The sequence below is a fragment of the Pseudomonas sp. Z4-20 genome, from assembly GCF_051131955.1.
In the GTDB taxonomy this organism is placed as follows: Bacteria; Pseudomonadota; Gammaproteobacteria; order Pseudomonadales; family Pseudomonadaceae; genus Aquipseudomonas; species Aquipseudomonas marvdashtae.
On record NZ_CP071641.1, the window covers coordinates 173,015 to 281,799 of the forward strand.

Genomic DNA, 108,785 nt, shown 5'->3' on the forward strand with positions numbered 1-108,785 from the left:
TCATGTCGGGTTAGCCTTACTCAATATTCTGCACTTGTTCGCGCATCTGCTCGATCAACACTTTGAGGTTGACCGCAGCCTGGGTGCTGCGCGGGTCGAAGGCTTTGGAGCCCAGTGTGTTGGCTTCGCGGTTGAGTTCCTGCATCAGGAAGTCGAGGCGGCGGCCGGCCGCGCCACCGGACTTGAGCACCCGGCGGACTTCGATGATATGGGTGCTCAGGCGATCCAGTTCTTCTGCCACGTCGCTCTTTTGCGCGAGCATGACCATTTCCTGTTCCAGGCGCTGCGGGTCCAGTTCGGCTTTCATGTCGGCGAAGCGGTCGAGGACTTTCTGGCGCTGGGTGGCGAGCATCTGCGGGACCAGTTCACGCAGGGTGACGACGTCTCCCTCGATGGAGGTCAGGCGTTCATTGATCAGCCGGGCCAGCTCCGCGCCTTCACGCTCGCGACCGGCCTTGAGTTCTTTCAAACCTTGATTGAACAGCGCCAGCGCTTCGGCATTCAGTGCTTGCGGGTCGCTCGCGTCGCCCACCAGTACGCCGGGCCAGGCCAGGACTTCCAACGGATTCAGGGCGGCGGGGTTGTTGATCAGGCTGGCGACGGTTTCGGCGGCGGCGACCAATTGCGCGGCGCGCTCACGGTCTACTTGCAGGGCTTTGCCGGTGATTTCTTCGGTGAAACGCAGGGTGCACTCCAGTTTGCCCCGGGACAGGCCCTGGCGCAGCGCTTCGCGCACGGCGCCTTCCAGATCGCGGAAGGACTCGGGCAGGCGCAGGTGCGGCTCCAGGTAACGGCTGTTGACCGAGCGCAGCTCCCAGCTCAGCGTGCCTTGGGCGCCGGCCTTTTCGACACGAGCGAAGGCGGTCATGCTGTGCACCATGGGGGTTCCTCGCAATGCAGGCCGGCCACGACCGGTCGGTGGTCGTGCGGCCTGGGATCTGTGGATAAATGCTGAAGGACAGCAAAGGCGCAGGATTGTAGCGCAGTGCGACGCAAGCGCCCAAACAGCTCCGGTAACAAAGCGCTGCAGCCCGTCGGCTGGGGCTTTGAGCGCACTCACTCGTCGCGTCAGCTTTTTAGAACTGCCCCTATGGCGATTCGCGGCTCTATAATGCTCGGCAGTTTTCCGTCCTCTGTACAGGTGTCCTCTATGAAACGTCCAAGTGGTCGCGCTGCCGATCAGCTTCGCTCGATCCGCATTACCCGCAACTACACCAAACACGCCGAGGGATCTGTACTGGTCGAATTCGGTGATACCAAAGTCATCTGTACCGTCAGCGTCGAAAACGGCGTGCCTCGCTTCCTCAAAGGCCAGGGCCAGGGCTGGCTGACCGCCGAATACGGCATGCTGCCGCGCGCCACTGGCGAACGGAACCAGCGCGAGGCCAGTCGTGGCAAGCAGGGTGGCCGTACCTTGGAAATCCAACGTTTGATCGGCCGCTCGCTGCGTGCCGCGCTGGACATGTCGAAGCTGGGCGACGTGACACTCTACGTCGATTGCGACGTGATCCAAGCTGACGGTGGCACCCGCACCGCGTCCATTACCGGCGCCATGGTCGCGCTGGTGGATGCCTTGAAAGTGATCAAGAAGCGTGGCGGTCTCAAGGGCGGCGACCCGCTCAAGCAGATGATCGCCGCGGTTTCCGTCGGCATGTACCAAGGCGAGCCGGTGCTGGATCTGGACTACCTGGAAGACTCCGCCGCCGAGACTGACCTGAACGTGGTCATGACCAGCGCTGGCGGCTTCATCGAAGTCCAGGGCACCGCTGAGGGCGCACCGTTCCAGCCGGAAGATTTGAACGCTATGCTGGAGCTGGCGAAGAAAGGCATGAACGAAATCTTCGAATTGCAAAAGGCCGCGTTGGCCGACTGATCGTTTTGCGCTTCAGACAGGGAGAGTGTCATGAGTGATGAGCAAGTCCTGCTGCCCCAGCCGGGAAAAGAGGCGCGTCAATGGGCAATGTTCTGTCACCTGTCCGCGCTATTGGGGATTTTTATTCCGTTCGGTTCGCTGATCGGGCCGCTGGTCATCTGGCAGCTCAAGCGTGAATCCGACCCGTTCATCGATGCCCAGGGCAAGGAAGCGCTTAACTTCCAGATCACCGTGGCGATCGCCGCGGCGATCAGCTTGCTGCTGATGATCGTAGTGATCGGCTTCTTCCTGTTCGGGCTGGTGGCGATTGCTGCTCTGGTGTTGACCATCATTGGCGGGGTCAAGGCTAATGAGGGGCAACCGTATCGGTATCCGTTTACCTGGCGTTTGGTCAAATAACGATCAGGTAAGTGTTCGGCGATGGCTCCCTTGCGAGCTGTTGCCGATTGCTTTGTAACTGTCCATGTTCGCAAATAACGACGCCAGACCTCACTGAAATCCGGCGGTTTGTATACAAGGCGGCGGAGTTCAGTGTCGACATGGCATGGGTTTTTGGTGCCGGTTGGCCGCGCGTGGATACATCCTGTTCCAGAAGTGAGCGAGTCTGATGGTTATTTTTGATCCAGTATGGTTTTTCCATCGGGGTGAGTGGATGCACCTCGCGATGTTCTAACCACAACAGGATTTGCCATGAAACTTCTCCCATTCGCTCTTGCTGCCGCGTTTGCTCTCGCTGCTGTCTCTGCTCATGCGCAGGTGCCGGCTCCAGCCCCAGCCCTTAAACCACTGACGGCCCAGACCGTGAGCAAGCAAGCGGTTATCTCGCAAAAAAACCTTTCCTACGTGCATGCCATGCAGCTGGCGCAAACCGCCGTCGCCGTCTGTGCGCTGAACAACCAGTCGGTCGCCGCCACGGTGGTGGATCGTTCGGGAGTCGTGCTGGCGAGCCTGCGTTCCAATGGCGCGGGCCCTACGTCCTATGCCGGCAGTGAGCGCAAGGCTTATACCGCCGTGTCCTTCAAGACCCCAACGGGCACGCTCATGGAGCGCTCGGTGAATGTCCCGAACCTTTCCAACATTCCCGGAACCCTGGCGTTGACTGGCGGCGTACCTATCAAGGTGGGTAACGATGTCATCGGCGCTATCGGCGTAGGTGGTGCACCTAGCGGAAGAATCGATGAGCAATGCGCTGAGTATGCGATCAACGAACTAAGGCCATTGCTCGGGTCCTGAGATTGTCCAATACCTCCAGGATCTCGGTGGGCCTGGCATGACGACCAGGGCCGCCGACACGAAAAAGCCGACAGTATTTGTCGGCTTTTTTGCGTGTGTGCCTGGCAGCGGCACTCCCGGCGGGTGGGTGTCTCAGATCGTCAGCGTCCAGTCGTAATCCACGATCAGTGGCGCATGCTGCGAGAACCGTGGCTGGCGCGGCAGGCGGGCGCTGCGCACGAAGCGGCGCAACCCGGGCGTCAGCAATTGGTAGTCGAAACGCCAGCCAAGGTTGAGCATCTCGGCCTGCTCGTTGTCCGGCCACCAGCTGTATTGGTCGCCTTCGCGGCTGACTTCACGCAGGGCATCGACGTAACCCATGTTGCCAATGATCTCGTCCATCCAGGCCCGTTCCGGCGCCAGGAAGCCAGGGGATTGTTGGCTGTCGCGCCAGTTCTTGATATCGAGCTTCTGTTGCGCCACGTACAGCGAGCCACAATAAATGTACTCGCGACGTTTGCGCCGCTGTTTATCCAGGTAACGGGCGAAGTCGTCCATCAACTTGAATTTCTGATTCAAATCTTCATCGCCGTTCTGCCCCGAAGGGAGCAGTAAGGTCGCGATGCTGACCTTGTCGAAATCGGCTTGCAGGTAGCGCCCGTAGCGGTCCGCCGTCTCGAAACCGAGACCGTTGATGACAGCCTTCGGTTGCAGCCGCGAGTACAAAGCCACGCCACCCTGGGCGGGGACTTCGGCATCGCAGGCATAAAGGAAGTAACCATCCAGTTGGAAGGCTGCATCGTCCAGTTCAAAGGCGGAGGCGCGGGTGTCCTGCAGGCAGATGACGTCGGCATTCTGTGCTTGCAGCCAACTGAGCAAACCACGCTCGACTGCAGCCTGAATACCATTGACGTTCACACTGATGATCCGCATAAATGGCCCCAAAAATCACGTGCGTGTATGATACACGGCGTGTACCTATTTAGCTAAATCCGCGGTATTTGAGGCTTTTTTTCATGCAGGCGTATCAGCGCGATTTCATTCGTTTTGCCATCGATCGCGGCGTTTTGCGCTTCGGTGAGTTCACCCTCAAGTCCGGGCGCACCAGCCCGTACTTCTTCAACGCCGGCCTGTTCAACAGCGGAACCGCCCTGGCGCAACTGGGCCGATTCTATGCCGCGGCCATCGTCGAGAGCGGCATCCCGTTCGACGTGCTGTTCGGCCCGGCCTACAAAGGCATCCCGCTGGCCGCCACCACCGCCGTCGCCTTGGCCGAACATCACGGTCGCGACCTGCCCTGGTGTTTCAACCGCAAGGAAGCCAAGGCCCACGGTGAAGGCGGTAGCCTGGTCGGCGCGCCGCTGGCCGGCGAAGTGCTGATCATCGACGACGTCATCACCGCCGGTACCGCCATTCGCGAGGTGATGCAGATCATCGCTTCCCAGGAAGGGGCCAAGGCTGCCGGCGTGCTGATCGCCCTGAACCGCCAGGAGCGCGGCAACGGTGAGCTGTCGGCGATCCAGGAAGTGGAGCGCGACTTCGGCATTCCGGTGATCAGCATTGTGTCGCTGAACCAGGTGCTGGAATTTTTGGCCGACGATCCGCAGCTCAAGCAGCATTTGCCGGCGGTTGAGGCTTATCGGGCGCAGTTCGGCGTCTGAAATAAAGGAGGCCCTGGAAACAGGGCCTTGGTTTTCACTCCCGTAAATGAAGGGCGCGAAGTAAGGCATCCACTTGCCCGAAAGCATCCTGCTGCCACTGATCTGGAGTCCGATCCTCGAGGATCTGGCTATCTTCGACGAAACGCCTTACGGACGTCGGGCCATAACCGTCGGCAACATCAAATTTCTGGCAAATGTACAGAAAGCCTTGCTCGCCACTTCCGGTTCCAAGTACGGGGCGGCACTCCTGCGCGAGCGCTGCTATGCCGCCCGGAAAATTGCGAACGCAATAGTAAATGTCGTAGGCGTCTTTCTGCTTGTGTCGTCCATTAAGGGCATAGCCTTTCATTGCGAGCAGTGCCGGGATAGAGCACACGGCAACCTCGACTCGATTTGTACCGCCGGTAGGCATAGGTCCTTCAATTGCGACCATCTGATAAAACCGCATTGCCAGGTCGGCGCCGTCGGCACGTTGAACTGCAAAGTCGCTCAGGATGGGCGGTTTATTTTGAATGATCGCGGCATCGCGTGGCATCAAGAAATCCACGATCACATCTATCGGGGCTCCCCCGTCATCCACGGGAACCTGGCGAACGAGTTGGAAGCGCCGTAACTCTCCTCTCTGCTCGTACCCATTGCCCATCAAGGCTTCGACCAGAGTCGCGTATTCACCATCACCCAGTGCTTCTGCATCAAGGCTCAAGTCGACATCGAGTGTACCGACATGCTGCATATCGTCATTTGCAAGGAGCAGCCATGGCACTGCGCCGCCGATCACTGCGAACTTTCCTTTGAAACTACCCAGGATCTGGCCCATTTCGACGAGTACCGCTTTCACGGCAGTCGTCGTCCTGTCTCCATAATCCAAGGCCGATTGAGGCTCCTGCGGCGCTATCGGGGCCATGTCAGTTTTTCCTGGCGTAGATATTCGGCTGCTTCCTTTGCGCGCTCGCCGGCAATGGATAGATCCAAATAAGTTTGAACAGGGCTGGTGCATATTGCTCCGGGCGCCGCCTCGACGACGTCCAAAAGAAGCCCTTCGTCCCGGGGAACGGTGATCACCACGTTTTCACCCTTTGTAACGGGTACCAAGTGCATAGCTGTAGTTAATTTTTCCAGGCCTTCACTGTCCGCATAAAAATAATTCGTGCTCACACGGGCATAGGGGGCGAGCCATTGCGCGGCGGAAAATAGAGAAAAAACCGTACGCCCATTGCCCTGTTCGCCGATGACGCTCCGTGCCGCATTTTCCAGGGCGTTGCCGTGTAAGGTGGTGTAGAACTTTTTGCGCTCTCCGGATGGGGGCTCGTAGGCTTGGACCCATGCATCTAGAAGTGATTGAGGGTCGCACAGGGAAAATCCTTCGGGTGTTGCTCGCCCCCACTCTCGATCCAGCAGAGCTTTGCGCACATTACTGACTTGACCCAAGCTCACGTTAGCGGCCTCGGAGAGTTCTATCACTCGCCATGCATGATTGGGGTCACGCAGCATCGTACGAAGGATCTGCGCTGATTTTGGCTTGAAGAGGGACTTCAGTCCCCTGTACTCCGAGGGCGGCTTTTCTGCGACTTGATGGTCGATGAATACCCCATCGAACGAAAGCCAGGCGTTGCCCTCCAGATCCAGATAGCCGACCCCTTTTTCCCGGCATGCTTGTCTGGCAGCAGGCGAAAGGTAGGGGGCTATCACAATCGGCGTGACCGCTGCGTCCCACTCACTCACGTAGTCACGAAGCTGGAGTGTGGCTGCGATTACAAATCTGGGCTGTCCACTGGTTTTAATCTCGCAGGCCAGGGAATGCGGCTTCCCCGAGGCGTCTAGTTCCACAATAAAGTCGGGAGTCCAGGCTTTGGCTGGCGGCGTGGTCTTGAAACTTTTTATCCTGATGATTGGTACGTTGTTTAGGAGGTCCTGAAGAGCCTCTTTTGAGCTTGTTTCGAGAGTTTTCATTGATAGCCACCTTTTCAACGAACGCTGAAAATAGCCTCTTGAGTGAAAGACGTCTAGGGAATTTCACTCAAAAACCTATTTTCAACGTTCGTTGAAACGGGGCGCGTTACTGAACTCATCGGAGGAGACGCAAATACTTTCCTGCCCGAAAAAAAATCGCGAGCCTTGTCAGCAACAATGGGCTTCGTGTTTCGAATGCCACTTTGCAGCTTTCAAGGTCGCGATTTGCGTTTTCAGGTATCCGTATCAGGGCCGCTTGCGATTACTGATCAACGTACCCACGCCCGTATCGGTGAAGATCTCCAGCAGAATCGCATTCGGAACCCGGCCGTCGATGATCAGCGAACTGCCAACGCCGCCCTGTACCGCTTCCAGCGCGCAGCGAATCTTGGGCAGCATGCCGCCGTAGATGGTGCCGTCGGCGATCAACTCGTCGACTTGCTGGGTCGACAGCCCGGTCAGGACCTTGCCGGTCTTGTCCATCAGGCCGGCAATGTTGGTCAACAGCATCAACTTCTCGGCCTTCAGTGCTTCGGCGACTTTGCCGGCCACCAAGTCGGCGTTGATGTTGTACGACTCGCCATTGGCGCCCACGCCGATCGGTGCAATGACCGGGATGAAATCGCCCTTGACCAGCAGGTTCAGCAGGTCGGTGTTGATGCCGACCACTTCGCCTACCTGGCCAATGTCGATGATTTCCGGTTGGGTCATCTCTGGGGTCTGGCGAGTCACGGTGAGCTTCTTCGCCCGGATCAGCTCGGCGTCCTTGCCCGTCAGACCAATGGCGCTGCCGCCGTGACGGTTGATCAGGTTGACGATGTCCTTGTTCACCTGGCCGCCCAGGACCATCTCCACCACATCCATGGTCTGCGCGTCGGTAACGCGCATGCCATCGATGAAGTGACTCTCGATCGACAGGCGCTTGAGCAGGTCACCGATCTGCGGGCCACCGCCATGCACCACCACCGGGTTGATCCCCACGGCCTTCATCAGCACGATGTCGCGGGCGAAGCCGGTTTTCAGCTCCTCGCTTTCCATCGCGTTGCCGCCGTATTTGATCACCAGGGTCTTGCCGACGTAGCGTCGGATATAAGGCAACGCTTCGGACAGGACCTTGGCGGTGTTGGCGGCGGCTTCGCGTTCGAGGGTCATTCAGGGCTCCGGTGGTGAATCAAAACGGTAGTTGGAGATCAGGTGCAACACGTTTGAGTTGGGTGTGGAACACGTCCTTGATGCGCTGCAGTTCGGCCTCGTTGTCAGCCTCGAAACGCAGCACCAGCACCGGGGTGGTGTTGGAGGCGCGAACCAGGCCCCAGCCTTGTGGGTAGTCGACCCGCACACCGTCGATGGTGGTCAGTTCGGCGCCTTCGCCCCACTGGGCGTCGTGCAGTGCATCAATGATGCTGAATTTGCTCTCTTCGGTCACATGGATATTGATTTCCGGCGTGGAAATATCGTTAGGGAAGGTCGCGAACAGCTCTTCGGCGGTGGATTTCTCCTTGCTGAGGATCTCCAGCAGGCGTGCCGCGCTGTAGATGCCGTCATCAAAACCGAACCAGCGCTCCTTGAAGAAGATGTGGCCGCTCATCTCGCCGGCCAGCAGGGCGCCGCTTTGTTTCATTTTTTTCTTGATCAACGAATGACCGGTTTTCCACATTAGCGGGCGACCGCCATATTCTTTGATCAGCGGGATCAGGCGACGGGTGCATTTCACGTCGAAGATGATTTGCGCATCAGGGTTGCGTGCTACGACATCCTTGGCGAACAGCATCAGCAGGCGGTCCGGGAACACGACGCTGCCGGTGTTGGTCACCACGCCCACGCGGTCGCCGTCGCCGTCGAAGGCCAGGCCCAGGTCGGCATTGGTTTCCTTGACCTTGGCGATCAGGTCCTGCAGGTTTTCCAACTTGCCCGGATCCGGGTGGTGGTTGGGGAAGTTACCGTCCACGTCGCAGAACAGTGGGATGACTTCACAGTTCAGCGCTTCGATCAGTTGCGGGGCGATCACGCCGGCCGCGCCGTTGCCGCAGTCGACCACCACTTTCAGGCGACGGGCGAGTTTCACGTCGTTGACGATTTCATCGTTGTAGCGCTCGAGGATATCAACCTTGGTCACGCTGCCCTGGCCGCTGCTCAGGTCATTGGTCTTGAGGCGGGTGTGCAGGGCCTGGATCTGCTCGTTGGCGAGGGTGTCGCCGGCGATGACGATCTTGAAGCCGTTGTAGTTCGACGGGTTGTGGCTGCCGGTGAGCATCACGCCGGATTTGCCGGCCAGCACGTTGGCGGCGTAATACAGCGCCGGTGTCGGTACCAGGCCAACGTCGGTGACGTGGCAGCCGCTGTCGGCGATGCCTTTGATCAACTGCTCGACCAGCTCCGGGCCAGACAAGCGACCATCACGGCCAACGTTCACGTTGGGTTCGCCCTGGGCCAGGCTTTGGGAGCCGATGGCCCGGCCGATCCAGTAGGCGGTTTCAGCCGTCAGGGTTTCCGGCACCACGCCACGGATGTCGTAGGCGCGAAAGATGCTGTCAGGGAAGATTGGGGCGATTGCGGCTGGGGTGTTCATGGGCGGGGCGCTCTATCAGGAAAGTGACTGGACAGGCCGACGACGGGCGTCGGCAGGCTCAAGCTGAAGGGTATGACGGCGTTTTTGACAGAGAGTTCGCGGTGGGAAAGTGCCATGAGATAGCGTTACCCCAGCCTTAACGGTCTAAAACGTTGATTCCGGATGGGAAACGTCGTTGCAACCCGTTGCGCATTTTTCGTCCTGAAACAGAAGCTTAATAAAGCGGCGGGCACGACGCCCGGCCTGGAACGGAGGGTCAGTGGCTGCCGGAATGTCCGAAACCGCCGGCGCCGCGCTGGCTCTCGTCGAATTCCTGGACCAGCTCGAAGTGTGCCTGGACCACCGGCACCAATACCAACTGGGCAATGCGCTCGCCCACCTGGATATTGAAAGCGGTCTGGCCGCGATTCCAGCACGACACCATCAATTCGCCCTGGTAATCGGAGTCGATCAGGCCGACCAGGTTGCCCAGCACGATGCCGTGCTTATGGCCCAGGCCCGAGCGCGGCAGGATCAGCGCGGCCAGGCCGGGATCGCCAATGTAGACCGACAGGCCGGTAGGAATCAGCAGGGTCTGGCCCGGCTCCAGGATCGTGTCCTGCTTGAGCATCGCCCGCAGGTCAAGGCCGGCGGAGCCCGGTGTGGCGTATTGCGGCAGCGGGAATTCGTTACCGATGCGTGGGTCGAGGATCTTGGCTTGTAGAGCGTGCATGAAGTTAAACCTGGTTCAGCCGGTCGGCGATAAAAGTGATCAGTTGGCGGGCAATCTTGCCCTTGCTGGTCTGGGCGAAAAGTGTGGCGTGCAACTGGCGGTCGATCACGCTGCAGGCGTTTTCTTCGCTGTTGAAGCCGATGCTCGGGTTGGCGACGTCATTGGCGACGATCAAGTCGAGGTTCTTGTCCTTGAGCTTGCGCGCGGCGTAGTCGAGCAAATGTTCGGTCTCGGCGGCAAAACCCACACTGAACGGACGATCGGGGCGAGTGGCGATGGTGGCCAGGATGTCAGGGTTGCGCACCATTTGCAGGAGCAGGCCATCACCGCTGGTAGGATCTTTCTTCAATTTTTGCGGGGCGACGACTTCGGGGCGGTAGTCCGCGACGGCTGCCGAGGCGATGAACAGGTCGCACGGGATGGCGGCTTCGCAGGCCGCGAGCATGTCCCGGGCGCTGACCACGTCGATACGCGTGACCCGGTCCGGGGTAGGCAGGTGCACCGGGCCGGTGATCAACGTCACCCGGGCGCCAGCCTCGACGGCTGCCTCGGCCAGGGCGAAGCCCATTTTCCCTGAGCTGTGGTTGGTGATGTAGCGCACCGGGTCGATGTTTTCCTGGGTCGGTCCGGCGGTGATCAGCACATGCTTGCCGGTCAGGGCCTCGCGCTTGAAGCAGTCGGCGGCGCATTGGGCCAGATCGGTAGCCTCCAGCATGCGGCCCATGCCGACATCGCCACAGGCCTGGCTGCCCGAGGCTGGGCCAAAAACCTTGAGGTCACGACTTTCGAGCAACTGCAGGTTGGCCTGGGTGGCCGGGTCGCGCCACATGGCCTGGTTCATTGCTGGTGCCACGGCGACCACGGCGTCGGTGGCGAGCACCAGGGTGGTGAGCAGATCGTTGGCGATGCCTTGGGCCAGGCGAGCGATCAGGTCGGCCGTGGCCGGGGCAATCAAGACCAGGTCGGCCCATTTGGCCAGTTCGATGTGGCCCATGGCAGCCTCGGCCGCCGGGTCGAGCAAATCCAGGTGGACCGGGTGTCCGGACAATGCCTGCATGGTCAGCGGCGTGATGAATTCACTGCCACCGCGGGTCATGACGACCCGCACTTCCGCGCCCTGGTCGATGAGTCGGCGAACCAGCTCGGCGCTCTTGTAGGCGGCGATGCCGCCGCCGACGCCCAGAACGATGCGTTTCCGATACAGCCGCTGCATAGGCCTGCCTTTCGATTTTCAGTGGTCAGTGCAAGACGAACCCCTTGGCAACAGCCTGCCAGGGTGCAAATCGCCTGCAAAAAAGATGGGCTAAGATATCACAGCGTCCGCTACGGAACAGCGGCGCCCACTATCAGGGAGATGCCATGAGTATTCGCGATTGGCCCGCAGCCGAGCGGCCGCGGGAACGGTTGTTGGCGCTGGGGGCGGAGAGTCTTTCAGACGCCGAGCTGCTGGCGATTTTTTTACGCACGGGCGTGTCGGGCAAAAGCGCGGTGGATCTGGCGCGACACCTGTTGACTCAATTTGGCTGCCTGCGTGCGCTGCTTGAAGCTGATCAGCTCACGTTCAGCAGTCAGATGGGGCTAGGCCCGGCGAAATTCGCGCAATTACGGGCGGTACTCGAAATGGGCCGGCGACATTTGGCTGAGCGGATGCGGCAAAAATCAATGCTGGAGGATCCGCAAGCCGTTCGTGACTATCTCAAGTCAATGCTTCGCCACGAACCTCACGAAGTCTTTGGTTGCTTGTTTCTCAACTCACGGCATCAGGTGCTGGCGTTTGAAGCGCTCTTTCACGGTTCTATCGCCACGGCCACTGTTCACCCCCGGCAAGTGGTCAAGCGCGCCCTGGCCCATAACGCCGCCGCTGTGATCCTGTGCCATAACCACCCCTCCGGCAACACCGAGCCCAGCCAGGCCGACCGGATGCTCACCGAACGGCTCCAGGAGGCACTGGAGCTGATCGATGTGCGGGTGCTCGACCATTTTATCGTGGGCGATGGGGAGCCGCTGTCCATGGCGGAGTATGGGTGGATTTGAGGCAGCGGCAAGCTTCAAGCTTGAAGCGGCAAGTAAGAGCTGCGCGCGGTCTGCTCTTGGCTTGCAGCTTGCAGCTTGCAGCTTACAGCTTGCAGCTTACGGCTTGAGGCTGACCTTCGAATAGTCCTGGCGACCAAACGGGCTCACCGAGTAACCCTGGACATCCTTGCGGGTCAGGGCAAACGCCGTGGGGTGCGCCAAGGGCAGCCACAGGGCCTGTTGCTGGATCTGCGCCTGGGCCTGCTCATAGAGCTTGGAGCGCACGCCTTGTTCGCTGGTGGTCTTGCCGGCGCCGATCAGCTTGTCCAGGTCTGGATTGCAGTAACGGGCGAAGTTGGTGCCGGACTTCACCGCCGCGCAGGAAAACTGCGGGGTAAGGAAGTTGTCCGGGTCGCCGTTGTCGCCTGCCCAGCCCATGAACAACAGGTCGTGTTCGCCAGCCTTGGCGCGGCGGATCAGTTCGCCCCATTCGATCACGCGGATTTCCGCCTGGATGCCGATTTCCGCCAGGTCCGACTGCAGCAACTGCGCGCCGAGGCTCGGATTGGGGTTGAGCAGGCTGCCGGAGGGGCGGGTCCATAAGGTGGTCTTGAAGCCTTCCTTCAGTCCGGCCTTGGTCAGCAGCTCACGAGCCTTGGCCGGATCATGGGCATAGCCAGGCAGGTTTTTGGCGTAGCTCCAGGTATTGGGTGGGTAGGGGCCGTTGGCCGCTTCGGCGGTGCCCTCGAAAACGGTCTTGAGGTAGCTGGCCTTGTCAAAGGCCAGGTTGATGGCTTGTCGGACTTCGGGCTTGTCCAAGGGGGGGTGCTGGCTGTTGATTGCCAGGAACGCGGTCATGAAGGCCTCGGTCTGCTCCACTTTCAACGTCGGCTCTTGCTTGGCGGCCTGTACGTCCAGCGGCTTGGGAGACAGGGCGACCTGACATTCGTTACGCCGCAATTTCTGCAGGCGCACGTTGGCATCCGGCGTGATGGCGAAGATCAACGGATCCACTTGGGGTTTACCGCCAAAGTAGTCGCCATTGGCCTTGTAGCGAATCGAGGCGTCCTTCTGGAACCGGTTGAATATGAACGGGCCAGTGCCGATGGGCTGGTTGTTGAGTTGTTCCGGCTTGCCGACTTTCATCAACTGGTCGGCATATTCGGCTGAATAGATCGACGCAAAACCCATGCTCAATGTCGCCAGGAAAGTTGAATCCGCATGGTCGAGGGTGAAGCGCACCGTCAATGGATCCAGCGCATCGATCTTCGTGATCAGCGCCGGCAGCTGCATGGATTGGGCGTGAGGGAAGCCGCTTTGCGCAACCTTATGCCAAGGGTTGGCCGGATCCAGCATGCGGTCGAAGCTGAACTTGACGTCTTCGGCGGTCAGGTCGCGGCGCGGTGTGAAGTAGTCGGTCTGGTGGAACTTGACCCGTGGGCGCAGCTTGAAGACATACACCAGGCCATCGCTTGAGACTTCCCAGCTCTCGGCCAGGCTCGGGACCACTTTGCCGCTGGCCGTGTCGAAGTCCACCAGGCGGTTCATCAGCACGTCGGCTGAGGCGTTGGTGGTGGTCAGCGAGTTGTATTGGACGACATCGAATCCTTCCGGGCTGGCCTCGGTACACACGCTCAGGGCAGCGGCCTGGGCCAGCGGGCTGATCAGCAGAGGGGCGAGCATCAGTGATAGGGCAGCGAGGCGCATGATTGATTTCCTGTGCAGGTCGGAGGCCCATCTGCGAGTGCAGTCTGGAAAAGGTCTACCCTAGTGGGCTCGCTCGCAAATGACTATCCCCCTTTTGCATTTTCCGGCACTCTTTCCTGCGGTTTGCCGGTGCACCAGCGGCCTGAACTAACCGTTGGCCGAAAAAAACCTGCATGCCGCGACGAGCGGTCAGGACGCCGCTGGCCCTTACCCCAGCTGCCTGGGGCTGCCGGACGAGGTTTTCCCAGCAAGACAAATCACACCGGCTGTTGTTGTGCCTGGGTCTTTCTGGTATAAAGCAGCGCTCTTTTCTAGGGGCCCGGTTCCTTCACTGTAGGTGTAGCCGGTAAGACCCTTAAAGAAACGCGGCGCCTGGCGCCAAATGACTGAGAGATTAAGCGGCCAACCCATGCCGGGTTGGGCATGTGGTTTTAGAGGGCTGAGGCATGTCGAGAGTCTGTCAAGTTACCGGTAAGGGTCCGGTGACTGGGAATAACATTTCCCACGCAAACAACAAAACCCGTCGTCGTTTCCTGCCGAACCTGCAGCATCACCGCTTCTGGGTTGAAGAAGAGAAACGTTTTGTGCGTCTGCGCGTATCTGCCAAGGGCATGCGCATCATCGACAAGCGTGGCATCAGTGTCGTGCTGGCCGAACTTCGTCGCGATGGCAAGGTTTAAGGGAGCTAATCATGCGTGAATTGATTCGTTTGATCTCGAGCGCCGGTACTGGTCACTTCTACACTACCGACAAAAACAAGCGTACTACCCCGGACAAAATCGAGATCAAGAAATTTGATCCGGTTGTTCGCAAGCACGTGATCTACAAGGAAGGCAAAATCAAGTAATTGATTTTTCCCTCTTACAAAAAAGGCCCGTATCGCGAGATACGGGCCTTTTTTGTTGTCGATTCCTGAGGGTGAGTTTCAGCCTTTATGCTCAAACACCACATAAATCTTGCGGCACGGCTCCAGCACTTCCCATGTGCCTTTGAACCCGGCGGGAATCACGAAGCGGTCGCCGGCTCGAAGTGTCTTGGCATTCCCATCGTCGTCACGCAGCACCGAGACACCCTGGACGATCTCGCAGTACTCGTGTTCGGTGTAGTTGACCGTCCACTGGCCGACCTCGCCTTCCCAGACCCCGGCGTTCATCTGTCCGCATGGGCTGTTGTAATGATTGAAGACGGTTTGCTTGGGGTCTCCCTTGAGCACCTTGGCCGGGTCCGGGCGATAGCGGTCGGCGGTGGTATTGGCCTGGCTGAAATCGACGATGTCCTGGATGCTCATGCGGTTACCCTCGGTGCTTGCGGCGCGGATGGCTGGAAGAACAAAAGTCTATGTTTATTAAAACGAACATCGCAAGGCCGTTTGCTGGTTTTGTGTCAAATATATTGAAACACCCCCGGCCGCTGGTTTAGGGTGGCGAGTGCCTTGTGCCGAATACATATCGGCAAGGCAGAATTCTTGAACGCTGGGCATTGCATGGCGTTCGTACCCAAACAAGAGGAGGACACTCGCATGACCACCCTGACTCGTGCCGACTGGGAACAGCGCGCCCGCGACCTGAAGATCGAAGGCCGCGCCTTCATCAACGGTGAATACACCGATGCGGTGTCCGGCGAAACCTTTGATTGCCTCAGCCCGGTCGATGGCCGCCTGTTGGGCAAAGTCGCCAGCTGCGACGTGGCCGACGCCCAGCGGGCTGTCGAAAATGCTCGCGCCACGTTCGATTCCGGCGTCTGGTCGCGCCTGGCGCCGAGCAAGCGCAAAGCCGTGATGATTCGCTTTGCCGGTCTGCTCAAGCAGAACGCCGAAGAGCTGGCTCTGTTGGAAACGCTAGACATGGGCAAGCCAATCAGCGACTCGCTGAATATTGATGTGCCCGGTGCCGCCCAAGCTTTGAGCTGGAGCGGTGAAGCCATCGACAAGATCTACGATGAAGTGGCCGCTACTCCTCACGACCAACTGGGCCTGGTGACTCGTGAGCCGGTTGGGGTAGTCGGTGCCATCGTTCCGTGGAACTTCCCGCTGATGATGGCCTGCTGGAAGCTCGGCCCGGCATTGTCCACCGGTAACTCCGTGGTACTGAAACCATCGGAAAAATCGCCGCTGACCGCGATCCGCATTGCGGCCCTCGCTATCGAGGCCGGTATCCCGAAAGGTGTGCTGAACGTGTTGCCGGGCTACGGTCACACCGTCGGCAAGGCCCTGGCCTTGCACATGGATGTCGACACGCTGGTGTTCACCGGTTCCACCCGAATCGCCAAGCAATTGATGATTTATTCCGGTGAATCCAACATGAAACGCGTCTGGCTGGAAGCCGGTGGCAAAAGCCCGAACATCGTGTTCGCCGACGCCCCCGACTTGCAGGCCGCCGCCGAATCCGCCGCCAGCGCCATTGCCTTCAACCAGGGCGAAGTTTGCACCGCCGGTTCGCGGCTGTTGGTTGAGCGTTCCATCAAGGATACGTTCCTGCCGTTGGTGATCGAAGCCCTCAAGGGTTGGAAGCCAGGCAACCCCCTGGACCCGGCGACCAACGTCGGCGCCCTGGTCGATACCCAGCAAATGAATACCGTGCTGTCCTACATCGAGGCCGGTCACAGCGACGGCGCCAAGCTGGTGGCCGGCGGCAAGCGGATTCTCGAAGAAACCGGTGGCACTTACGTCGAGCCGACGATTTTTGACGGCGTGAGCAACGCGATGAAAATTGCCCAGGAAGAAATTTTCGGCCCGGTGTTGTCGGTCATTGCCTTCGACAGCGCCGAAGAGGCCATCCAGATCGCCAACGACACGCCATACGGCCTGGCTGCGGCAGTGTGGACCAAGGACATTTCCAAGGCTCACCTGACCGCCAAGGCACTGCGCGCCGGCAGCGTGTGGGTCAATCAGTACGACGGCGGCGACATGACGGCGCCGTTCGGTGGCTTCAAACAGTCGGGCAACGGTCGCGACAAATCGCTGCATGCCTTCGACAAGTACACTGAACTGAAGGCGACCTGGATCAAGCTGTAACTGTAAAAACCTTGTGGGAGCGGGCTTGCTCGCGAAGGCGGAGCTTCACTCAACCTGGCTGTTGAATGGGAAACCGTCTTCGTGAACAAGCCCGCTCCCACATTTGCTTTGTGCAGGGTTGAAAGTTGATTGTCCACAGGAGCGTGGAAATGCGTTGGGCGACCTATTTCGCCGTGTTGGCATCCGTCCTGAGTGTTGGCCTGGCCCTGGGCGTGACGATGCCGCTGGTGTCGCTACGCCTGGAGGGCTGGGGTTACGGCTCGTTCGCCATTGGCGTCATGGCCGCCATGCCGGCGATTGGCGTGCTGGTCGGGGCGAAGGTTTCGAGCCGGCTGGCGGCGCGTTTCGGCACGGCCGCATTGATGCGTCTCTGCCTGTGGGGCGGGGCGTTGTCCATCGGTCTGCTCGCGCTCTTGCCGAGCTATCCGGTCTGGTTGCTGCTGCGGCTACTGATTGGCGTGGTCCTGACTCTGGTGTTCATCCTGGGTGAAAGCTGGATCAATCAGTTGGTCATCGAGCAATGGCGCGGGCGATTGGTGGCGCTGTATGGCAGCAGTTATGCCCTGAGCCAACTGTCCGGCCCCTTGTTGCTAGGCGCGCTGGGCACCGAACACGACTATGGTTTCTGGGTGGGTGTCGGTCTGTTGCTGGTTTCGCCGTTGCTATTGCTCGGCCGCAAGGGTGCGCCCACCAGCGAGTCCAGCGGTGTCACGTTCAAGGATCTCTGGGGCTTTTGCCGAGGGTTGCCGGCGATTGGCTGGGCCGTGTCATTGTTCGCGGCGTTCGAGGCGATGATCCTGACGCTGTTACCGGTCTATTGCCTGCGCCAAGGCTTCAGTGCCGATATTGCCCTGGCCATGGTCAGTACGGTGGTGGTGGGTGATGCTTTGTTGCAGTTGCCCATTGGTGCGCTGGCTGATCGCCTGTCGCGCCGGTCGTTGTTCACCGGTTGTGCGGTGGTGCTGATGTTATCGAGCCTGGCGGTTCCGTTGCTGATCGACACGGTGTTCATCTGGCCGTTGTGGGTGCTGTTTGGTGCCAGCGCGGGAGGATTGTTCACCTTGTCGCTGATCCTGATCGGCGAGCGTTACCGCGACGATGCGCTGGTGCGGGCCAATGCCCATGTCGCGCAATTGTGGGGGATTGGCTGCCTGGTCGGTCCACTGGTGGCGGGGGCGGGCAGCCAGTGGGTCAGTGGGCATGCGCTGCCCTTGTTCATGGCGGCGGGCGCGTTCGGGTTGGTGATCCTATTGTTGCGCCAAGGTGCGTTCGGAGCGACACAAGCGGCCCGCCCACAAATTCGATTGCCATGAAAGCGATCGACGTCTAAAGCATCTGCTCCAATCCGATCGTCGTGGCGAACCAGGCGTTGAATCGGCGCCACCAGCTGCCTGGCTCGCGATCCAGGTCGTGCAGCTTGCTGTTGTCTTCGGTGGTCCAAACCAGCTCACCAGCATCATCGAGCCGCGCCTGATAACTCAGGGTCGGCGCCATGCCCTGCAAGGCCAGTTCGCGCACTTGGCCAGCAAGCTCAGGACTGTCCACCAGCACGCCGACTTCGGTATTCCACAGCACTGAGCGGGGGTCGAAGTTGAACGAGCCGATGAAAGATTTCTGCCCGTCGAAGATGATCGCCTTGCTGTGCAGGCTGGAGTCCGACTCGCCGTAGGACTTGCTGTAGAACAGGTGCGGGCTGCTGCCGCTGTCGCCGGGTTGGCGACGCAACTCGAACAGCCGTACGCCATGTTGCAGCAGGGCCTTGCGATACGGCGCGTAGCCGCCGTGCACAGCGGGTACGTCTGTCGCTTCCAGGGAATTGGTCAATAGGCTCACCGATACGCCGGCGTCGGCGCGGCTGGTCAGGTACACCAAGCCTGGCTGGCCGGGGACGAAGTAGGCCGAGATCATGATCAGTTCTTTGCTGACGCCGGTCAGCTCCGGGGCCAGTTGTGTGGTCAGCAAGAGCTGCGGGTCTGGCTCATCCTTGGCCAGGACCTTGCTGGGCGCGTCCCACAGTGCCTGGTTCCAGGCCCAGGTCAATTGCTTGCGCCACGTGTCCAGGCGGGGCTGGGTCTTGTAGGCGGTCAACTGCTGATAAAGCGCGTGGTTCTCCTTGTGCGTTTGTTCCAACGATTGTTGCAGGCGCAAGCGGCTGTTGGCCAATTCCTTGGCAGTAGGCTGATGGGACAAGAATTGTTCGATGGGCTTGCTCAGCGCGCTGTTCCAGTATTGGTCGAAGCTGTGCCCCAGTTGTTCGGCCACCGGCCCGACGCCGAGCAAGTCGATGTCAGTGAAATTCAGGTTCGGTTCGGCGTCGAAATACTCATCCCCCAAATTGCGGCCGCCGACGATGGCCATGCTGTTGTCCGCCAGCCACAGTTTGTTGTGCATGCGGCGGTGTTGCAGTGACAGGTTGAACAGACGTCCAAGGCTGCGGGTGACGCCAGTGGCGCGTCCCAGGTGCAGCGGATTGAACAGGCGGATCTGTATCTGAGGGTGGGCGGCGAGGGTTGCGATGATCTGGTCCTGGCCGTCGCTAGTGGTGTCATCCAACAGAATGCGCACACGCACGCCGCGATCTGCAGCCTTGAGCAGCTCGTCCACCAGCATGCGCGTGCTAATGCCGTCATGGACGATGTAGTACTGCAAATCGAGGCTGCTCTGCGCATTGCGGATCAGTTCGGCTCGGGCGATGAAGGCGTCGGTGCTGTCGGAAAGCAGGCGGAAGCCTGAGCGGCCTTCATGCGGCGCAGCCTGTTGCGCCACCGAGCGGCCGAACGCTGAATCGGAGGCCGGCAGCGCCTGGGAGGGTTCGCGGGTGACATCAAAACTGGCGCAGCCGCCCAGCAGCGAGGCGACTAGCAATAGCGCGTGCAGGATCGGTCTGGATCTCACGTAGGCTCGTTCCGATTGTTTGCGTGGGTCGGCTGTTGGATGCTGCTTCCCTGCCTACTCGGTCAGACGGTGTCTCGCTGGGTTTCGTTCAACAGTGCGATAGCCACGGCACCGACCTTGCGCACTGCATCCTCGATTTGTGCCGTTGGCCTGGCAGCGTAATTCATGCGCAGGCAATTGCGGTATTTGCCTGACGCCGAAAAGATGCTGCCGACGGCTATCTGCACACCTTGGTCATGCAGCAGGCGGTTGAGCTTCAGCGTATCGAAACCCTCGGGCAGTTCGACCCACAGCATGAAGCTGCCGCGGGGCCTGCTGGCGCGGGTGCCTTGGGGAAAATAGCGGCTGACCCAATCCATCATGACGTCGCGATTGCGCTGGTATTGGGTGCGCATGCGGCGCAGATGGGGTTCGAAATGCCCACCCTTGAGAAACTCCGCGATTGCAATCTGCGGTTGCGGGGCGGTGGAGCCGGTGCTGATGTATTTCATGTGCAGCACCCGCTCCAAGTATCGACCGGGTGCAACCCAGCCAATTCGAAGGCCCGGTGCGAGGGTCTTGGAAAAAGAACTGCAGAGCAGGACGCGGCCGTCATCGTCGAAGGATTTGATCGTGCGCGGACGGGGGTACGTGTACGCCAATTCGCCATACACATCGTCTTCGATAATCGCCACATCGAAGCGTTGCGCCAGGGTCAGCAGGGCGCGCTTGTTGGCCTCGGGCATGATGTAGCCCAGCGGGTTATTGCAGCTGGGTGTCAACTGTATGGCCTTGATCGGCCATTGCTCCAGTGCCAGCTCCAATGCTTCCAGGCTGATACCGGTGAGCGGGTCAGTGGGGATTTCCAGGGCTTTCATGCCCAGGCCCTTCAATGTTTGCATGGCGCCGTGAAAGCTTGGCGAATCCACCGCGACGATATCGCCCTGTTCGCAAGTGGCGCGTACGCTCACTGACAATGCTTCGTGACAGCCGGTGGTGACGATCAGGTCGTTGGCGCCCAGCTGGCAGCCGGAGTCCAGGGACAGCCGGGCGATCTGTTCACGTAACTCGAGATTGCCATAGATATTGTCGTAATACAGGCCGGGCATGTCTTGCCGTCGACTGATCTGCGCCAGGCTGCGCAGCAACGGTTTAAGCGTCGGTGAATGGATGTCGGGCATGCCGCGCCCGAGCTGCACCACGTCCTTGCGCGGTACAGCGCGTATCAGTTCCAGGACCTGGTCCCACTGGGAGATGTCCACCGGCCGCTGGGCCGGACGACCTACCGCCGGCAGGTCCGGCAATTCGCGGCTGACCGGGACGAAGTAGCCGGATTTGGGTTTCGGCGTCGCCAGCCCGCTGTCCTCCAGCACGCGATAGGCCTGCTGGACGGTGCTCAGGCTGACGCCATGTTCCGTGCTCAAGGCGCGCACCGACGGCAGCCGGTCGCCGGGGCGGTAGAAGCCCTGTTCGATGCGAGTACCAAGCAGTTCGGCGAGGTTCACGTAGAGGGTCATGGTGCAATCCCGATGAGATAGAAAACGGAAACCGATACAGATGGGAAGCAAAACTGCAATTCAGTCTTAAAAATGTCGATTCTGTATGCTTATAAAAGACGTTATTTGAATCTGTATCGCTTTTGTCTGTCCGCGCATCATGAAAGCTCTGGCTACCCAAGTAAACAGGAGCGATCAAAAATGAACGGCTTGAGCGATGTGCGGCTGACGTTACACAGTCAGGAACTGGTGGCAGGGCAGGAAAAGGGGCTGCGTGAGGCAATGTTGCGCAATGCTCCGTCCGGCCTGAGTCGCTGGGGCCTGTTCTGGCATCGCCTGCATACACGCAAAGCCTTGTTGGAGCTCACACCCGAACAGTTGCAAGACATCGGGCTGACCCGGGAGCAGGCCCGGGCAGAAGGCCTCAAGCCGTTCTGGCGGCTTTGAAGCTAGATGAAAAATGAGTACGAAACCCTGTGGCGAGGGAGCAAGCTCCCTCACCACGGTTTTGGTTAAACCAATTCTTTCAGCCGATGCCACAACATCCCCAGCGCCAGCAGGGGAGAGCGCAAGTGCTTCCCACCCGGGAAAGTCATATGCGGCACCTTGGCAAACAAGTCGAATCCCCCGCCTTGCTGTCCGCTGATGGCCTCGGCCAATAACTTGCCGGCAAGGTGTGTGGCGTTTACGCCGTGGCCGGAGTAGGCCTGGGCGTAATACACATTCGGTTGATCCTTCAACCGGCCAATCTGCGGCAAACGGTTGGCGCCGATGCCGATCATCCCGCCCCATTGGTAGTCGATCTTCACGTCCGCCAATTGCGGGAACACCTTGAGCATCTTAGGACGCATATAAGCGCCAATGTCTTGCGGGTCGCGACCGGAATAGTGACAAGCGCCGCCGAACAACAAGCGGCGGTCCGCCGAAAGCCGGTAGTAATCCAAGGCTACCCGCTGGTCACAGACTGCCATGTTTTGCGGCAATAGCGCCCCTGCCTGGGCTTCGCTCAAGGGTTCGGTGGCGATGATGTAGCTGCCGGCGGGCAACACTTTGCCGCTCAGTTCCTGGTTCAGGCCATTGAGGTAAGCATTGCACCCCACCACCAGCGTCTTCGCGCGAACTGAGCCTTGCTGGGTGTGTACCTTGACCTGCGGACCATAGTCGATACGCACGACGGCCGATCGTTCGAACAGCCGGGCGCCCAATTGCTGCGCCGCGGCCGCTTCGCCCAGCGCCAGATTAAGCGGATGCAGGTGACCCGAGCCCATGTCGATCAGGCCGCCAACGTAGCGATCCGAGCCCACCACGCTGTGCATTTCATCGGCTCGCAGCAGTCGGGTTTCGTAGCGATAACCCAGGCTGCGCAGTTCCTCGGCCTCTTCGGCGAAGCCTTGCAAGTCGTCGGGTTTGTTGGCGAGGTCGCAGTAACCCCAGGTGAGGTCGCAGGCAATCTGAAAGCGCTCGACTCGTTGGCGGACGATTTCCACCGCTTCAAGCCCCATCAGTTTCATTTGGCGGACGCCGTCGGCGCCAACGACCGGGGCGAACTGATCGAGGCCATGGCCCACACCGCGAATCAGCTGGCCGCCGTTACGCCCGCTGGCGCCCCAGCCGATCTTGTGTGCTTCCAGCAGGACAACGCTCATGCCGCGTTCGGCTAATTCGATCGCGGTGTTCAACCCGGAAAACCCGCCGCCCACCACGCAGACATCCGCCACCAACTCGCCTTGCAGCACCGGATGGTCCGGCTGTGGCAGGCTGCTGGCGGCGTAGTAAGAGGCGGCGTGCGCGTGGCTCGGGACCGGTTGCTGAACACGGGCGTTCATGTGCGTAATCCTGATTGTTGTGTTTGAGAAATTTTACGGAGCATAAGCCGTGGATTCGTTCGTCGGCAACACCGGTCGCCTGGCGCTGTCTGGCCTGTGGCTTTTGAGGCAGAATCCACGGCTGTCCCGATTCGGTATCGCCTCGATGAGCTGCAACAGTCAAAAAATCCGCACGCTACGTCAGCAGATTCCTACGTTCGAGTGCGTGCCGGGCTGCCATGACTGTTGCGGACCGGTGACCACCTCGCCTGAGGAAATGGCTCGCCTGCCGCGCAAGACTCGCGCCGAACAGGACGCCGCCATGGAAGCGCTCGACTGTGTGCACTTGGGGCCGAACGGCTGCACGGTTTACGATGAAAGACCGCTGATCTGTCGGTTGTTCGGCACCACGGCGACCTTGCCATGCCCAAATGGACGGCGTCCGGTAGAGTTGATTCATCCGCGCGTCGAGAAGCAGATCCATGAATACATGGCGAGCACCCGGCAGGTGTTGGTCTAGGCCGGATCAATCCGGAATCGGCAGGTTCAGGCTTTCCTTCACCTCTTCCATCACGATGTAGCTCTTGGATTCGCGCACATGCGGCAACTTGAGCAGGATGTCGCCCAGCAACTTGCGGTACGAGGCCATCTCGGAAATCCGCGCTTTCACCAGATAGTCAAAATCCCCTGATACCAAGTGACATTCCAGCACGTGAGGCAATTTCAGCACGGCGCGTCGGAATTCTTCGAAAGTATCGCCAGACTTGTAGTCCAGGCTGATCTCGACGAACACCAGCAAGCTACCCTTCAAGTGCTGCGGGTTGAGCCGGGCGTTGTAGCCCATGATGATCCCTTCGCGTTCAAGGCGCCGCACCCGCTCGGTACAGGGCGTGGTGGAGAGACCGACCTTCTCGCCCAACTCAGTGAAGGAGATGCGCCCGTCCGCCTGGAGGATGCGCAGGATGTTGCGGTCGATCTTGTCCAGCTCGCGTTTGGTCTGGGTATTGGTACGCACAGGTGATGCGCCTCCGTGAAAAGGGTTTTTGCCGAGAATTCTCGCCAAATATAGGTATTTATATAGTGAAAAGCACTGCCTGATCTTTTTTACACTGCGCTCAATACGGCTTTGTATAACAAACGTCAGCGGTTATCCGCGATGAGGGCTTCAACATGCGCGTTCTGGTCTTGGGTAGCGGCGTCATCGGTACCGTCAGTGCTTACTATCTGGCCCGTGCCGGGTTTGAAGTAGTGGTGGTCGACCGTCAGCCGGCGCCTGCCATGGAAACCAGTTTCGCCAACGCCGGCCAGGTATCGCCGGGTTACGCCTCGCCGTGGGCCGCGCCGGGCGTGCCGCTCAAGGCGATCAAATGGCTGTTGCAGCGCCACGCGCCGCTGGCGATCAAGGCCACCGCCGACATCGACCAGTACCTGTGGATGGCGCAGATGTTGCGCAACTGCACCGCCAATCGTTATGCGATCAACAAGGAGCGCATGGTCCGCCTGTCCGAGTACAGCCGCGACTGCCTTGACGAGTTGCGTGCCGAAACCGGTATTGCCTACGAAGGCCGCAGCCTGGGGACTACCCAGCTGTTCCGCACACAGGCCCAGCTCGATGGTGCGGCAAAAGACATCGCCGTGTTGAAAGAATCCGGTGTACCGTTCGAAGTACTCGACCGCGAAGGCATCGCCCGGGTCGAGCCGGCCTTGGCCAATGTCACCAACATCCTGGCCGGTGCTTTGCGCCTCCCTAACGACCAGACCGGCGATTGCCAGATGTTTACCACGTGCCTGGCGGAAATGGCGGTGAAGCTCGGCGTGCAGTTCCGCTTTGACCAGAACATCGAGCGCCTGGATTTTGCCGGCGATCGCATCAACGGCGTCTGGATCGACGGCAAGCTGGAAACCGCCGACCGTTACGTCCTCGCCCTAGGCAGCTACTCGCCGCAATTGCTCAAGCCGCTGGGTATTCGTGCGCCGGTATACCCGCTCAAGGGATATTCGCTGACCGTGCCGATCACCGACCCGGCGATGGCACCGACCTCGACCATTCTCGACGAAACCTACAAGGTCGCTATCACCCGTTTCGACAACCGCATTCGCGTCGGCGGCATGGCGGAAATTGCTGGTTTTGACCTCTCGCTCAATCCGCGCCGGCGTGAAACCCTGGAGATGATCGTCAACGACCTTTATCCTCTGGGCGGCGATCTGGCCCAGGCCAGCTTCTGGACCGGCCTGCGTCCGACCACCCCGGACGGCACGCCGATCGTCGGCGCCACGCCGTTCAAGAACCTGTTCCTCAATACCGGCCACGGCACCCTCGGATGGACCATGGCGTGCGGTTCCGGTCGCTTGCTGGCGGATCTGATGGCGAAGAAAAAGCCGCAGATCAGCGCCGAAGGCCTCGATATTTCCCGTTATGGCAGCAAACCTCAGGAGTCCGCGAAACATGTCAATACAGCGCCAGCTCACCAATGACCGCATGAGTCAGGTCGTCCTGCACAACGGCACCGTTTATCTGGCCGGGCAGGTCGGCGACGACATGAGCGCCGGTATCGAACAGCAGACCCGCGAGGCTTTGGCCAACGTCGAACGTCTGCTTGACCTGTCCGGGACCGACAAGACGCGACTGTTATCGGTGACGATCTACCTGAAGGAAATCGAGGCTCACTTCGCAGGCATGAACGCGGTCTGGGACAAATGGTTACCCAAAGGCGTCGCCCCGGCCCGGGCCACGGTGGAGGCCAAGCTGTGTGAGCCAGAGATCCTGGTGGAGCTGTCCGTCGTGGCTGCGCTGCCTTGATACCGGCCAAACGATCCCTCTCCCGGCGCTGTGGGTGGTCCACCCTGCCAGCCCGCGCCGGTTTTTTATTCATGACCGCCTAGAAGCCTGCCGCCATGCGTCCTGCCCGCGCCCTGATCGATCTCCAAGCCTTGCGTCACAACTACCAACTGGCCCGCGAAGTTACCGGGGCCAAGGCCCTTGCCGTGATCAAGGCAGACGCCTATGGGCATGGCGCGGTGCGCTGCGCCGAGGCCTTGCAGGAAACGGCCGACGGGTTCGCCGTGGCCTGCATCGAAGAAGCCCTGGAGCTGCGGGCCGGTGGGATTGCCGGACCGATCCTGCTGTTGGAGGGATTCTTCGAGGCCGATGAACTGCCGTTGATCGTCGAGCACGAATTCTGGTGCGTGGTGCATTCGTTGTGGCAGCTCGAAGCGATTGAACGCGCAACATTGGGCGCGCCGATCACGGTCTGGCTCAAGCTCGATTCAGGCATGCATAGGGTCGGATTGCACCCGACCGACTATCAGGCGGCGTATCGTCGCCTGTTGGCGAGCGGCAAGGTGGCGAAGATCGTACTGATGAGCCACTTCGCCCGCGCCGACGAGTTGCATGACCCCTGCAGCCTGCAACAACTGACCGTGTTCGAGCAGACCCGCCAGGGCTTGGCGGCCGAGGTCAGCCTGCGCAATTCGCCGGCGGTTCTGGGTTGGCCGCAAATACCGAGCGATTGGGTAAGGCCAGGCATCATGCTGTACGGTGCGACGCCGTTCGAGGAAGCCAATGCCGTGGCTTCGCGCCTGCAACCGGTCATGACACTGGAGTCCAGGATCATCAGCGTGCGCGAGCTTCCCGCCGGCGAGCCGGTGGGCTACGGTGCTCGCTTCGTGACGGCGCAACCGACCCGGGTCGGCGTGGTTGCCATGGGCTATGCCGACGGCTACCCGCGCCAGGCGCCGAACGGTACGCCGGTCCTGGTGGATGGCCAGCGCAGTCAGCTGGTCGGACGAGTATCGATGGACATGCTGTGCGTGGACCTGACCCATATTCCTCAGGCCGGGCTCGGCTCGACCGTGGAGCTGTGGGGCAAAAACATCCTCGCCAGCGATGTCGCGAAAGCCGCCGACACCATTCCCTATCAGATTTTCTGCAACCTGCGACGAGTGCCACGGCTCTATTCCGGGACCTGAGGCAAAACGCAGCCTACCGAAAGTCGCTTCGCCGCACAGGATTCGGGTCAAGGTGTTGTAAATACTGAACGCTGTCGCCATGATAACGCTCACTTTCCACACAACCTGATTCCCTGGAGGCTCCAGCATTGGACGTCGGTGAACGACTGCAATCCATTCGTAAACTCAAAGGCCTTTCCCAGCGTGAACTCGCCAAGCGCGCGGGCGTCACCAACAGCACCATTTCGATGATCGAGAAAAACAGCGTGAGCCCCTCGATCAGCTCGCTGCGCAAGGTCCTTGGCGGGATTCCCATGTCCATGGTCGAGTTTTTCTCCGAAGAAATCCTCCAGGAGAAACCGACCCAGATCGTCTATAAAGCCAACGAGCTGATCGACATCTCCGACGGCGCCGTGACCATGAAACTGGTGGGCAGGGCCCATCCAAGCCGGGCGATTGCCTTTTTGAACGAAATCTATCCGCCAGGCGCCGACACCGGTGACGAGATGCTCACCCACGAAGGCGAGGAAACCGGGATTCTGGTGGAAGGTCGGCTGGAGCTGGTGGTCGGTGCCGAAACTTTCGTGCTCGAGGCAGGCGACAGCTACTATTTTGAAAGCACCAAGCCTCACCGTTTTCGCAATCCGTTCGATGCGCCGGCGCGACTGATCAGCGCAGCCACACCGGCCAATTTCTAAACAAAGAGGCGCCAAGCCTGGATGGCAAAGGCGCCCGCACGTTGGGCTGTCGTGACGAACAAGACCCTTGCGACTTTGGGGTTGTTTCAGAGTGACAGGCTTACCGCTATACTTGCGCCCGCCTGCAAACCGTGGCCGCAGGCGTGACTAGCCACCATTGAGGGTGTACGCGTGAACCTAATTATGAAAATGCTGGCTGCACCAGCAACCGTATTGGCCCTATGGGCTGCGAGCGCCCAAGCGGCGCCCAACGACGAAATCGCCAAGCGCCTCGAACCCGTTGGCCAGGTTTGCGTTCAGGGCAAGGAATGCAAGGGTATGGAAGTCGTGGCCTCGGCTGGCGGCGCCGGTGGTGCCAAGGCACCCAAGGATGTCATCGCCAAACATTGCAACGCGTGCCACGGCACCGGCCTGCTGGGCGCGCCGAAAGTCGGTGACAAGGCTGCCTGGAAAGAGCGTGCCGACCATCAAGGCGGCCTCGACGGCATTCTGGCCAAGGCCATCACCGGCGTGAACGCGATGCCGCCTAAGGGCACCTGCGCCGATTGCACCGATGAAGAACTCAAGGGTGCTATCAAAGAGATGTCCGGTCTGTAATCCTCCGGGATCTTTCACGAAAAGCCGCTTACGAGCGGCTTTTTTGCGCCTGGGTCTTTTTTCCAGGCTGTTCATCGCAACCAAGACCCGGCAAGCTCGGTCCAACCCACATTCATGGAATGTCCCGGAGGGCCGGATGGTTCAGTTGTGTTCAATCGAACAGGCGGTGGATGACGTGCTCGAGCGCTTGCCCGCGCATATCCACCTCGGCATGCCTCTGGGGCTGGGCAAGCCCAATCTGTTCGCCAACGCGCTGTACCGGCGCATCGCGCAACTGCCCGAGCGGCAGCTGACCATCTATACGGCGCTGAGCCTGGGCCGGCCGAACCTCGGCGACGGGTTGCAGAAGCGCTTCCTCGAGCCGTTTGTCGAGAGGGTCTTCGGCGACTATCCCGAGCTTGATTACCTTGCCGACCTGCAGCGCGACAGCCTGCCGGCGAACATTCACGTCCAGCAATTCTTCATGCAACCGGGCAGCTTGTTGCACAGTGCATCCGCCCAGCAGGACTACGTCAGCAGCAACTACAGCCACGCGGCCCGGGACATCAACGCGATGGGCCTGAACCTGATCGCGCAGCTGGTGGCCAGCGACCCGGAGCATCCGGATCGCCTGAGCCTGAGCTGCAACCCGGACATTACCCTGGACCTGTTGCCCATGGTCGCCAAGCGGCGCGAGGCGGGGGAAACCATTCTCATAGCGGGGCAGGTCCACAGGGATTTGCCCTACATGCCGGGCGACGCGGAAATCGGCATCGACGGCTTCGACCTGCTGATCGATGAAAAGGACAGCCACACGCTGTTCTCCACGCCGAACATGCCGGTGGGGTTCCAGGATCATTTGATCGGCCTGCACGCCAGCACCCTGGTGCGCGACGGCGGTACGCTGCAGATCGGCATCGGCTCGATGGGCGATGCGTTGACCGCGGCGTTGTTGGCGCGTCAGGCCGATAACGCCGGTTACCAGGCGCTGCTCGCCGACGTGAACCTCAGCCAGTGGGCGCAGTTGATCGAGCGCGAGGGTGGGGTCGAGCCGTTTGCCAAGGGGCTGTACGGTTGTAGCGAAATGTTCGTCAACGGCCTGCTGGTGTTGGCGGAGGCCGGAATCATTCGGCGCAAGGTCTATCCCGACGAACCGACCCAGGAACAGGCCAACGCAGGGACTCTCGACGAGGCGGCGCAACCTGACGGCATTTGCATTCATGGCGGTTTTTTCCTCGGTCCGAGCAGCTTCTATGAGCGCTTGCGCGAACTGCCGCAGAGCCGGCGCTTCGAATTCAACATGACCCGCATCAGCTACATCAACGAGCTGTACGGCCAAGAACAGCTCAAGCGCTTGCAGCGACTCGATGCGCGCTTCATCAACACCGTCTTCACCATGACGCTCATGGGTGCCGGGGTGGCTGACCAGTTGGAGGACGGGCGGGTGCTCAGTGGCGTGGGCGGCCAGTACAATTTCGTTGCCCAGGGGCATGCGCTGGAAGGGGCCCGCTCGATCCTGCTCTTGCGCAGCTGGCGCGAATCGGGGGGCGTGATCAATTCGAATATCGTCTGGGAGTACGGCCACTGCACAATTCCCCGGCACCTGCGGGACATCGTGGTGACCGAGTACGGCATCGCTGACTTGCGAGGCAAGACCGACGCCGCCGTGATCGAAGCGTTGCTGAACATCAGCGATTCACGCTTCCAGCCTGGGCTGATCGAGCAGGCACAAAGCGCCGGCAAACTGCCAAAGGACTTTCGTCTCGATCCGCGTTTCGCCGACAACACGTCGGAGCGTTTGCAGGCTATCCAGGCGCGGCATCCGAATCTGTTTCCGGAGTACCCGTTGGGCTGCGATTTCGATGGGCTGGAGCGCGATTTGCTGCGGGCGCTGAACTGGCTTAAAAGCAAGTTCAAGCTCACCGAAATCCTGGAGCTGGGCAAAGCCGCGCTCGATGCTCCGGAGCCATGGGAGTATGCCGGGCATCTGGAGCGGATGCAGTTGACGAACCCTGAAGGCCTGAAGGAGGAGCTGTCCCAGCGCTTGTTGCTCGCGGGGCTCAAGGCCACCGCGATCCACTGAGCGGACACAACCCTTGGGAGCGAGCAAATCCATTCCCACAGGGCTGTCGGGGCGTCAGTCGAGGAACGTCACGACCCCACCCGCCAGCGATTTCACCCGCGCCAGGGATTCGACTCTATAGCCCTGGGCATCCAGTTCCGCGCGGCCTCCCTGAAACGATTTCTCGATCACGATGCCCAGCCCGGCGACGGTCGCGCCGGCCTGCTTGATGATGGAAATCAACGCCTGGGAAGCTTTGCCGTTGGCCAGGAAGTCATCGATGATCAGCACGCGGTCGCTGCTGGTCAGGTGGCGCGGGCTGATGGCTACGGTGCTTTCGGTTCTCTTGGTGAATGAGTACACGGTGGCCGAGAGCAGGTTCTCCGTCAGGGTCAGGGAGTGCTGCTTGCGGGCAAAGATCACCGGTACGCCGAGGTTCAGGCCGGTCATGATCGCCGGGGCAATGCCCGAGGCTTCGATGGTGACGATCTTGGTGATGCCCGAATCCTTGAACAACGCGGCAAATTCGTCGCCGATCAGCTTCATCAAGTGCGGGTCGATCTGGTGGTTCAGGAAAGCGTCGACTTTCAGGACCTGATCGGAAAGCACGATGCCTTGTTCACGAATTTTCTGCTGCAGGGCTTCCATGAAGCCTCCTCTGATGACGCGTTCAGCGCCTGAGTTTCGGTGAAAAAAAAGGTAATTTTAGCGCTTCAGCATTGCGCGTATATCGGCCAGGGCACTGTTGCCGCGAACGACTTTGACTTCCGTCGGCGTGTCGTCGTTGCCTTCCCAGGCGAGGTCGTCCGGCGGCAGCTCATCGAGAAAGCGGCTCGGCGCGCAGTCGATCACTTCGCCGTACTGCTTGCGCTTGGCGGCAAAGGTAAAGGCCAGCGTCTGGCGTGCCCGGGTAATCCCGACGTAGGCCAGGCGCCGTTCTTCTTCGATGGTGTCGGCTTCGATACTGGAACGGTGCGGCAGGATTTCCTCTTCCATGCCCATGATGAACACGTAAGGGAATTCCAGGCCCTTGGAGGCGTGAAGGGTCATCATCTGCACGCCCTCAGCGCCTTCTTCCTCTTCCTGCTGGCGCTCGAGCATGTCGCGCAGCACCAATTTGCCGATGGCGTCTTCGACAGTCATGTCGCCGTCTTCGTCTTTTTCCAACGTGTTCTTCAACGCCTCGATCAAAAACCAGACGTTGCTCATGCGGTAGTCGGCGGCCTTGTCGCTGGAGCTATTGGTGCGCAGCCAGTTCTCGTAATCGATGTCCATGACCATGCTGCGCAGCGCTGAAATCGGATCTTCCCCGGCGCACTGTTCGCGGACCTTGTCCATGAAGCGCTTGAAGCGCGCCAGGCGGTCGGTGAAGCGGCTGTCCAGGTGTTCGCCCAAGCCGATTTCGTCGGTGGCGGCGTACATCGATATCTTGCGCTCCGTGGCGTAGTTGCCGAGTTTTTCCAGGGTGGTCGAACCGATTTCCCGACGCGGCACGTTGATCACCCGCAGGAAGGCGTTGTCGTCGTCCGGGTTTACGATCAGGCGGAAGTAGGCCATCAGGTCCTTCACCTCCTGGCGACCAAAGAAGCTGTTGCCCCCCGACAGGCGATAGGGGATCTGGTGATGCTGCAATTTCAGCTCGATCAACTTGGCCTGGTAGTTGCCGCGGTACAGGATCGCAAAGTCGCTGTACGGCCGGTCGGTACGCAGGTGCAGGCTGAGGATTTCCATAGCGACGCGCTCGGCTTCGGCGTCTTCGTTGCGGCAACGGATCACGCGGATCTCGTCGCCGTGGCCCATTTCGCTCCACAGCTGCTTTTCGAATTCGTGGGGGTTGTTGGAGATCAGCACGTTGGCGCAGCGCAGGATGCGGCTGGTGGAGCGGTAGTTCTGCTCCAGCATCACCACTTTGAGCGACGGATAGTCGTCCTTGAGCAGCATCAGGTTTTCCGGACGTGCGCCACGCCAGGCATAGATCGACTGGTCGTCGTCGCCCACCACGGTGAACTGGTTGCGCTTGCCGATCAGCAGCTTCACCAGCAGATACTGGCTGGCGTTGGTGTCCTGGTATTCGTCCACCAGCAGGTAGCGGACCTTGTTCTGCCATTTCTCGAGAATGTCGGCGTGGTCCTGGAACAGCTTGACCGGCAACAGGATGAGATCGTCGAAGTCCACCGCGTTGAACGCCTTGAGCGTGCGCTGGTAGTGGGCGTAGACGATGGCAGCGGTCTGCTCCTTGGGGTTGCGGGCGTTTTCCAGGGCCTCGGGCGGCAGGACCAGGTCATTTTTCCAGGACCCGATCATGTTCTTGATCTCGTCGACACCGTCGTCGCCCGAGTATTCCTTCTGCATGATGTCCGTCATCAAGGCCTTGACGTCAGTCTCGTCGAAAATCGAGAAGCCCGGTTTGTAGCCCAGTCGCGCGTGTTCCTTGCGGATGATGTTCAGGCCCAGGTTGTGGAAGGTGCAGACCGTCAGGCCGCGGCCTTCGCCGGCGCGCAACAGGCCACCGACCCGCTCCTTCATTTCCCGGGCGGCCTTGTTGGTGAACGTCATGGCGACGATGTACTGGGCGCGGATGCCACAATTCTGGATCAGGTGCGCGATCTTGCGGGTGATCACGCTGGTCTTGCCGGAGCCTGCGCCGGCGAGCACCAAAAGAGGGCCGCCGACATAGTTCACGGCTTCTTGCTGCCGGGGATTGAGTCGGGACATGACGGGTTCAGGGGGTCGTTTGCGAAATGGGCCGGCATTTTAACAGGCTCGCAGAATTGTGCTGCTCTGTCCGACTTGTGACGGTGAACGTCATCTCTATTTGCCGCTTTTGTTACTTTCGCTCAGGATGCGGACGGGATTTAGGTCTAACGTTCGTTTTTCAGTTGTGAAAAGCGTTAAAAGCTTGTGTTTGAGAACCATTGGCATTGGTGATTGCCCATTGGCGAGTCATAATGCCCTGCGCCTACCACCTTGCAGAGTCTAGGGAGTCAGCTTGTCTACGCCTGTCGAACCCTTGCGTTTGCTGTTGTTGGCCGAAACGCCTGAGTGGTCAGCGATATTGCGCGAGTGCCTGGCGCCCATGAGGCCCTCGGTCGTGTTGATCAGCGCCCCGAGCTGGGAGTCGGTCAGCAGCCTGTTTGAAGACAACCGCAACGCGGTGCTGCTGACTGTTGCGAGTTTGCAGCCTGCGCCCGGTCGCTGCCGTCTGCCAACGGTCCTCTTGCTTGAGCACGAGCCTTCGACCCCGCCGGACGGCGTCAGCGACTGGCTGGTGCGTGACGTACTCGATGAGGCGACACTGCGTCGTTGCCTGCGACACGTGCGAGAGCGTGGCGTGCTGGAAAACACCTTGCAACGGCTCGCCGAGCAGGACCCGCTGACGGGCATCGCCAACCGCCAGGGCTTCCAGACCTTGCTGGCGGCGCGCCTGGCCGAGAACGATGGCCGTGGCCTGGCGCTCGGTCACCTTGACCTCGACAACTTTCGTCACGCCAACGACGCGCTAGGCCACCAGGCCGGGGACCGCCTGATCCTGCAGGTGGTCTCGCGTCTCAAGGGGTCGCTTGAGGCCGGAGATCAACTGGCGCGGCTGGGCAGCGACGAGTTCGCCTTGCTGATCGACACCCGCCGCGCGCCCCAGCGAGCGGAGTGGATGGCCGAGCGCATCATCGAAGCCATGGCCGAGCCTTACTGGGTGGACGGCGAAAGCCTGTTGATCGGTTGCAGCCTGGGTATCGCCCACGCCCGGGCACAGGCCGGTGCCGACCCGCTGATGTGGCACGCCCATATCGCCATGCAGCAGGCCAAGAGCACGCAAGGCTGCACCTTTCATATCTTCAACGAGCGTATCAATCGCAATGCCCGCAGCCTCGCCGACCTGGAAACCGAATTGCGCCGGGCGCTGCGCCGCGATGAGCTGGAGTTGCATTACCAGCCCCGGCTGAACCTTGCTGATGGAACGATCGTTGGCCTCGAAGCCCTGGTGCGCTGGCGTCACGGTGAGCGCGGACTATTGCCGCCGAGCGAGTTCGTGCCGTTGGCCGAGCAGAGCGGCTTGATCGTGCCGTTGGGCTATTGGGTGATCTCCCGGGCGCTGCGGGACATGCAGGCCCTGCGCGAGCGAGGATTGGCGCCGTTGCACATGGCGATAAACCTGTCGTTCCGGCAGTTCCAGGACAGCCAGCTGTTGCCGACCCTCAGCCGATTGATCGCCGAGCGGGGCGTCGAGGCCCAGTGGCTGGAGTTCGAACTCACTGAAACCGCGGTCATGCGCCGCAGCGACCTGGTCAAGCAGACCATGGACGCCCTGGGTCGGCTGGGGGTGCGCTTCTCCTTGGACGACTTCGGCACCGGGTTCTCCTCATTCGTGCACCTCAATAGCCTGCCCATCGCCCTGCTCAAGATCGACAAGAGCTTCGTCGGCGGCATGGAGCAGCGCGAAGAGAATCGCAAACTGGTGCATGCGATGATCAACCTGGCCCATAACCTCAACCTGGAGGTGGTGGCCGAAGGCGTCGAAACCCCGGAGCAACTGGACTTGCTCCGTGGTTTCGGTTGCGATCAGGTGCAGGGTTTCTTGATCAGCAAACCGTTGCCGTTACCCGAATTGGTCGAGTACCTGACGTTCGAAGGTGGCCAGGCAGTCCAGGAAGCCGGAAGCTGAAGCAATCTTCGTTGGATTTCACTTGGCCTGGATGGCCTCGAAATCCTGCTGCCCAGGCTCACTGCGCATCATCCGCTTCATCTTCCACTCGAACGCCAACGTCAGGCTCACCGCCGCGCAGGCCAGCCCCAGGGCCAGGCCCCACCAAACGCCGGTCGGTCCCCAATGCAGATGGAAGGCCATCCACCAGGCGGCCGGTGCGCCGATCAGCCAATAGCAACCCAAACCCACCAGGAACGTGGTCTTGGCGTCCTTCAAGCCACGGATGCAGCCCATGGCAATGGTTTGCGCGCCGTCGAACAGCTCGAACCACGCCGCCACGGCCAGCAGGCTGACCGCCAGGTCGATGACCGCTCGGAAGGCCGGGTCGTTGTGGTCCAGGAACAGGCCAATCAGCTGGTTCGGCAGCAGCCAGAACACCATGGCAAAGGCCAGCATGACGGCCGCGCCAAAGCCGATCCCGACCCGCCCGGCCAGGCGCGCCATCGGCAGCTGTCCGGCGCCGTAGTGCTGGCCGATGCGCATGGTGATGGCGTAGGACATGCCCGCCGGGACCATGAACGCCACCGAGACGATTTGCAGAGCGATCTGGTGCGCCGCCAATTGCGTGCTGCCCATCGTGCCCATGCACAGCGCGGCGAACGCGAACAAACCGACTTCGACCGCGTAGGTGCCGCCAATCGGCAGGCCCAGGCGCCACAGCTCCTTGAGGTACTGGCGATTGGGCCGTGACAAGCCTTTGAGCAATGGATAGGCACGGTAGGCCGAGTGGCGATGGATGTGCCAGGCGAGTGCCAGAGCCATGCAGTTGGCGACGATGGCCGTTACCAGGCCGATCCCCATCAAGCCGAGTCTTGGCAGGCCGAACATGCCGGTAATCAGCGCGTAGTTGAGCAGGAAGTTGGCCACCGTGCCGCCGAGGCTGATCACCATGACCGGTGTGGCCCGGCCGATGGCGCTGGTGAAGCCGCGCAGGGCCATGAAGCTCAAGTAGCCGGGCAAGGCGAACGGCAGCGCCAGCAGGAACTGGCCGGCGGACAGCACGTTGGTTTCGGTCTGGCCGAACATCAGCAGCACCGGCTTGAGGTTCCACAGCAGCAAACCCGCCACCAGCGCCATCAACCAGGCCAGCCATAATCCGGCCTGGGTCAGCCGGGTAGCGCCTTCAATATCGCCGGCGCCCTGGCGAATCGCAACCAATGTACCCACCGCCGCGATCACGCCGATGCAGAAAATCGAGACGAACGAATAAGTGGCCGCCCCGAGCCCGCCGCCGGCCAGGGCTTCGGGACTCAGGCGCGCCATCATCAGGGTGTCGGTCAGCACCATCAGCATGTGTGCCAACTGCGAGGCAATCAACGGCCCCGCCAGCCGCAGGATGGCCCAGAGTTCAGTACGCGCCGGATGCTGCATGATCATCACGCTCCATGTTCAAACAAGGCAGTAAAGCGTCGATTCTCGGCGCTCGCGGTGGTTTGCACAAAAGGATAAATACGATTGCTGGCATGATTAAAACTCATGCCGGGGCGCATTCTGCTAGGGTGCCCATATCGCCTTCATGGAGCTTCGCCATGTCTCGTCGTCTTCCTCCTCTTTATGCGCTGCGTGCATTCGAAGCGGCGGCGCGGTACAGCTCGTTCACCCGGGCTGCTGAAGAGTTGTCGATCACGCAAAGCGCGGTCAGCCGGCACATCCGCACGTTGGAAGATCACTTCGCCTGTCGGTTGTTCCAGCGCAGCGGCCGCAATTTGCAGCTGACCGAGTCGGCGCGTTTGCTGTTGCCGGGCGTGCGAGAAGGGTTCATGGCGCTGGAGCGCGCCTGTCATACCTTGCACGGGGAAGACGACATCCTGCGCATGAAAGCACCCTCGACCCTGACCATGCGTTGGCTGTTGGCGCGGCTGAGCCGTTTTCGGCACTTGCAACCCGGCAACGAGGTGCAATTGACCAGCGCGTGGATGGACATCGACTCGGTGGACTTCAACACCGAGCCTTTCGATTGCGCGGTACTGCTGGGCAATGGGCATTTTCCGGCGGATTGGGAAGCCAGCCTGTTATTCCCCGAGGAGCTGATTCCGGTCGGCGCGCCGAACCTGTTGAACGACCAACCTTGGGATCTGGCGCGGTTGGCCAGTGCCGAACTGCTGCATCCCACACCGGATCGCCGTGACTGGCGCAACTGGCTGCAGCGCATGGGGCTGGCCGACAAGGTTTCGCTCAAGGGCGGGCAGGTGTTCGACACGCTGGAACTGGGCATGATCGCTGCCGCGCGTGGCTACGGGGTGTCCATGGGGGATTTGCTGATGGTCGCCGAGGACGTCGCCCAGGGACGCTTGAGCCTGCCGTGGCCGACTGCGGTCGCCAGCGGTGAGCAATATTACCTCGTCTGGCCGAAGACTCGTCCCGGAGGTGAACGTTTGCGCCGGCTCAGCGACTTTCTGCAAAGCGAGGCCAAGGCCATGCAGCTGCCCGACGTGAAGCGTCTTGCCTGAACGTTAAGCAGTGCCCGTGCTAGCCACTTGATATTAATCCTTCCGAATCGCTCAAGTATTCGGTTTCGCCGCCGAAGGTGTGGAGGTAGTACTTTCGTATCAGAAAGGGACTGCCAACACTCATCACCCAAAAAATAGCCGAGCGTGTGACGTGATCAGGACGATCCCAGTCTCTCGGCCAGGAGCCGTCATGTCTCAACCCCGTGCCCGGATCGCCTCTCAGCTTGGCCTTGCCCTCGCTGTGATACTGGCGATAGTGATCACCGGCAGTACCGTCTTCGCCTTGCGCTCGCTGGACACCGCCAACCTTGCCACCCGTGAAGAGCACCTGGCCAGCGAAGCTCGCCTGATGGCCGATCAGCTCAATACATTCCATGGCACTTTGCGCGAGAGCACTCAGCGGTTGGCCGGTCTGTTTGAAAAGCGCTTCAGCGCGGGCCTGAGCGTGCATCCTGACCAACCGGTGGCGGTGGCGGGCGTACAAACCCCGGGCTTGAGCCTGGGCAGCGAAGTCCTGAACAACAATTTCAAGGAAGTCGATGACTTCAAGACGATGACCGCCGGGGTGGCCACGATATTCGTGCGCAGCGGCGACGATTTCATCCGGGTCAGCACTTCGGTCAGCAAACAGGACGGCACGCGGGCCATCGGCACCGTGCTCGACCGCGCCGGTCCGGCCTATGGCCCAGTGATCAGCGGGCAGAGCTATATCGGCCGGGCGCTGCTGTTCGGGCGTTTCTACATGTCGCAGTACACGCCGGTTCGCGACAGCAGCGGCAAGATCATCGCCGTGTTGTACGTAGGCTTCGATTACACCGATGCACAGAATGCACAGTTCGAGAACCTCAAGCGCTTCCGCATCGGCAAGACCGGTTCGCTGGCGTTGCTGGATGAGCAAAGCAAATGGCTGGTGCCGCCAGCAGGCGTGCAGGCGTTGGACAAAGCTGCCGTAACCATCACGAACCTGGTCAAGAAGCCAGGTAAAGCGGCCTTCTGGGACGACACCGCAGAAGCATTCTACAGTGTTGCCGTGCCGTTTGAAGGCGGGCCGTGGGCCGTCGTGGCGAGCATGCCGAAAGCTGAAATCAGTGCCGTGACCTGGAGTGTAGGTACGCAACTGGCTATCGGCAGCTTGCTGGCGATGCTGCTGGCCGTCGGGTCAGCGATGTGGCTGCTGCGCAGCAAACTGGCGCCGTTGGGCGACTTGGTGCGTCAGGCCGAAGCGTTGGGCGCCGGTGATTTGAGCGTGCGCCTGAACGTGTCGAGCCATGATGAGATCGGCCAGCTGGCCCGCGCGTTCAACCAGATGAGCCAAGCCTTGTCGACCATGGTCGAGCACATCCGCAAAGCCTCTCAAGAGGTCAACAGCCGTGCCCAGGCCCTGTCCGGGTTGTCCAGCGGGGCCTACGAGGGCATGGAACAACAGTCCGGCGAAATCACCAGCATGGCCGGCGCGGTCGAAGAGTTCAGCGCCACCTCCCTGAACATTGCCGACAACATGGGCAATACCCAGCGCCTGGCCCAGGAAAACGCCCAGCAAACCCAGATTGGTCGCACGTCCATGGACGAAGCTTCATCGTCACTGGAGCAGATAGCTGGCGCGCTGAACAGTACGGCTACGGTCATCAACACCCTGGGCCAGCGTTCCCAGGAAATTGGCGGCATCGTGGGCGTGATTACGTCTATCGCTGAACAAACCAACCTGCTGGCGCTGAACGCCGCCATCGAAGCTGCCCGCGCGGGCGAGCAGGGCCGTGGTTTTGCCGTGGTGGCCGATGAAGTGCGCAGCCTGGCGTCGCGTACCCGTCAAGCCACTGATGAAATTTCCGGCATGATCAACAGCATCCAGCAGGAAACCGGCAACGCCATCAGTACGATGGAGAAGGGCAACCTGCTGATGCAGGAAGGCTTGTCACGTAACGCCAATGTGGCCATGGCCCTGGCGCGCATCGATGAACAAAGTCGCTCGGCCGGCCAGCAATTCTCGGCGATCACCACGGCCACCCAAGAACAGAGCAGCACCGCGACCCTGCTTAGCAGCAACCTGCAAAGCATTGCCATGGCCAACACCGAGCAGCGCGAAGTGGTCTCCAACCTGGCGATCACCGCCAAGGAACTGGAAACCCTGGCGCAGGACCTGCGCAAAGAGGTTGATCGGTTCCGCTGAGGCGTTCCATCACCAAGCAAGCTCCCGAAACGTTTGGGGAGCTTGCGCGCGATGATGGCTGTGATTCACCACAGCCGTTTCAACCCCAACGCTCGGACCTCAAGCCGATCCAGTCCCCCGTGGCGAGGGAGCTTGCTCCCGCTGGCCTGCGAAGCGGGCCTCTGCTTTCTGCCGCATCTTACTGTTTTGCGACTGCTACGCAGCCGAGCGGGAGCAAGCTCCCTCGCCACGGGTTGGGGTAGTCTTGGTCAGTTGTGTTCCTTTTTCAGGTAATTGCTGTTTTCAGGCTTGCTGAAACGTTTCTTCAAGTCTATAAAAACCGCACAACTCCAAGAAAAGGCTCCGTTCATGAATTCGCTCAAACTTCTCGTTGCCCTAAGCGCCTTGGGTGCTGCCTCCCATGCGATGGCTTGGGATTACGTTTTGCTCGATACCGACAAGGCCGCCCAGCCGTGGCAAATCACCAGCCAGCAGTTGGGCGTCAAGACCGACAAGCCATTTTCCGTGACGATGCGCACCCTGCACGGCGGTCGGCAGGAAGGCGTCAGCGTGGTCGACATCGATAACGGCACCCTGAAGCTATCGGTCGTCCCGACCCGAGGCATGAATGTGCTGCAAGCCTCGGTCGGTGATGTGCGCATGGGCTGGGATTCGCCGGTCAAGGAAGTGGTCAACCCGGCGTTCATCGAGCTCAACGGGCGAGGCGGCCTGGGCTGGCTGGAAGGTTTCAATGAGCTGGTGACCCGCTGCGGCTACGAATGGGTCGGCCATCCGGGTATGGATAACGGAGAGCTGCTGACATTGCACGGTCGCGCGGCCAATATCCCGGCGAACAAGGTCACGCTGCACATCGGCGAGAAACCGCCCTATGCAATCACCCTGCGAGGCGAGCTGAAGGAGCAGGCATTCAAGAAAGTCGACTTCTCGGTGCAGACCGAACTCGTCACTGAAGCCGGCAGCGTGACGTTCGCGCTCAACGACACGCTGACCAACAATGGCGATTATCCGAAGGAATACCAGGCGCTTTACCACAGCAATTTCAGCACCCCGTTCCTGGAGCAAGGTGCTCGCTTCGCAGCGCCGGTCAAGCAAGTCTCGCCATTCAACGACAAGGCCAAGGGCGACCTGAAAGACTGGCAAACCTATCGAGCCCCAACCAAGGACTACGATGAAACGGTCTATAACGTCGTGCCATACGCCGACGCGAAGGGCGATACACTGACCGTCTTGCATAACAAGGCCGGCAGCCTCGGCGTTGCGGTGGGCTTCAACACCGGGACGCTTCCGGTTTTTTCCCTGTGGAAAAACACCGATACCCAAGGCCAGGGCTATGTGACCGGCCTGGAGCCGGGCACCAGTTTCTCCTATAACCGCCGCTACCAGCGTCCATTGGGCCTGGTGCCGACCATCGCACCGAAAGAGCGCAAGCAATTCCAGATCCACTACAGCCTTCTGGCAGACAAGGTTGCCGTGGACAAGGCCCTCAAGCGCATCGACGACATCCAGGGCGATCAAAAAATCGAGGTTCGGGAGACACCGTTGGTGGACCTGAGCAAACCGTGAGCCTTTTCAAGGCGTAGCCGGCCGATATTGCAGGGCTTCGGCCAGGTGTTCTCGACTGATTCGTTCAACCTGCTCGAGGTCGGCCAAGGTCCGGGCGACCTTGAGCAAGCGGTGGGCGGCTCGTAGCGACAGGGTCAACCGTTCGCAGGCGGTCTCCAGCCAGGCTTCATCGGTTGCTGACAATTTGCAATGCCGACGCAGGCCCGGCAGGTCGAGGAACGCATTGGCACAACCCTGTCGTGCTTGCTGGCGTTCACGGGCTTCGGCCACCCGTTCGGCTGCGGTGGCCGTGTCGTCACCCGGTTCGCTCCTTGGGGTCAGAGCCGTGGCTTCCCGGGCGACAGTCAGGTGCAGGTCGATGCGGTCCAGCAAAGGACCGGACAGCTTGTTGCGGTAACGCTGCACCATGTCCGGCGTGCAGGAACATCGGCCGCTGGGCTCGCCGAGATATCCACAAGGGCAGGGGTTCATCGCTGCCACCAGTTGAAAGCGTGCCGGAAAGCGCACCCGGTCTCGGGCCCGCGAAACCACGATGAAACCTGACTCCAGCGGCTCTCTCAAGACTTCCAGCACCTTGCGGTCGAACTCCGGCAGTTCATCGAGGAACAGCACGCCATGGTGGGCGAGGGTGATTTCCCCCGGCTGCGGCTTGGACCCGCCTCCCACCAGCGCCGGCCCGGACGCCGAATGATGAGGCTGGCGAAACGGGCGTTGCGGCCAATGGCTCAACGGCACGCAACTGGCGACAGACTGTATCGCCGCGACCTCCAGGGCTTCGCTTTCCGCCAACGGTGGCAATAACCCCGGCAAACGACTTGCCAACAGCGTCTTGCCAGTGCCAGGTGGGCCGCTGAACAACAGGTTATGAGCCCCCGCCGCAGCGATCAGCAGTGCGCGCTTGGCGCCGGTCTGGCCTTGTACTTCGCTCAGGTCCGGATAAGGCTTGCTGGCCGAAAGCAGCCCGTTGGAAACAAACGGCTCGACGGGCGTGTGGCCATTGAAGTGCGCCACCGCTTCGAGCAGATGATCCACGGCGATCACCTTCAACCCCGACGCCAGGCACGCTTCCTCGGCGTTCGCTCGCGGCACCACCAGCATGCGCCCGGCCTTGCGCGCCGCCAGCGCCGCGGGCAGCACCCCGCGCACCGGCCGAACGGCGCCGGACAAGGCCAGTTCCCCGAGGCATTCAACGTCGTCCAGCATCAGTGTCGGCACTTGCACGCTGGCGGAGAGAATTCCCAAGGCAATGGCCAGGTCGAAGCGGCCGCCGTCCTTTGGAAGATCCGCCGGCGCCAGGTTCAGGGTGATGCGCCGCGCCGGGAAGTTCAGCCCCGAATTGATGATCGCGCTGCGCACTCGATCCTTGCTTTCCTTCACGGCGGCCTCTGGCAGGCCGACCATGGTCAGTGACGGCAAGCCATTGGCCAGGTGAACTTCAACGGTAACGGCAGGAGCCTCCACCCCCACCTGGGCGCGGCTGTGGACGATGGCAAGCGACATGAAGCGTTCCTTGAATGAATAAAGAGCCGCGTCCTGCGGTTCTTGAAGACTAGTCCTGGGGGAGGACTTGGGTGCGGCAGTTGAAGGGAGAAATGTTGGCAGGATGTTACGGATACGCCATTCAAGCGTGAATGAGGAGATATCTTAGCTTCAGGTGTTCAGAAACCGAGAGTCTGTTTCGCAAAGGTAACACTGCAAGTAGTGGCATTTTAAGTATGGTGGAACGCAAGCTAACAATGCTTGATGCCGCACAATGGCGGATTTGTTTTGTTTGGAGTCCTAACGGACCGGAAAACATAGAAATCGTCGACTATCACTGAGGTGAGTAATGACTAAGAACGGTATGCGTCCGGTTCATCCCGGCGAAATTCTCAAAGAAGAATACTTGGAGCCTTCGGGTCTTACAGCGGCGGCCCTGGCAAGGGCGTTGAATGTCTCAACACCAACGGTGAACGACATTGTGCTGCAGCGTCGAGGTGTGAGCGCCGATATGGCCCTCAGGTTATCGATCTGTCTGAATACTACCGCAGAGTTCTGGCTGAATTTGCAGTCCACATACGACCTGCGCAAAGCTGAAATCGAGCGAGGTTCCGTAATCCGTGATCAGGTCAAACGCCTCCCTCAGTGCGCTTGATTTGAGGGCGGGTTGAACCCCACGCTTGTAGCGAGGGTATATAGCTCAATACCGAAGCGGGCAGAGACGTCCAGGAATTCGCAGCGTATCGAAATCATCCTGCGTCGGCGCCGAGCCTCGCCTCCAACTCAGCCACCTTCGCCTCCAGACTCTCCAACCGCGCCCGGGTCCGGGCCAGCACGACCATCTGGCTGTCGAATTCTTCCCGGCTCACCAGGTCCAGCTTGCTGAAGCCGCTTTGCAGCAACGCCTTGAACTGGCTTTCGATTTCGCTTTTCGGCAGGGGAGTGTCGCCGCTCAACAGGCGGGAGGCGTGGCCGCTGAGGGCGTCGAGGAGGTCTTTTGGCGCAAGCATGGCAGGTGTCCTGGAAACGATGGCGGGCAGTGTATCACGCAGTGTCTATAGTCAATTCGCCAGGCGCGGATGCACGCTTTTCGCGCACGGTGCCGGGCATCGTCGCACCGTTGTTGTGCGTATCGCTGCGGTTCGTGGCGCGGGGCAGGCTGGCGCAGCGGGTAAAGGGTTGAAATCAGGGGGTTGGGCACAGATGGCAAGCTTTCTGCTTAGTGGCTGGTGACCCATGCACTGATGCAGTCGCTGTGACGAATGCAGTGCAAAGGCGGAACGGGGAGTTTCGTCAGGAGTAGTCAGCTGGCGCCAGTCGGGCGACTTGGGCCGACGACGCGTTACAAAGCCAGGCACTGCGCTTAGACTTGAGTCGGGTTTGTTTTCCTGGGGCAAGTCCACCAATTCGGGAGAGAGTTTCATGAAGCTAGTCACTGCCATCATCAAGCCGTTCAAGTTGGACGACGTACGCGAGTCGCTGTCCGAGATCGGCGTGCAGGGCATTACCGTTACTGAAGTCAAAGGCTTCGGGCGGCAGAAAGGTCACACCGAGCTGTATCGAGGCGCGGAATACGTGGTCGACTTCCTGCCCAAGGTGAAGATCGACGTCGCCATTGACGACAAGGATCTCGACCGGGTCATCGAGGCGATTACCAAGGCTGCCAACACCGGCAAGATTGGTGACGGAAAGATCTTTGTGGTCAATCTGGAACAGGCCATTCGCATCCGTACCGGCGAAACCGATACCGACGCTATCTAAGCCGTCAAACCCAACGCCCCAGGAGAAAACAATATGACTCTGCGTAAATTCGCAGGGCTAGGAGCCCTGTTGTCCTTCGCAATGCCTGGCCTGGCCATGGCAGAAGAAGCGGCAGCCCCAGTCCTCAACTCCGGCGACACCGCCTGGATGCTGACGGCCACGATTCTTGTTCTGTTCATGACCATCCCTGGCCTGGCGCTGTTCTACGGCGGCATGGTTCGGTCGAAAAACATTCTTTCCGTGATGATGCAGTGCTTCGCTATTACCGGTCTGATCAGCGTCCTGTGGGTCATCTATGGCTACAGCATCGCGTTCGATACCACCGGCATGGAGCAGGGCGTCGTCAACTTCAACTCCTTCATCGGCGGCTTTGGCAAGGCATTCCTGGCGGGCGTCACCCCAGCCAGCCTGACCGGTCCGGCGGCGTTGTTCCCTGAAGCAGTGTTCATCACCTTCCAGATGACCTTCGCGATCATCACTCCGGCCCTGATCGTCGGCGCCTTCGCCGAGCGGATGAAGTTCTCCGCCATGCTGATCTTCATGGGCGTGTGGTTCACCTTGGTTTACGCGCCGATTGCGCACATGGTCTGGTCCGGCAACGGCGGCCTGATGTGGGATTGGGGTGTGCTGGACTTCGCCGGCGGCACCGTGGTGCACATCAATGCTGGTATCGCGGGCCTGGTAGCGTGCCTGGTGCTGGGCAAGCGCAAAGGCTTCCCGACCACGCCAATGGCGCCGCATAACCTGGGTTACACCCTGATGGGCGCGGCCATGCTGTGGGTGGGCTGGTTCGGTTTCAACGCCGGTTCCGCCGTCGCGGCCAACGGCACCGCCGGCATGGCGATGCTGGTCACCCAGATCGCTACTGCTGCTGCAGCGCTGGGCTGGATGTTTGCCGAGTGGATCACCCACGGCAAGCCAAGCGCACTGGGCATCGCCTCGGGCGTGGTGGCGGGCCTGGTCGCCATTACCCCTGCTGCTGGCACCGTGGGCCCAATGGGCGCCCTGGTCATCGGCTTGGCGGCGGGTGTGGTGTGCTTCTTCTGCGCCACCACGCTCAAGCGCAAACTGGGCTATGACGATTCCCTGGATGCCTTTGGCGTGCACGGTATCGGCGGTATCCTCGGCGCCATCCTCACCGGCGTGTTCGCGGCGCCAGCCTTGGGTGGCTTCGGCACCGTGACCGATATCGGTGCGCAAGTGTGGATCCAGTTCAAAGGTGTTGGCTTCACCGTGATCTACACCGGCATCGTCACCTTCATCATTCTCAAGGTACTGGACGCCGTCATGGGTCTGCGTGTCTCCGAGGAAGAGGAGGCCGTGGGCTTGGACTTGGCCCAGCACAACGAGCGCGGTTACAACCTGTAATCGACGCGTAAAAAAATGCCCGGTTCGCCGGGCATTTTTTTGTCTGGATTTTGTCATTGCTCACAGGGCGTGCTGGTTTTTCCGACGCCTTTTGTTGTGTATGCGACATGGGTTTTTCTACCGCCAAAGACTTACATGAACGCAGGAATATTAGGCCCTTTGTTTTTTCCCAGAGCGCGCTAGAATGCGCGCCGAACGTGCGGAGATCTGTATGTGGCAACAGACGCTGATAACCCTGCGGGCAAGGCCTCGGGGCTTTCATCTGGTGACGGACGAGTTACTCGCCGGCCTGCCTGAACTCAAGGCATGTCGTGTCGGTCTGTTGCATCTGTGGCTGCAGCATACCTCGGCCTCGTTGACCATCAACGAGAACGCCGATCCGGCGGTACGTCGAGACTTCGAACGATTTTTCAATCGGCTGATCCCACAAGGAACCGCCGACTATGAGCACAACGACGAAGGCCTGGACGACCTCCCGGCGCACTTCAAGGCCAGCGTGCTGGGATGTCAGCTCAGTCTTCCGGTGACGGCGGGACGGTTGGCGTTGGGTACCTGGCAAGGTGTTTATCTGGGCGAGCACCGTGATCATGGCGGTGCCCGTAAAGTCCTCGCCACCTTGTACGGTGAAGGGGCATGACCGCTGATTGCCGGCGGATGTTGAATTTTTTCTGGCAGCCTTCGACAGATGGCGAAGCTGGGCTATAACTAATCTGCTTTTCGCAAGTCATGAGGTAGAACATGAGCGACGATGATCTGGAAAACGACGACCTCGAAGTAGGTGACGAAGACGAGGCCGAAGAAGGCCTGGAAGCGGCGGCTGAAGAGGTCGCTGAAGACGATGGTGCCGATGTCCCGGTTCCGACCGCCAAAGGCAAGGCCAAGGCGGCGGTATCGATCGACGAATTGCCGAGCGTAGAGGCCAAGAACAAGGAGCGTGACGCGCTCGCCAAGGCCATGGAGGAATTCCTGGCCAGGGGCGGAAAGGTGCAGGAAGTGGAGGCCAACGTGGTCGCCGATCCGCCCAAGAAGCCTGACAACAAGTACGGCAGCCGCCCTATCTGAGTCTCTGCCCTTGCTTGCTGAAAAAGCCCGCCGTCGCTGCGGGCTTTTTCATGGACTGAGGTTTTCGGGCCGGCTTCTACAGAACTGGGCTCAGCTCGGGTTTAGCGCTGGCTATGCCATCCAGCCAACAACCCCGGCAGTTCGGTCAGGCTGCGGATCTCCGCGTCCGGGGCGTGATCGGCGTCCCAGGCTTTGCCTGTCGGGTTGAACCACACGGCGCGCAGGCCGGCTTGTTGGGCGCCGGCGATGTCATCACCCGGATGATCACCGACATGCACGGCCGTCTGCGCCGTGGCGTCGCCCCGTTGCAAGGCTTCGTGAAACAGCCGCGCGTCCGGCTTGGCGATGCCGATGTCTTCGGCGCACAGGGCGAACTTGAAGTAGTCCGCCAGCCCCAGGCGGCGCACGTCGGCGTTGCCGTTGGTGACGACGCCAAGCGCGAAATGATTGGCCAGGATTTCCAGGGTTGGCTGCACGTCGGGAAAGACCTCCAACTGATGCCGTGCATGCAGGAACGCCTCGAAACCCTGGTCTGCCAGCTCCGAGGCACGCCACTGGTCGTAACCGGCATCTTGCAGCGCCCGGAACAGCACTCGCCGACGCAGTGCGCTGATGCGGTGCTTGAGGTCCGGTTCTTCGCTGAGCACTTGCGTGCGGATCGCCCACAAGCGCTCCACTGGAAAATCGCCCAGGTCCGGCGCGTTGTCGGTCAGCCACTGGCGCAGGACCGCTTCGGCGCTGGCGATCACCGGGGCGGTGTCCCATAGCGTGTCGTCCAGGTCGAAAGTGATGAGCTCGATGGTCATGATTCGTCGCCCTTGATGCGTTTGGCCCGGGGATGGGCACTGTCATAGACCGTCGCCAGGTGCTGGAAATCCAGGTGGGTATAGATCTGGGTGGTCTTGATGTCCGAGTGGCCGAGCAATTCCTGGACGGCACGCAGGTCCTGGGAGGATTCCAACAGGTGGCTGGCAAATGAATGCCTGAGCATGTGTGGGTGCAGGTTCTGCCCCAGTTCACGCTCGCCGGCGGCCTTGACGCGGAGTTGGATGGCCCGCGGGCCGAGGCGCCGGCCCTGCAAGCCGACAAAAACCGCGTCGTCGGCCGGATTGGTCAGCGCCCGCAGCGGCAGCCACAGCTCCAGGGCTTCGCGGGCCTTGCGGCCGATGGGCAGCAGGCGTGTCTTGCTGCCCTTGCCAAGTACCTGGACCATGCCGTCGGCCAGGTCCAGTTGATCCAGGTTCAGCCCCGTCAGCTCTGAAAGCCGCAACCCGGAGGAATAGAACAGCTCGAGAATTGCCTGGTCCCGTCGCGCCATGAAGTCTTCCTCGACGGCACCTTCCAGTAGCTGCAGGGCGCGGTCGGTATCGAGGGTCTTCGGCAGGCGGCGTTCGCCCTTGGGCGGTGCCAAGCCGGTGGCAGGGTCGTGATCGCACAGGCCTTCGCGGTTGAGGTACTGATACAAACCGCGCACCGCCGATAGCAGCCGTGCCAGGCTGCGGGACGATTGCCCCTGTTGATGCAAGCGAGCGATCAGGCTGCGCAAGCGTTGGATATCCAGGGCCGACCAGCTGCCAATGTTCTGTTTCTGGCACCAGCCCAGCACTTTCTCCAGGTCGCGGCGATAGGCCGACAACGTGTGAGGCGACACCTGGCGCTCACTGCGCAGGTGTTCGCAGTAGGCCTCCAGTTGCCGCTCCATCTCAGCGTACCGAGCGCAGCGAGCCGGCCACCCGTGGCAGTACCCGGCCTGTCACTTCGGCGATGTAGCTCAGGAACAGCGTGCCCACCGAGCTTTTATAGTGCTGCGGATCGCGGCTGGCGATGGCCAGTACGCCATGCACGCCTTGATGGGCAACGGCTACGACTGCGGTAGAGCCGATCTGCTTGCGCTGCTCTTCGCCGAACAGAAAGTCCAGCTCATGCTCGCGCAGGCTGCCGCTGACGCTTTTGTTTTCCGTGAGCAGGCCGCCGATAGCCGTCTGAGCTTCAGCGTGGGTCACCCAGCGGCCCACCGGCATGGCGTTGTCGCCAAACAGGATCAGGCTGACAAAAGGCACCTGGAAATCCTGCCGCAGGCTGTCCTCGACACCCATCACTACGTCTTCGAGGGTGCTGGCGTCCATCAAGGTCAGGATCAGGCGACGGGTCTTGTCGAAGAGTCGGTCATTGTCGCGAGCAACGTCCATCAGGTGCGAAAGGCGATGGCGCATTTCGATATTGCGCTCGCGCAAAATTTTCATCTGGTGCTCGACCAGCGACACGGTGTCGCCGCGCCGATGGGGGATGCGCATCGTTGCGAGCAGATCTTCATGCTCAACAAAGAAGTCCGGATGAGCCTCCAGATACGCGGCGACTGCCGCGGCTTCAGGGTTCTGGCTCGGGGATTCGTCGGGCTGCGGTGCTGGAACCTGTGGCTTGTCGGTCATGGATTTGGCTCACTCAAAGACGAACTTGTCCTTCGTATACGCGTACGGCCGGGCCGGTCATCAGCACCGGTTGGCCTGGGCCTGCCCATTCGATGGACAAGCGCCCGCCGGGCAGGTCGATCAGCAGCGGTGAATCCATCCAGCCTTGGCTGATCGCGGCGACAGCGGCGGCGCAGGCGCCGGTGCCGCAAGCCTGGGTTTCCCCGGCCCCGCGTTCCCAGACGCGCAGTTGCGCGCGGTGGCGGTCGATGACCTGCAGGAAGCCCACGTTGACCCGGGCAGGGAAACGCGGGTGATGCTCGATCTTCGGCCCCAGCTCATGCACCGGCGCGCTGTTGATATCGTCTACGCGCAGTACGGCATGAGGGTTGCCCATGGACACCGCCGCCAATTCCACCGACGTACCGCCGACGTCCACCTGATAGCTCAGCGCCTGGGCCGGTGCCTGGAAGGGAATGTCCGCCGGTAGCAGGCGCGGGGCGCCCATGTTGACGCCGATCTGGCCGTCGCTGCGAACATCCAGTTCGATGATGCCGCTTTTGGTCTCGACGCGAATCTGCCGCTTGGCGGTCAGGCGCTTGTCCAGCACGAAGCGGGCGAAGCAGCGCGCACCGTTGCCGCATTGCTCGACTTCCGAACCGTCGGCGTTGAAGATCCGATAACGGAAATCCACGTCCGGGTTATTCGGCGCCTCGACGATCAGCAGTTGGTCGAAACCGATGCCGGTGTGCCGGTCGCCCCATTGCTTGGCATGCTTGGGCAGGATGTGCGCGTGCTGGCTGACCAGGTCGAGGACCATGAAGTCATTGCCCAGGCCGTGCATCTTGGTAAAACGCAGCAGCATGGTTTTACTCCGGCAGCAGGCTTTCGCCAGCAAACAACTCGGCTACCGTCTCGCGGCGACGCACTTCGAATGCCTGATCACCGTCCACCAGCACCTCGGCGCAGCGGCCGCGGGTATTGTAGTTGGAACTCATGACAAACCCATAGGCACCGGCCGAATGCACGGCCAGCAGATCGCCTTCTTCCAGCGCCAGCTCCCGACCCTTGGCCAGGAAATCGCCGGTTTCACAAATCGGTCCGACGATGTCGTAGTTGCGCGATGCGGTTTCGCGAGGGCACACGGCGGTGACGTCCATCCAGGCCTGGTACAGCGCCGGGCGGATCAGGTCGTTCATGGCCGCGTCGACGATGGCGAAATCCTTGTGCTCGGTGTGCTTGAGGTACTCGACCTGGGTCAACAATACGCCCGCGTTGGCGACGATGTAGCGTCCCGGCTCGAACATCAACGCCAGGTCGCGGCCTTCGAGGCGCTCACGCACGGTCTTGATGTAGTCGGCCACCAATGGCGGCTCTTCGTCGCGATAGCGCACGCCGACACCGCCGCCCAGGTCGATGTGACGCAGGTAGATGCCGCAATCACCGAGGCGATCGACCAACGCCAGCAGGCGGTCGAGGGCGTCGATGAACGGTTCGAGGGTGGTCAGCTGCGAGCCGATATGGCAATCGACGCCCAACACTTCCAGGTTCGGCAGTTGGGCGGCGCGCACGTACACGTCCTCGGCGTCGGCAATGGCGATGCCGAACTTGTTCTCCTTGAGGCCGGTGGAAATGTACGGATGGGTTCCGGCATCGACGTCTGGGTTCACTCGCAGGGAAATCGGCGCGCTGACGCCCAGTTCGGCGGCAACGACCTGCAGGCGCTCCAGCTCGTCGGTGGACTCGATGTTGAAGCAGTGCACGCCGACTTCCAGGGCACGGCGGATGTCTTCGCGGGTCTTGCCGACACCGGAGAAGACGATCTTGTCGGGGCTGCCGCCAGCCGCCAGAACGCGTTCGAGCTCGCCCCCGGAGACGATGTCGAAGCCGGCGCCAAGGCGCGCCAGGACGTTGAGGACGCCCAGGTTCGAATTGGCTTTCACCGCGAAGCACACCAGGTGCGGCATGCCCACGAGCGCATCGGCGAACGTGCGGTACTGGGCTTCGATGTGGGCACGGGAATAGACGTAGGTCGGCGTGCCGAAACGTTCGGCTATCGCGGACAGGGCAACCCCTTCCGCGAACAGCTCCCCGCCACGGTAGTTAAAAGCGTCCATGGCGGTCCCTTAGTAAGTGGTGTGGGTGTCGTGCGCGTGTGACTTGGATTGCGACGACTTGGCCTGTTCTGCCTGTTCTTCGGGAGATTTGCTGTCATCAGGCAGGTACAGCGGACCCTTTTGACCACAAGCTGTGACAAGGCAGGCAACCGCGACGAGCGCAGCAAGGGAAGAGATCAGGCGCTTCATGGCGAAATCCTTGAAAATGCTTTAATTGCGCCGGAGTATACCGGCCACCCGTCAGCTTGCCTATGCAACGGGGCGCCCGTCCGGCGGCGCTGGTTGTCTCAACCGGTATATCCTTTGCAATCGCCGGGAAGCGTCCGTATCTTGCGGCGCTTGAGCATGAGCAGACATTTTCGAGGTTGCCGCAATGAGTTTGACTGAAGCCCGTTTCCACGACCTGGTCGATGCGACCCAGCAAACGCTGGAGGATGTGTTCGATGAAAGTGGTCTGGATATCGATCTGGAAATTTCCGCCGGTGTCCTCACCGTCAAGTTCGAAAACGGCAGCCAGCTGATCTTCAGCCGCCAGGAGCCGTTGCGGCAGTTATGGCTCGCCGCGGTGTCCGGTGGTTTCCACTTCGACTACGACGAAGAAAGCGAGCGCTGGATGTGCGACAAGAGCGAAGAGCAGTTGGGCGAGATGCTCGAGCGCATCGTCAAGCAGCAGGCGGGCGTGGAGCTCGATTTCGAAGGGCTGTGACCGCGTGAGCCAGACAGCCCCGGTGCGGCCACCCAAGCCGCTCTACAGCAACGTGAGCCCCGCCGTCCCGTCGCCTTGCACCAGCGTGTGCAAGCTGGATGAGCAGAAAGTCTGCCTCGGTTGTTTCCGGCACGTGGAAGATATTCGCGAATGGCGCTCGGCGGATGATGAGCGTCGGCGGGTGATCTGTGCCGAGGCGGCCCGGCGCAAGTCTTTGTCATGACACCCGTGGCGTGATCCCTTGGGTTGTATATTTATTGAGCTGTGGTAGTGTCCAGCAACGCCTCAACTCATCGAGGCGCGTGAAAACCCCGTCTTTATGTGGCGGGGTTTTGCTTTTTTCGTGCAGAAGAAAGGAGTCTGCCTGGATCATGACCGCACCTTCCATCACCCTGACTCGCCTGGACGTACAACGTCTGGAGCGCTTGATCGACAGCCTGGATGAAACGCTTCCCGGTGTGATCGCGTTGCAAACTGAACTGGATCGTGCCGATACACTGGTCGGCCACGATGAAGTGCCCGCCGATGTCGTGACCATGAATTCGCGCGTGCATTGCCGCGAGGAAAGCAGCGGCAAGGACTATCACTTGACGCTGGTATACCCGAAGGACGCCAATGCCGACGAGGGCAGGATTTCTATCCTGGCTCCGGTGGGCAGTGCCTTGCTGGGCCTGAAGGTGGGGCAGCACATCGACTGGCCGGCGCCGGGTGGCAAGACCTTGAAGCTGACTTTGCTGGAAGTCGAGTCCCAGCCGGCCAATGGCGGTGATTTCCCGTCCTGAACCCCGTCAGACCTGATTCAATGCCTCGTTCAGCGCACGCTCCAGGTCGGCCTTGTAGCGCAGGAACAAAATGCTTGGGCAGGCACCGTCACCCACCAGGCCGGAGAGGTCCAGGTCGGTGATATAGCAGCGATAGCGCTCGGCTTCGCGGCGCTGCCCGACGATTTCCCTGGCGACCACGTGAAACAGCTGGTCGCCTTGCTCCAGCTCCGAAAACTCCCGTTGATCGCAATAGAGGGTGACGTGCACTTGCCCGTGCGCCGCTTTACCGATGATCGCCTGTACGTCGTAGAAGGGCTTGTTGACCGGCGTTTGCGGCGCCTGCCGTGATTCGACCCGCCGGGCCCGCCCGTTACCCGAAGGCAGGAGTTGGTAATAAAGGACTTCCAGGGTCAGCGGCTGGGTAGCGTCCATCGGCAGCAAGGCGTCGCGGCGGTACAGCACCGACTGCAGGAAGCGCTGCAACGGAACCAGCAGGCTTTGTTCATCGTGATAAGGCAGGCGCTGCTGCCACAACGCGTTGAATTCATCGAGCACATACAGCTCCGCTTCTTCCTCGTAGACCCGGTAGAACACCTGGATGCACTCGGGCTGGCCCATGGGCAGGATCAAGGCCGCGTCGTGATCCTCCAGCGCCATCGGGTCCAGATGCAGCGGGCTGTACGCTGTCAGCTCTTCGCCCAGGTAGTCCATCAACGCCGGCAGGCTGCCCAACGCCACATGGTTGACCTGGCCGGGCACCAGCTCCAGCACGTGATAATGCTGCTGGACCTGAAGCAGGTAGCGGTAATTGAGTTTGCTCAGCAGCAAGGTCTGGGCGGTCTCGATGACTTCTTCAACCCGTCGCGCGATGAATTGCGCGCGGTTGTGACAGAAACAGCGCACCTGCAAGCGTGGCTGGCGCTGCGTGAGGGGCAGGTCGTTGAGGTAGTCGCGCAGGCAATCGAGCAGGGCGTGCTCGCCGTCGAACCGGTTGACCAGTACTTCATTCCAGCTGTTGAGCGTGACCTGGTCGAGGGTCAACACCAGGTTTTCGCGAACACCGGCGTAGCTCAACGAGTCGGTGCGCTCAGTGGTCATCAGGATGTTCAAGTCGCGGTGATGCTTGAGCGGGTCAACACCGACGTTGACCAGAATCAGCACTTCACTGGGTACGCTGGCGCGTAGCAGCTGTTCTTCATCAACCGTGGCCAGGGGCAGGGCGATGGACTGTTGCAGGCTGCCCAGCAGGTTGAACAGCTCGAACTCGCTCAGGTCGCTGTCGCCGGGGTGCAGCGCCAGGCGCGTGCTGCTGTCGATCACGCCGTTGCGGTGGCTCCAGGTGAGCAATTCGAGCAATTCGCGGCTGCGCTTGATCGGCGCGAAATTCTCCCATTCCAGGGCATTCAAACTGCCGTTGTACAGGCCCCACTGGTTCTGTCCCGGCTCTTTCTTGTTCGGCGACTGGACCAGCGTGAGCGTGTCTTCCGCCAGGTCCGGCGCGATTCCCGGATTGATGAACTCGACCTTGTCGGCCTTGCGCTCGAAGGCCGCATACAACCGTCGGCCAAGGACATTGAGGTCGCGCTTGTTGATCAGGCTGACGGTCTTTTCGGTGCGGGCGAACTGGGTCAGGAAGCGATAGCTGTAGGTCAGTTCGTTGACCAGTGCGCGCCGCTCATTACTGACCTGGCGCACCTTCCATTGGCTGCGGCTGTCGAGCAGCGCAAGTTGGCGTTGATCCCAGCCCCAGTCCCGCGCCAGGCGTTCGAGCAGGTTGCGTTGCCAGCCGCTGCTGCGGGCGTGGCCGGTGAGCTTGCGATTGACCTTCAGGTACAGCGCGCGGCGAATCAGCTCCAGACGTTCCGGTTCACCGCGGGCGTTGAGGTATTCCTCGAGACGGCGGTAAATCACCATGTACGGGTCCAGCTCGTCCAGGTCCAGGCGATTGGCGAACACCGCCTGCTTGAAGCGCAGGCTCAGGCAGCGCACGTCCGGGTGTTCGCTGGCGTAGACCTCGGTCAGCAAAAGCTTGAGCACGGATTTGTAGGGTGACTCGATGCCCTTGAACAACTGCCAGAGCCCGGCGCCGATGAACTCGCCCGGCGGGATGTAGGACAGATGCCCCAGGTCCAGGGTTTCGTCGGCACGGATGAAGCGCTTGGAAATCAGTGTGTGGGTGTATTGCTCGTAATTCTCTTCTTCATAGACCGGCACCAGCCACCAGATTGGCGTACGCCCGGCCAGCCAGATCGCGGTGCGGTAGAACTCGTCCAGCAACAGATAGTGTTGGGTGGTGCCGCAGTCGTCCGAACTGAGTTGGTTGTCCCGCTCGCCGCGGACGAACCGTGCCGGGTCGATGAGGAAAAAATGGGCTTCGGCGCCTTGGGTAGCGGCCCAGATTTCCAGCAGCTCGCATTTTTTGCGCAGCTCGGCCAATTCCTCTTCGCTCAGGTCCGGCCCGTGGCATACCCATACGTCCATATCGCTCTGGTCGGCCTGGGCCAGGGTGCCGAGGCTGCCCATCAGGAACAGGCCGAGAATGGGTCGCGGTGGGTTGCTGCCATGGCGCGGCTTGTAGGAAAACGAGCGGGTCAGCCGTTGGGCCTCGGCGAGGACGTTGGCGTCGGGCTCGTAATTGGACAAACCGGCGGGCGTGCTGCCCGAGACGTAGCCGGGCAGCAGCGGATGATTGACGTGGAAAAACAGCGGGAGCAGCGTCAACACGCCTTGCTGGCGGGTCGACAGTCCTTCGAGGGCACGCTCCATCCGGCTGGTATTGAGCTTGAGAAAACGCGCGCGCAGTTGGCTCAGGACCTTGCGGTCGATTCCCTCGTCCAGATCGGGGCGTATTTCGTGGTTGCGGGTCATGTCAGCTCAAACCGGCTCGCGGCGTCGAACGTGGGGAAGCACAAGTGATGGCAGGTTAGCGCCCGAGTTGGGGAATTCTTGAGCTGAAAGTGATTTGACGTCAGGATTTTTTACGAACGAAGCCTAAGCGCCTGCGGAAATCCCGATGCAAAGGGATTTCCGTGGGCGAGGAGAAAAGATTCAGGCGGTTTCTTCGGCGCGGAGAATCGTCAAGACAGTTTGCACATTTTGCGCGGCATCACGTCCCAGGCTGGTCAGATAACCGCCATCGGGTTGGTCTATCAGGTCTTTTTCAAACAGGCGCTTGGCAGCGGCGATGGCTTTCGGGGCAGCGGTCTGATGGATTTTCAGGCCTTCCTGGGAACTGTCCAGGTTGAAGAGTGCAAGGATTTCCAGTTCGGCAACCAGCTCAGGGGTAAGCGACATAAGGACTCCAGACTTTCTAGGAATTTGGTCGACAGCGCCACTAAGGTGAGCGCACTCGGCCGAGCTGTCCAGTGCCTGTGTCGTGCTTTTTTGTTTTTTTGTAGCAAGTCCAGGCTGCTCTTGTGGTGAGGGGATTTATCCCCGCTGGGGCGCGAAGCGGCCCTGAAAAATGGATTTATTACATTTTGGGCCTGCTGCACAGGCCAGCGGGGATAAATCCCCTCACCACAAGAGCAACGTTGCCCGTCGGTTTATTTCTTTTCCGGCGGCAGCTCAGGCAAGGCGCGCAAGGCGGCTTCGTACCACTCGGTATTGAACGGGCGGTCTTCTTCCAGGATCGCGTCGATTTCCACCGCTAGCACGTGGGCCATCAGGTTGAGAATTTCTTCACGCTCATAACCCACCAGGGTCAGCTTGTTGAGAGTCGCCTTGGCCGCTGGCGGGTTGTCGCTTTCGATCTGGTTCTCGATGGCCTGGATCAGCGTGGATTCGACGAACTCTTCTTCGTCGTGGTCGATGTCGCTTGGCTCGCTCATGGCAACCTCCTGTAGAAAAGGCCGCCAGTTTACCTGCATTCAGCAGCGTGATGCGCCTGGCGCGAAATGTCCCGGCGGTCTATAACCCAAGGCTGCCAACCCCGCACGGCCTGGAGGCTATGTCATGCTCAAGCTCTATGGTTTTTCCGTCAGCAATTATTACAACATGGTTAAGCTGGCACTGCTGGAGAAGGGACTTCCCTTCGAAGAGGTTCCGTTCTACGGCGGTCAGACCCCTGAAGCGCTGGCCATCAGCCCTCGTGGCAAGGTGCCGGTGCTCAAGACCGAACAGGGGTTTATCAACGAGACCAGCGTGATCCTGGAATACATCGAGCAGACCCAGCCGGGCAAAGCCCTGTTGCCCGCCGATCCATTCGAGCGCGCCCGGGTGTTGGCGTTGTGCCGGGAAATCGAGCTGTACATCGAGCTGCCCGGGCGTGCCTGCTACCCCGAGGCGTTTTTTGGCATGCCGATGCCCGACGCGATCAAGGAAAAATCCAAGAGCGAGCTGTTGCTTGGGTTCGCTTCGCTCGGCCGGCACGGCAAGTTCGCCCCCTACGTGGCGGGCGATAGCTTGAGCATCGCTGATCTGTATTTTTACTACAGCCTTTCGCTGGTCTTCCAGGTGGGCAAGAAGGTGTTGGATGTCGACCTGCTGGCGGATATGCCCGCTGCCAAGGCCTTGATGGAACTGTTGGGAGAGAATTCGCACGTGCAACGGATCGCAGCGGATCGGGACGCAGAGATGCCAGCGTTTCTGGCAAAGATTTCCGCCCGGAAGTGATTGCTTGCTGTTCTGAAGGATCCCGCCACGGACAAAACCGCCCCCAACCAGACCTTTGTTCACCAAAGAGCCAATATGAGGGCGGGCTTGCCCGCAAAGCTTTCAGGCGTCAGCGGCTGGCGAGCAGCGCCTGGCCTCGAACGACTGCGGCTTTCACCTGGGCGGGTGCGGTGCCGCCGATGTGGTCTCGGGCATTGACCGAACCTTCGAGGGTCAACACCGCAAACACGTCCTGCTCGATCTGATCGCTGAACTGGCGCAGCTCGTCCAGGCTCATCTCCGCCAAGTCCTTGCCGTTGTCCACACCGTACTTCACGGCGTGGCCGACGATTTCATGACAATCACGGAACGGCAGGCCACGGCGCACCAGGTAGTCAGCCAGGTCGGTGGCGGTGGAGAAACCGCGCAGGGCCGCTTCGCGCATGACCGCATGCTTGGGCTTGATGGCCGGGATCATGTCGGCGAACGCGCGCAACGAATCGCGCAAGGTGTCGGCGGCATCGAACAGCGGCTCCTTGTCCTCCTGGTTGTCCTTGTTGTAGGCCAACGGCTGGCCTTTCATCAGGGTCAGCAGGCCCATCAGCGCGCCGAACACCCGGCCGCTCTTGCCCCGCACCAGTTCCGGCACGTCGGGGTTTTTCTTTTGCGGCATGATCGAGCTGCCGGTGCAGAAGCGGTCGGGCAGATCGATGAATTGAAACTGCGCGCTGGTCCACAGCACCAGCTCTTCGGAGAAGCGCGACAGGTGCATCATGGCGATGCTCGCGGCGGCGCAGAATTCGATGGCGAAATCGCGATCCGAGACATTATCCAGCGAGTTGCCGCCCACGGCGTCGAAGCCCAGCAACTGCGCGGTGTATTCACGATCGATCGGGTACGTGGTGCCGGCCAGCGCGGCGCTGCCCAAGGGCATGCGGTTGGTGCGTTTGCGGCAGTCGACCAGGCGCTCATAGTCGCGACTGAGCATTTCGAACCAGGCGAGCATGTGATGCCCAAACGTTACAGGTTGTGCGGTTTGCAGGTGCGTGAAGCCCGGCATGATGCTCTCGGCCTCGCGCTCGGCCTGCTCCAGCAGCCCTTTTTGCAGGCGAGTGATCTCAGCCAGGATCAGGTCGATTTCATCGCGCAACCACAGGCGGATGTCGGTGGCGACCTGGTCGTTGCGGCTGCGACCGGTGTGCAGCTTCTTGCCGGTCACGCCGATGCGATCGGTCAGGCGCGCTTCGATGTTCATGTGCACGTCTTCAAGGTCCACGCGCCAGTCGAACTGGCCGGCCTCGATCTCGCCCTGGATGGTCTTCAGGCCATCGATGATGCTGTCGCGCTCGGCATCGGTCAGCACGCCGACCTTGGCCAGCATGGTGGCGTGGGCGATCGAGCCCATGATGTCGTGGCGATACAGGCGCTGGTCGAAGTTGACGGAGGCGGTGAAGCGGGCGACGAAGGCGTCGACGGGTTCACTGAAGCGGCCGCCCCAGGACTGATTGGTCTTGTCAGTGCTCATGAATTCGCTCGTGATCGGCTGGAAAAAATTAGCGGTTGAAGGCTGCGGCGGATGATAACAGGGTTGCCGGGGCTGGCGCTGGCACTGGTCGGCAGGTTTTTTGCCGGCGTCCGGCGGTTTTTTTGCTCAAGGTTATTTTTCGATTGAGCAATATCGTCTTGGCAACCGTCTACAGTGGACGGTAGGGGTTTTGCTTTTCATCCAGGACGCATCGGACGCACCCATTAAACAAAGGGGGGTACTCATATTGGTCAGATCGAGTGATCACAATCCCTGTGGCGACGCTGTGCGACAACAGGCCTCGAGCATCGGTCGGCAAGCGCTGGTAAAGATAGGCAACCGCCTCGCGGCACTTTTTGGCCCTCGAACGAGTCTTAGCGTGGATCGCGGTGACGGATGTCACTTCCCCTGTCTACGCTATCCTTGTGCGAGACTCACGCAGGAATCCAGCGCAATATGAATGTCCTGATCGTTGACGACGAACCACTGGCCCGCGAGCGCCTGAGCCGAACGCTCGGTGAACTCGAGGGTTACAGTGTCCTGGAGCCGAGCGCCACCAATGGCGAAGAGGCATTGGCCCTTATCGACAGCCACAAACCGGATATCGTGCTGCTCGACATTCGCATGCCTGGCTTGGACGGCTTGCAGGTCGCGGCCAAACTGTGCGAACGAGAGTCACCGCCTGCGGTGGTGTTCTGTACCACTCGGGACGACTTTCCTCCTGAGGTGTTGCAGGCCGGTGCCGTGGGTTATCTGATCAAGCCGGTTTCTGTCGAGGCGCTGGAAGAGGCGCTGCGCAAGGCTGAGCGGCCTAACCGCACGCAACTGGCAGCGCTCACGCGTCCGGCTGCGGAAAGCGGCAGCGGTCCGCGCAGCCATATCAGCGCGCGGACTCGCAAGGGGATCGAGCTGATTCCCTTGAACCAAGTGGTCTATTTCATCGCGGACCATAAATACGTGACCTTGCGCCATGAAAGCGGCGAAGTGCTGCTGGACGAGCCACTCAAGGCACTTGAAGATGAGTTCGGCGAGCGATTCGTGCGCATCCACCGCAATGCCTTGGTGGCTCGTGAACGTATCGAACGTTTGCAGCGCACCCCCCTGGGACATTTCCAGCTTTATCTCAAAGGGCTCAACGGCGATGCGTTGATTGTCAGCCGACGACATGTGGCGGGCGTCCGCAAAATGATGCAGCAGCTCTAATAACTTTCCAAAGCGATGCGTTTTTCGGGACTGGCGGCCAGGGAGGCATTGACGTCGTGATTCAAGTCAAAGCGGATTTGGTTGAGCTGTTATTATCTGCCGTATCTTTTAAGTACGGATTGATCCATGTCCTCTCGCGAGATCCGCATCGCCACCCGTAAAAGTGCCCTCGCCCTCTGGCAGGCCGAATACGTCAAAGCCCGCCTCGAGAGCGCCCATCCGGGCCTGACCGTGACGCTGGTGCCCATGGTCAGTCGCGGCGACAAGCTGCTGGACTCGCCGCTGTCGAAAATCGGTGGCAAGGGCCTGTTCGTCAAGGAGCTTGAGACCGCCTTGTTGGACAACGAGGCCGACATTGCCGTGCATTCCATGAAAGATGTGCCCATGGACTTCCCTGAAAGCCTGGGCCTTTTCTGTATTTGCGAGCGGGAAGATCCGCGCGATGCGTTCGTCTCCAATACATTTCCCAGCCTGGAAGCGCTACCTGCCGGGAGCGTGGTGGGCACGTCCAGCCTGCGTCGCCAGGCGCAATTGCTGAGCCGTCGTCCCGACCTGCAGATCCGTTTCCTGCGAGGCAACGTCAACACGCGCCTGGCCAAGCTCGATGCCGGCGAGTATGACGCCATCATCTTGGCCGCCGCAGGCTTGATACGCCTGGGCTTCGAGGACCGCATCACCTCAGCCATCAGCGTCGATGACAGCCTGCCCGCCGGTGGACAGGGTGCGGTGGGTATCGAGTGCCGCAGCGCGGACAGCGCAATTCACGCCCTGCTGGCGCCGCTGCACCATGAAGACACCGCGGTGCGAGTCTTCGCTGAGCGAGCGCTGAATAAGCATCTGAACGGCGGTTGCCAGGTACCGATTGCCTGCTACGCCGTGCTTGAAGGAGAGCAGGTCTGGTTGCGCGGCCTGGTGGGCGATCCGAACGGTGACCAACTGCTCAGCGCCGAAGCACGGGCGCCGCGCCGCGACGCCGAAGCGTTGGGTGTGCGGGTCGCCGAAGACCTGTTGAGCCAGGGCGCCGACGACATCCTCAAGAAGGTCTACGGCGAGGCAGGTCACGCGTGAAGGGGTGGCGGCTGCTGCTCACCCGGCCGGCGGACGAGTCTTCGGCCTTGGCGGCTGTGTTGGCGCAAGCGGGGGTCTATAGCAGCAGCTTGCCGTTATTGGATATCGAGCCGGTTCCCGTGTCCGAGTCCGGGCTCGCCATGCTCAAGGCGCTGGATCAGTATTGTGCGGTGATTGTAGTCAGCAAACCCGCCGCGCGTCTGTGCGTGGAACTGTTGCGCCAACACGGGTCGCATCCGCCGCAGCTGCCATGGTTCAGCGTAGGGGCCGCGACCGGGCGAATTCTTGCCGACGCCGGCCTGAGCGTTTTTTATCCTGATGACGGCGATGACAGCGAAGCCTTGCTTGAACTCGCAGCATTGCGGGAGGCTATCGAACGGCCCGAGGCCCGTGTCTTGATCGTGCGTGGTGAAGGCGGGCGCGGCTTGCTGGCGGAGCGCTTGCGCGAGCAAGGTGCTAGTGTCGATTACCTGGAACTGTACCGGCGCGGCCTGCCGCATTACCACGAAGGTGAGTTGCCGGCGAAGGTCGAAGCGGAACGCCTGAACGCGCTGGTGGTCAGCAGTGGGCAGAGCTTCGAGCATCTGCACCGGCTTGCCGGTCAAGCGTGGCCCGCCCTGGCGCGGCTACCGTTGTTTGTTCCAAGCCCCAGGGTCGCCGAGTTGGCGCGTGCCGCCGGGGCCCGGACAGTTGTGGATTGCCGTGGCGCCAGCGCCGCGGCTTTGCTGGCGGCTTTACGGGAACAATCCGTGCCGTTTTCTAATGCAAAGGATGGATACGTGAGCGAAACAGCCTTGCCAAAAGATCAAGACCAGCCAGCGATCGAAGCGCCGATTGAAACGCCGGCCCCCACGGCGCCGCGTCGCGGCAACGGCCTGGCAATTGTCGCGTTGTTGTTGGGCGCCGCTGGCGTAGCCGTGGGTGGTTGGGGCATCTGGCAAGTGCGTCACTTGCAGGCCAATACCCAACAACAATCCGCCCAGGTCCAGGCGCTCAATGACCAGGCTCAGAGCCTGAAGCTCAATGATCAACGCCTGAACGAGCGCCTGGAGCAACTGCCGCCGGCTCAAGAGCTGGAAGAGCGGCGGCGCCAGGTCGCCCAGTTGCAAGGCGATCAGCAACGCCTCAATCAGCGCCTGGAAACCGTGTTGGGTGCCAGTCGCAAGGATTGGCGCCTGGCCGAGGCCGAACATCTGTTGCGCCTGGCCAGCCTGCGTCTTTCAGCGCTGCAAGACATCAGCAGCGCTCAGGCGCTGGTCCAGGGCGCGGACGAAATCCTGCGCGAACAGAACGACCCGGGCTCGTTCGCCGCTCGCGAGCAGTTGGCCAAGACCCTTGCAGCGCTGCGCAGTACCGAACAACCGGATCGCACCGGCTTGTTCTTGCAACTGGGCGCCCTGCGTGACCAGGTGCTGCAGCTTTCGGAGCTGGCTCCCGAATACAAGGATCGCGGTGAATCCCTGTTGGGCCTGACCGCCGATGGCGATGGCGCCAGCCGGTGGGCGCAGTGGTGGGACCGACTCTCGCGTTACATCCGCATCGATTTCAATGCCGACGAAAACGTCCGCCCGCTCCTGGCCGGGCAGAGCCTGATGCAGGTGCGCCTGGCCTTGAGCCTGGCGCTGGAGCAGGCGCAATGGGCCGCCCTCAACGGCCAGGCAGCGGTGTATACCCAGGCGCTGGCCGAAGCTCGTGACGTGCTCAAGAACAATTTCAATCAGGACAACCCGCAGAGCAAAGTCATGCTTGAGCGAGTCGTTGAACTGAGCAAGTCGCCGGTGACGGTGGTCACGCCGGACCTGACCGGCACCCTGAGCGCCGTCCAGGCCTATCTTGAGCGCCGCAATGTGAATGCCGAGGAATCGGTCAAGCCGATGCCCAAGGCGGGCGAGCAGGAGACCACGCCATGAAACGCCTCTACGTGATTCTGTTCGTCGTCATTGCCGTTGCCGCCGTGCTCGGCATGGCGATTGCCGAGCATTCGGGTTACGTGCTGGTGGCGTACAAGAATTTCCGTTACGAAGCCGGACTCTGGGTCACCCTGGCGTTGGTCGCGGTGCTCTGGCTGGTGTGGCGGGGCGCGAGTGCGTTGATCGGGCTGGTGACTACTTCCAGTGGCGTGGTCAACCCGTGGTCGCGACGCAATCGCAGCCGTCGCGTGCAAGTGGCGATCGAACACGGCCAGTTGGATTTGGCCGAAGGGCGCTGGGCCAGCGCCCAGCGACATTTGCATCGTGCCGCCGAAGCCGAGCGCCAACCCCTGCTGTATTACCTCGGTGCCGCCCGTGCGGCCAATGAGCAAGGCCTCTACGAGCAAAGCGACAGTCTGCTGGAGCGTGCCCTGGAGCGCCAGCCCCAGGCTGAGCTGGCCATTGCGTTGACGCATGCGCAACTGCAGACGGATCGGGGCGACACCGACGGTGCGCTGGGCACGCTGCAAGCCATGCATGAACGTCATCCCCATAATGCCCAGACCTTGCGCCAACTCCAGCGACTGCACCAGCAACGCGGGGATTGGTCGGCGGTGATCCGGCTGTTGCCGGAGTTGCGCAAGGACAAAGTCCTGCCAGCGGCCGAACTGGCGGAACTGGAGCGTCGGGCCTGGGGCGAGAACCTCACCCTGGCGGCTCAACGCGAAGCCGACGGCAGTGTCGGCCTGCAATCGCTCAGCCGCGCCTGGCAACAGCTGACCTCCGCCCAGCGCCAGGAGCCGGCACTGGTATTGGCCTACGCCGAGCAACTTCGGCAACTGGGGGCCCAAGTGGAAGCCGAAGAGGTTTTGCGGGCCGCGCTCAAGCGCCATTACGACAGCCACCTGGCACGTTTGTACGGATTGGTTCGTGGCGGTGATCCGATCCGGCAACTTCAAGCGGCCGAGGGTTGGCTCAAGGACCATCCGAATGATCCGAGCCTGCTCCTGACGTTGGGGCGCCTGTGCCTGCAAAACAGTTTATGGGGCAAGGCCAGGGATTATCTCGAAAGCAGCCTGCGGGCCCAGCGCAATCCCGAGGCGTGTGCGGAGCTGGCCCGGTTGCTGGCACAGCTGGGGGACGCCGAGCGCAGTAATCAGTTGTTCCAGGAGGGCTTGGGATTGCTGGATGAGCGCTTGCTGGCGGCGCCCTTGCCGGTTTCGTCCCAAGTCCTGGCCACTTGAGACGGATGTTGTTTGTGGCGAAGGCACTGTAGCGGGGAAGCGTTGAATTTCGTCCGATTTAGGGGCTCCCGGCGTGCCTTCAGCAAAGTCCTACGGCTGATGACGCTAAGTCCCATGATGTCTGTCGGGAATTCCATCCACTCCTGGCGAACTCTCCGCAACAGCCTGCCTTGAAAGGCCAGAGGGCTTTCCTCTACCGTAACAGCTTGTCTCTCCTGTTACGGAACCGCCATGTCTTTGGCCAGCTCACGCTTCTTGTTTTTCATGGCTTCCATCGCAGCAGCCTTGGCTTTGGGCGTCGCCAGTTATCTGGAATACGCGGTCGGCCTTTCCCCGTGCAGCTTGTGCATTCTGCAACGGTTATGCCTGATGCTGTTCCTGATGAATTGCCTGGGTGCATGCGTACATGGCCCAGGCCGAAGGGGCTGCATGGTTTATGCAGCAACGGCGGTGATTTTCGCGTCGGCAGGGCTGGCCCTGGCGTGGCGCAATGTTCTGGTGCAGACCGGTTCTGATGAGCTTTGGCCTGACTGCATTACCCACCTGAGAGGGGCAGATTCCTGGTGGCACGCCATGCGTCACGTTGCCAATGGCGCGTCCGATTGCACGAACATCACTTGGACGCTGTTCGATCTGAGCGTCCCCGAATGGAGCCTGCTGTTTTTTCTCGCCGTATCTGTTTCGATGACCTACCTGCTGTTGCGCCTGGCCTGGAATGCCCTGCTACGGCCCTTTAGTGGTAAGACGTCGCAGTTGGTCCGGGCGCTGGATTAAACACTTGTATGAACTTTATCTCCTGCGTACCTTGAAGCAGCTGTCGTGCGGGCATAATCTGGCCCGCACGTATCATTGGAATCATGCCACTCGATCATGTTGTGTCTGGCTTGCCCCTGGTTATACAGGCGTGTTTCAGACTGCGAGGGGATGACTCAGAAGGGAAGAAATCACCATGCTCGAAAGTTGTCAGAATGCTCAGGAACGCTGGGGTGGGGTGCATCTGCTGATCGACCGCTGGTTGCAGGAGCGTCACGAACTGGTTCGAGCCTATGATGCTCTTGGCGACAAGCCTGAAGCACTGAGTGAAAGTCGCAAGCCTTTGCAGGAGTTTTGCGGTGTGCTGGTGGACTATGTGTCGGCCGGTCATTTCGAGATCTACGAACAGCTGACGGGCGAGGCGAAGGCCTTCAATGACAAGCGTGGCCTGGAACTGGCCGATACGATTTATCCGCGCATCGACGTCATTACCGAGAAGCTGCTGGCCTTCAATGACCTCTGCGATGAAGGCAAATGCGTAGCGGAAAAATTCAAGGAACTGGGCGGTTTGTTGCATGAGCGTTTCGAGCTGGAGGATTGCCTGATCGAGGTGCTGCACAACGCCCACAAGGAAGAGGCTACCGCCCAGGCTTGAGGGGCTTGCAGTAACAGGAAACGGTGCGCATTGCGCGCCGTTTTTCGTTCAAGGCTTCAGGTCGTCGCGCCGAGCAATTCGATTTCAAACACCAGCGGCGTGAATGGAGGAATCACGTCTCCTGCACCTTCGGCGCCATAGGCCAGGGTCGAGGGAATCACCAAGCGCCACTTCGCGCCCACCGGCATCTGCGGCAGTGCGCTGCGCCAGCCATCAATCACGCTGTCAAGGTTGAACCACTGCGGCTGATGGTTGGAATCAAATACGGTGCCGTCCGGCAATTTACCGACATACCGCACCTGGACCTTGCCGTGGGGTCCGGCTTTCGCGCCGCTGCCTGACTTGAGTTCGGTCAGCAGAATGCCGTCCGGCAGTTGCTGGACGCCTGGCCGGTTTTTTTCCTCGCTGAGAAATTTCTGCTCCGTCTTCAGCGCCATTGCTTCTTGCGGTGTTGCCGACTGCGCCGTCAGTTGCGCCTGGTGTTCGGCCAGGATTCGTTCGATGCGTTCATCCTCCAGGGCCAATGGCTTGCCGAGGTAGGCTTGTTGCAGACCTTCGACCAGAGCCTGTATCTGTAGGTCGGGCACGTCTTGGCGCAGGCGTTCGCCCAGGCTTGCGCCGAGACTGTAGGCCAGGTCGCGGGCATCGTTTGCGTTGGTTTTTTCGGCGGCCTGAGCCATGGAGCAAACCATGCAAAGGAGTAAAAAAAGGTGACGCGACATGTGTTCTTTCTCCGGCCTCGATTCGAGGGATTATGCCAGTGCCGATATCAATAAAAGCGAGTTGCCCAGGCGACGACGCAGAAGATTTTTCGTCTCGTGCAACGCAACGCCATGAGTAGTGTCAACATGCCCTAGCGGCGGTTCAAGCAGAGGTCTAGTATGAGCCGCACTCACGTCAGTCAGGAGGTAAACCATGTCGGCCACCAAGAAGCCTGTAAATACTCCGTTGCACTTGCTCCAACAACTGTCGGGCAGCTTGCTCGAGCATTTGGAAAATGCCTGCTCCCAAGCCCTGGCTGATGCTGAAAAACTGCTCGCCAAACTGGAAAAGCAACGCGGCAAGGCGCAGGAAAAACTGCACAAGTCGCGCACCAAGCTGCAAGACGCGGCAACCGCCGGCAAGGCCAAGGCACAAGCCAAGGCCAAGGACGGCGTGAAAGAACTCGAAAACTTGCTCGATGCCTTGAAGGATCGTCAATCCGAAACCCGTGCGTACATCCTCCAACTCAAACGTGATGCCCAGGAAAGCCTGAAGTTGGCCCAAGGTGTCGGTCGCGTCCAGGAAGCTGCGAGCAAGGCGCTGAGTCTTCGTGCTGCCAAGCCTGCCGCTGTATCGGCCAAGAAACCGGCCGCTAAACCTGTCGCGGCAAAACCCGCGGCCAAGGTGGTTGCCAAGCCAGCCGTCAAGGCTGGGGCAAAAGCGCCTGGCAAGCCAGCGGCCAAACCCGCCGCGAAAAAAACCGCTGCCGCCAGCGCTGTGAAACCTGTCGCGAAAACCGCCTCCACCAAGGTTGCCGCCAAGCCTGCTGCAAAAACCGCGGCCGCCAAACCCGCTGCTGCCAAGCCTGCTGCAAAAGCGACCACCAAGCCGGTTGCCAAGCCTGCCGCTAAGACCGTCGCCGCCAAACCCGCCGCGACGAAAACTGCTGCTGCCAAACCTGCTGCCAAAGCAGCCACGAAACCTGCCGCTGGCAAACCGGTAACCAGGCCTGCGGCAGCCAAGACTGCTGCTGCAAAACCCGCCGCGGCCAAGCCAGTTGCGAAGCCAACGGCCAAGCCAGCTGCTGCCAAAGCTGCGGCCAAACCTGCTGCGGCCAAGCCTGCCGCTAAACCCGCCGCGACCAAGCCGGCCGCTGCAAAACCTGCTGCCAAGCCTGCCGTGAAGAAGCCCGCTGCGGCAAAACCGGCGACTGCTCCAGCCGCCAAGCCTGCGGCTCCAGCAACCACGCCAGCAGCGACACCCGCACCCGCGGCGAGCACGCCAGCACCGGCGCTGAATCCAAGCGTCACCACGGCATCGAGCACCACGCCACCTAGCGCTTCTTAAGCACGCGATACCGCGACGCGCAGCTGATGCAGCGCGTCGTGGTTGGGTAGGTCGGCGCTCGCCGCCAGCCTTGGCAGCCATTGCGCTGCATCTTGCTGTTGTCCTTCTGGCCAGCTCTGGGCCGCTGCCTCCAATCGTTCGAGCAATTGCCGTTCGGCTTCCAGTTCCAGCCTCTTGACCTGTTCGCGAAGATCACTCAGCCCTGTGTCCCGGAGGGCGTGCTCTTTCCATCGGGTACGCAACGTGCGCAACGGTTGTACGACCGCTGCGTCCCAAGGCTCGGCCAGCTGCCAAAGCTGTTGCAGTCGTTGTTCGTTGCACATCACACCGCGTCGTTCCAGCCACAGCCCACAAAGCACCAGGCAGACGTTCGCGCCACACGCCTGTAGCGCCAGGCACGCAGGCTCCACGCCAGGCTTGGCATAAAGGTTGACCGCAAAGCTCCATAGATCAGAGGACATCGTGCTACTCGCGCCAGTTGCGAGCGAAGCTGGTAGACTCCGCCGCCATTATGATTCGACTTCAGAACCTGACTTTACAGCGTGGCCCGCAACGTCTGCTAGAAGACGCCGAGCTGACCCTGCACGCCGGCCACAAAGCCGGCCTCATCGGTGCCAACGGCGCCGGCAAATCAAGCCTGTTCGCTTTGTTGCGCGGCGAGTTGCACCCCGATTCCGGTGATTGCTTCCTGCCGGCCGATTGGCGCATTGCCCATATGCGCCAGGAGGTCGATACGCTCGAACGCCTGGCGGTGGATTATGTGCTCGACGGCGACTTGCGTCTGCGTCAGGTTCAGCGCGACCTTGAGGCCGCCGAAGCGGCCCATGATGGCGCCGCCCAGGCTCGCCTGCACTCCGAGCTCGATAGCGCCGACGGCTACACCGCCGATGCCCGCGCACGCAAATTGCTGGCCGGGCTGGGTTTTACCAACGAGCAGATGGATCGCCAGGTCGGCGATTTCTCCGGTGGCTGGCGGATGCGCCTGAACCTGGCGCAAGCCTTGATGTGCCCGTCGGACCTGCTGTTGCTCGACGAGCCCACCAACCACCTCGACCTCGACGCGATCATTTGGCTTGAGGACTGGCTCAAGAACTATCCCGGCACGCTGCTGCTGATTTCCCACGACCGCGACTTCCTCGACGCCGTGGTGGATCACGTCGCGCACGTCGACCAGCGCAAGATCACCTTGTACCGCGGCGGTTATAGCGCCTTCGAGCGTGCCCGCGCCGAGCGCCTGGCGCAACAGCAGCAGGCGTACGAGAAGCAGCAGGCGCAGCGTGCGCACATGGAAAGCTACATCGCTCGCTTCAAGGCCCAGGCCACCAAGGCCCGCCAGGCCCAGAGCCGGATCAAGGCACTGGAGCGGATGGAAGAGCTGTCGGCGGCCCATGTCGATTCGCCGTTCGATTTTGTCTTCCGCGAATCGTCCAAGATATCCAGTCCGCTGATCGATCTGTCCGACGCGCGATTGGGCTATGGCGATAAAACCGTTCTGGAGAAGGTCAAGTTGCAATTGACCCCCGGTGCGCGAATCGGTCTGCTGGGGCCCAACGGTGCCGGCAAGTCGACCCTGATCAAGAACCTTTCCGGTGAGCTGCAGCCGTTGGCCGGACGCCTGACGCGGGGTGAAAACACCGTGGTCGGCTATTTCGCCCAGCATCAATTGGATTCCCTGGATGCCAAGGCCAGTCCGTTGCTGCATCTGCAACGCCTGGCGCCGACCGAGCGCGAGCAGACGCTGAGGGATTTCCTTGGCGGTTTTGACTTCCGCGGTGCACGGATCGACGAGCCGGTGCTGAATTTTTCCGGTGGCGAAAAGGCTCGACTGGCGCTGGCGCTGATCGCTTGGGACCGGCCGAACCTGTTGTTGCTCGACGAACCGACCAACCACCTGGACCTGGAAATGCGCCTGGCCTTGACCATGGCCTTGCAGGAATTCAGCGGGGCGGTGCTGGTGGTGTCCCACGATCGGCACTTGCTCAAGAGCACCACGGACAACTTTTTCCTGGTGGCCGACGGCAAAGTCGAAGAGTTCGATGGCGACCTCGAAGACTATGCGCGCTGGCTGGTGGAATATCGCCAGCGCAACGCACCCGTCAGCAGCACGCCGGTGAACCCGGACAAGACCGACAAGAAAGCCCAGCGCCAGGCCGCCGCGGCGTTGCGTCAGCAATTGGCGCCGCACAAGCGCGAGGCCGACAAGCTCGAAGCCGAGTTGGGCAAGCTGCATGAGAAACTGCAGAAAATCGAAACCAGCCTTGGCGACAGTGGTCTCTACGAGGCGGCACGCAAGGATGAGCTGCGTGATCTGCTGGCTGAACAGGCCAGGCTGAAGGTCAAGGAAGCGGAACTTGAGGAGGCGTGGATGCTAGCCCTGGAATTGCTCGAAAACCTGCAAGCGGAGCTGGAGGCGTTGTCCTGATGGAAGCGTTGTCCTTGCCCATACCCGTCATGTGGATCGAGCCGATCTGGCTCGGCGTGCAAATCCTGCTGATCCTGTTGTCGGGTTATGTTGCCCAACGTTTCGTGGCGCGCGCGCTGACGGGCCTTGGCGAACGCTACCCATTGCCGACCCAGTTGGTGATCATCCTGCGTGGCGTGCTGCGCTGGCTGATCATGGGCAGCGCGGTGCTGGTGGCCCTGGAGCGCCTGGGCGTGTCTGCCACCGTGCTGTGGACCGCGTTGTCGGGGTTCGTCGCGGTGGCGGCGGTGGCGTTCTTCGCGATCTGGAGCGTGCTGTCGAACCTGCTGTGCGCCATTCTGATCTACACCGTCGGGCCGTTCCGCCTCGGTGACGTGGTCGAGCTGGTAGAGGCCACCGACAAACCCGGCATCAAGGGGCGGGTCGTGGCCATCAACCTGCTCTACACCACGCTGATCGAACCCGAAGAACTGGGTACCGGTAGTTCCATGGTGCAAGTGCCCAATAGTCTGTTCTTCCAGCGTTCGGTCCGACGCTGGCGTGGCAGCGAGGCCTTCCCGGTCGGCGGTTTTGTCGAGTAGACCGATTCCCCCCTGGTTTCGGAAAAAAACGGTGGTGATCCGCACGGCGGCGCATTAGCTTATTCGTTTCGACGAGTCTGAGCCGAGGTGTGCGATGTTGCTGGAAACGTGGCTGGCGTTCTTCGCCGCATGTTGGGTTATCAGCCTTTCGCCGGGCGCGGGTGCGATTGCATCGATGTCCAGCGGCCTGCAATACGGCTTTTGGCGCGGATATTGGAACGCCCTGGGCTTGCAATTGGGCCTGGCGCTGCAAATCGTGATCGTCGCGGCGGGTGTTGGCGCGATCCTCACCGCGTCCGCCACCGCGTTCTACGCGATCAAATGGTTTGGCGTTGCGTACTTGGTCTATCTGGGCGTCAAGCAGTGGCGGGCCATTCCCGCTGACCTCAGCGACGATGCGGCCGTGCGGCCCATCGGCAAGCCGCTGGCGCTGGTGTTCCGAGGCTTCCTGGTCAATATCAGCAATCCCAAGGCGCTAGTGTTCATGCTTGCGGTGCTGCCGCAGTTCATCGATCCCCACGCACCCTTGATCAAGCAATACCTGATCCTGGGCCTGACCATGATCTGCGTCGACCTCATCGTCATGGCCGGGTACACCGGACTGGCGTCCAAGGTCCTGCGCCTGTTGCGCACGCCGAAACAGCAACGGCGGATGAACCGAACCTTTGCCGGGCTGTTCATCGGCGCGGCGGGTTTGCTGGCGACGATTCGCAAGGCTTCGGTGTAACGCAAAACTTGTGTTAGGACGCTTCTGTGGCGAGGGGATTTATCCCCGCTCGAGTGCGCAGCGCTCGTAGATTTCAAGGGTTGCTTCGCACCCCAGCGGGGATAAATCCCCTCGCCACAAAAGTGCCCCTCAGTGTTTCTCAGCGCAGGATCACCGGAGCGGTATCCCTCGGCAGGTTATTACGCTGCACCGGTTCGCCAGCCCGTTCATGGCTCGGGCCGCCGAGCTGCTCGCTCATCTGCCGCGCCACGTCTTCTCCCAGGGCCTTGGACACCTCACGTACCACCCGCGGACGATTGAGGCTTATGCGCACGTCCCGATGGTTCAACAGCTTGGTGTCCTGGCCTTCGCCCATGGCGGTAAACGCCGAGGTGATTTCAAAGGTCTTGGTATTGATCAGGCTGAAATCGGCCACCAGCGTCAGCGCAAGCACAGCCGAGTAACTGTCTGCAGTGCCCAGTTCGTTGATGTCGCGGGTGAAATCGATGTCCGACACGGTGCCGAACAGCACGTAGTCGGCGCCCTTGAAATTTCCCGCCTTGATTCGCTTGATCACGTCGTAGACGTCGCCCTTGGACGATGCCGTATACGGCGTGCCCTGCACCAGCTGGAACATCCCGCTGCGCAGGATTTCACCCTTGATGTCACCGGTAAACTTGCGTAGTTCACCTTGCTCGATATAGCTGCTGGTGGCCTCCATCTCGTTGTAGCTTGACGAAGCGCTGGCGCTGTAGGGGTTCGCCTGGAAATTGCTCTGGGCCGAAACCGTATGGATGTATTCCTCCACGCGTTCCTGATACGCCAGGTCAGTCACTGCGACTCTTGGGGCCGCCTGCGCGCTGAACGCGCAAGCCAGGGCCATAATGCCGATCCATGTGCGCATGGGTTAGCGCTCCGTCGTCTTGCGGATTTCTTTCTCGTCCATCCATTCGGCCAGACCGCTTTCAACGTCGATCAATTGCAGGCTGAATTTGTAGAAGACGTCCTTGTAGTCTTCGCTGCGCTTGACGATCGAGCTGATGGAACCCTCGATGCGATATTTGGCTGCGATCATGTTGCCGGTCTTGGCCACGGTGCTCTTTTTGTACAGGCCACTCTGGTTTTGCAGCTTGAGCTGGTCAACCTGGCTGTCCATGGCGTTGTTGTCGCTGGCAAAGCGTGCCGCGCCGGTCTTCATCAGTTGGGTCTTGATGCTGGTGGTGATTTCGCGGGTATCGATGTATTCGCTGGTCTTGTTCTTCACGTCATAGACCTGGACCACCGGACGGCCCTGCAAGACGCCCGATTGGGCGAGGGAGCGGGTCATGGATTCGGCGATCATTTGCAGGTCGGTGGAGCCGAACTCGTTGGTGACGGTTTCCACGGCCTTGGTGTCGCCATAGCTGATGTTCTTGTTGCCCAGGACCGGTGAATTGTTGGCGCAGCCGCTGACGAGCAGGGCGACGAGGGCAAGGGATGAAATGCGTACAAACATGTGGGTGCTCTCAAATAACTGCAAAAAGGTTTTTGTCCGGCCAGCCTTACGGGGTGTTGATTTCCAAACGGAAGTCCACCGCCTTGGGTGTTGGCGCAATGGCCGGCAGGAAGCGCGTCTGTTCGCCGTACAGCGTCAGGGTTTTCCAGCTTTCCTCTTCAGCGATCGGAAAACCTTCCGGCCCCAGCCAGGCAAAGCGGTAATACATCGTCTTGTTGTTGAAACTGGTATTGCTCAACTGCACGTTGACGGTCATGTAGCCGTTTTCCCGGGCGACGCGCATGGCGCCGACCACGATATTCTTGGTCTTGCCCATCGCCACGACCTTGCTGGCGGCGCTGCCGGGTTCCGGCGGCGGGGTGGCGCAACCGGCCAGCAAGGCCAGGACGCCGACGGCGATCAGTTTTAAACGCATGTGAACAAGACTCCGTTCTTAAGGTTGCTTGAGAGCGATGGCGGTCGGGTTGGCGCTCGGGATCACCTGGGCCGCGAGGCCGCCGGCGAAGACCTGATTGCCCACCGCCCGCAGGCTGATGACTTGGTAACGCTGGTCGATCTTGACCTTGACCACCGAGCCGCCTACCGCGCTGGGCAGGGTGACCTGGTGTTCGCCTTTTTTCAGGCGCAGGCGCACCACCTGGGTGTAATCCGGCAGGGTGCGCCAGGTCCGGGTGTCGGCGCCTTCGAGCACGGCCGAGGTGATGCCCACGGCCAGGCCGGCCAGGGGATTGGTTTCGTTGATCTGTTTTTGCGCCACGCCACGGGTAATCGCCCGCACGGAAGTGCGCAGGATGATCCCTGGCATGTCATCGCGCAGGGCGCGGCGGGACATGGCCGTGGTGCTGTTGAGCTGGGTCAGGTCCAGCTGACGGCCGTCGATGCCGATCTGGGTAAAGGTAGCGGTGGACGTGTCTGGCTTGATCAGCGGGAACGACAATGGCGTGATGACCAGATTGCCGCTGATGGGCAAGGGCAGCGGGACGCGGATTGAATCCCGGGACGGTGCCAGGCCGCTCTGCACCACGACCAGGACGTCGCTGTCGTCGTCCTTGGCGGCAGGCTTGTCGAGGTTGAGCAGCGCCTGCTCCAGCAGCGGTGTGTTTGGGCGCAGTTCGGCGGCTTTGCGATAACCCGGGGCGGCCAGATCTTTTTCACCCAGGGCTTCGTAGACGAAACCGGCCAGGTAATGGCTGAACGCGCTCTGATAACTGTTTTTCAGGCTCACCACTTCCGGGGCGTCCAGGCTCGCCACCGGATAACCTCGCAGGTCCTTGTATTCGGTCGTGACTCCTTGCTTCTCGGCGTCCTCCTCGCGCTTGAGGTATTCCTTGTCGCGCAAGTCGGCGATCACGGCTTCGCGCTCGTGGGTCTTCTTGATCTGCGTCCGGGCGCCGTCGAAATCGTTCACGGCCAGCAAGTTCAAGGCCATCTGCGTGGTGAGCATGACTTTTTCATAGTCGTAGCCCTCGTAGCGCCGGACTTTGTCGTTGACCAGGAAGCTGCCAAACTGCGCCAGGTACTTGGCGGTATCGAGCTTGACGGCGTCTTCCCACTGCCCGACTTGCTGGTCGGCGCTGCCCCAGGCGGTCTGGCTGCCGGAGAGGTCGCCCTTGGCGCGCAGCAGCTCGCCTTTTTCGAAGAAATACAGCAGGTCTTTGTCCTGGCCGGAATTGTTCTTTTCCAGCAGGGTCAACGCCGCGTCGACGTTGCCGGAGGCCAGTTGCTGATTGGTCTGGGCCAACTCGCTGTCGTAATTGCGAAAGGCGGAACAGCCGGACAGCAAAGTGATCGCGCCAAGGGCGACCGAAAAAAGGGCACGGGATGCCATGAACACTTCTTCCCTGAGTATCAGCCGGGTGTGCGGGTCGGGCTGGGACGATCCACGGACAGGCACCGGGGTGCCGTCGGTTCCTCAAGACCAGAGGAGCGTTTATGCCGTCTGTCTATAAGAGGGCCGCGCATTATAAACAGGGGTTTTAGTTAGATAGTGGCTTTTTAATCGCTAAATGATGTTTTTGTGATGTCATCTCCAAAGCATGAACATCCGATGAAAATGTGCGCCGAAAGCGCATCGGCACTTGAGCCAAGGGCATTGGAAGTGAACAATGTGTTACTTCTTATTTCCAATCGAGAGTCATTCATGACTGCCCCGTTTCGTTTCCTGGCCTGGCTGGCGTTGCCCTTGCTTGCGCTATGCAGTGCCAGCTTGCTGGCTGACCCTATTGAAGGTGCGCCCCAGGCCCTGCATTTGTTGGATTACATCGGGGCGGATTACCCGGCAACTGTCGAGGCCGGAAAGGTCGTCGACGAGGCTGAATACCGTGAGCAACTTGAATTTACCGGGGCGCTGGAAGGGCTGGTCGGCGCGCTGCCGGCCAAGCCGGAAAAGGCTGAGTTGAGTCAAGGCATCAATTCTTTGCACAAGGCGATCACCGAGCGCCAGGACGGCGCTGACGTTTCCCGCCTGGCGCGGCAGTTGGGCGCACAGCTGGCCGTGGCGTACGAAGTCAGTCAAGCGCCGATCATTACCCCGGATCCGACCCGCGGTGCGCCGCTGTACGCCCAGCATTGCTCGGTCTGCCACGGGGACACTGGCGCCGGCGACGGTCCTGCCGGCGTCGGCCTGGAGCCGCCGCCCGCGAACCTGCGTGACGGCCAACGCCTGGATCGGCTGAGCCTCTATGCGATCTACAACACATTGGGCATGGGCGTCGAAGGCACGGACATGCCGGCCTTCGCTGACCAGCTCGATGACCGTCAGCGTTGGGACCTGGCGACCTACATTGCCAGCTTCAGCGCCGACCCGGCGGCGCCCAAAAGTGAACAGCCGTACAACCTCGCCGACCTCGCCCGCCAGACCCCGGCGGAAATCCTGGCCGCCCAGGGCCCTGCGGCGGCCGCAGCTTTCCGCGCCCAGCGGGCCCAGCCACCACAAGTGCAGCGCGGTCCGGCGCAGTTGCTCGACTACACCGCCGCGACTTTGGACAAAAGCATCGCGGCGTATCGTGCCGGTGATCGTGACCAGGCGTACGACTTATCGGTAGCGGCGTACTTGGAAGGCTTCGAGCTGGTGGAAAGCTCCCTCGATAACGTCGACGCCAACGTGCGTAAAGACACCGAAAAGACCTTGATGGCCTTCCGTCAATCACTGCAGGATGGCTTGCCAGTCGAGCAGGCCGAGCAGCGTCTGGACGTTGCCAAGGCCAAGTTGAAGGAGTCCGCCGGCCTGTTGGGCGGTGATGGATTGAGCTGGTCGCTGAGCTACATCTCCGGCTTACTGATCTTGCTGCGTGAAGGCCTCGAAGCGATTCTGGTGCTGGCGGCTATCCTGGCGTTCCTGCGCAACACCGGGCAGCAATCGGCGGTTCGCAGCGTCAACGTCGGTTGGGGGTTGGCATTGCTTGCCGGCTTGGCGACCTGGGGCCTGGCTGCGTATGTGATCGACGTCAGCGGCGCGCAGCGGGAGCTGCTTGAAGGTGCGACGGCGTTGTTCGCCAGCGTGATGGTGCTGTGGTTGGGGGTGTGGATGCACGACCGACGCCACGCAGCGGCCTGGCAGGATTACATCAAGAGCAGCCTGGTGGGCGGCGGTGGTCGTTTCGGCTTTGCCATCCTGGCGTTCTTCTCGGTCTATCGGGAGCTGTTCGAAGTGATCCTGTTTTACGAAACCCTATGGCTGCAGGCCGGTCCTGCCGGGCATGACGCCGTGCTGGCGGGCGGCGCGACGGCGCTGGTCCTGCTGGTAGGGTTGGCCTGGGTGATTTTGCGAGGTTCGGCGAAATTGCCGCTGGCGCTGTTCTTCAGCATCAACGCTGCGCTGCTATGTGCGTTGTCGGTGGTATTCGCCGGGCATGGGGTGAAGGCCTTGCAGGAAGCCGGGATCTTCGGCACCCACCCGGTGGCCTTTTTCGACTTCGATTGGCTGGGCATCCATGCCGATGCGTATTCACTCGCGGCCCAGGCTGTGGCGATGACGGCCATCGTTGTGTTGTACGGGCGTAGCTGGGTGGCGCAGAAGCGTCGAGTTCAGGTTTCCTGAACATCAACATGAGGAAACAACGCAATGCGTGTATGGATCGACGCCGATGCCTGCCCGAAGGCGGCGAAGGAGCTGGTGGTCAAGTTCGCCTTGAAGCGCCAGTTCGAGGTGCTGCTGGTCGCCGGGCAACCGCAGACCAAGCCGGGCCTGGCCCTGGTGAAGCTGATCGTGGTGCCCAGCGGTCCTGACGCGGCGGACGACTATCTGGTGGAGCATGCCGTGCCGGGTGAACTGGTGATTTGCAGCGACGTGCCGTTGGCCGACCGTCTCGTGAAGAAGGGCGTCGCTGCCCTGGATCCCCGCGGCAAGGAGTTCGACGCGCAGAACATGGGTGACCGCCTGGCGGTGCGCAACCTGTTCACCGATCTGCGTGAACAGGGGCATATGGCCGGCGGCCCGGCGGCTTACAGCGAACGGGACAAGCAGGGGTTTGCCAATGCGCTGGACCGGATACTGACGCGTTTGGCCCGCTTGTCCTGAGCCTTCCCGCCAGGTCGGATGGTGTCAGGCGTCGTTTTCGTGCGTCAGTTCCAACACCCGGTCCACCAGCTTGTTGATGCCTGAAGCAGCTTCGCTGATGTTCTGCGCCAACATGTAGGCGGGCGTGCTGACCAGTTTGCGGGCGGTGTCTTCAACGATGTCGGTGACCAGGCATTCTTCATGCGTCCCGCCCATCTTGGTCACGGCCGCAGCTGTGTCGGCATCCGTGCCGATGGTGCAGGTCACTCCCGGGCCATAGATCTTTGCCGCCAGGGCCGGTGAAATGCAGATCAGCCCCACTGGCTTCCCGGCCTCGGCAAAGGCCTCGGTCAGTGCCAGGACTTCTGGTTGGACGCTGCATCCGGCGCCTTCGATGGCGAAATTGGACAGGTTCTTTGCCGAGCCGAAGCCACCGGGCACGATCAGCGCATCAAAATCCTCGACCCTGGCTTCGCGCAGGTCTTTCACGTTGCCCCGGGCGATACGCGCCGACTCTACCAAGACGTTGCGGCTCTCGGGCATCTCTTCGCCGGTCAGGTGATTGATCACGTGCAGTTGGGCAATGTTGGGCGCGAAGCACTGGACCTGAGCGCCACGCTGGTCCAGGCGCAGCAGGGTAATCACGCTTTCGTGGATCTCTGCGCCGTCATACACGCCACAGCCGGAAAGGATCACTGCAACTTTTTTGCTCATGGGCTTTTCTCCAGATACATGGCGTTAAATGTCCACTAATTTGCCACTCGTTGCCATAGGGGGATCTGGCCGACCCTCTCTACATGGATCGCAACTACGGCGGTGTGTTCATTATTTGGGGCCGTCTGTTCGGTGTCTTTCAGGAAGAAGACGATTGCGAGCCGGTGATTTTTGGCGTGACCACGCCGCTGGCGGGCTGTAACCCACTCTGGGCACACCTGCAGTTCAATGCGCAGTTATGGGCCGATGCGGCGGTGGCTTATCAAGGACTTGATAAGGGACGCGGTGATGTTGTAGCCCAGGAGAATCGCCCGTGGACATGAAGCTGTACGGCTGCCGCAGCCGGCTTACTCGGTTGGCGTCGTAGGTTCGCCGGCCTTGGCTTGTTCGAGGCGCTCGGCCTCAAGGACTTTCTTGGCCAGTCGCGCATTCTTGATGCGTCGACGCAGCCACAAGCCCAAGCCCAGCAACAGCAAGGCACCCAAAACCCACAGCTCGTATTTCTTGATGCTGCCCAGCATGCCTTCGAGCACCGCGCCGAAGTGATAGGCAGCGGCGGCCAGCGCTGTCGCCCAGATTGCCGCGCCAATGCCGTTAAGCAGCAGGTAGCGGCCCGGCGGATAGCCCGAAAGGCCGATCGCCACCGGCATCACCGTGCGCAAACCATAGACAAAGCGAAAGCTCAGGACCCAGATGTCCGGATGCTTGCGAATGTGCTCCAGCGCGCGATCACCCATCAGTTGCCAGCGTGGCTTGCGGGCCAGGAGCTTGCGCCCATGCTTGCGCCCCAGGAAATACCACAGCTGATCGCCCGCGTAGCTGCCGCAAAACGCCACGACCACTACCAGGTTGATGTCCATGTAGCCACGGAACGCCAGGAAACCTGCGAGCACGAGGATGGTTTCGCCTTCGAAGAACGTGCCGATAAACAAGGCCAAGTAGCCGAAGTCATGCAGAAATTGTTGGAGCATTGTCTGGGTGCTGGCGAAATGAACGCGCAGCCTAACCCTTCAGGCACATTCAGGAAAGTATCGAGATGTGTCTCGACGTGAACATTTCCTACAGAAGACAATGCCTGCGACTACCGGTCGCGCCTTAGCACAACTGTCATACGTTCGTCATAATGTCCGCATATAACTGTCACGCTCGCCCGTTTGCGGGCCCAGGAGTCTGCCGTGAGCTTTACCCCCGCCAATCGTCTGTTCCCCGCCACCCGGCTGCGTCGCAACCGCCGTGATGAGTTTTCTCGTCGGCTGGTGCGTGAAAACGTGCTGACCACCGATGACCTGATCCTGCCGGTATTCGTGCTGGACGGTGAGAACCGTCGCGAAGCGGTGGCGTCGATGCCTGGGGTTGAACGCCTGACCATCGACCTGCTGCTCGAAGAAGCCGCCCACTGGGTCGAGCTGGGCATTCCGGCGCTGGCGCTGTTTCCGGTCACGCCGCCAGACCTCAAGTCGCTGGACGCCGCCGAAGCCTGGAACCCGGAGGGCATTGCCCAGCGTGCGACCCGTGCCCTGCGCGAGCGCTTCCCGGAACTGGGGGTGATCACCGACGTGGCATTGGACCCGTTCACCACCCACGGGCAAGACGGTATCCTCGATGAAGAAGGCTACGTGCAGAACGACATTACCGTCGATGCACTGGTCAGGCAGGCGCTGTCCCACGCCGAGGCGGGTGCCCAGGTGGTGGCGCCGTCGGACATGATGGACGGGCGCATCCAGGCGATCCGCGAGGCCCTTGAAATCGCAGGCCACGTTAACGTGCGCATCATGGCCTATTCGGCCAAGTACGCCAGCGCTTATTACGGCCCGTTCCGCGACGCGGTCGGCTCGGCCCTGAACCTGGGCAAGGCCAACAAGGCCTCTTATCAGATGGACCCGGCCAATGCCCATGAAGCCCTGCACGAAGTAGCTGCCGACTTGTCAGAAGGGGCAGACATGGTCATGGTCAAGCCGGGCATGCCTTACCTCGACATTCTTTGCCGGGTCAAAGAAGAATTCAAAGTGCCGACCTTTGTTTATCAGGTCAGCGGTGAGTATGCGATGCACATGGCCGCGATCCAGAACGGCTGGTTGAGCGAAGGGGTGATTCTCGAGTCCCTGACCGCTTTCAAACGTGCGGGTGCTGATGGCATCCTGACCTACTTCGCCGTGCGCGCCGCCCAATTGTTACGAGAGCAGAAATAGCCTCCCAGGAACTTGCGATGAATACCGAAGGACTTTCTGAAGTCGCCGTAAAAGACGCTCAACCCGTGGTCGAGCAAGTCGTCGAGACCCCGCCGGAGCTGGAGCCCGCTCCCCCGGCCGTCACCGAGCCGGCCCCGGCTCCGGCGATTGCCATCCCGAACCTGGATGACAGCAGCCTGTACATCCATCGCGAGCTGTCGCAACTGCAATTCAACATCCGTGTGCTGGAACAGGCGCTGGATGAGTCCTATCCGTTGCTGGAGCGGCTGAAGTTCCTGCTGATTTTTTCCAGCAACCTGGACGAGTTCTTCGAAATTCGCGTCGCCGGCCTGAAGAAGCAGATCACCTTCGCCCGTGAACAGGCCGGCGCCGACGGCCTGCAACCGCACCAGGCCTTGGCGCGTATCAGCGAACTGGTCCACGGTCACGTGGACCGCCAGTACGCGATCCTCAATGACATCCTGTTGCCGGAGCTGGAAAAGCATCAGGTGCGCTTCATCCGTCGCCGCAACTGGAATACCAAGATCAAGACTTGGGTGCGCCGTTATTTCCGCGACGAGATCGCGCCGATCATCACCCCGATCGGTCTCGACCCGACGCACCCGTTCCCGTTGCTGGTCAACAAGAGCCTGAACTTCATCGTCGAACTGGAAGGCATCGACGCCTTCGGTCGCGATTCCGGCCTGGCGATCATTCCAGCGCCGCGCCTGCTGCCGCGAATCATCCGTGTGCCGGAAGACGTCGGCGGCCCAGGCGACAACTATGTGTTCCTGTCGTCGATGATCCATGCCCATGCCGATGACCTGTTCCAGGGCATGAAGGTCAAGGGTTGCTATCAGTTCCGCCTGACCCGAAACGCCGACCTGTCGGTGGACACCGAGGACGTCGAAGACCTGGCCCGCGCCTTGCGCGGCGAGTTGTTCTCCCGTCGCTACGGTGATGCGGTGCGCCTTGAAGTGGCCGACACCTGTCCAAAACACCTGTCCGACTACCTGCTCAAGCAGTTCAACCTGCATGAGACCGAGCTGTACCAGGTCAACGGCCCGGTCAACCTGACCCGACTGTTCAGCATCACTGGCCTGGACAGCCATCCGGAACTGCAATACTTGCCGTTCACGCCGCAGATCCCGAAACTGCTGCAAAACAGCGAGAATATTTTCAGCGTGATCAGCAAGCAGGACATCCTGCTGCTGCACCCGTTCGAGTCGTTCACGCCGGTGGTCGACCTGCTGCGCCAGGCCGCCAAGGACCCGCACGTCCTAGCGGTGCGCCAGACGCTGTATCGCAGCGGCGCCAATTCGGAAATCGTCGATGCCCTGGTGGACGCGGCGCGAAACGGCAAGGAAGTCACGGCGGTGATCGAATTGCGGGCGCGCTTCGATGAGGAATCCAATCTGCAGCTGGCCAGCCGTCTGCAAGCGGCCGGTGCGGTGGTCATCTACGGCGTGGTCGGCTACAAGACCCACGCCAAGATGATGCTCATCTTGCGCCGTGAAGCCGGTGAGATCGTGCGTTACGCCCACTTGGGCACCGGCAACTACCACGCCGCCAACGCCCGCCTGTACACCGACTACAGCCTGCTGACCTCCGACGACGCCTTGTGCGAAGACGTCGGCAAGTTGTTCAGCCAGTTGATCGGCATGGGCAAGACGCTGCGCATGAAGAAGTTGCTGCATGCCCCGTTCACCCTGAAAAAGGGCATGCTCGACATGATCGCCCGGGAGACGCAGTTCGCCCTGGACGGCAAGCCGGCGCACATCATCGCCAAGTTCAACTCGCTGACCGATCCGAAGATCATCCGTGCGTTGTACAAGGCCAGCCAGTCGGGCGTGCGTATCGATTTGGTGGTGCGCGGCATGTGCTGCCTGCGGCCAGGCATCCCAGGGGTCTCCCACAACATCCACGTGCGCTCGATCATCGGGCGGTTCCTGGAGCACACGCGGGTGTTCTACTTCCTCAACGGCGGCGAGGAGCAGATGTTCCTGTCCAGCGCCGACTGGATGGAGCGCAACCTCGACAAGCGTGTCGAGACCTGCTTCCCGGTGGAAGGCAAGAAGCTGATCCTGCGGGTCAAGAAAGAGTTGGAAAGCTACCTCACCGACAATACCCACAGCTGGAGCCTGCAGTCGGACGGCCGCTACATCCGCAACACGCCGACCGGCAACCAGAACCCGCGCAGCGCCCAGGCGACCTTGCTGGATCGCCTGAGCAGCCCGGTGTTGGCTGTTCGTTAAACGTCCGGAGACGAGCTTGGCTTTTGTGGCGAGGGAGCTTGCTCCCGCTGGGCTGCGAAGCAGCCCTGAAGCCATTCAGCTCGGTGTGTCAGGGGAAATTCCATTTCAGACAGATCCTGCGACTGCTGCGCAGCCGAGCGGGAGCAAGCTCCCTCGCCACAAGGGTGGGTGTTGTCGCCGGACTCAATGAATATTCAGCATGATCCCGACCCGAGTCAGCCATTCCGCTTCCTGGGCAAAGTCGGCCTGGGTCAGTTGGTTCTCTTCCAGCCAGCCTTCAGGAAACAGCACGTCCAGTTCATCGCCATCAGCCCGCAGGACCACTTGGGGCATTTCCTGGGTGCCGCGGATGTGGTGGAACAGGATTGCGAAGCGCAGCAACACGCACAGGCGAATCAGCTTGATGCCGTCATCGCCGAACTCGGCAAATTTATCCTTGGGAATGTTGCGCCGGTGGCCGCGGACCAATAGCGCGAGCATCTGCTGGTCTTCCCGGGAGAAACCCGCCAAGTCCGAGTGCTCGATCAGGTAGGCGCCGTGCTTGTGGTAGTGATAATGGGCGATATCGAGGCCCACCTCATGGACCTTGGCGGCCCAACCCAGCAACTCGCGCCAGACCCCGTCGTTCAAGTCCCAGTCATCGGCCACCTGGTCGAAGGCATGCAGCGCCTTGCGCTCGACCCGCGCCGCCTGCTCCTGGTCGACGTGATAACGCTCCATGAGCGAGCCCAGGGTACGTTCGCGCACGTCTTCGTGATGATGACGCCCCAGCAGGTCGTACAGCACGCCTTCGCGCAGGGCGCCCTCGCAGTGGTCCATGCGTTGCAGTTCGAGGGCGTCAAAGATCGCCTCGAGAATCGCCAGGCCCGCCGGGAAAATCGCCCGGCGGTCGGGCTTGATGCCTTCGAAATCGATCTTGTCCGCTTCACCGAGCTTGAACACCTTGCGCTTGAGCCAGCCCAGGCCCTCGGCGTTGACTTCGCCAGTGCCATGGCCGCCGGCCTTGAGCGCCAGGCCGATGGCCCGGATGGTTCCTGAGGAGCCGATGGCTTCGTCCCAGGTGAGGCGGTGCAGCGCATGCTCGATGCTCATGATTTCCAGGCGCGCCGCCGTGTAGGCCTGGGCGTAGCGGGCCGGGGTGATCTTGCCGTCGCGGAAATAACGCTGGGTGTAGCTGACGCAGCCCATCTGCAGGCTTTCACGCAGCAGCGGCTCGAAGCGCTGGCCGATGATGAACTCGGTACTGCCGCCGCCGATGTCCGCCACCAGGCGCTTGCCCGGGGTGTCGGCCAGGGTGTGGGAGACGCCAAGGTAGATCAGGCGGGCTTCTTCGCGGCCGGAAATGACTTCCACCGGATGGCCGAGGATCTCTTCGGCGCGGCGGATGAACTCGCCCCGGTTGCGCGCCTCGCGCAGGGCATTGGTGCCCACGATCCGCACGGCACCCAGGGGCATGCCGTTGATCAACTGGGCAAAACGTTTCAGGCAATCGAGCCCGCGCTGCATCGATTCTTCGCTGAGCTTGCGCTCTTCATCGATACCTGCGGCCAGCTGAACCTTCTCGCCGAGTCGCTCAAGAATGCGGATTTCCCCGTTCTGGGCCTTGGCGACGACCATGTGGAAGCTGTTGGAGCCCAGGTCAATGGCAGCGATCAGGGACAGATTCTTGGCTTGGGATGGCGGCATGGTCAAAAAGTCTCGGTCGATAACCTCGCCATCCTGCCACGATCGACCGCTTACGCCAACGCGCCTGAACCAAACCCTTGAGCCAGAGCAGCCTGCAGGATGTCTTTGTGGCGAGGGAGCTTGCTCCCGCTGGGCTGCGCAGCAGCCCCAAAGCAATCAACCCGGAACAGCAGGAATCGGTAGGCAGATCCTGCGACTGCTATGCAGTCGAGCGGGAGCAAGCTCCCTCGCCACAAGCGCTTTCACTGACCGTCAGGCAGGCTCGACCATGCCGATGAAGTTCGCCAACTCCGCCGTCTGCGGGACGGCGAACAGCACCTTGGGATCGCCCACCTCATGCACCTTGCCCTGGTGCATGAACACCAGCTTGTCGCCCACTTCCCGGGCAAAGCGCATTTCATGGGTGACCATGATCAGCGTCATGCCTTCCTTCGCCAATTGCCGCACCACGCTGAGCACTTCATTGACCAGCTCCGGGTCCAGGGCCGAGGTGATTTCATCGCACAGCAGCACTTTCGGCGACATCGCCAGCGCGCGGGCAATCGCGACCCGTTGCTGTTGGCCTCCGGACAAGCGGTCGGGGAATGCATCGAATTTCTCGCCGAGCCCGACCCGTTCCAGCATCTGCCGCGCCAGCTCGGCCGCCTTGGCCTTGGGCACTTTTTGCACAACCTGCGGCGCCAGCATGACGTTCTCGCCGACCGTCAGGTGCGGGAACAGGTTGAACTGTTGGAACACCATCCCGACTTTCTGACGCAGGCTGCGTAAATCGGCGCGGGCGGCATCGAGGTATTCGCCATCGACTTCGATCACACCGTCGTTGATCGACTCCAGGCCATTGAGGGTGCGCAGCAAAGTGGATTTTCCCGAGCCACTGCGGCCGATGATCGCCACCACCTGGCCTTCCTCGACGCTCAGGTCGATGCCTTTGAGTACGTGATGATCGCCATAGTATTTATGCAGGGCGGTAATTCTAAGCAGAGGCATGCAGTCTCCTTTCCAGGTAGCGCGCACTGAGGGACAAGGGGTAGCAGAGCAGGAAGTAACCGAGGGCGACCAGGCCATAGACCATGAACGGTTCGAAGGTGGCGTTGGCGAGCATGCCGCCGGTCTTGGTCAGCTCGGTAAAGCCGATGATCGACGTCACTGCCGTGCCCTTGACCACCTGCACGGAAAAGCCCACGGTCGGCGCCACGGCGATGCGCAGGGCCTGGGGCAGGATCACGTAGCGCAACTGCTCCAGTGGGTTGAGGGCCAGGCTCGCCGAGGCTTCCCATTGACCGTTGGAAATCGAGTCGACACACCCGCGCCAGATCTCTGCCAGGTAGGCGCTGGTAAACAGCGTCAAGGCGATGGCCGCCGCCGTCCACGGCGAAATCTCCACCCCGGCCAGGGCCACGCCAAAGAACACCAGGAACAATTGCATCAGCAACGGCGTGCCCTGGAACAACTCGATGTAGGTGCGGGCGATATTGCGGGGCAGGGCGCTTTTGGAGATGCGCAGCACCATGACCAGCAACCCGATCACGCCACCGCCGATAAACGCCACCAGCGACAGCGCCAAGGTCCATTGCAGGCCCGTGAGCAGGTTGCGCACCACGTCCCAGAAGGTGAAATCGCTCATTGGCTGCTCCTGGCGATGTAGCGACGCCCGATCCAATTGAGGAACTGACGGATCAACAGCGCCATGCACAAGTAGATCAGTGTCGTCAGCGCATAGGTTTCGAACGCGCGGAAGTTGCGCGACTGAATGAAGTTAGCGGCAAAGCTCAGCTCTTCGGTGGCGATTTGCGAACAGACCGCCGAGCCAAGCATCACGATGATGATCTGGCTGCTCAGCGCCGGCCAGACCTTGCCCAGCGCCGGCAGCAGGACCACGTGGCGAAACGCTTCGAAGCGACTCATCGCCAGGGCCGCAGCGGCTTCCAATTGCCCTCGCGGGATAGCCTGGATGCCGGCGCGGATGATCTCGGTGGAATACGCGCCAAGATTGATCACCATCGCCAGCACCGCGGCCTGCCATTCGGAAATCTGCAGGCCCAGGGACGGCAAGCCGAAGAAGATAAAGAACAACTGGACCAGGAACGGCGTGTTGCGGATCAACTCCACGTACACGCCAAAGATCGCCGCGAACGGACGGATATTCCACGCCCGGACTACCGCGCCAACGATGCCCAGGCCGACCCCGAGCAACGTGCCGATGGCCGTCAGTTCCAGGGTGAACAGCGCGCCGCGCAACAGCAGCTCGGTGTTTTGCACCACCGGCAGGAAATCGAACTGATAAGCCATGCTCAGCCTCTCAAGCGACGGTCAGAGATCGGCCGGCAGCGGCTGCTTGAGCCAGGTCTGGGAATTTTTCTCCAGGCTGCCGTCGGTCTTGGCGGTGGCGAGGATCTGGTTGACTTTGTCCAGCAGCGCCGGCTCGTTCTTGTTCACGCCCACGTACACCGGGGAGTCCTTGAGTTTCACTTTCAACGCCGGAACGCGCTTGGGGTTGCGTTCGCTGATGGCGACCATCACCACGTTGCCGCTGGCGATCAGGTCAACCTGGCCGGCCAGGTAGGCGGCGATGGTCGAGTTGTTGTCTTCGAAGCGCTTGATGGTGGTGCCTTCGGGGGCGACCTTGCTCAGCTCGATGTCTTCGATGGCGCCACGGGTGACGCTGATGGTCTTGCCCTTGAGGTCGTCCAGGGTGTTGATGGCGGCGTCAGGCGGGCCGAACACCGCCAGGTAGAACGGCGCATAGGCGCTGGAGAAGTCGATGACCTTTTCCCGCTCCGGGTTCTTGCCCAGGCTGGAAATCACCAGGTCGACCTTGCCGGTGGTCAGGAACGGAATGCGGTTGGTGCTGTTGACCGGCGTCAGCTCAAGCTTGACCTTGAGCTGGTCGGCCAGCAGTTTCGCCGTGTCGATGTCCAGGCCGCGGGGCTTCATGTCCGGGCCGACCGAACCGAAGGGCGGGAAGTCCTGGGGCACCGCGACCTTGAGCGTGCCGCGCTTGACCACGTCTTCCAGGCCATCGGCGTGGGCGGGCAGCTGGGTGAGCATCAGGCTGGCAAACAAGGCTGTGAGCAGAACGCTGCAACGCTGAATCATGGCGAATCTCCGCAATCGGTGATGTGATTTCTGCGTTCGGACAGAGCACAGGCCATGCCAAGCAGCCGTTGGGTCCTCCAAAGCCGCAGGTTTGCTGGTGGGACGCGGTCTTACTGGTCTGAACAGTTGCGCGGTTTTTCGCACCTTTATCGGGCGTCGGTATTGGCCGCCGAACCCCGCTGGGGCACGACTTGCCGGGCGCTGTGAATAGCTTTACAACTAGCCGCTCAGTGGCCTGGTTCGTCTGAAAAACATGAATTCCATCTCCCGTGCCGTTCCTGAAGTGGCGCTGCAAGCCATTCGCAAACTGATCGCCGACCAAGGCTTCGGTCCGGGGGATTCGCTGCCCTCGCAACGGGACCTGGCGCTGCAGTTGGGCGTGAGTCGAGCGTCGTTGCGCGAGGCGCTTTCATCGTTGAGTGCGCTGGGGATGATCAGCGTCCAGCCGGGCAAAGGGGTGTTCGTGCAATCACCGGCAAGGGTGCTCACCAATGATCCGGCGCCGGGCTGGCCGTTCGCGTCCCAGGTTTCGCCTGTGGATATCTTCCAACTGCGTTATGCCCTGGAGGGGTTCGCGGCCGGGTTGGCGGCGGTGACGTTGAGCGCTGATGACCTCGATACGCTGGATGACAATGTCCAAGCCATGCGCCGGGAGTTGAAGGCAGGGGACTTCGACGCCGCAGCGCGGCTGGATTTCGACTTCCATCGACAGATCCTTCTGGCCAGTGGAAATCAGGCGATGCTGAGTATTCTTACCGCCAGCGCGGAGATCTTCCTGGAAAGTCAGAAGCTACCGTTCATCAGGGCGGAGCGGGCGATGGAAACCTGGCAGGAGCATCGCAAGATCCTTCGTGCCCTGGCTCGTCGCGCTTCGGGCGCCGCGCAAAAAGCCATGCAGGAACATGTACGTAACGCTGCCCTGCGTACCGGTATTTCTTTCGTTGCGCCTGCCGCTTCGTGAGGCGAGCCATACCCAAAGCCATCGAGCGTCATAGCGAGACTCAATCAACTGCGGCTTCCTGAACCCGGGAAGGGCAGCTATGATGGGCCACGTTTTTTTGCTGATGACCCCGGAGATTTCCATGAGCAGCGATCTGATCAAACACGTTAGCGACGCTAGCTTCGAAGCTGACGTACTCAAGGCCGAAGGCGCGGTACTGGTCGACTATTGGGCTGAGTGGTGCGGTCCTTGCAAAATGATCGCTCCGGTCCTGGACGAGATTGCCGAGACTTACAAGGGCAAGCTGACCGTTGCCAAGCTGAACATCGACGAGAACCAGGAAACCCCGGCCAAGCACGGCGTGCGCGGTATCCCGACGCTGATGCTGTTCAAGAACGGCAACGTCGAGGCCACCAAGGTCGGCGCGCTGTCGAAGTCGCAACTGGCTGCTTTCCTCGACGCCAACATCTAAGCGCCGAATGCCACTGGAAAAGCCCCGCAAATCGCGGGGCTTTTTCGTTATCCGGGGCTAGACGCTTGCAAACCCAGGTGGTACATTCGGCCCCGCACTGGTTTCTCCATTGCCCCCTGCAAGCCGTCGCCGACGCTCTCCTTTCGAATAAGTACGCGATCCTGTCGCCTTCTCCGCGGCGCGGCCTCATTAAGCCAAAAGCTTAATTTCCCCCTCCATAAATGATTACGTCATTCCTATATGAATCTGACTGAACTCAAGCAAAAGCCGATTACCGAACTGCTCGAATTGGCCGAACAGATGGGCATAGAAAATATGGCCCGTTCGCGCAAGCAGGACGTGATTTTCTCCCTGCTCAAGAAGCACGCGAAAAGCGGCGAGGAAATCTCTGGTGATGGCGTGCTGGAGATTCTCCAGGACGGCTTCGGCTTTCTCCGCTCCGCAGACGCTTCCTACCTTGCCGGCCCAGACGATATCTACGTCTCGCCGAGCCAGATCCGCCGCTTCAACTTGCGCACCGGTGACACCATCGTTGGCAAGATCCGACCTCCGAAGGAAGGCGAGCGTTATTTCGCGCTGCTCAAGGTCGACACGATCAACTTCGACCGTCCGGAAAACGCCAAGAACAAGATTCTCTTCGAGAACCTGACGCCGCTGTTCCCGACCGTGCGCATGAAGATGGAAGCCGGCAACGGTTCCACCGAAGACCTCACCGGTCGTGTCATCGACCTGTGCGCACCCATCGGCAAAGGCCAGCGCGGTCTGATCGTGGCTCCGCCGAAAGCGGGCAAGACGATCATGCTGCAGAACATCGCGGCCAACATCGCCCGTAACAACCCTGAAGTTCACCTGATCGTGCTGCTGATCGACGAGCGTCCGGAAGAAGTGACCGAGATGCAGCGTACTGTGCGCGGCGAAGTGGTTGCCTCGACGTTCGACGAGCCGCCGACCCGCCACGTGCAGGTTGCCGAAATGGTGATCGAAAAGGCCAAGCGCCTGGTCGAGCACAAGAAGGACGTGGTGATCCTGCTCGACTCCATCACTCGTCTGGCCCGTGCCTACAACACCGTGATCCCGAGCTCCGGCAAGGTCCTGACCGGTGGTGTCGATGCCCATGCCCTGGAGAAACCGAAGCGTTTCTTCGGCGCCGCGCGGAACATCGAAGAAGGCGGCTCGTTGACCATCATCGCCACCGCGCTGGTTGAAACCGGCTCGAAGATGGACGAAGTGATCTACGAGGAGTTCAAGGGTACCGGCAACATGGAACTGCCCCTGGACCGTCGCATCGCCGAGAAACGAGTGTTCCCGGCCATTAACATCAACCGTTCCGGCACCCGTCGCGAAGAATTGCTGACCGCCGATGACGAGTTGCAGCGCATGTGGATCTTGCGCAAGCTGCTGCATCCAATGGATGAAGTGGCAGCCATCGAGTTCCTGATCGACAAGCTGAAGACGACCAAGACCAACGATGAGTTCTTCCTGTCGATGAAACGCAAGTAAGTCGAACAGGCCAGCAAGAGCCGGGGAAACCCGGCTTTTTGCTATCTGTGCATTCACTATTGCGAACGGGCGGCGTTAAACTCGGGGCCCCCGAACGTCACGGTCACCATGAGGCTTTGCATGCAGTATCGCGACTTGCGCGACTTTATCAGCGGTCTGGAACAGCGCGGCGAGCTCAAGCGCATCCAGGTGCCCGTGTCCCCTGTGCTGGAAATGACCGAGGTCTGCGATCGCACCTTGCGCGCAAAAGGCCCGGCGCTGCTGTTCGAGAACCCGACCGGCTACGACATTCCGGTATTGGGCAACCTGTTTGGCACGCCGGAGCGCGTGGCGCTGGGCATGGGCGCCGAGGCGGTCAGCGAATTGCGCGAAATCGGCAAGCTGTTGGCATTCCTCAAGGAACCCGAGCCGCCGAAGGGGCTGAAGGACGCCTGGTCGAAGCTGCCGATTTTCCGCAAGATCATTTCCATGGCGCCGAAAGTCGTCAAGGACGCAATCTGCCAGGAAGTGGTAATCGAAGGCGACGATGTCGACCTGGCCATGCTTCCGGTGCAGACCTGCTGGCCGGGCGACGTCGGGCCGCTGATCACCTGGGGCCTGACCGTCACCAAGGGGCCAAACAAGGATCGCCAGAACCTCGGTATCTATCGTCAGCAAGTGATTGGCCGCAACAAGGTCATCATGCGTTGGCTGAGCCATCGGGGCGGTGCGCTGGATTATCGTGAGTGGTGCGAAAAACACCCTGGCCAGCCTTTCCCGGTATCGGTGGCCCTGGGCGCGGATCCGGCGACCATCCTCGGCGCCGTCACGCCGGTGCCGGACAGCCTCTCCGAATATGCATTTGCCGGCCTGCTGCGGGGCAATCGCACCGAACTGGTGAAATGCCGAGGCAACGACCTGCAAGTGCCGGCCACGGCCGAGATCATTCTCGAGGGCGTGATCCACCCGGGCGAAATGGCAAACGAAGGTCCTTACGGCGATCACACCGGCTATTACAACGAGGTGGACAGCTTTCCGGTATTCACCGTTGAACGCATCACCCATCGGATCAAGCCGATTTATCACAGCACCTACACCGGTCGTCCACCCGATGAGCCGGCGATCCTCGGCCTGGCGCTGAACGAAGTGTTCGTACCGATCCTGCAGAAGCAATTCCCGGAGATCACCGATTTCTACCTGCCACCGGAAGGCTGCTCGTATCGCATGGCCGTGGTAACCATGAAGAAGTCGTATCCAGGGCATGCCAAGCGAGTCATGTTGGGCGTTTGGTCGTTTTTACGACAATTCATGTACACCAAATTCGTTATTGTCACTGACGACGATATCAATGCACGAGACTGGAACGATGTGATCTGGGCCATCACCACGCGCATGGACCCCAAGCGCGACACGGTAATGATCGAGAACACACCGATCGATTATCTCGACTTCGCCTCGCCGGTGTCCGGCCTGGGGTCGAAGATGGGGCTCGATGCCACGCATAAATGGCCCGGTGAGACCACGCGTGAATGGGGCCGGGTTATCGTCAAGGATGAGGCCGTTACCCAACGGATCGATGCCATCTGGAATCAGTTAGGAATAGATTGATGCGTGTAACGTTGCAGCCTTCCGGCGCGGTGCTGGAGATACAGCCGGCCGAGCGGATTCTCGATGGCGCGCGGCGCCTGGGCTACGAATGCCCGCAAAGCTGCCGCAATGGCAACTGTCACGTCTGTGGCGCGTTGCTGGTGGAGGGCCGCGTGAAGCAGGCCGCAGAGGTGCGCGATCACGGTGAGATCTTCACCTGCATCGCCGAGCCCCTGGAGGATTGCGTGCTGCTATGGGATGGCGTGCTGGCGCCGGGAGAATTGCCGGTACGCAGCCTGGCATGTCAGGTTATCGAGTGCGCCGAAGTAGGCGGCGATGTCTGGCGGGTACGCCTGCGTGCGCCAGCGGGCAAGCCGCCGCGCTATCACGCAGGGCAGTATTTGATGATCGAGCGGGAGAACGGTGAAAAGTCAGCGTTCTCCCTGGCTTCTGCACCGCACTCGGGGCGCGAGCTGCAATTGCATGTATTGGTGCGCGAAAGCAGTGCGCAGAGCCTTTTAGAGCAGCTGCAGCGCAACCCCAACGTGCGCATCGAAATGCCTTTTGGCGACACACATCTGTCCGAGCTGCCGGATGGCCCGCTGGTATTGATCGCCGCCGGGACCGGCATGGCGCAGATGCACAGCCTCATCGAGCACTGCCGCGCGCAGGGGTTCAAGCACCCGGTACATCTGTATTGGGGCGTGCGGCGTCCGGAAGATTTCTATGAGATCGAGCATTGGGACGAATGGAAGTCGCTGCCCAATCTGTACTTGCACAAAGTCGTCAGCGATTTGTGCGGCTGGGAAGGGCGCTGCGGCATGCTCCACGAAGCGGTCTGCGAGGACATCGACGATCTTTCGGGTGTCTACGTCTACGCCAGCGGTTCGCCAGCGATGATCTACGCCACGCTCGATGCGCTGGTGGAAGCCGGCATGGATGCCCATCAGATGCGTGCCGATGTGTTTGCATACGCACCGCGGGCTTAAGCCCCGTTCGTCCAATCCAGGCTCGGTGAGCTCTTTGTGGCGAGGGAGCTTGCTCCCGCTCGGTTGCGCAGCGACCGCCTCATCTGGGACTGCTGCGCAGTCCAGCGGGAGCAAGCTCCCTCGCCACAAGAACGAAGGCCCGTCGATATAACACCTTATATTTCGTTTCGATATTTAGTCTTTGGGCTAGATACCGATAACGTATATAGAAGTCCGATGGCATCTAACTTGCCTTCGTTCCTGGTAAACGCCAGCCCCTTGGCGTTGTCAATTCGCGAGGAGCCAACCGCTACCGGCCATGACCGCTATCGAATCCGCCATAACCTGCGCCCTTTACCCGCCACGACTCGAATGGGGTCCACAGCTGACCCGCGAGCAATTGCTCGCCTCGATGCAGTCAACCATGAGCCTTCACCAGGGCGGCCCGGTCTGGCTGTTCGCCTACGGTTCGTTGATCTGGCGGCCGGAATGCACGGCAGTGGAGCGGTTGCGCGGTCGGGTCCACGGTTATCATCGCGGATTGTATCTGTGGTCTCATGAGCACCGCGGTACACCCGAATTGCCGGGCTTGGTGTTTGGGCTGGATCGCGGCGGTTCTTGCAGCGGTTTCGCTTACCGGTTGCCACAAGAGAATCTTGAAGATTCGCTGTTTGCCCTCTGGCAACGCGAAATGCCGGTCCCGTCCTACCGTCCGCACTGGCTCACCTGCCGTCTTGAGGATGGCACTCGGGTCCAAGCGTTGGGTTTCGTGTTGGAGCGACACTTGCCCAGCTATGCCGGCAATCTGCCGGATCATGTGCTGAGCCAAGTGTTCGAAAGTGCCTGCGGGCGTTATGGCACGACTCGCGATTACGTCGAGCAGACCATCCACGCCCTGCGCAGCCACGCCATGCCAGACCGGAATCTGGAGGCGCGGCTCAGGCGCTGCCAATCAACGCTGGATCAGACGACCGCTTCGCGGCTCTGACTGGCGATTTGCTTGTGCCACAGGGTGGGCGCCAGGAATGCCATTGCCAATAGGCAGGCACCGATCAACAGTACGAAGCCGCCGTCCCAGCCGAAGTGGTCCACGGTGTAGCCCATGGCGGCGCTGGCCGCGACCGAGCCGCCCAGGTAACCGAATAACCCAGTGAAGCCCGCGGCGGTACCGGCGGCTTTCTTCGGCGCCAGCTCAAGCGCTTGCAAGCCGATCAGCATGACCGGGCCGTAGATCAGGAAGCCGATGGAAACCAGGGCGATCATGTCGACGGTCGGGTTGCCGGCCGGGTTCAGCCAGTACACCAGGGTCGCCACGGTCACCAACGCCATGAACACCATGCCGGTCAGGCCACGATTGCCACGGAAGATCTTGTCGGACATCCAGCCACACAACAGCGTGCCCGGAATACCTGCCCATTCGTAGAAGAAGTAAGCCCAGGAGCTCTTGTCCACCGTGAAGCCCTTGGCTTCCTTGAGGTAGGTCGGCGCCCAGTCCAGCACGCCGTAGCGCAACAAGTAGACGAAGACGTTGGCCATGGCGATGTACCACAGCATCTTGTTGTGCAGCACGTACTTGACGAAAATTTCCTTGGCGCTGAATTCGTTTTCGTGGCTGGCGTCGTAGCCTTCAGGGTAGTCGTTCTTGTATTTCTCGATTGGCGGCAGGCCCACCGATTGCGGGGTGTCGCGCATGGTCGCGAAGGCAAATACCGCGACGAACAGCGCCACCGTGGCCGGCACATAGAAGGCCGCGTGCCAATCATTGAACCAGGCCATGCCCAGCAGGAACAGCGGACCGATCAGGCCGCCGCCGACGTTATGCGCCACGTTCCACACCGACACCACGCCGCCACGTTCCTTCTGCGACCACCAGTGCACCATGGTCCGTCCGCTCGGCGGCCAGCCCATGCCTTGGGCCCAGCCGTTGATGAACAGGAGGATGAACATGATGGTTACGCTGGACGTTGCCCACGGTGCAAAACCGAAAACGAACATCACACCGGCTGACACCAACAATCCAAATGGCAGGAAGTAGCGTGGATTGGAGCGATCGGACACCAGGCCCATCAAGAATTTCGACAATCCGTAGGCAATGGCAATGGCCGACATGGCCAAGCCCAATTGGCCGCGGGTGTAACCCTCGTCGATGAGGTATGGCATGGCCAGGGAGAAATTTTTGCGCAGCAGGTAGTAACCCGCATAGCCAATGAAAATCCCGGCGAAAATCTGCCAGCGAAGGCGTCGGTAGGTGCTGTCTATTTTTTCTTCAGGCAGGACTGCCTGGTGTGCGGCTGGTCGGAAGAAGGCAAACATTCAAGTGCTCCAGTTCTTGTTATAACGGCGGATGCGAATGTTACAGTTTCGTTACCGAAAATAGCATCGCTCGTTGTCGCGTAAATAGTGGAAATTTCGATTGGTGATGTTCTTAAGCGAACATGTCGCGTGCGTATAAGCTAATGGCGCTGTGGGAATCGTGGTTCGCAGAAAGAAAAAGGCCAGAACCACCTCATCAGCGGTTCTGGCCTTTTTGTCCGACTGGTTTCAACGCACCTGCACAACCACCTTCCCCACAGCCTTGCGCTGCCCAAGGTCATTGATCGCCTGTGCGGCGTTGCTCAGCGGGTACACCTGTGACACCAGCGGCTTGAGCTTGCCTTCGGCGAACCAGCCGAACAATTGCTGGAAGTTGGCAGCGTTGTCTTGGGGCTGGCGCTGGGCGAATGAGCCCCAGAACACGCCGACCACGGCGGCGCCCTTGAGCAGGGCCAGGTTCACCGGCAGTTCGGGGATGCGTCCGCTGGCGAAGCCGACGACCAGCAACCGGCCGTTCCAGGCGATGGCGCGGATGGCCTGGTCGAACAGGTCTCCGCCCACCGGATCGTAGATCACGTCGGCGCCCTGGCCGTCGGTCAGGCGCTTGATCTCGTCCTTGAGGCTGGTTTCGCTGTAGTTGATCAGTTCGTCGGCGCCGGCGGCCTTGGCCACGGCGAGTTTCTCCGCGCTGCTGGCGGCGGCGATGACCCTGGCGCCCATGGCCTTGCCGATTTCCACCGCCGCCAGGCCGACACCGCCGGAGGCGCCGAGCACCAGCAGGGTTTCACCGGGTTGTAAGTTGGCCCGCTGCTTGAGGGCGTGCATCGAGGTGCCGTAGGTCATGCTGAAGGCGGCAGCGGTGTTGAAGTCCATGGTCGAAGGAATCGGCAACACGTTGTAGCCCGGTACCGCCACCTGCTCGGCGAAGCTGCCCCAACCGGTGAGCGCCATGACCCGGTCGCCGACTTTCAGATGGCTGACCTTTTCTCCCACTTCACGGACGACGCCCGCCGCTTCGCCGCCCGGGGAAAACGGGAAGGGTGGCTTGAACTGGTATTTGCCCTCGATGATCAAGGTGTCAGGAAAATTCACCCCGGCGGCATGCACGTCCAGCAGCACTTCATTCTTCTTTACGACGGGACTGGCGACGTCTTCCAGCACCAGCGATTCGGCGGGACCGAACTCTTTGCACAGCACGGCTTTCATCAGGGCTATTCCTTTGGGAGTGATGGCCGATAAGTGTAGGTGTGAGAGTCAAGGGGTCAACGAGCATGCCCCGCCCTGATAGCTGTTCATAAGCTTGTGCTTGGACGGCGGGTCGGTATGCTGGGCCGCAAATCGGATGAGGAGTCGAATGTGAAAGCGTGGATCATGTTGTTGCTGGCCCTGTCGTTGCCTGTGGCTGCGATGGCCGAAGAAGCCAAAGAGGGCGAGGCGCCGCCGAAGGTCAGCTACATCACCCTGAGCCCACCGTTCGTGGGCAATTATGGGCTGGACGGTACGACGAAGCTGAAGGTCTACAAGGCCGACGTTGCCTTGCGCGTGACCGGCGATGCCGCCGCTGCAGCGGTGAAGGCAAACGAGCCGTTGATTCGCAATCAATTGGTGGCGCTGTTTGCCCAGCAGACCAGCGAGACCATGAATAACCTCGAAGCCAAGGAAAAGCTCCGTCAGGAAGCGTTGAAGCAGACCCAGCAGGTCATGAACGACGAGACCGGCAAGCCGATGGTTGAGGATCTGTTGTTCAACAACCTGATCATCCAGTAAGCCCAATCACGCCGGTCAGCGGCCAGCCGCATCTTGTTCAAGATTTCAATGCAATGACCGCCGCCCACTGTTCGGCCGTTACCGGCATCACCGACAAGCGTGAGCCTTTGTGCACCAGCGGCATCTCGGCCAGGGCGGCCTGCTGTTTCAGGTAGTCGAGCTTCAGGACTCGGGAGAACGTCTCGACATGGGCCACGTCGATCGCAGTCCAGGGATTTTTCTCCAGGCTGGCCTTGGCGTCGAAGTAATGGCTGTCAGGCTCAAGAGCCGTTGGGTCGGGGTAGGCGGCCTTGATGATTTTGCCGATCCCGGCGATCCCGGGCTCGGGGCAGCTGGAGTGGTAGAAAAAAAATGAGTCGCCGACTGTCATGGCTCGCAGAAAGTTGCGCGCCTGATAGTTGCGAACCCCGTCCCAGCGCGCTTGGCCGAGCTTTTCCAGGCCTTGGATGGACAATTCGTCGGGCTCGGATTTCATCAGCCAATAGGCCATGATTTCTACTCCTGGGGGATGTTGAGTTAAAAAAGTTCAGCGATTTTATGACAAACCGACAGTCGGTTGACGCCAGAGTTTGCGTGTGGGTTCAGGTTGCCGCAAAATGCCGGCCTTCCAAGCTTGACGCTGCTGCACGGCCAATAAGAAAACCGCTGCTGTCATCGTGTGTGATCTGCCTTGAGGGGGGCAATCGATGAAACGCAAACCGGATTTGTTGTGGGTACTGGTCATCCTGTTCGGCCTCGGGGTCGTAACCACGGGTTACGCCCAGAGTTTATGGAGCAATAAGACCGATGCTCCGGTGGAAATCACCCAACCAGCGCCCTCGCTCAAGCGCTGAGCTTCTTTTCCAGGACGCCGCTATTCTCGCGGCGTCTCTCGTGCAAAGTACCAACGCCTGTCGCTGACCGTTCCCTGTAGCGGTACATCCCAGCTTGCCTGCGCCAATCGTTCGACTTTCTGACACTCGTGGGCCAAGCCCAGCAACGTCGGCTTGCGCCATTGTCTGCGTCGCGACAGGTACGCCAGGCTGCGGTCATAAAAGCCGCCACCCATGCCCAGTCGACCTCCCGCATCGTCAAATCCGACCAGCGGCAACAGTACCAAGTCCAGTGTCCAGACCTTGCGCTGCCGGGCGATATTCTTGCGCGGTTCAGGGATACGAAAGCGATTGGGCTGCATCTTCTCGCCGGGCTGGATTCGCTGGAAGACCATCTTGGTTTGCGGCCATGGGCTGAGTACCGGCAGGTAGACCGCCTTGCCCCGGCGTTGGGCGGCGCGCAGTAGCAGGCGCGGATCGATCTCGCCGTCGTTGGGCAGGTAGAGGGCGATGTGTCTGGCGCGGCGAAACAGCGGATGCTGGGCCAGTTGCCGATTAAGCCCGCGAGCAGCTTGCCGCTGCTGGGCCGGTGTCAGGGCGCGACGGGCCTGGCGCAGCAGGCGTCGAAGTTGCGGGCGAGGCAGCAACGCAGGTTCAGTCATATCGATGCTTCCGATTCGGCGACATCGGACAGCGTAACCGCAAACGATGCGACCAGAAATGCCAAACGCCAGAAACGACAATGCCAGTCATCAATGACTGGCATTGTTTCGAGAATCAGGCTCCCCGGATGAACCGCTGTCGGCTTAGCCCTTGAACCCGAAAGTTCAAGGTGGAAGTTGCAGGAGGCGTTAAGGCTTTCCGTCAAGCGGACATGCACACCGGCCCCAACGTGCAACCCCCGTGGTTGTGCGTATCGGCTCAGGGACATCACCAACTGGCAAGCACCCCAGGGAGTGACGTCAGTATACCCCAGGCAGCCGCCCGAATCAGCCCTTGCTGACGTCCGGATCGGTGGCGAGTACCAGATCCACCCGATCGAGCAGGTCGCGAACCTGTTCACGGGTCGAGCCACTGACCTGTACGTCCGGCGTATCCTGGCGGTGAAGCAGGTCGTGGGTGATGTTCAAGGCGGCCATCACGGCGATGCGATCAGCGCCGATGACTTTGCCGCTGCTGCGGATCTCGCGCATCTTGCCGTCCAGGTAACGGGCGGCGCTCACTAGGTTGCTGCGCTCTTCCTGGGGACAGATGATCGAATACTCTTTATCGAGGATCTGCACGGTAACGCTATTGCTTGAACTCATGAGTCTTGCTCCAGGGCCTTGAGGCGCGAAATCATCGATTCGACCTTACGCCGGGCGATTTCGTTTTTTTCAATGAGGTGCGCGCGTTCCTCGCGCCAGGTTTTTTCCTGAGCTAATAGGAGTCCGTTTTGGCTCTTAAGTTGCTCGACCCGGTCAATTAGCAACTCGAGTCTGGCCATCAGCGCTTGCAGGTCGGTGTCTTCCATTGTGTCCACTGAAGATTGTGTCTGATGGGGGATAAGGGTCGCACAGCCTTTAATGGTCTTGGCGAGTCTGTCGATGTAGGATACAAGGCCTCCATTCTAGACATAGCGCCGTCTGGCGCCTAGCTGCCCATGCCCATTCAGAATTCCCCGTATCAAGCCTTTGCCACCCTGCTGAGCACCAGCGGTCATCCTGTCTCGCCCGCCGAATTGCATGGCCTGCTGCTCGGCCGCAGCTGTGCCGGCGCCGGTTTCGATGCCGACGGCTGGTTGGCCGACGCTGCCGAACTGCTTGAAGGCGAGCCGGCGGACAACGTGCGCAACGCGCTTATCGGCCTGCAGGAAATGGTCAAGGGCGAGTTGACCAGCGACGACATGACCGTGGTTCTGCTGCTGCCCACCGATGATGCGCCATTAGCCGAACGCGCCGCTGCGCTGGGCCAGTGGTGCCAGGGTTTCCTCGCGGGCTTCGGCCTGACCCGTCGCGAATACGCGTTGAGCGAGGAGGCAAAAGAAGTGTTGCAGGACCTGGCGGCGATCTCTCAGGTGCAGGATGCCCTCGAAGAATCCGACGACGGCGAAAGCGACTACATGGAAGTGATGGAATACCTGCGGGTCGCGCCATTGCTGCTGTTCACCGAGACCAAGAAAACCGATGCAGCGGCCGCCAAGCCGTCCTTGCACTGATTGCTTGAAAGGAAACTCCGCCTGCCCATGATTCATATCCCGAAATCGGAATACAGCCGTCGCCGCAAGGCCTTGATGGCGCAGATGGAACCCAACAGCATCGCAATCCTGCCCGCCGCCGCCGTTGCGATCCGCAACCGCGACGTCGAGCACGTCTACCGCCAGGACAGCGATTTTCAATACCTCAGCGGCTTCCCCGAGCCGCAAGCGGTCATCGTGCTCATGCCGGGTCGGGCCCATGGCGAATACGTCCTCTTCTGCCGTGAGCGTAACGCCGAACGTGAATTATGGGATGGCCTGCGCGCCGGCCAGGAAGGCGCGATCCGTGACTACGGCGCCGACGACGCATTCCCCATCACCGACATCGACGACATCCTGCCGGGCCTGATCGAAGGCCGCGACCGGGTGTACTCGGCCATGGGCAGTAACCCGGAGTTCGACCGGCACCTGATGGATTGGATCAACGTGATCCGGTCCAAGGCCCACCTTGGCGCCCAGCCGCCGAACGAATTCGTTGCCCTGGATCATCTGCTGCACGACATGCGCCTGTATAAAACGGCGGCGGAAATAAAAGTCATGCGCGAAGCGGCGCGGATTTCCGCCCAGGCGCACATCCGCGCTATGCAAGCGGCGCGTCCGGGTCTTTACGAATACAGCCTGGAAGCGGAGCTAGACTATGAGTTTCGCAAGGGCGGCGCAAAAATGCCGGCCTACGGTTCCATCGTCGCGGCCGGGCGCAACAGCTGCGTGCTGCATTACCAGCAGAACGATGCCCTGCTCAAGGACGGTGACCTGGTGCTGATCGATGCCGGTTGTGAAATTGACTGCTACGCCAGCGACATCACCCGGACCTGGCCGGTCAGCGGCAAGTTCTCGCCCGAGCAGAAGGCGATCTACGAAATAGTGCTGGCCGCCCAGGAAGCCGCGTTCGCCGAAATCGCGCCGGAGAAACACTGGAACCAGGCCCACGAAGCAACGGTCAGGGTCATTACCGAAGGTCTGGTGCACCTCGGGCTGTTGGAGGGCGAGGTGGATGAATTGATCGCCAGTGAAGCGTACCGGGCGTTCTACATGCACCGCGCCGGTCATTGGCTGGGCATGGACGTGCATGACGTGGGCGAATACCGGGTCGGCGGCGAGTGGCGAGTGCTGGAGGTCGGAATGACCCTGACGGTGGAACCGGGCATCTACATTGGCCCGAACGACCGCCGCGTCGCGAAAAAATGGCGCGGCATTGGCGTGCGCATCGAGGATGACGTGGTGGTAACCAAGACCGGTTGTGAAATCCTGACCCGTGGCGTGCCGAAAACGGTCGCCGAAATCGAGGCCCTGATGGCCGATGCACGGACCCAGGCGGCATGAGCCGGGTCAATGTCGCAATCATCGGTGGCGGCCTGGTTGGCGCAAGCCTGGCGCTGGCCTTGCAGGCCGGGGCCAAGGCCCGGGGCTGGACGATCATGCTGATCGAGCCCTTTGCGCCCGGTGACGCCTGGCAGCCAAGCTACGATGCGCGTTCATCGGCGCTCTCATTCGGCGCGCGGCAAATTTATCAACGCTTGGGCCTGTGGCAAGAAATTTCCCGCCGCGCCGAGCCGATCAAGCAGATTCACGTCTCCGATCGCGGGCGGTTTTCCACGGCACGGTTGTCCGCCATGGAGGAGGGCGTGCCGGCCCTGGGCTACGTGGTGGAAAACGCTTGGCTCGGCCAGTGCCTGTGGCAAGGCCTGGATAAAGACGTTGTCAGTTGGCGTTGTCCGGCGCAAGTCACCCGAATGGAGCCGCAAATCGCTGGGTATCGACTGACCCTCGACGACGAAACCACCGTGGAATGCGAACTGGCGGTATTGGCCGATGGCGGTCGCTCCGGATTGCGAGAGCAGTTGGGCGTCGGAGTGCGAAATCGGCCCTACGACCAGAGCGCCTTGATTGCCAACGTCACGCCGAGTGAGGCCCACAACGGCGTGGCCTTCGAGCGCTTCACCGACGATGGCCCGATGGCCTTGCTGCCGCTGCCGGAAAATCGTTGTGCATTGGTCTGGACGCGCCAAGGCATGGACGCACAACGGCTGGCGGCCCTCGACGAGCGCAGCTTCCTCGCGCAATTGCAGCATGTGTTCGGCTACCGGCTGGGCACGTTGAAGCAAGTGGGCGCGCGGCATCTGTATCCGCTGGCGCTGGTGGAGGCCGAGGAGCAAGTCCGACCGCACCTGGCGATCCTCGGCAATGCCGCCCACAGCCTGCACCCGATTGCCGGGCAGGGGTTCAATTTGTCGTTGCGTGATGCGCAGGCCCTGGCCGATGCGTTGCTCGAGAGCGACGAAACGCCAGGCGACTTTGCCGTGTTGCAAGCCTATCGAGAACGTCAGCGCATGGACCAGGCCCTCACCGTGGGCTTCTCCGATCAAGTGACCCGCCTGTTCAGCAGCGACCTGCCCCTGGTGTCCCTGGGGCGCAACCTCGGTCTGCTGGGCCTTGACCTGCTGCCGCCGGCCAAGCGCTGGTTCGCCCGCCAGGCCATGGGATTGGGGACGCGTCCTGATGCGTGATACGGCTCATTCTTTTCACGGGCGACTGATGTCGCCAGCAACACAGGCTTAAAGCATGGAAATGCGTGCAGATCTGCTGATTGTCGGCGCCGGTATGGTCGGCAGCGCCCTGGCGCTGGCGTTACAGGACAGTGGCTTGCAGGTGCTATTGCTCGACGGCAGCCCGATGAGCGTCAAGCCCTTTGATGCCCAGGCGGCGTTCGAACCCCGGGTCAGTGCCTTGTCGGCGGCGAGCCAGCGGATCCTCGAGCGTCTTGGCGTCTGGGACGGCATCACCGCCCGGCGCGCGAGCCCATACTCCGATATGCATGTGTGGGACGGCAGCGGCACTGGGCAGATTCACTTTTCAGCCGCCAGCCTGCATGCCGAAGTCCTGGGGCATATCGTTGAAAACCGCGTCGTGCAGGATGCCTTGCTGGACCGATTGCACGATTGCGATCTGGGCCTGCTGGCCAATGCCCGGCTGGAGCAGATGCGTCGCTCCGGTGATGATTGGCTGCTGACCCTGGCCGATGGCCGCACCTTGCGCGCGCCCCTGGTGATTGCCGCCGACGGGGCGAACTCCGCCGTGCGTCGACTGACGGGGGTCGCCACGCGTGAGTGGGATTACATGCACCACGCTATCGTCACCAGCGTACGCAGCGCCCGGCCTCATCGTCACACCGCGTGGCAACGCTTTACCGACGACGGTCCGCTGGCATTCCTGCCCCTGGAACGCGACGGTCAACACGACTGGTGCTCGATCGTCTGGTCGACGACACCGGGTCAAGCGCAGCGCTTGATGGCGCTTGATGACGGCAGTTTCAGTGCCGAACTGGAGCGGGCTTTCGAAGGCCAGCTAGGCACTGTGTTGAATGCCGATCCGCGCCTGTGCGTACCGCTGCGGCAACGTCATGCCAAGCGTTACGTGGCCGAAGGGATGGCGCTGATTGGCGATGCAGCCCACACCATCCATCCGCTGGCCGGGCAGGGCGTGAACCTGGGTTTCCTCGATGCCGCGGTGTTGGCCGAGGTGCTGTTGCAAGCATCCGGGCGCGGCGAGCGCCTGGCGGACGTCAAGGTACTGAGTCGCTACGAGCGGCGGCGCATGCCGCATAACCTCGCATTGATGGCGGCAATGGAAGGCTTCGAGCGACTGTTCCAGGCCGACCCATTGCCGGTGCGCTGGCTGCGCAATACCGGGCTGAAGCTGGTAAACCGCATGCCCGAGGCCAAGGCCTTGTTCGTGCGCGAGGCACTGGGGTTGACTGGAGACTTGCCGGAACTCGCCAGGGTTTAGGTCCGGATAGCCAGTATTGCAACATTTGGAAACGTGTCTGCCTACTGTTCGATTGTGGTGCTAAATGTGAGTCCTTATCATTTGCGCTCGTTCACAATCGAGAGACCGCTACCATGTTGGCAACCAGACGCCTGCTGTCCGCCCTCGCACTGACCCTGATCGGCACTTCTGTCGCTCAGGCCGCCGATGAGGTGGTGGTCTATTCCTCGCGAATCGATGAACTGATCAAACCGGTTTTTGACGCCTACACCAAGAAGACCGGTGTATCGGTGAAGTTCATCACCGACAAGGAAGCGCCATTGATGCAGCGGATCAAGGCTGAAGGCGCCAACGCCACCGCCGACCTGCTGCTGACCGTCGACGCCGGTAACCTCTGGCAGGCTGAGCAGATGGGCATCCTGCAGCCGTTCACCTCGCCGGTAATCGATGCCAACATTCCCTCTCAATATCGGGCGTCCTCACACGCCTGGACCGGCCTTAGCCTGCGGGCGCGAACCATTGCCTACTCGACCGACCGGGTCAAAGCGGGTGAATTGACCACCTACGAGGCGCTTGCCGGTAAAGAGTGGGAAGGCCGCTTGTGCCTGCGCACCTCGAAAAAAGTCTACAACCAGTCGTTGACCGCCACCCTGATCGAAACCCATGGCGCGGAAAAAACCGAGGAAATCATCAAGGGCTGGGTCAAAAACCTGTCCACTGACGTTTTCTCCGACGACACCGCATTGCTCGAAGCGATCAACGCCGGGCAATGCGACGTCGGCATCGTCAATACCTATTACTACGGTCGCCTGCACCAGCAGAAGCCGGACCTGAAAGTGAAACTGTTCTGGCCGAACCAGGCCGATCGCGGCGTGCACATCAACCTCTCGGGCATTGGCTTGACCAAGCACGCCCCGCATCCGGAAGCCGCGAAGAAACTGGTGGAATGGATGACCACGCCAGAAGCACAGAATATCTTCGCCGACGTGAACCAGGAATTCCCCGCTAACCCGAAAGTGGAGCCGTCCAAGGAAGTCGCGGCGTGGGGCAAGTTCAAGGCTGACTCCCTGCCGGTGGAAGTGGCGGGCAAACGCCAGGCCGAAGCCATTCGCCTGATGGATCGCGCTGGCTGGAACTGATACAAGTCCGCTCAGTTCGTTGATGATATGGCGAGGGAGCCTGCTCCCTCGCCACATAAGCCATTTGTCAGCGACGACCTTCAACCGAGAACTCTCCTTGACCCACCCCGCCCAGCGCCGTTGGTATCCCCTGGTCTTCGCCGTTGCCGGGCTGGTCCTGTTGCCCTTGAGTGTCTTGCTGCTTTCCTGGCAGAGCGTCGACCAGCAGATATGGTCCCACCTGTGGGATACGCAAATGCCGCGTCTGTTGGGCAACACGTTGACGCTGATCGTAGGCGTCGGCATCGGCGTGACATTGTTGGGTGTCAGCCTCGCCTGGCTCACCAGTCTGTGCGAATTCCCCGGCCGCCGTTGGCTGGACTGGGCGCTGATGCTGCCGTTCGCGATTCCTGCCTATGTGCTGGCGTTCGTCTTCGTCGGCCTGTTGGATTTTGCAGGCCCGGTACAAACGTTGATGCGTGAGTGGTTCGGCAGCGGCCTGCGCCTGCCCCGGGTACGTTCGACCGGTGGGGTGATCCTGGTGTTGGTGCTGGTTTTCTACCCGTACGTCTACTTGCTCGCGCGCAGTGCTTTCCTGGCCCAGGGCAAGGGCTTGATGGAAGCGGCTCGGGTGCTCGGTCAATCGCCATGGCAGGCGTTCTGGCGAGTGGCGCTGCCGATGGCCAGGCCGGCAATCGGTGCCGGCGTGGCCCTGGCCTTGATGGAGACCCTGGCGGATTTCGGGGCGGTGTCGGTGTTCAATTTCGACACCTTTACCACGGCCATCTACAAAACCTGGTACGGCTTTTTCAGCCTCTCCAGCGCTGCCCAACTGGCCAGCCTCCTGCTGCTGGCGGTTATGGTGGTGCTTTACGGCGAACGTCGCGCCCGGGGCGCCCAACGGGCCGGCAACGAGCGACCCCGGACCAAGGCGCTTTATCATTTGCGAGGGCTCAAGGCGGTGGCGGCCAGCGGCTGGTGTCTTTTGGTATTCGCCTGCGCGTTTGTCATTCCGGTGCTGCAGTTGGTGGTGTGGTTCTCGCAGCGCGGTCGTTTCGACCTGGACGAGCGTTATGCCGGTTTGATCATTCACACCCTCTACCTGGGCGCCCTCGCGGCCCTGGTCACCGTTTGTGTCGCCTTATTGCTGGCTTTCGCGCGGCGCCTGGCGCCAAGCCGGCCCATCCGCGCCGGTGTCGGCCTGGCGAACCTGGGCTATGCCTTGCCCGGATCGGTGCTGGCGGTGTCGATCATGCTTGCGTTCAGCTATCTGGACCGTGAGCTGGTCATTCCCCTGTCGGTCCTGCTCGGCGGTGCTGGCAAACCGTTGCTGCTGGGCAGCCTGTCGGCGCTGTTGCTGGCGTATCTGGTGCGTTTCCTGGCCGTGGCCTACGGTCCTTTAGAAAGCAGCTTGGCGCGTATTCGCCCGTCATTGCCCGAAGCAGCACGTAGCCTCGGGGTCAGTGGGCCGCGACTGTTTTTCAACGTGTATCTGCCGTTACTGCTGCCCGGCACGTTGAGCGCGGCACTGCTGGTGTTCGTCGATGTACTCAAGGAAATGCCCGCGACGCTACTGATGCGCCCGTTCGGCTGGGACACGCTGGCGGTACGGATCTTTGAAATGACCAGCGAAGGGGAATGGGCGCGGGCTGCATTGCCGGCGCTGACCCTGGTGCTGGTGGGGCTGTTGCCGGTCATCGGATTGATACGGCGTTCGGCCCACCGACGCGTTCTGAATTAATTGAGAGCACGCCTAGGTGTCAGTCCAACAGCATGCGGATACAATGCGCGGCATTCGGTGCGGTCCGTCTGTCGGATCGGGTAGCCAAGAACGTCAGAAAAATCTTTTTCAGACGTTTGGGCCGTGGCTGTACCCGTCCGCACCTTCGCCAAGCCCGGAAGGAGAAACCCATGGGACAGCGTACGCCTCTGTATGACCTTCATCTCGCCCTTGGCGCGAAGATGGTCGATTTTGGCGGTTGGGATATGCCCTTGCACTACGGCTCGCAGGTTGAGGAGCACCATCAGGTGCGTCGTGACTGCGGCGTGTTCGATGTATCCCACATGACCGTAATCGACGTTGCCGGTCCCCAGGCAAAGGCCTGGTTGCAGCGCTTGCTGGCCAATGATGTCGATCGCTTGCAGGACACCGGCCGCGCGTTGTACAGCACTATGCTCAACGAGCGTGGCGGCATCGTCGACGACATGATCATCTACCGGGTCGAGGACGGTTACCGGCTGGTGTTCAATGCTTCCACTCGCGATCAGGACCTTGCCTGGATGCAGGCGCAACTCGGCGAGTACGCCGTGCAACTGCACGAGCGCCCTGAATTGGCGATGCTGGCCATTCAGGGGCCGCAAGCCCGGCACAAGATTGCCGAACTGGTTACCCAATCACGAGGCCAGTTGATCCAGCAGCTCAAACCCTTCGAAGGCCGCGCCGACGGTGAGTGGTTCATCGCCCGTACCGGCTACACCGGTGAAGACGGTTTGGAAATCGTCTTGCCGGCCCATGAAGCCCCGAGTTTTTTCAACGATCTGGTGGGCGCCGGCATTCCGCCCATCGGTCTCGGCGCCCGGGATACCTTGCGCCTGGAAGCTGGCATGAACCTCTACGGCCAGGACATACACCAGGATGTTTCACCCTTGGCATCGAACATGGCCTGGAGCATCGCCTGGGAACCTGCAAGCCGCCAGTTCATCGGCCGCAGTGCCCTGGAAGCAGAACTCGCCGCCGGCGTGCAGCACAAACTGGTCGGGTTGGTGCTTGAGGAGCGCGGCGTCCTACGCGCCCATCAAGTGGTCCGCATCGCTGATATTGGCGAAGGGGAGATCACCAGTGGTAGTTTTTCTCCTACGCTTAGCAAGTCGATTGCCCTGGCACGTGTTCCGATGGCTACCGCCGACCGTGCCGAGGTGGAAATTCGTGGCAAGTGGTACCCGGTACGGGTGGTCAAGCCGACCTTCGTCCGCCATGGCAAAACCCTGATCTAACCTTTTGCGGCGGGCCCCTGGCCGCTGACACTTCTCTTGAGGACACAGAATATGAGCAATATCCCTGCCGAACTGCGTTTTGCCGAAAGCCACGAGTGGGCGCGCCTGGAAGCCGACGGCACTGTCACCGTGGGCATCAGCGATCATGCGCAGGAAGCTTTGGGTGATGTGGTATTTGTCGAGCTGACCGAGGTCGGTAAGGTTTATGCTGCCGGTGACCAGGCAGGTGTGGTGGAGTCGGTAAAGGCCGCTTCCGACATCTACTCGCCGATTTCGGGCGAAGTGATCGCGATCAACGAAGACTTGGGTGCTTCGCCGGAACTGCTGAACTCCGATCCCTACGGCGCCTGGATCTTCAAGCTCAAGCCAAGCGACGAGGCTGACCTGGACAATTTGCTAGATGCAGCAGGCTACAAGGCTGCTATCGGCGAATAACCCACACAGGTTACTCAGCTCAGCCTTGGAATATCTTCAGGCAAAAAAATGCCGCTCGATCGAGCGGCATTTTTCATAGACCTGGAATCACTCCTGGGCGATGGCGTTTTTCGCCAGGATCGCGTTGGCCAGTTCCATGTCGGTGGCCTGCAGGCCTGGGTTGTCGGTACGGACTTTCTGCATCGCGGCTTCCAGATAAGGGCCACGAATACCGCCGTCGCTGGCGACGAAGCTGCCGGCGTCGTCCTGGGCGGCAACGATCAGCTTGTTATCCTTGAAGGTCAGGTAGGTGGAACCGGTGGTCGCACCGGACGAGATGACGTTACGCCAAAACGTGTCGGCCATTGCCGAGCCAACGGGAAGAGAAAGCAAGGCCAGGGTCGCGACAGCAAGTTTGAGACGCATGATAGGTGACTCCACAGGGTTAACTATGACGTTGGATTACCCACGCACTGATTCAGTTCCGTGACATGTCAGTCCGTCCGTTCGACTGTCAATATCGCGCCTTCCTGGGCAATTACCTTGACCCGGGCGCCAACGGGCGAATCGGGCCCCTTGGCCA

111 protein-coding genes, 1 other RNA gene and 5 pseudogenes (2 of these 117 running past the window's edge) are annotated in these 108,785 nt (G+C 60.8%); 65 read left to right on the forward strand and 52 right to left on the reverse strand.

Annotated features, from left to right (window positions below; all coding sequences use genetic code 11):
- Positions 1–4 carry the 5' portion of a guanylate kinase gene (gene gmk, locus J3P82_RS00785; RefSeq protein WP_047735756.1) on the reverse strand. 617 nt of this gene lie to the left of the window's left edge, so 4 of the gene's 621 nt are visible here — the first part of the coding sequence; it begins with the start codon at positions 2–4; its stop codon lies beyond the left edge, outside the window.
- A 12-nt stretch (positions 5–16) separates the two neighbouring features.
- Positions 17–880, reverse strand: coding sequence for a YicC/YloC family endoribonuclease (locus J3P82_RS00790; protein ID WP_434559947.1), 864 nt, complete (start codon positions 878–880; stop codon positions 17–19).
- Positions 881–1,150: 270 nt separating this feature from the next.
- Here J3P82_RS00790 and rph point away from each other — a divergent pair, with 270 nt between their 5' ends.
- The 3 genes from rph to J3P82_RS00805 all read left to right on the forward strand — a co-directional run bounded on the left by rph (position 1,151) and on the right by J3P82_RS00805 (position 3,106).
- On the forward strand, positions 1,151–1,873 hold the full coding sequence (gene rph, locus J3P82_RS00795; protein ID WP_060740056.1) for a ribonuclease PH: 723 nt from the start codon (positions 1,151–1,153) through the stop codon (positions 1,871–1,873).
- 30 nt (positions 1,874–1,903) lie between these two features.
- On the forward strand, positions 1,904–2,272 hold the full coding sequence (locus J3P82_RS00800) for a DUF4870 domain-containing protein (RefSeq protein WP_434559949.1): 369 nt from the start codon (positions 1,904–1,906) through the stop codon (positions 2,270–2,272).
- Between the two features lie 291 nt (positions 2,273–2,563).
- Positions 2,564–3,106, forward strand: a complete 543-nt coding sequence (locus tag J3P82_RS00805; protein WP_434559951.1) for a GlcG/HbpS family heme-binding protein — start codon at positions 2,564–2,566, stop codon at positions 3,104–3,106.
- 132 nt (positions 3,107–3,238) lie between these two features.
- Here J3P82_RS00805 and J3P82_RS00810 read toward each other — a convergent pair whose 3' ends face one another.
- The gene (locus J3P82_RS00810) at positions 3,239–4,018 is read right to left on the reverse strand and encodes an exodeoxyribonuclease III (RefSeq protein ID WP_013694557.1); all 780 of its coding nucleotides are present in this window, start codon (positions 4,016–4,018) and stop codon (positions 3,239–3,241) included.
- Between the two features lie 83 nt (positions 4,019–4,101).
- Here J3P82_RS00810 and pyrE point away from each other — a divergent pair, with 83 nt between their 5' ends.
- Positions 4,102–4,746, forward strand: a complete 645-nt coding sequence (gene pyrE, locus J3P82_RS00815; RefSeq protein WP_434559953.1) for an orotate phosphoribosyltransferase — start codon at positions 4,102–4,104, stop codon at positions 4,744–4,746.
- A 34-nt stretch (positions 4,747–4,780) separates the two neighbouring features.
- Here pyrE and J3P82_RS00820 read toward each other — a convergent pair whose 3' ends face one another.
- From J3P82_RS00820 to coaBC, 6 genes and pseudogenes are all read right to left on the reverse strand, one after another.
- Positions 4,781–5,650: a hypothetical protein gene (locus tag J3P82_RS00820; protein WP_434559955.1), complete on the reverse strand. Its 870-nt coding sequence runs from the start codon at positions 5,648–5,650 to the stop codon at positions 4,781–4,783.
- A complete protein-coding gene (locus tag J3P82_RS00825; RefSeq protein ID WP_434559957.1) occupies positions 5,638–6,696 on the reverse strand; it encodes a type IV toxin-antitoxin system AbiEi family antitoxin in 1,059 nt (352 codons plus the stop codon). Before J3P82_RS00825 ends, J3P82_RS00820 begins: the two co-directional genes overlap by 13 nt.
- A 246-nt stretch (positions 6,697–6,942) precedes the next feature.
- Positions 6,943–7,848, reverse strand: a complete 906-nt coding sequence (argB, locus tag J3P82_RS00830) for an acetylglutamate kinase (protein ID WP_123426174.1) — start codon at positions 7,846–7,848, stop codon at positions 6,943–6,945.
- A gap of 19 nt (positions 7,849–7,867) precedes the next feature.
- Positions 7,868–9,271, reverse strand: a pseudogene (locus J3P82_RS00835) (phosphomannomutase/phosphoglucomutase); the annotation flags it as partial.
- Between the two features lie 250 nt (positions 9,272–9,521).
- Positions 9,522–9,977: a dUTP diphosphatase gene (dut, locus tag J3P82_RS00840; RefSeq protein WP_186633679.1), complete on the reverse strand. Its 456-nt coding sequence runs from the start codon at positions 9,975–9,977 to the stop codon at positions 9,522–9,524.
- Between the two features lie 4 nt (positions 9,978–9,981).
- A complete protein-coding gene (gene coaBC, locus J3P82_RS00845; RefSeq protein ID WP_186612659.1) occupies positions 9,982–11,190 on the reverse strand; it encodes a bifunctional phosphopantothenoylcysteine decarboxylase/phosphopantothenate--cysteine ligase CoaBC in 1,209 nt (402 codons plus the stop codon).
- Between the two features lie 146 nt (positions 11,191–11,336).
- Between coaBC and radC the strand changes: the two genes are divergently transcribed.
- The gene (gene radC, locus J3P82_RS00850) at positions 11,337–12,011 is read left to right on the forward strand and encodes a RadC family protein (protein WP_434559959.1); all 675 of its coding nucleotides are present in this window, start codon (positions 11,337–11,339) and stop codon (positions 12,009–12,011) included.
- A gap of 96 nt (positions 12,012–12,107) precedes the next feature.
- Here the strand turns inward: radC and J3P82_RS00855 are convergent, their stop codons facing one another.
- Complete coding sequence (locus J3P82_RS00855; RefSeq protein WP_434559961.1) at positions 12,108–13,697, reverse strand: ABC transporter substrate-binding protein; 1,590 nt, start codon at positions 13,695–13,697, stop codon at positions 12,108–12,110.
- A 446-nt stretch (positions 13,698–14,143) separates the two neighbouring features.
- On the opposite strand from J3P82_RS00855, the gene rpmB reads away from it, so the two are divergent.
- Together rpmB and rpmG are read left to right on the forward strand one after the other, a co-directional pair.
- Positions 14,144–14,377 (forward strand): 50S ribosomal protein L28, encoded by a 234-nt coding sequence (gene rpmB, locus J3P82_RS00860; RefSeq protein ID WP_003177273.1) that lies wholly within the window; start codon positions 14,144–14,146, stop codon positions 14,375–14,377.
- A gap of 11 nt (positions 14,378–14,388) precedes the next feature.
- Complete coding sequence (gene rpmG / locus J3P82_RS00865) at positions 14,389–14,544, forward strand: 50S ribosomal protein L33 (protein ID WP_007894709.1); 156 nt, start codon at positions 14,389–14,391, stop codon at positions 14,542–14,544.
- A gap of 78 nt (positions 14,545–14,622) precedes the next feature.
- Here the strand turns inward: rpmG and J3P82_RS00870 are convergent, their stop codons facing one another.
- Entirely contained in the window at positions 14,623–14,985 is a 363-nt protein-coding gene (locus J3P82_RS00870; RefSeq protein WP_434559963.1) for a cupin domain-containing protein, read from the reverse strand.
- 231 nt (positions 14,986–15,216) lie between these two features.
- Between J3P82_RS00870 and J3P82_RS00875 the strand changes: the two genes are divergently transcribed.
- A complete protein-coding gene (locus J3P82_RS00875) occupies positions 15,217–16,710 on the forward strand; it encodes an aldehyde dehydrogenase (RefSeq protein WP_434559965.1) in 1,494 nt (497 codons plus the stop codon).
- Positions 16,711–16,859: 149 nt separating this feature from the next.
- Complete coding sequence (locus J3P82_RS00880; protein WP_434559967.1) at positions 16,860–18,023, forward strand: MFS transporter; 1,164 nt, start codon at positions 16,860–16,862, stop codon at positions 18,021–18,023.
- A 13-nt stretch (positions 18,024–18,036) separates the two neighbouring features.
- Here the strand turns inward: J3P82_RS00880 and J3P82_RS00885 are convergent, their stop codons facing one another.
- Together J3P82_RS00885 and J3P82_RS00890 are read right to left on the reverse strand one after the other, a co-directional pair.
- A complete protein-coding gene (locus tag J3P82_RS00885) occupies positions 18,037–19,605 on the reverse strand; it encodes a phospholipase D family protein (RefSeq protein ID WP_434559969.1) in 1,569 nt (522 codons plus the stop codon).
- Between the two features lie 62 nt (positions 19,606–19,667).
- Positions 19,668–21,101 carry a PLP-dependent aminotransferase family protein gene (locus J3P82_RS00890; RefSeq protein ID WP_434559971.1) on the reverse strand — a complete coding sequence of 478 codons (1,434 nt, stop codon included), beginning with the start codon at positions 21,099–21,101 and terminating at the stop codon, positions 19,668–19,670.
- A gap of 180 nt (positions 21,102–21,281) precedes the next feature.
- On the opposite strand from J3P82_RS00890, the gene J3P82_RS00895 reads away from it, so the two are divergent.
- Entirely contained in the window at positions 21,282–21,527 is a 246-nt protein-coding gene (locus J3P82_RS00895; RefSeq protein WP_186612674.1) for a DUF1127 domain-containing protein, read from the forward strand.
- A gap of 65 nt (positions 21,528–21,592) precedes the next feature.
- On the opposite strand, the gene J3P82_RS00900 is transcribed toward J3P82_RS00895, so the two are convergent.
- Positions 21,593–22,906 carry an NAD(P)/FAD-dependent oxidoreductase gene (locus tag J3P82_RS00900; protein WP_434559973.1) on the reverse strand — a complete coding sequence of 438 codons (1,314 nt, stop codon included), beginning with the start codon at positions 22,904–22,906 and terminating at the stop codon, positions 21,593–21,595.
- A 145-nt stretch (positions 22,907–23,051) separates the two neighbouring features.
- Here J3P82_RS00900 and J3P82_RS00905 point away from each other — a divergent pair, with 145 nt between their 5' ends.
- A complete protein-coding gene (locus tag J3P82_RS00905; protein WP_030138200.1) occupies positions 23,052–23,405 on the forward strand; it encodes a YkgJ family cysteine cluster protein in 354 nt (117 codons plus the stop codon).
- Between the two features lie 6 nt (positions 23,406–23,411).
- Here the strand turns inward: J3P82_RS00905 and J3P82_RS00910 are convergent, their stop codons facing one another.
- A complete protein-coding gene (locus J3P82_RS00910) occupies positions 23,412–23,900 on the reverse strand; it encodes an Lrp/AsnC ligand binding domain-containing protein (protein ID WP_003206849.1) in 489 nt (162 codons plus the stop codon).
- A gap of 155 nt (positions 23,901–24,055) precedes the next feature.
- Here J3P82_RS00910 and dadA point away from each other — a divergent pair, with 155 nt between their 5' ends.
- From dadA to J3P82_RS00940, 6 genes are all read left to right on the forward strand, one after another.
- Positions 24,056–25,360, forward strand: coding sequence for a D-amino acid dehydrogenase (dadA, locus tag J3P82_RS00915; RefSeq protein ID WP_434559975.1), 1,305 nt, complete (start codon positions 24,056–24,058; stop codon positions 25,358–25,360).
- Complete coding sequence (locus tag J3P82_RS00920; RefSeq protein ID WP_434559977.1) at positions 25,332–25,685, forward strand: RidA family protein; 354 nt, start codon at positions 25,332–25,334, stop codon at positions 25,683–25,685. Before dadA ends, J3P82_RS00920 begins: the two co-directional genes overlap by 29 nt.
- Before the next feature lie 95 nt (positions 25,686–25,780).
- Complete coding sequence (gene alr / locus J3P82_RS00925; RefSeq protein WP_434559979.1) at positions 25,781–26,854, forward strand: alanine racemase; 1,074 nt, start codon at positions 25,781–25,783, stop codon at positions 26,852–26,854.
- Between the two features lie 128 nt (positions 26,855–26,982).
- Positions 26,983–27,531, forward strand: coding sequence for a cupin domain-containing protein (locus J3P82_RS00930; RefSeq protein WP_047226150.1), 549 nt, complete (start codon positions 26,983–26,985; stop codon positions 27,529–27,531).
- Between the two features lie 183 nt (positions 27,532–27,714).
- Positions 27,715–28,128: a c-type cytochrome gene (locus tag J3P82_RS00935; RefSeq protein ID WP_186634442.1), complete on the forward strand. Its 414-nt coding sequence runs from the start codon at positions 27,715–27,717 to the stop codon at positions 28,126–28,128.
- Between the two features lie 136 nt (positions 28,129–28,264).
- The gene (locus J3P82_RS00940; RefSeq protein WP_434559981.1) at positions 28,265–30,190 is read left to right on the forward strand and encodes an acetyl-CoA hydrolase/transferase C-terminal domain-containing protein; all 1,926 of its coding nucleotides are present in this window, start codon (positions 28,265–28,267) and stop codon (positions 30,188–30,190) included.
- A 54-nt stretch (positions 30,191–30,244) separates the two neighbouring features.
- Here the strand turns inward: J3P82_RS00940 and J3P82_RS00945 are convergent, their stop codons facing one another.
- Together J3P82_RS00945 and rep are read right to left on the reverse strand one after the other, a co-directional pair.
- Entirely contained in the window at positions 30,245–30,817 is a 573-nt protein-coding gene (locus J3P82_RS00945) for a xanthine phosphoribosyltransferase (RefSeq protein ID WP_434559983.1), read from the reverse strand.
- Positions 30,818–30,874: 57 nt separating this feature from the next.
- Positions 30,875–32,884, reverse strand: coding sequence for a DNA helicase Rep (gene rep / locus J3P82_RS00950; protein ID WP_186612688.1), 2,010 nt, complete (start codon positions 32,882–32,884; stop codon positions 30,875–30,877).
- A 274-nt stretch (positions 32,885–33,158) separates the two neighbouring features.
- Between rep and J3P82_RS00955 the strand changes: the two genes are divergently transcribed.
- Positions 33,159–34,829 (forward strand): putative bifunctional diguanylate cyclase/phosphodiesterase, encoded by a 1,671-nt coding sequence (locus tag J3P82_RS00955; RefSeq protein WP_434559985.1) that lies wholly within the window; start codon positions 33,159–33,161, stop codon positions 34,827–34,829.
- Between the two features lie 18 nt (positions 34,830–34,847).
- On the opposite strand, the gene J3P82_RS00960 is transcribed toward J3P82_RS00955, so the two are convergent.
- Positions 34,848–36,242, reverse strand: coding sequence for a NorM family multidrug efflux MATE transporter (locus tag J3P82_RS00960; RefSeq protein WP_186634445.1), 1,395 nt, complete (start codon positions 36,240–36,242; stop codon positions 34,848–34,850).
- A gap of 158 nt (positions 36,243–36,400) precedes the next feature.
- On the opposite strand from J3P82_RS00960, the gene J3P82_RS00965 reads away from it, so the two are divergent.
- The 4 genes and pseudogenes from J3P82_RS00965 (at position 36,401) to J3P82_RS00980 (ending at position 41,051) form a co-directional block, all read left to right on the forward strand.
- Positions 36,401–37,321, forward strand: coding sequence for a LysR substrate-binding domain-containing protein (locus J3P82_RS00965; protein ID WP_434559987.1), 921 nt, complete (start codon positions 36,401–36,403; stop codon positions 37,319–37,321).
- A 349-nt stretch (positions 37,322–37,670) separates the two neighbouring features.
- A pseudogene (locus J3P82_RS00970) lies at positions 37,671–38,585 on the forward strand (Cache 3/Cache 2 fusion domain-containing protein); the annotation flags it as partial.
- A gap of 180 nt (positions 38,586–38,765) precedes the next feature.
- A complete protein-coding gene (locus J3P82_RS00975) occupies positions 38,766–39,488 on the forward strand; it encodes a methyl-accepting chemotaxis protein (protein ID WP_434563975.1) in 723 nt (240 codons plus the stop codon).
- 348 nt (positions 39,489–39,836) lie between these two features.
- Positions 39,837–41,051 carry an aldose 1-epimerase family protein gene (locus J3P82_RS00980; RefSeq protein ID WP_434559989.1) on the forward strand — a complete coding sequence of 405 codons (1,215 nt, stop codon included), beginning with the start codon at positions 39,837–39,839 and terminating at the stop codon, positions 41,049–41,051.
- Between the two features lie 6 nt (positions 41,052–41,057).
- Here J3P82_RS00980 and J3P82_RS00985 read toward each other — a convergent pair whose 3' ends face one another.
- Positions 41,058–42,551 (reverse strand): YifB family Mg chelatase-like AAA ATPase, encoded by a 1,494-nt coding sequence (locus J3P82_RS00985; RefSeq protein WP_186633732.1) that lies wholly within the window; start codon positions 42,549–42,551, stop codon positions 41,058–41,060.
- A gap of 131 nt (positions 42,552–42,682) precedes the next feature.
- Here J3P82_RS00985 and J3P82_RS00990 point away from each other — a divergent pair, with 131 nt between their 5' ends.
- Both J3P82_RS00990 and J3P82_RS00995 read left to right on the forward strand, forming a co-directional pair.
- Positions 42,683–42,871 carry a type II toxin-antitoxin system RelE/ParE family toxin gene (locus J3P82_RS00990; RefSeq protein ID WP_434559991.1) on the forward strand — a complete coding sequence of 63 codons (189 nt, stop codon included), beginning with the start codon at positions 42,683–42,685 and terminating at the stop codon, positions 42,869–42,871.
- Between the two features lie 8 nt (positions 42,872–42,879).
- Entirely contained in the window at positions 42,880–43,185 is a 306-nt protein-coding gene (locus J3P82_RS00995; protein WP_434559993.1) for a HigA family addiction module antitoxin, read from the forward strand.
- Positions 43,186–43,279: 94 nt separating this feature from the next.
- On the opposite strand, the gene J3P82_RS01000 is transcribed toward J3P82_RS00995, so the two are convergent.
- Complete coding sequence (locus tag J3P82_RS01000) at positions 43,280–43,540, reverse strand: accessory factor UbiK family protein (protein WP_186633741.1); 261 nt, start codon at positions 43,538–43,540, stop codon at positions 43,280–43,282.
- A gap of 412 nt (positions 43,541–43,952) precedes the next feature.
- On the opposite strand from J3P82_RS01000, the gene glnK reads away from it, so the two are divergent.
- The 4 genes from glnK (at position 43,953) to sutA (ending at position 46,721) form a co-directional block, all read left to right on the forward strand.
- On the forward strand, positions 43,953–44,291 hold the full coding sequence (gene glnK / locus J3P82_RS01005; RefSeq protein ID WP_002555808.1) for a P-II family nitrogen regulator: 339 nt from the start codon (positions 43,953–43,955) through the stop codon (positions 44,289–44,291).
- A 33-nt stretch (positions 44,292–44,324) separates the two neighbouring features.
- Positions 44,325–45,659 (forward strand): ammonium transporter, encoded by a 1,335-nt coding sequence (locus tag J3P82_RS01010; RefSeq protein ID WP_434559995.1) that lies wholly within the window; start codon positions 44,325–44,327, stop codon positions 45,657–45,659.
- 211 nt (positions 45,660–45,870) lie between these two features.
- Complete coding sequence (locus tag J3P82_RS01015) at positions 45,871–46,296, forward strand: secondary thiamine-phosphate synthase enzyme YjbQ (protein WP_245138934.1); 426 nt, start codon at positions 45,871–45,873, stop codon at positions 46,294–46,296.
- Positions 46,297–46,397: 101 nt separating this feature from the next.
- Positions 46,398–46,721: a transcriptional regulator SutA gene (sutA, locus tag J3P82_RS01020; RefSeq protein WP_434559997.1), complete on the forward strand. Its 324-nt coding sequence runs from the start codon at positions 46,398–46,400 to the stop codon at positions 46,719–46,721.
- Positions 46,722–46,822: 101 nt separating this feature from the next.
- On the opposite strand, the gene J3P82_RS01025 is transcribed toward sutA, so the two are convergent.
- The 6 genes from J3P82_RS01025 to lptM are packed head-to-tail and all read right to left on the reverse strand — an operon-like array spanning position 46,823 to position 51,435.
- On the reverse strand, positions 46,823–47,527 hold the full coding sequence (locus J3P82_RS01025; RefSeq protein WP_434559999.1) for an HAD family hydrolase: 705 nt from the start codon (positions 47,525–47,527) through the stop codon (positions 46,823–46,825).
- Complete coding sequence (xerC, locus tag J3P82_RS01030) at positions 47,524–48,423, reverse strand: tyrosine recombinase XerC (protein WP_434560001.1); 900 nt, start codon at positions 48,421–48,423, stop codon at positions 47,524–47,526. The genes J3P82_RS01025 and xerC overlap by 4 nt, the downstream gene beginning before the upstream one ends.
- Before the next feature lies 1 nt (position 48,424).
- Positions 48,425–49,150 (reverse strand): DUF484 family protein, encoded by a 726-nt coding sequence (locus J3P82_RS01035; protein ID WP_434560003.1) that lies wholly within the window; start codon positions 49,148–49,150, stop codon positions 48,425–48,427.
- A gap of 13 nt (positions 49,151–49,163) precedes the next feature.
- On the reverse strand, positions 49,164–49,994 hold the full coding sequence (gene dapF / locus J3P82_RS01040; protein ID WP_434560005.1) for a diaminopimelate epimerase: 831 nt from the start codon (positions 49,992–49,994) through the stop codon (positions 49,164–49,166).
- A gap of 4 nt (positions 49,995–49,998) precedes the next feature.
- Positions 49,999–51,246, reverse strand: a complete 1,248-nt coding sequence (gene lysA, locus J3P82_RS01045) for a diaminopimelate decarboxylase (RefSeq protein ID WP_434560007.1) — start codon at positions 51,244–51,246, stop codon at positions 49,999–50,001.
- 9 nt (positions 51,247–51,255) lie between these two features.
- Positions 51,256–51,435 carry an LPS translocon maturation chaperone LptM gene (gene lptM, locus J3P82_RS01050; RefSeq protein ID WP_264428547.1) on the reverse strand — a complete coding sequence of 60 codons (180 nt, stop codon included), beginning with the start codon at positions 51,433–51,435 and terminating at the stop codon, positions 51,256–51,258.
- A gap of 184 nt (positions 51,436–51,619) precedes the next feature.
- Here lptM and cyaY point away from each other — a divergent pair, with 184 nt between their 5' ends.
- The 3 genes from cyaY (at position 51,620) to rnk (ending at position 52,734) form a co-directional block, all read left to right on the forward strand.
- The gene (gene cyaY / locus J3P82_RS01055; protein ID WP_434560009.1) at positions 51,620–51,952 is read left to right on the forward strand and encodes an iron donor protein CyaY; all 333 of its coding nucleotides are present in this window, start codon (positions 51,620–51,622) and stop codon (positions 51,950–51,952) included.
- 4 nt (positions 51,953–51,956) lie between these two features.
- Positions 51,957–52,175 (forward strand): DUF1289 domain-containing protein, encoded by a 219-nt coding sequence (locus J3P82_RS01060; RefSeq protein ID WP_434560011.1) that lies wholly within the window; start codon positions 51,957–51,959, stop codon positions 52,173–52,175.
- 148 nt (positions 52,176–52,323) lie between these two features.
- On the forward strand, positions 52,324–52,734 hold the full coding sequence (gene rnk / locus J3P82_RS01065; protein ID WP_434560013.1) for a nucleoside diphosphate kinase regulator: 411 nt from the start codon (positions 52,324–52,326) through the stop codon (positions 52,732–52,734).
- 6 nt (positions 52,735–52,740) lie between these two features.
- On the opposite strand, the gene J3P82_RS01070 is transcribed toward rnk, so the two are convergent.
- From J3P82_RS01070 to J3P82_RS01080, 3 genes are all read right to left on the reverse strand, one after another.
- Positions 52,741–55,584 (reverse strand): class I adenylate cyclase, encoded by a 2,844-nt coding sequence (locus J3P82_RS01070; RefSeq protein WP_434560015.1) that lies wholly within the window; start codon positions 55,582–55,584, stop codon positions 52,741–52,743.
- 180 nt (positions 55,585–55,764) lie between these two features.
- Positions 55,765–56,010, reverse strand: coding sequence for a TIGR02647 family protein (locus J3P82_RS01075; protein ID WP_150724924.1), 246 nt, complete (start codon positions 56,008–56,010; stop codon positions 55,765–55,767).
- Between the two features lie 251 nt (positions 56,011–56,261).
- Positions 56,262–56,546, reverse strand: a complete 285-nt coding sequence (locus tag J3P82_RS01080; RefSeq protein ID WP_434560017.1) for a hypothetical protein — start codon at positions 56,544–56,546, stop codon at positions 56,262–56,264.
- Positions 56,547–56,670: 124 nt separating this feature from the next.
- Between J3P82_RS01080 and J3P82_RS01085 the strand changes: the two genes are divergently transcribed.
- Entirely contained in the window at positions 56,671–57,330 is a 660-nt protein-coding gene (locus J3P82_RS01085; protein WP_434560019.1) for a glutathione S-transferase family protein, read from the forward strand.
- Positions 57,331–57,439: 109 nt separating this feature from the next.
- On the opposite strand, the gene argH is transcribed toward J3P82_RS01085, so the two are convergent.
- A complete protein-coding gene (gene argH, locus J3P82_RS01090; RefSeq protein WP_041022648.1) occupies positions 57,440–58,834 on the reverse strand; it encodes an argininosuccinate lyase in 1,395 nt (464 codons plus the stop codon).
- A 310-nt stretch (positions 58,835–59,144) separates the two neighbouring features.
- Between argH and J3P82_RS01095 the strand changes: the two are divergent.
- From J3P82_RS01095 to rsd, 8 genes and pseudogenes are all read left to right on the forward strand, one after another.
- Positions 59,145–59,294, forward strand: a pseudogene (locus J3P82_RS01095) (sensor histidine kinase); the annotation flags it as partial.
- The gene (locus J3P82_RS01100) at positions 59,291–60,037 is read left to right on the forward strand and encodes a LytR/AlgR family response regulator transcription factor (protein WP_434560021.1); all 747 of its coding nucleotides are present in this window, start codon (positions 59,291–59,293) and stop codon (positions 60,035–60,037) included. The pseudogene J3P82_RS01095 and the gene J3P82_RS01100, both read left to right, overlap by 4 nt.
- A gap of 126 nt (positions 60,038–60,163) precedes the next feature.
- The gene (gene hemC / locus J3P82_RS01105) at positions 60,164–61,105 is read left to right on the forward strand and encodes a hydroxymethylbilane synthase (RefSeq protein ID WP_434560023.1); all 942 of its coding nucleotides are present in this window, start codon (positions 60,164–60,166) and stop codon (positions 61,103–61,105) included.
- Positions 61,106–61,161: 56 nt separating this feature from the next.
- Positions 61,162–61,800, forward strand: a pseudogene (locus J3P82_RS01110) (uroporphyrinogen-III synthase); the annotation flags it as partial.
- Between the two features lie 84 nt (positions 61,801–61,884).
- Complete coding sequence (locus J3P82_RS01115; RefSeq protein ID WP_434563977.1) at positions 61,885–63,015, forward strand: uroporphyrinogen-III C-methyltransferase; 1,131 nt, start codon at positions 61,885–61,887, stop codon at positions 63,013–63,015.
- Positions 63,012–64,259, forward strand: coding sequence for a heme biosynthesis protein HemY (locus tag J3P82_RS01120; RefSeq protein WP_434560025.1), 1,248 nt, complete (start codon positions 63,012–63,014; stop codon positions 64,257–64,259). The genes J3P82_RS01115 and J3P82_RS01120 overlap by 4 nt, the downstream gene beginning before the upstream one ends.
- A gap of 231 nt (positions 64,260–64,490) precedes the next feature.
- The gene (locus J3P82_RS01125) at positions 64,491–65,033 is read left to right on the forward strand and encodes a disulfide bond formation protein B (protein WP_434560027.1); all 543 of its coding nucleotides are present in this window, start codon (positions 64,491–64,493) and stop codon (positions 65,031–65,033) included.
- A gap of 175 nt (positions 65,034–65,208) precedes the next feature.
- Complete coding sequence (gene rsd, locus J3P82_RS01130) at positions 65,209–65,667, forward strand: sigma D regulator (RefSeq protein ID WP_305497980.1); 459 nt, start codon at positions 65,209–65,211, stop codon at positions 65,665–65,667.
- A gap of 56 nt (positions 65,668–65,723) precedes the next feature.
- Here the strand turns inward: rsd and J3P82_RS01135 are convergent, their stop codons facing one another.
- Entirely contained in the window at positions 65,724–66,389 is a 666-nt protein-coding gene (locus tag J3P82_RS01135) for an FKBP-type peptidyl-prolyl cis-trans isomerase (RefSeq protein ID WP_434560029.1), read from the reverse strand.
- Between the two features lie 193 nt (positions 66,390–66,582).
- On the opposite strand from J3P82_RS01135, the gene J3P82_RS01140 reads away from it, so the two are divergent.
- Entirely contained in the window at positions 66,583–67,716 is a 1,134-nt protein-coding gene (locus J3P82_RS01140; protein ID WP_434560031.1) for an AlgP family protein, read from the forward strand.
- On the opposite strand, the gene J3P82_RS01145 is transcribed toward J3P82_RS01140, so the two are convergent.
- Positions 67,713–68,177 carry a TIGR02444 family protein gene (locus J3P82_RS01145; protein WP_434560033.1) on the reverse strand — a complete coding sequence of 155 codons (465 nt, stop codon included), beginning with the start codon at positions 68,175–68,177 and terminating at the stop codon, positions 67,713–67,715. The genes J3P82_RS01140 and J3P82_RS01145 overlap by 4 nt on opposite strands.
- Positions 68,178–68,227: 50 nt before the next feature.
- Here J3P82_RS01145 and J3P82_RS01150 point away from each other — a divergent pair, with 50 nt between their 5' ends.
- The 3 genes from J3P82_RS01150 (at position 68,228) to rhtB (ending at position 71,446) form a co-directional block, all read left to right on the forward strand.
- Entirely contained in the window at positions 68,228–70,138 is a 1,911-nt protein-coding gene (locus J3P82_RS01150) for an ATP-binding cassette domain-containing protein (RefSeq protein WP_434560035.1), read from the forward strand.
- Positions 70,138–70,719, forward strand: a complete 582-nt coding sequence (locus J3P82_RS01155; RefSeq protein WP_434560037.1) for a mechanosensitive ion channel domain-containing protein — start codon at positions 70,138–70,140, stop codon at positions 70,717–70,719. The genes J3P82_RS01150 and J3P82_RS01155 overlap by 1 nt, the downstream gene beginning before the upstream one ends.
- A gap of 94 nt (positions 70,720–70,813) precedes the next feature.
- A complete protein-coding gene (gene rhtB / locus J3P82_RS01160; protein ID WP_434560039.1) occupies positions 70,814–71,446 on the forward strand; it encodes a homoserine/homoserine lactone efflux protein in 633 nt (210 codons plus the stop codon).
- Positions 71,447–71,585: 139 nt separating this feature from the next.
- On the opposite strand, the gene J3P82_RS01165 is transcribed toward rhtB, so the two are convergent.
- From J3P82_RS01165 to J3P82_RS01180, 4 genes are read right to left on the reverse strand one after another with little or no spacing between them, the layout of a single operon-like run.
- Positions 71,586–72,329, reverse strand: a complete 744-nt coding sequence (locus J3P82_RS01165; protein WP_434560041.1) for a penicillin-binding protein activator LpoB — start codon at positions 72,327–72,329, stop codon at positions 71,586–71,588.
- A 3-nt stretch (positions 72,330–72,332) separates the two neighbouring features.
- On the reverse strand, positions 72,333–72,920 hold the full coding sequence (gene lpoB, locus J3P82_RS01170) for a penicillin-binding protein activator LpoB (RefSeq protein ID WP_186612758.1): 588 nt from the start codon (positions 72,918–72,920) through the stop codon (positions 72,333–72,335).
- Between the two features lie 46 nt (positions 72,921–72,966).
- On the reverse strand, positions 72,967–73,335 hold the full coding sequence (locus J3P82_RS01175; RefSeq protein WP_434560043.1) for a DUF1425 domain-containing protein: 369 nt from the start codon (positions 73,333–73,335) through the stop codon (positions 72,967–72,969).
- Between the two features lie 18 nt (positions 73,336–73,353).
- On the reverse strand, positions 73,354–74,748 hold the full coding sequence (locus tag J3P82_RS01180; protein ID WP_434560045.1) for a COG3014 family protein: 1,395 nt from the start codon (positions 74,746–74,748) through the stop codon (positions 73,354–73,356).
- 312 nt (positions 74,749–75,060) lie between these two features.
- Here J3P82_RS01180 and J3P82_RS01185 point away from each other — a divergent pair, with 312 nt between their 5' ends.
- Together J3P82_RS01185 and J3P82_RS01190 are read left to right on the forward strand one after the other, a co-directional pair.
- Complete coding sequence (locus tag J3P82_RS01185; protein WP_434560047.1) at positions 75,061–76,959, forward strand: FTR1 family protein; 1,899 nt, start codon at positions 75,061–75,063, stop codon at positions 76,957–76,959.
- A 24-nt stretch (positions 76,960–76,983) separates the two neighbouring features.
- On the forward strand, positions 76,984–77,439 hold the full coding sequence (locus tag J3P82_RS01190; RefSeq protein WP_434560049.1) for a YaiI/YqxD family protein: 456 nt from the start codon (positions 76,984–76,986) through the stop codon (positions 77,437–77,439).
- A 24-nt stretch (positions 77,440–77,463) separates the two neighbouring features.
- Here J3P82_RS01190 and elbB read toward each other — a convergent pair whose 3' ends face one another.
- The gene (gene elbB / locus J3P82_RS01195; RefSeq protein WP_434560051.1) at positions 77,464–78,132 is read right to left on the reverse strand and encodes an isoprenoid biosynthesis glyoxalase ElbB; all 669 of its coding nucleotides are present in this window, start codon (positions 78,130–78,132) and stop codon (positions 77,464–77,466) included.
- A 71-nt stretch (positions 78,133–78,203) separates the two neighbouring features.
- Here elbB and J3P82_RS01200 point away from each other — a divergent pair.
- Positions 78,204–78,416: pseudogene (locus J3P82_RS01200) on the forward strand (sterol desaturase family protein); the annotation flags it as partial.
- Positions 78,417–78,479: 63 nt separating this feature from the next.
- Here J3P82_RS01200 and J3P82_RS01205 read toward each other — a convergent pair.
- Positions 78,480–79,103: a DedA family protein gene (locus tag J3P82_RS01205; RefSeq protein WP_434560053.1), complete on the reverse strand. Its 624-nt coding sequence runs from the start codon at positions 79,101–79,103 to the stop codon at positions 78,480–78,482.
- Positions 79,104–79,307: 204 nt separating this feature from the next.
- Between J3P82_RS01205 and hemB the strand changes: the two genes are divergently transcribed.
- Together hemB and ppk1 are read left to right on the forward strand one after the other, a co-directional pair.
- Positions 79,308–80,321, forward strand: a complete 1,014-nt coding sequence (hemB, locus tag J3P82_RS01210; protein WP_434560055.1) for a porphobilinogen synthase — start codon at positions 79,308–79,310, stop codon at positions 80,319–80,321.
- A 17-nt stretch (positions 80,322–80,338) separates the two neighbouring features.
- On the forward strand, positions 80,339–82,555 hold the full coding sequence (gene ppk1, locus J3P82_RS01215) for a polyphosphate kinase 1 (protein ID WP_434560057.1): 2,217 nt from the start codon (positions 80,339–80,341) through the stop codon (positions 82,553–82,555).
- 183 nt (positions 82,556–82,738) lie between these two features.
- Here ppk1 and ppx read toward each other — a convergent pair whose 3' ends face one another.
- The 5 genes from ppx to J3P82_RS01240 all read right to left on the reverse strand — a co-directional run bounded on the left by ppx (position 82,739) and on the right by J3P82_RS01240 (position 87,337).
- Positions 82,739–84,241: an exopolyphosphatase gene (ppx, locus tag J3P82_RS01220; RefSeq protein ID WP_434560059.1), complete on the reverse strand. Its 1,503-nt coding sequence runs from the start codon at positions 84,239–84,241 to the stop codon at positions 82,739–82,741.
- A gap of 252 nt (positions 84,242–84,493) precedes the next feature.
- Complete coding sequence (locus J3P82_RS01225; protein ID WP_434560061.1) at positions 84,494–85,228, reverse strand: amino acid ABC transporter ATP-binding protein; 735 nt, start codon at positions 85,226–85,228, stop codon at positions 84,494–84,496.
- Positions 85,215–85,865: an amino acid ABC transporter permease gene (locus J3P82_RS01230; protein WP_434560063.1), complete on the reverse strand. Its 651-nt coding sequence runs from the start codon at positions 85,863–85,865 to the stop codon at positions 85,215–85,217. The genes J3P82_RS01225 and J3P82_RS01230 overlap by 14 nt, the downstream gene beginning before the upstream one ends.
- The gene (locus J3P82_RS01235; RefSeq protein ID WP_434560065.1) at positions 85,862–86,530 is read right to left on the reverse strand and encodes an amino acid ABC transporter permease; all 669 of its coding nucleotides are present in this window, start codon (positions 86,528–86,530) and stop codon (positions 85,862–85,864) included. The genes J3P82_RS01230 and J3P82_RS01235 overlap by 4 nt, the downstream gene beginning before the upstream one ends.
- Before the next feature lie 21 nt (positions 86,531–86,551).
- On the reverse strand, positions 86,552–87,337 hold the full coding sequence (locus J3P82_RS01240; RefSeq protein ID WP_434560067.1) for a transporter substrate-binding domain-containing protein: 786 nt from the start codon (positions 87,335–87,337) through the stop codon (positions 86,552–86,554).
- A 253-nt stretch (positions 87,338–87,590) separates the two neighbouring features.
- Between J3P82_RS01240 and J3P82_RS01245 the strand changes: the two genes are divergently transcribed.
- From J3P82_RS01245 to J3P82_RS01270, 6 genes are all read left to right on the forward strand, one after another.
- Positions 87,591–88,298, forward strand: a complete 708-nt coding sequence (locus tag J3P82_RS01245; protein WP_434560069.1) for a FadR/GntR family transcriptional regulator — start codon at positions 87,591–87,593, stop codon at positions 88,296–88,298.
- 121 nt (positions 88,299–88,419) lie between these two features.
- On the forward strand, positions 88,420–88,749 hold the full coding sequence (gene trxA / locus J3P82_RS01250) for a thioredoxin TrxA (RefSeq protein ID WP_003206727.1): 330 nt from the start codon (positions 88,420–88,422) through the stop codon (positions 88,747–88,749).
- Positions 88,750–88,989: 240 nt separating this feature from the next.
- Positions 88,990–90,249, forward strand: a complete 1,260-nt coding sequence (gene rho / locus J3P82_RS01255; RefSeq protein ID WP_017845130.1) for a transcription termination factor Rho — start codon at positions 88,990–88,992, stop codon at positions 90,247–90,249.
- 120 nt (positions 90,250–90,369) lie between these two features.
- A complete protein-coding gene (gene ubiD, locus J3P82_RS01260) occupies positions 90,370–91,836 on the forward strand; it encodes a 4-hydroxy-3-polyprenylbenzoate decarboxylase (protein ID WP_434560071.1) in 1,467 nt (488 codons plus the stop codon).
- Entirely contained in the window at positions 91,836–92,804 is a 969-nt protein-coding gene (locus tag J3P82_RS01265; protein ID WP_434560072.1) for a CDP-6-deoxy-delta-3,4-glucoseen reductase, read from the forward strand. Before ubiD ends, J3P82_RS01265 begins: the two co-directional genes overlap by 1 nt.
- 298 nt (positions 92,805–93,102) lie before the next feature.
- Positions 93,103–93,771: a gamma-glutamylcyclotransferase gene (locus J3P82_RS01270; protein ID WP_434560074.1), complete on the forward strand. Its 669-nt coding sequence runs from the start codon at positions 93,103–93,105 to the stop codon at positions 93,769–93,771.
- Here the strand turns inward: J3P82_RS01270 and glpT are convergent.
- Complete coding sequence (gene glpT, locus J3P82_RS01275; protein WP_434560076.1) at positions 93,747–95,096, reverse strand: glycerol-3-phosphate transporter; 1,350 nt, start codon at positions 95,094–95,096, stop codon at positions 93,747–93,749. The two genes, J3P82_RS01270 and glpT, sit on opposite strands and share 25 nt — an antisense overlap.
- Positions 95,097–95,324: 228 nt before the next feature.
- Positions 95,325–96,302 carry an NADPH:quinone oxidoreductase family protein gene (locus J3P82_RS01280; protein ID WP_434560078.1) on the reverse strand — a complete coding sequence of 326 codons (978 nt, stop codon included), beginning with the start codon at positions 96,300–96,302 and terminating at the stop codon, positions 95,325–95,327.
- 150 nt (positions 96,303–96,452) lie between these two features.
- Between J3P82_RS01280 and J3P82_RS01285 the strand changes: the two genes are divergently transcribed.
- Positions 96,453–96,863, forward strand: a complete 411-nt coding sequence (locus J3P82_RS01285; RefSeq protein WP_186612798.1) for a flagellar basal body-associated FliL family protein — start codon at positions 96,453–96,455, stop codon at positions 96,861–96,863.
- Positions 96,864–96,900: 37 nt separating this feature from the next.
- On the opposite strand, the gene J3P82_RS01290 is transcribed toward J3P82_RS01285, so the two are convergent.
- Complete coding sequence (locus J3P82_RS01290) at positions 96,901–97,353, reverse strand: EVE domain-containing protein (protein ID WP_434560080.1); 453 nt, start codon at positions 97,351–97,353, stop codon at positions 96,901–96,903.
- A gap of 196 nt (positions 97,354–97,549) precedes the next feature.
- On the opposite strand from J3P82_RS01290, the gene J3P82_RS01295 reads away from it, so the two are divergent.
- Positions 97,550–97,696 (forward strand): hypothetical protein, encoded by a 147-nt coding sequence (locus J3P82_RS01295; protein WP_434560082.1) that lies wholly within the window; start codon positions 97,550–97,552, stop codon positions 97,694–97,696.
- Between the two features lie 20 nt (positions 97,697–97,716).
- Here J3P82_RS01295 and J3P82_RS01300 read toward each other — a convergent pair whose 3' ends face one another.
- The 4 genes from J3P82_RS01300 to J3P82_RS01315 form a co-directional block, all read right to left on the reverse strand.
- Positions 97,717–98,337, reverse strand: coding sequence for a 5-formyltetrahydrofolate cyclo-ligase (locus J3P82_RS01300; RefSeq protein ID WP_434560084.1), 621 nt, complete (start codon positions 98,335–98,337; stop codon positions 97,717–97,719).
- Positions 98,338–98,454: 117 nt separating this feature from the next.
- Positions 98,455–98,634: non-coding RNA, 6S RNA (gene ssrS / locus J3P82_RS01305), on the reverse strand.
- 30 nt (positions 98,635–98,664) lie between these two features.
- On the reverse strand, positions 98,665–98,982 hold the full coding sequence (locus J3P82_RS01310) for a cell division protein ZapA (protein WP_039590276.1): 318 nt from the start codon (positions 98,980–98,982) through the stop codon (positions 98,665–98,667).
- Complete coding sequence (locus tag J3P82_RS01315) at positions 98,979–99,188, reverse strand: TIGR02449 family protein (RefSeq protein ID WP_003177365.1); 210 nt, start codon at positions 99,186–99,188, stop codon at positions 98,979–98,981. Before J3P82_RS01315 ends, J3P82_RS01310 begins: the two co-directional genes overlap by 4 nt.
- Positions 99,189–99,317: 129 nt before the next feature.
- On the opposite strand from J3P82_RS01315, the gene J3P82_RS01320 reads away from it, so the two are divergent.
- The 8 genes from J3P82_RS01320 to gcvH all read left to right on the forward strand — a co-directional run bounded on the left by J3P82_RS01320 (position 99,318) and on the right by gcvH (position 108,223).
- Positions 99,318–99,872, forward strand: coding sequence for a YecA family protein (locus tag J3P82_RS01320; RefSeq protein WP_072342955.1), 555 nt, complete (start codon positions 99,318–99,320; stop codon positions 99,870–99,872).
- Positions 99,873–99,899: 27 nt separating this feature from the next.
- Positions 99,900–101,234, forward strand: coding sequence for a Xaa-Pro aminopeptidase (gene pepP / locus J3P82_RS01325; RefSeq protein ID WP_434560086.1), 1,335 nt, complete (start codon positions 99,900–99,902; stop codon positions 101,232–101,234).
- On the forward strand, positions 101,231–102,418 hold the full coding sequence (ubiH, locus tag J3P82_RS01330) for a 2-octaprenyl-6-methoxyphenyl hydroxylase (RefSeq protein ID WP_434560088.1): 1,188 nt from the start codon (positions 101,231–101,233) through the stop codon (positions 102,416–102,418). The genes pepP and ubiH overlap by 4 nt, the downstream gene beginning before the upstream one ends.
- Before the next feature lie 61 nt (positions 102,419–102,479).
- The gene (locus tag J3P82_RS01335; protein WP_434563662.1) at positions 102,480–103,697 is read left to right on the forward strand and encodes a 2-octaprenyl-3-methyl-6-methoxy-1,4-benzoquinol hydroxylase; all 1,218 of its coding nucleotides are present in this window, start codon (positions 102,480–102,482) and stop codon (positions 103,695–103,697) included.
- A gap of 113 nt (positions 103,698–103,810) precedes the next feature.
- The gene (locus tag J3P82_RS01340) at positions 103,811–104,815 is read left to right on the forward strand and encodes an extracellular solute-binding protein (protein ID WP_434560090.1); all 1,005 of its coding nucleotides are present in this window, start codon (positions 103,811–103,813) and stop codon (positions 104,813–104,815) included.
- A 97-nt stretch (positions 104,816–104,912) separates the two neighbouring features.
- Positions 104,913–106,535, forward strand: coding sequence for an ABC transporter permease (locus tag J3P82_RS01345; protein WP_434560092.1), 1,623 nt, complete (start codon positions 104,913–104,915; stop codon positions 106,533–106,535).
- Between the two features lie 170 nt (positions 106,536–106,705).
- Positions 106,706–107,788 (forward strand): glycine cleavage system aminomethyltransferase GcvT, encoded by a 1,083-nt coding sequence (gcvT, locus tag J3P82_RS01350; RefSeq protein WP_434560094.1) that lies wholly within the window; start codon positions 106,706–106,708, stop codon positions 107,786–107,788.
- A 51-nt stretch (positions 107,789–107,839) separates the two neighbouring features.
- On the forward strand, positions 107,840–108,223 hold the full coding sequence (gene gcvH, locus J3P82_RS01355; RefSeq protein ID WP_434560096.1) for a glycine cleavage system protein GcvH: 384 nt from the start codon (positions 107,840–107,842) through the stop codon (positions 108,221–108,223).
- A gap of 87 nt (positions 108,224–108,310) precedes the next feature.
- Here the strand turns inward: gcvH and J3P82_RS01360 are convergent, their stop codons facing one another.
- A complete protein-coding gene (locus J3P82_RS01360; RefSeq protein WP_434560098.1) occupies positions 108,311–108,628 on the reverse strand; it encodes a DUF2388 domain-containing protein in 318 nt (105 codons plus the stop codon).
- A gap of 68 nt (positions 108,629–108,696) precedes the next feature.
- Positions 108,697–108,785: the 3' portion of an NfeD family protein gene (locus J3P82_RS01365; protein WP_186633892.1), read on the reverse strand. Its footprint extends 361 nt past the window's final position; 89 of the gene's 450 nt are visible here — the last part of the coding sequence; the start codon falls outside the window, past its right edge; it ends in the stop codon at positions 108,697–108,699.

Excerpts from the sequence above, each read along its gene's own strand:
- J3P82_RS01010 (WP_434559995.1), top strand. The coding sequence starts at position 44,325 with ATGACTCTGCGTAAATTCGCAGGGCTAGGAGCCCTGTTGTCCTTCGCA.
- J3P82_RS01140 (WP_434560031.1), top strand. The coding sequence starts at position 66,583 with ATGTCGGCCACCAAGAAGCCTGTAAATACTCCGTTGCACTTGCTCCAA.
- J3P82_RS01070 (WP_434560015.1), bottom strand. The coding sequence starts at position 55,584 with ATGACCCGCAACCACGAAATACGCCCCGATCTGGACGAGGGAATCGAC.
- alr (WP_434559979.1), top strand. The coding sequence starts at position 25,781 with ATGCGTCCTGCCCGCGCCCTGATCGATCTCCAAGCCTTGCGTCACAAC.
- sutA (WP_434559997.1), top strand. The coding sequence starts at position 46,398 with ATGAGCGACGATGATCTGGAAAACGACGACCTCGAAGTAGGTGACGAA.
- ppk1 (WP_434560057.1), top strand. The coding sequence starts at position 80,339 with ATGAATACCGAAGGACTTTCTGAAGTCGCCGTAAAAGACGCTCAACCC.
- J3P82_RS00825 (WP_434559957.1), bottom strand. The coding sequence starts at position 6,696 with ATGAAAACTCTCGAAACAAGCTCAAAAGAGGCTCTTCAGGACCTCCTA.
- J3P82_RS01135 (WP_434560029.1), bottom strand. The coding sequence starts at position 66,389 with ATGTCGCGTCACCTTTTTTTACTCCTTTGCATGGTTTGCTCCATGGCT.
- rhtB (WP_434560039.1), top strand. The coding sequence starts at position 70,814 with ATGTTGCTGGAAACGTGGCTGGCGTTCTTCGCCGCATGTTGGGTTATC.
- rpmG (WP_007894709.1), top strand. The coding sequence starts at position 14,389 with ATGCGTGAATTGATTCGTTTGATCTCGAGCGCCGGTACTGGTCACTTC.
- J3P82_RS01190 (WP_434560049.1), top strand. The coding sequence starts at position 76,984 with ATGCGTGTATGGATCGACGCCGATGCCTGCCCGAAGGCGGCGAAGGAG.
- J3P82_RS01085 (WP_434560019.1), top strand. The coding sequence starts at position 56,671 with ATGCTCAAGCTCTATGGTTTTTCCGTCAGCAATTATTACAACATGGTT.
- J3P82_RS01080 (WP_434560017.1), bottom strand. The coding sequence starts at position 56,546 with ATGAGCGAGCCAAGCGACATCGACCACGACGAAGAAGAGTTCGTCGAA.
- J3P82_RS01155 (WP_434560037.1), top strand. The coding sequence starts at position 70,138 with ATGGAAGCGTTGTCCTTGCCCATACCCGTCATGTGGATCGAGCCGATC.
- lysA (WP_434560007.1), bottom strand. The coding sequence starts at position 51,246 with ATGGACGCTTTTAACTACCGTGGCGGGGAGCTGTTCGCGGAAGGGGTT.
- ubiH (WP_434560088.1), top strand. The coding sequence starts at position 101,231 with ATGAGCCGGGTCAATGTCGCAATCATCGGTGGCGGCCTGGTTGGCGCA.
- J3P82_RS00975 (WP_434563975.1), top strand. The coding sequence starts at position 38,766 with ATGGCCGGCGCGGTCGAAGAGTTCAGCGCCACCTCCCTGAACATTGCC.
- J3P82_RS01360 (WP_434560098.1), bottom strand. The coding sequence starts at position 108,628 with ATGCGTCTCAAACTTGCTGTCGCGACCCTGGCCTTGCTTTCTCTTCCC.
- radC (WP_434559959.1), top strand. The coding sequence starts at position 11,337 with ATGAGTATTCGCGATTGGCCCGCAGCCGAGCGGCCGCGGGAACGGTTG.
- J3P82_RS00895 (WP_186612674.1), top strand. The coding sequence starts at position 21,282 with ATGAACGGCTTGAGCGATGTGCGGCTGACGTTACACAGTCAGGAACTG.
- J3P82_RS01335 (WP_434563662.1), top strand. The coding sequence starts at position 102,480 with ATGCGTGCAGATCTGCTGATTGTCGGCGCCGGTATGGTCGGCAGCGCC.
- J3P82_RS00870 (WP_434559963.1), bottom strand. The coding sequence starts at position 14,985 with ATGAGCATCCAGGACATCGTCGATTTCAGCCAGGCCAATACCACCGCC.
- J3P82_RS01185 (WP_434560047.1), top strand. The coding sequence starts at position 75,061 with ATGACTGCCCCGTTTCGTTTCCTGGCCTGGCTGGCGTTGCCCTTGCTT.
- rpmB (WP_003177273.1), top strand. The coding sequence starts at position 14,144 with ATGTCGAGAGTCTGTCAAGTTACCGGTAAGGGTCCGGTGACTGGGAAT.
- J3P82_RS00990 (WP_434559991.1), top strand. The coding sequence starts at position 42,683 with ATGAGGAGATATCTTAGCTTCAGGTGTTCAGAAACCGAGAGTCTGTTT.
- J3P82_RS00800 (WP_434559949.1), top strand. The coding sequence starts at position 1,904 with ATGAGTGATGAGCAAGTCCTGCTGCCCCAGCCGGGAAAAGAGGCGCGT.
- J3P82_RS01270 (WP_434560074.1), top strand. The coding sequence starts at position 93,103 with ATGACCGCTATCGAATCCGCCATAACCTGCGCCCTTTACCCGCCACGA.
- J3P82_RS01025 (WP_434559999.1), bottom strand. The coding sequence starts at position 47,527 with ATGACCATCGAGCTCATCACTTTCGACCTGGACGACACGCTATGGGAC.
- J3P82_RS01165 (WP_434560041.1), bottom strand. The coding sequence starts at position 72,329 with ATGCGCACATGGATCGGCATTATGGCCCTGGCTTGCGCGTTCAGCGCG.
- J3P82_RS01150 (WP_434560035.1), top strand. The coding sequence starts at position 68,228 with ATGATTCGACTTCAGAACCTGACTTTACAGCGTGGCCCGCAACGTCTG.
- ubiD (WP_434560071.1), top strand. The coding sequence starts at position 90,370 with ATGCAGTATCGCGACTTGCGCGACTTTATCAGCGGTCTGGAACAGCGC.
- argB (WP_123426174.1), bottom strand. The coding sequence starts at position 7,848 with ATGACCCTCGAACGCGAAGCCGCCGCCAACACCGCCAAGGTCCTGTCC.
- J3P82_RS00940 (WP_434559981.1), top strand. The coding sequence starts at position 28,265 with ATGGTTCAGTTGTGTTCAATCGAACAGGCGGTGGATGACGTGCTCGAG.
- J3P82_RS01015 (WP_245138934.1), top strand. The coding sequence starts at position 45,871 with ATGTGGCAACAGACGCTGATAACCCTGCGGGCAAGGCCTCGGGGCTTT.
- ppx (WP_434560059.1), bottom strand. The coding sequence starts at position 84,241 with ATGCCGCCATCCCAAGCCAAGAATCTGTCCCTGATCGCTGCCATTGAC.
- J3P82_RS00985 (WP_186633732.1), bottom strand. The coding sequence starts at position 42,551 with ATGTCGCTTGCCATCGTCCACAGCCGCGCCCAGGTGGGGGTGGAGGCT.
- J3P82_RS01340 (WP_434560090.1), top strand. The coding sequence starts at position 103,811 with ATGTTGGCAACCAGACGCCTGCTGTCCGCCCTCGCACTGACCCTGATC.
- J3P82_RS01230 (WP_434560063.1), bottom strand. The coding sequence starts at position 85,865 with ATGAGCGATTTCACCTTCTGGGACGTGGTGCGCAACCTGCTCACGGGC.
- elbB (WP_434560051.1), bottom strand. The coding sequence starts at position 78,132 with ATGAGCAAAAAAGTTGCAGTGATCCTTTCCGGCTGTGGCGTGTATGAC.
- dut (WP_186633679.1), bottom strand. The coding sequence starts at position 9,977 with ATGCACGCTCTACAAGCCAAGATCCTCGACCCACGCATCGGTAACGAA.
- J3P82_RS01175 (WP_434560043.1), bottom strand. The coding sequence starts at position 73,335 with ATGCGTTTAAAACTGATCGCCGTCGGCGTCCTGGCCTTGCTGGCCGGT.
- J3P82_RS01235 (WP_434560065.1), bottom strand. The coding sequence starts at position 86,530 with ATGGCTTATCAGTTCGATTTCCTGCCGGTGGTGCAAAACACCGAGCTG.
- J3P82_RS01295 (WP_434560082.1), top strand. The coding sequence starts at position 97,550 with ATGAAACGCAAACCGGATTTGTTGTGGGTACTGGTCATCCTGTTCGGC.
- J3P82_RS00920 (WP_434559977.1), top strand. The coding sequence starts at position 25,332 with ATGTCAATACAGCGCCAGCTCACCAATGACCGCATGAGTCAGGTCGTC.
- J3P82_RS01120 (WP_434560025.1), top strand. The coding sequence starts at position 63,012 with ATGAAACGCCTCTACGTGATTCTGTTCGTCGTCATTGCCGTTGCCGCC.
- glpT (WP_434560076.1), bottom strand. The coding sequence starts at position 95,096 with ATGTTTGCCTTCTTCCGACCAGCCGCACACCAGGCAGTCCTGCCTGAA.
- J3P82_RS01265 (WP_434560072.1), top strand. The coding sequence starts at position 91,836 with ATGCGTGTAACGTTGCAGCCTTCCGGCGCGGTGCTGGAGATACAGCCG.
- J3P82_RS01180 (WP_434560045.1), bottom strand. The coding sequence starts at position 74,748 with ATGGCATCCCGTGCCCTTTTTTCGGTCGCCCTTGGCGCGATCACTTTG.
- J3P82_RS00890 (WP_434559971.1), bottom strand. The coding sequence starts at position 21,101 with ATGACCCTCTACGTGAACCTCGCCGAACTGCTTGGTACTCGCATCGAA.
- J3P82_RS01280 (WP_434560078.1), bottom strand. The coding sequence starts at position 96,302 with ATGAAAGCCGTGCTGTGCAAAGAGTTCGGTCCCGCCGAATCGCTGGTG.
- J3P82_RS01075 (WP_150724924.1), bottom strand. The coding sequence starts at position 56,010 with ATGTCGCTTACCCCTGAGCTGGTTGCCGAACTGGAAATCCTTGCACTC.
- J3P82_RS01245 (WP_434560069.1), top strand. The coding sequence starts at position 87,591 with ATGAATTCCATCTCCCGTGCCGTTCCTGAAGTGGCGCTGCAAGCCATT.
- xerC (WP_434560001.1), bottom strand. The coding sequence starts at position 48,423 with ATGGAGCGGCAACTGGAGGCCTACTGCGAACACCTGCGCAGTGAGCGC.
- J3P82_RS00980 (WP_434559989.1), top strand. The coding sequence starts at position 39,837 with ATGAATTCGCTCAAACTTCTCGTTGCCCTAAGCGCCTTGGGTGCTGCC.
- lpoB (WP_186612758.1), bottom strand. The coding sequence starts at position 72,920 with ATGTTTGTACGCATTTCATCCCTTGCCCTCGTCGCCCTGCTCGTCAGC.
- J3P82_RS01100 (WP_434560021.1), top strand. The coding sequence starts at position 59,291 with ATGAATGTCCTGATCGTTGACGACGAACCACTGGCCCGCGAGCGCCTG.
- J3P82_RS01290 (WP_434560080.1), bottom strand. The coding sequence starts at position 97,353 with ATGGCCTATTGGCTGATGAAATCCGAGCCCGACGAATTGTCCATCCAA.
- J3P82_RS00900 (WP_434559973.1), bottom strand. The coding sequence starts at position 22,906 with ATGAACGCCCGTGTTCAGCAACCGGTCCCGAGCCACGCGCACGCCGCC.
- J3P82_RS00820 (WP_434559955.1), bottom strand. The coding sequence starts at position 5,650 with ATGGCCCCGATAGCGCCGCAGGAGCCTCAATCGGCCTTGGATTATGGA.
- J3P82_RS00995 (WP_434559993.1), top strand. The coding sequence starts at position 42,880 with ATGACTAAGAACGGTATGCGTCCGGTTCATCCCGGCGAAATTCTCAAA.
- J3P82_RS01240 (WP_434560067.1), bottom strand. The coding sequence starts at position 87,337 with ATGATTCAGCGTTGCAGCGTTCTGCTCACAGCCTTGTTTGCCAGCCTG.
- J3P82_RS01300 (WP_434560084.1), bottom strand. The coding sequence starts at position 98,337 with ATGACTGAACCTGCGTTGCTGCCTCGCCCGCAACTTCGACGCCTGCTG.
- J3P82_RS00810 (WP_013694557.1), bottom strand. The coding sequence starts at position 4,018 with ATGCGGATCATCAGTGTGAACGTCAATGGTATTCAGGCTGCAGTCGAG.
- lptM (WP_264428547.1), bottom strand. The coding sequence starts at position 51,435 with ATGAAGCGCCTGATCTCTTCCCTTGCTGCGCTCGTCGCGGTTGCCTGC.
- rep (WP_186612688.1), bottom strand. The coding sequence starts at position 32,884 with ATGTCCCGACTCAATCCCCGGCAGCAAGAAGCCGTGAACTATGTCGGC.
- J3P82_RS00960 (WP_186634445.1), bottom strand. The coding sequence starts at position 36,242 with ATGCAGCATCCGGCGCGTACTGAACTCTGGGCCATCCTGCGGCTGGCG.
- rho (WP_017845130.1), top strand. The coding sequence starts at position 88,990 with ATGAATCTGACTGAACTCAAGCAAAAGCCGATTACCGAACTGCTCGAA.
- J3P82_RS00875 (WP_434559965.1), top strand. The coding sequence starts at position 15,217 with ATGACCACCCTGACTCGTGCCGACTGGGAACAGCGCGCCCGCGACCTG.
- gcvT (WP_434560094.1), top strand. The coding sequence starts at position 106,706 with ATGGGACAGCGTACGCCTCTGTATGACCTTCATCTCGCCCTTGGCGCG.
- rnk (WP_434560013.1), top strand. The coding sequence starts at position 52,324 with ATGACCGCACCTTCCATCACCCTGACTCGCCTGGACGTACAACGTCTG.
- J3P82_RS01310 (WP_039590276.1), bottom strand. The coding sequence starts at position 98,982 with ATGAGTTCAAGCAATAGCGTTACCGTGCAGATCCTCGATAAAGAGTAT.
- J3P82_RS01225 (WP_434560061.1), bottom strand. The coding sequence starts at position 85,228 with ATGCCTCTGCTTAGAATTACCGCCCTGCATAAATACTATGGCGATCAT.
- coaBC (WP_186612659.1), bottom strand. The coding sequence starts at position 11,190 with ATGCAGCGGCTGTATCGGAAACGCATCGTTCTGGGCGTCGGCGGCGGC.
- rph (WP_060740056.1), top strand. The coding sequence starts at position 1,151 with ATGAAACGTCCAAGTGGTCGCGCTGCCGATCAGCTTCGCTCGATCCGC.
- gcvH (WP_434560096.1), top strand. The coding sequence starts at position 107,840 with ATGAGCAATATCCCTGCCGAACTGCGTTTTGCCGAAAGCCACGAGTGG.
- J3P82_RS00965 (WP_434559987.1), top strand. The coding sequence starts at position 36,401 with ATGTCTCGTCGTCTTCCTCCTCTTTATGCGCTGCGTGCATTCGAAGCG.
- dadA (WP_434559975.1), top strand. The coding sequence starts at position 24,056 with ATGCGCGTTCTGGTCTTGGGTAGCGGCGTCATCGGTACCGTCAGTGCT.
- J3P82_RS01035 (WP_434560003.1), bottom strand. The coding sequence starts at position 49,150 with ATGACCGACAAGCCACAGGTTCCAGCACCGCAGCCCGACGAATCCCCG.
- J3P82_RS00855 (WP_434559961.1), bottom strand. The coding sequence starts at position 13,697 with ATGCGCCTCGCTGCCCTATCACTGATGCTCGCCCCTCTGCTGATCAGC.
- J3P82_RS00880 (WP_434559967.1), top strand. The coding sequence starts at position 16,860 with ATGCGTTGGGCGACCTATTTCGCCGTGTTGGCATCCGTCCTGAGTGTT.
- pepP (WP_434560086.1), top strand. The coding sequence starts at position 99,900 with ATGATTCATATCCCGAAATCGGAATACAGCCGTCGCCGCAAGGCCTTG.
- J3P82_RS00790 (WP_434559947.1), bottom strand. The coding sequence starts at position 880 with ATGGTGCACAGCATGACCGCCTTCGCTCGTGTCGAAAAGGCCGGCGCC.
- J3P82_RS01320 (WP_072342955.1), top strand. The coding sequence starts at position 99,318 with ATGCCCATTCAGAATTCCCCGTATCAAGCCTTTGCCACCCTGCTGAGC.
- pyrE (WP_434559953.1), top strand. The coding sequence starts at position 4,102 with ATGCAGGCGTATCAGCGCGATTTCATTCGTTTTGCCATCGATCGCGGC.
- J3P82_RS00945 (WP_434559983.1), bottom strand. The coding sequence starts at position 30,817 with ATGGAAGCCCTGCAGCAGAAAATTCGTGAACAAGGCATCGTGCTTTCC.
- J3P82_RS00905 (WP_030138200.1), top strand. The coding sequence starts at position 23,052 with ATGAGCTGCAACAGTCAAAAAATCCGCACGCTACGTCAGCAGATTCCT.
- J3P82_RS01205 (WP_434560053.1), bottom strand. The coding sequence starts at position 79,103 with ATGCTCCAACAATTTCTGCATGACTTCGGCTACTTGGCCTTGTTTATC.
- J3P82_RS01145 (WP_434560033.1), bottom strand. The coding sequence starts at position 68,177 with ATGTCCTCTGATCTATGGAGCTTTGCGGTCAACCTTTATGCCAAGCCT.
- J3P82_RS00935 (WP_186634442.1), top strand. The coding sequence starts at position 27,715 with ATGAAAATGCTGGCTGCACCAGCAACCGTATTGGCCCTATGGGCTGCG.
- J3P82_RS00805 (WP_434559951.1), top strand. The coding sequence starts at position 2,564 with ATGAAACTTCTCCCATTCGCTCTTGCTGCCGCGTTTGCTCTCGCTGCT.
- glnK (WP_002555808.1), top strand. The coding sequence starts at position 43,953 with ATGAAGCTAGTCACTGCCATCATCAAGCCGTTCAAGTTGGACGACGTA.
- cyaY (WP_434560009.1), top strand. The coding sequence starts at position 51,620 with ATGAGTTTGACTGAAGCCCGTTTCCACGACCTGGTCGATGCGACCCAG.
- dapF (WP_434560005.1), bottom strand. The coding sequence starts at position 49,994 with ATGCTGCTGCGTTTTACCAAGATGCACGGCCTGGGCAATGACTTCATG.
- argH (WP_041022648.1), bottom strand. The coding sequence starts at position 58,834 with ATGAGCACTGACAAGACCAATCAGTCCTGGGGCGGCCGCTTCAGTGAA.
- J3P82_RS01125 (WP_434560027.1), top strand. The coding sequence starts at position 64,491 with ATGTCTTTGGCCAGCTCACGCTTCTTGTTTTTCATGGCTTCCATCGCA.
- rsd (WP_305497980.1), top strand. The coding sequence starts at position 65,209 with ATGCTCGAAAGTTGTCAGAATGCTCAGGAACGCTGGGGTGGGGTGCAT.
- J3P82_RS01000 (WP_186633741.1), bottom strand. The coding sequence starts at position 43,540 with ATGCTTGCGCCAAAAGACCTCCTCGACGCCCTCAGCGGCCACGCCTCC.
- J3P82_RS01315 (WP_003177365.1), bottom strand. The coding sequence starts at position 99,188 with ATGGAAGACACCGACCTGCAAGCGCTGATGGCCAGACTCGAGTTGCTA.
- trxA (WP_003206727.1), top strand. The coding sequence starts at position 88,420 with ATGAGCAGCGATCTGATCAAACACGTTAGCGACGCTAGCTTCGAAGCT.
- hemC (WP_434560023.1), top strand. The coding sequence starts at position 60,164 with ATGTCCTCTCGCGAGATCCGCATCGCCACCCGTAAAAGTGCCCTCGCC.